Annotated in this window: 113 protein-coding genes (1 of these 113 only partly in view); 53 read left to right on the top strand and 60 right to left on the bottom strand. The window is 66.2% G+C overall.

Annotation, left to right across the window (positions count from 1 at the left end; all coding sequences use genetic code 11):
• The first annotated feature begins 25 nt into the window (after nucleotides 1-25).
• The 10 genes from B3098_RS19970 to B3098_RS20015 all read left to right on the top strand — a co-directional run bounded on the left by B3098_RS19970 (nucleotide 26) and on the right by B3098_RS20015 (nucleotide 9,090).
• Complete coding sequence (locus tag B3098_RS19970; RefSeq protein WP_286898623.1) at nucleotides 26-934, top strand: motility protein A; 909 nt, start codon at nucleotides 26-28, stop codon at nucleotides 932-934.
• Nucleotides 931-1,998, top strand: coding sequence for an OmpA family protein (locus tag B3098_RS19975; RefSeq protein WP_286898624.1), 1,068 nt, complete (start codon nucleotides 931-933; stop codon nucleotides 1,996-1,998). The genes B3098_RS19970 and B3098_RS19975 overlap by 4 nt, the downstream gene beginning before the upstream one ends.
• 146 nt (nucleotides 1,999-2,144) lie before the next feature.
• Nucleotides 2,145-2,531, top strand: a complete 387-nt coding sequence (locus tag B3098_RS19980; protein ID WP_286898625.1) for a hypothetical protein — start codon at nucleotides 2,145-2,147, stop codon at nucleotides 2,529-2,531.
• A complete protein-coding gene (locus B3098_RS19985; RefSeq protein WP_286898626.1) occupies nucleotides 2,528-2,719 on the top strand; it encodes a helix-turn-helix transcriptional regulator in 192 nt (63 codons plus the stop codon). Before B3098_RS19980 ends, B3098_RS19985 begins: the two co-directional genes overlap by 4 nt.
• Nucleotides 2,720-2,813: 94 nt before the next feature.
• Nucleotides 2,814-3,167 (top strand): YciI family protein, encoded by a 354-nt coding sequence (locus B3098_RS19990; RefSeq protein ID WP_286898627.1) that lies wholly within the window; start codon nucleotides 2,814-2,816, stop codon nucleotides 3,165-3,167.
• 441 nt (nucleotides 3,168-3,608) lie between these two features.
• A complete protein-coding gene (locus tag B3098_RS19995; protein ID WP_286898628.1) occupies nucleotides 3,609-4,022 on the top strand; it encodes a YciI family protein in 414 nt (137 codons plus the stop codon).
• 41 nt (nucleotides 4,023-4,063) lie between these two features.
• Nucleotides 4,064-4,471, top strand: coding sequence for a VOC family protein (locus tag B3098_RS20000; protein WP_286898629.1), 408 nt, complete (start codon nucleotides 4,064-4,066; stop codon nucleotides 4,469-4,471).
• Nucleotides 4,468-5,766, top strand: a complete 1,299-nt coding sequence (locus tag B3098_RS20005; RefSeq protein WP_286898630.1) for an RNA polymerase sigma factor — start codon at nucleotides 4,468-4,470, stop codon at nucleotides 5,764-5,766. The genes B3098_RS20000 and B3098_RS20005 overlap by 4 nt, the downstream gene beginning before the upstream one ends.
• Nucleotides 5,767-5,872: 106 nt before the next feature.
• Entirely contained in the window at nucleotides 5,873-6,520 is a 648-nt protein-coding gene (locus B3098_RS20010) for a TetR/AcrR family transcriptional regulator (protein ID WP_286898631.1), read from the top strand.
• On the top strand, nucleotides 6,517-9,090 hold the full coding sequence (locus tag B3098_RS20015; RefSeq protein WP_286898632.1) for a PEP/pyruvate-binding domain-containing protein: 2,574 nt from the start codon (nucleotides 6,517-6,519) through the stop codon (nucleotides 9,088-9,090). The genes B3098_RS20010 and B3098_RS20015 overlap by 4 nt, the downstream gene beginning before the upstream one ends.
• A gap of 6 nt (nucleotides 9,091-9,096) precedes the next feature.
• Here the strand turns inward: B3098_RS20015 and B3098_RS20020 are convergent, their stop codons facing one another.
• Both B3098_RS20020 and B3098_RS20025 read right to left on the bottom strand, forming a co-directional pair.
• Nucleotides 9,097-10,575 (bottom strand): sensor histidine kinase, encoded by a 1,479-nt coding sequence (locus B3098_RS20020; RefSeq protein WP_286898633.1) that lies wholly within the window; start codon nucleotides 10,573-10,575, stop codon nucleotides 9,097-9,099.
• On the bottom strand, nucleotides 10,572-11,291 hold the full coding sequence (locus tag B3098_RS20025) for a response regulator transcription factor (RefSeq protein WP_175121836.1): 720 nt from the start codon (nucleotides 11,289-11,291) through the stop codon (nucleotides 10,572-10,574). Before B3098_RS20025 ends, B3098_RS20020 begins: the two co-directional genes overlap by 4 nt.
• Before the next feature lie 142 nt (nucleotides 11,292-11,433).
• Here B3098_RS20025 and B3098_RS20030 point away from each other — a divergent pair, with 142 nt between their 5' ends.
• The 7 genes from B3098_RS20030 (at nucleotide 11,434) to B3098_RS20060 (ending at nucleotide 16,891) form a co-directional block, all read left to right on the top strand.
• A complete protein-coding gene (locus B3098_RS20030; protein WP_286898634.1) occupies nucleotides 11,434-12,153 on the top strand; it encodes a cytochrome b/b6 domain-containing protein in 720 nt (239 codons plus the stop codon).
• 10 nt (nucleotides 12,154-12,163) lie between these two features.
• Nucleotides 12,164-12,952, top strand: a complete 789-nt coding sequence (locus B3098_RS20035) for a molybdopterin-dependent oxidoreductase (RefSeq protein ID WP_286898636.1) — start codon at nucleotides 12,164-12,166, stop codon at nucleotides 12,950-12,952.
• A gap of 40 nt (nucleotides 12,953-12,992) precedes the next feature.
• On the top strand, nucleotides 12,993-13,199 hold the full coding sequence (locus B3098_RS20040) for a pentapeptide MXKDX repeat protein (protein WP_349677765.1): 207 nt from the start codon (nucleotides 12,993-12,995) through the stop codon (nucleotides 13,197-13,199).
• 60 nt (nucleotides 13,200-13,259) lie between these two features.
• Entirely contained in the window at nucleotides 13,260-13,769 is a 510-nt protein-coding gene (gene msrB / locus B3098_RS20045; protein WP_175136734.1) for a peptide-methionine (R)-S-oxide reductase MsrB, read from the top strand.
• A gap of 33 nt (nucleotides 13,770-13,802) precedes the next feature.
• Nucleotides 13,803-14,522 (top strand): peptide-methionine (S)-S-oxide reductase MsrA, encoded by a 720-nt coding sequence (gene msrA, locus B3098_RS20050; protein ID WP_286898637.1) that lies wholly within the window; start codon nucleotides 13,803-13,805, stop codon nucleotides 14,520-14,522.
• Nucleotides 14,523-14,707: 185 nt separating this feature from the next.
• Complete coding sequence (locus tag B3098_RS20055; RefSeq protein ID WP_286898638.1) at nucleotides 14,708-15,823, top strand: GGDEF domain-containing protein; 1,116 nt, start codon at nucleotides 14,708-14,710, stop codon at nucleotides 15,821-15,823.
• Between the two features lie 12 nt (nucleotides 15,824-15,835).
• Complete coding sequence (locus tag B3098_RS20060) at nucleotides 15,836-16,891, top strand: RNA methyltransferase (RefSeq protein ID WP_286898639.1); 1,056 nt, start codon at nucleotides 15,836-15,838, stop codon at nucleotides 16,889-16,891.
• A gap of 54 nt (nucleotides 16,892-16,945) precedes the next feature.
• On the opposite strand, the gene B3098_RS20065 is transcribed toward B3098_RS20060, so the two are convergent.
• Nucleotides 16,946-17,824 carry a LysR substrate-binding domain-containing protein gene (locus B3098_RS20065; protein WP_286898640.1) on the bottom strand — a complete coding sequence of 293 codons (879 nt, stop codon included), beginning with the start codon at nucleotides 17,822-17,824 and terminating at the stop codon, nucleotides 16,946-16,948.
• A gap of 145 nt (nucleotides 17,825-17,969) precedes the next feature.
• Here B3098_RS20065 and B3098_RS20070 point away from each other — a divergent pair, with 145 nt between their 5' ends.
• The gene (locus tag B3098_RS20070; RefSeq protein ID WP_286898641.1) at nucleotides 17,970-18,365 is read left to right on the top strand and encodes a RidA family protein; all 396 of its coding nucleotides are present in this window, start codon (nucleotides 17,970-17,972) and stop codon (nucleotides 18,363-18,365) included.
• A 1-nt stretch (nucleotide 18,366) separates the two neighbouring features.
• On the top strand, nucleotides 18,367-19,518 hold the full coding sequence (locus B3098_RS20075; RefSeq protein ID WP_286898642.1) for an NADH:flavin oxidoreductase: 1,152 nt from the start codon (nucleotides 18,367-18,369) through the stop codon (nucleotides 19,516-19,518).
• Nucleotides 19,519-19,631: 113 nt separating this feature from the next.
• On the opposite strand, the gene B3098_RS20080 is transcribed toward B3098_RS20075, so the two are convergent.
• Nucleotides 19,632-21,005, bottom strand: coding sequence for an amidase (locus B3098_RS20080; RefSeq protein ID WP_286898643.1), 1,374 nt, complete (start codon nucleotides 21,003-21,005; stop codon nucleotides 19,632-19,634).
• Nucleotides 21,006-21,022: 17 nt separating this feature from the next.
• Nucleotides 21,023-21,976: a tripartite tricarboxylate transporter substrate binding protein gene (locus tag B3098_RS20085; RefSeq protein WP_286898644.1), complete on the bottom strand. Its 954-nt coding sequence runs from the start codon at nucleotides 21,974-21,976 to the stop codon at nucleotides 21,023-21,025.
• A gap of 156 nt (nucleotides 21,977-22,132) precedes the next feature.
• Between B3098_RS20085 and B3098_RS20090 the strand changes: the two genes are divergently transcribed.
• The 3 genes from B3098_RS20090 to B3098_RS29070 all read left to right on the top strand — a co-directional run bounded on the left by B3098_RS20090 (nucleotide 22,133) and on the right by B3098_RS29070 (nucleotide 24,143).
• Nucleotides 22,133-23,014, top strand: coding sequence for a LysR substrate-binding domain-containing protein (locus tag B3098_RS20090; protein ID WP_286898645.1), 882 nt, complete (start codon nucleotides 22,133-22,135; stop codon nucleotides 23,012-23,014).
• Nucleotides 23,015-23,179: 165 nt separating this feature from the next.
• Nucleotides 23,180-23,680 carry a hypothetical protein gene (locus B3098_RS20095; protein WP_175121850.1) on the top strand — a complete coding sequence of 167 codons (501 nt, stop codon included), beginning with the start codon at nucleotides 23,180-23,182 and terminating at the stop codon, nucleotides 23,678-23,680.
• A 286-nt stretch (nucleotides 23,681-23,966) separates the two neighbouring features.
• The gene (locus B3098_RS29070) at nucleotides 23,967-24,143 is read left to right on the top strand and encodes a hypothetical protein (protein ID WP_341767674.1); all 177 of its coding nucleotides are present in this window, start codon (nucleotides 23,967-23,969) and stop codon (nucleotides 24,141-24,143) included.
• Between the two features lie 50 nt (nucleotides 24,144-24,193).
• Here the strand turns inward: B3098_RS29070 and B3098_RS20105 are convergent, their stop codons facing one another.
• Nucleotides 24,194-24,991, bottom strand: coding sequence for an AraC family transcriptional regulator (locus B3098_RS20105; protein WP_286898648.1), 798 nt, complete (start codon nucleotides 24,989-24,991; stop codon nucleotides 24,194-24,196).
• Nucleotides 24,992-25,208: 217 nt separating this feature from the next.
• Between B3098_RS20105 and B3098_RS20110 the strand changes: the two genes are divergently transcribed.
• Genes B3098_RS20110 through B3098_RS20120 form a run of 3 tightly spaced genes read left to right on the top strand, consistent with a single transcriptional unit; the run spans nucleotide 25,209 to nucleotide 27,539 of the window.
• Nucleotides 25,209-26,177: a Bug family tripartite tricarboxylate transporter substrate binding protein gene (locus B3098_RS20110; RefSeq protein ID WP_286898649.1), complete on the top strand. Its 969-nt coding sequence runs from the start codon at nucleotides 25,209-25,211 to the stop codon at nucleotides 26,175-26,177.
• A complete protein-coding gene (locus B3098_RS20115; protein WP_279974096.1) occupies nucleotides 26,170-27,051 on the top strand; it encodes a PhzF family phenazine biosynthesis protein in 882 nt (293 codons plus the stop codon). Before B3098_RS20110 ends, B3098_RS20115 begins: the two co-directional genes overlap by 8 nt.
• Entirely contained in the window at nucleotides 27,039-27,539 is a 501-nt protein-coding gene (locus tag B3098_RS20120) for a RidA family protein (RefSeq protein ID WP_279974094.1), read from the top strand. Before B3098_RS20115 ends, B3098_RS20120 begins: the two co-directional genes overlap by 13 nt.
• 90 nt (nucleotides 27,540-27,629) lie before the next feature.
• Here the strand turns inward: B3098_RS20120 and B3098_RS20125 are convergent, their stop codons facing one another.
• On the bottom strand, nucleotides 27,630-28,181 hold the full coding sequence (locus B3098_RS20125) for a Dps family protein (RefSeq protein ID WP_286898651.1): 552 nt from the start codon (nucleotides 28,179-28,181) through the stop codon (nucleotides 27,630-27,632).
• Between the two features lie 158 nt (nucleotides 28,182-28,339).
• Between B3098_RS20125 and B3098_RS20130 the strand changes: the two genes are divergently transcribed.
• Nucleotides 28,340-29,518, top strand: coding sequence for an MFS transporter (locus tag B3098_RS20130; protein WP_286898652.1), 1,179 nt, complete (start codon nucleotides 28,340-28,342; stop codon nucleotides 29,516-29,518).
• Between the two features lie 1,166 nt (nucleotides 29,519-30,684).
• On the opposite strand, the gene B3098_RS20135 is transcribed toward B3098_RS20130, so the two are convergent.
• Both B3098_RS20135 and B3098_RS20140 read right to left on the bottom strand, forming a co-directional pair.
• Nucleotides 30,685-30,897, bottom strand: coding sequence for a YbdD/YjiX family protein (locus B3098_RS20135; protein WP_105238611.1), 213 nt, complete (start codon nucleotides 30,895-30,897; stop codon nucleotides 30,685-30,687).
• Nucleotides 30,898-30,918: 21 nt separating this feature from the next.
• Nucleotides 30,919-33,006: a carbon starvation CstA family protein gene (locus B3098_RS20140; protein ID WP_175121859.1), complete on the bottom strand. Its 2,088-nt coding sequence runs from the start codon at nucleotides 33,004-33,006 to the stop codon at nucleotides 30,919-30,921.
• Between the two features lie 314 nt (nucleotides 33,007-33,320).
• Between B3098_RS20140 and B3098_RS20145 the strand changes: the two genes are divergently transcribed.
• The 7 genes from B3098_RS20145 (at nucleotide 33,321) to B3098_RS20175 (ending at nucleotide 40,752) form a co-directional block, all read left to right on the top strand.
• The gene (locus B3098_RS20145) at nucleotides 33,321-34,745 is read left to right on the top strand and encodes a cache domain-containing protein (RefSeq protein ID WP_175121860.1); all 1,425 of its coding nucleotides are present in this window, start codon (nucleotides 33,321-33,323) and stop codon (nucleotides 34,743-34,745) included.
• Nucleotides 34,742-35,398, top strand: coding sequence for a response regulator (locus B3098_RS20150; protein ID WP_286898653.1), 657 nt, complete (start codon nucleotides 34,742-34,744; stop codon nucleotides 35,396-35,398). The genes B3098_RS20145 and B3098_RS20150 overlap by 4 nt, the downstream gene beginning before the upstream one ends.
• Before the next feature lie 153 nt (nucleotides 35,399-35,551).
• Nucleotides 35,552-36,097: a GTP cyclohydrolase I FolE gene (gene folE / locus B3098_RS20155; protein WP_056316955.1), complete on the top strand. Its 546-nt coding sequence runs from the start codon at nucleotides 35,552-35,554 to the stop codon at nucleotides 36,095-36,097.
• Between the two features lie 211 nt (nucleotides 36,098-36,308).
• A complete protein-coding gene (gene tauA / locus B3098_RS20160) occupies nucleotides 36,309-37,337 on the top strand; it encodes a taurine ABC transporter substrate-binding protein (protein WP_175121862.1) in 1,029 nt (342 codons plus the stop codon).
• Nucleotides 37,338-37,443: 106 nt separating this feature from the next.
• A complete protein-coding gene (locus tag B3098_RS20165; RefSeq protein WP_279974739.1) occupies nucleotides 37,444-38,277 on the top strand; it encodes a taurine ABC transporter ATP-binding protein in 834 nt (277 codons plus the stop codon).
• Nucleotides 38,270-39,097, top strand: coding sequence for an ABC transporter permease subunit (locus tag B3098_RS20170; protein WP_105238604.1), 828 nt, complete (start codon nucleotides 38,270-38,272; stop codon nucleotides 39,095-39,097). The genes B3098_RS20165 and B3098_RS20170 overlap by 8 nt, the downstream gene beginning before the upstream one ends.
• 110 nt (nucleotides 39,098-39,207) lie before the next feature.
• Complete coding sequence (locus B3098_RS20175) at nucleotides 39,208-40,752, top strand: PLP-dependent aminotransferase family protein (RefSeq protein ID WP_279974738.1); 1,545 nt, start codon at nucleotides 39,208-39,210, stop codon at nucleotides 40,750-40,752.
• Between the two features lie 123 nt (nucleotides 40,753-40,875).
• On the opposite strand, the gene B3098_RS20180 is transcribed toward B3098_RS20175, so the two are convergent.
• The 11 genes from B3098_RS20180 to xsc all read right to left on the bottom strand — a co-directional run bounded on the left by B3098_RS20180 (nucleotide 40,876) and on the right by xsc (nucleotide 54,065).
• On the bottom strand, nucleotides 40,876-42,291 hold the full coding sequence (locus B3098_RS20180; RefSeq protein ID WP_286898656.1) for an NAD(P)/FAD-dependent oxidoreductase: 1,416 nt from the start codon (nucleotides 42,289-42,291) through the stop codon (nucleotides 40,876-40,878).
• Nucleotides 42,292-42,299: 8 nt separating this feature from the next.
• A complete protein-coding gene (locus tag B3098_RS20185; protein ID WP_286898657.1) occupies nucleotides 42,300-42,692 on the bottom strand; it encodes a nuclear transport factor 2 family protein in 393 nt (130 codons plus the stop codon).
• 113 nt (nucleotides 42,693-42,805) lie between these two features.
• Nucleotides 42,806-43,915 carry a CobW family GTP-binding protein gene (locus B3098_RS20190; RefSeq protein WP_286898658.1) on the bottom strand — a complete coding sequence of 370 codons (1,110 nt, stop codon included), beginning with the start codon at nucleotides 43,913-43,915 and terminating at the stop codon, nucleotides 42,806-42,808.
• A 1-nt stretch (nucleotide 43,916) separates the two neighbouring features.
• Nucleotides 43,917-45,572 (bottom strand): amidohydrolase, encoded by a 1,656-nt coding sequence (locus B3098_RS20195; RefSeq protein WP_286898659.1) that lies wholly within the window; start codon nucleotides 45,570-45,572, stop codon nucleotides 43,917-43,919.
• A gap of 63 nt (nucleotides 45,573-45,635) precedes the next feature.
• Nucleotides 45,636-46,658 carry an ABC transporter ATP-binding protein gene (locus B3098_RS20200; protein WP_286898660.1) on the bottom strand — a complete coding sequence of 341 codons (1,023 nt, stop codon included), beginning with the start codon at nucleotides 46,656-46,658 and terminating at the stop codon, nucleotides 45,636-45,638.
• A complete protein-coding gene (locus B3098_RS20205; RefSeq protein WP_175139208.1) occupies nucleotides 46,655-47,656 on the bottom strand; it encodes an ABC transporter ATP-binding protein in 1,002 nt (333 codons plus the stop codon). The genes B3098_RS20200 and B3098_RS20205 overlap by 4 nt, the downstream gene beginning before the upstream one ends.
• Nucleotides 47,653-48,555 (bottom strand): ABC transporter permease, encoded by a 903-nt coding sequence (locus B3098_RS20210; RefSeq protein WP_286898661.1) that lies wholly within the window; start codon nucleotides 48,553-48,555, stop codon nucleotides 47,653-47,655. The genes B3098_RS20205 and B3098_RS20210 overlap by 4 nt, the downstream gene beginning before the upstream one ends.
• The gene (locus B3098_RS20215; protein WP_286898663.1) at nucleotides 48,552-49,520 is read right to left on the bottom strand and encodes an ABC transporter permease; all 969 of its coding nucleotides are present in this window, start codon (nucleotides 49,518-49,520) and stop codon (nucleotides 48,552-48,554) included. The genes B3098_RS20210 and B3098_RS20215 overlap by 4 nt, the downstream gene beginning before the upstream one ends.
• Nucleotides 49,521-49,531: 11 nt before the next feature.
• A complete protein-coding gene (locus B3098_RS20220) occupies nucleotides 49,532-51,109 on the bottom strand; it encodes an ABC transporter substrate-binding protein (RefSeq protein WP_286898664.1) in 1,578 nt (525 codons plus the stop codon).
• A gap of 124 nt (nucleotides 51,110-51,233) precedes the next feature.
• Nucleotides 51,234-52,154, bottom strand: coding sequence for a bifunctional enoyl-CoA hydratase/phosphate acetyltransferase (locus tag B3098_RS20225; protein WP_286898665.1), 921 nt, complete (start codon nucleotides 52,152-52,154; stop codon nucleotides 51,234-51,236).
• A gap of 99 nt (nucleotides 52,155-52,253) precedes the next feature.
• Entirely contained in the window at nucleotides 52,254-54,065 is a 1,812-nt protein-coding gene (xsc, locus tag B3098_RS20230) for a sulfoacetaldehyde acetyltransferase (RefSeq protein ID WP_286898666.1), read from the bottom strand.
• 161 nt (nucleotides 54,066-54,226) lie between these two features.
• Here xsc and B3098_RS20235 point away from each other — a divergent pair, with 161 nt between their 5' ends.
• Nucleotides 54,227-54,985: an IclR family transcriptional regulator gene (locus tag B3098_RS20235; protein WP_286898667.1), complete on the top strand. Its 759-nt coding sequence runs from the start codon at nucleotides 54,227-54,229 to the stop codon at nucleotides 54,983-54,985.
• 9 nt (nucleotides 54,986-54,994) lie between these two features.
• Here B3098_RS20235 and B3098_RS20240 read toward each other — a convergent pair whose 3' ends face one another.
• Nucleotides 54,995-55,513, bottom strand: coding sequence for a hypothetical protein (locus tag B3098_RS20240; protein ID WP_175139203.1), 519 nt, complete (start codon nucleotides 55,511-55,513; stop codon nucleotides 54,995-54,997).
• 146 nt (nucleotides 55,514-55,659) lie between these two features.
• Between B3098_RS20240 and dbpA the strand changes: the two genes are divergently transcribed.
• Nucleotides 55,660-57,048 carry an ATP-dependent RNA helicase DbpA gene (dbpA, locus tag B3098_RS20245; protein WP_175186141.1) on the top strand — a complete coding sequence of 463 codons (1,389 nt, stop codon included), beginning with the start codon at nucleotides 55,660-55,662 and terminating at the stop codon, nucleotides 57,046-57,048.
• Nucleotides 57,049-57,140: 92 nt separating this feature from the next.
• On the opposite strand, the gene B3098_RS20250 is transcribed toward dbpA, so the two are convergent.
• The 3 genes from B3098_RS20250 to B3098_RS20260 are packed head-to-tail and all read right to left on the bottom strand — an operon-like array spanning nucleotide 57,141 to nucleotide 61,059.
• Nucleotides 57,141-59,510 (bottom strand): DUF6493 family protein, encoded by a 2,370-nt coding sequence (locus B3098_RS20250; RefSeq protein ID WP_286898668.1) that lies wholly within the window; start codon nucleotides 59,508-59,510, stop codon nucleotides 57,141-57,143.
• Between the two features lie 8 nt (nucleotides 59,511-59,518).
• On the bottom strand, nucleotides 59,519-59,671 hold the full coding sequence (locus tag B3098_RS20255) for a hypothetical protein (protein ID WP_286898669.1): 153 nt from the start codon (nucleotides 59,669-59,671) through the stop codon (nucleotides 59,519-59,521).
• A complete protein-coding gene (locus B3098_RS20260; RefSeq protein ID WP_286898670.1) occupies nucleotides 59,668-61,059 on the bottom strand; it encodes an SWIM zinc finger family protein in 1,392 nt (463 codons plus the stop codon). Before B3098_RS20260 ends, B3098_RS20255 begins: the two co-directional genes overlap by 4 nt.
• Before the next feature lie 348 nt (nucleotides 61,060-61,407).
• Between B3098_RS20260 and B3098_RS20265 the strand changes: the two genes are divergently transcribed.
• The 4 genes from B3098_RS20265 (at nucleotide 61,408) to B3098_RS20280 (ending at nucleotide 64,452) form a co-directional block, all read left to right on the top strand.
• Nucleotides 61,408-61,815, top strand: coding sequence for a DoxX family protein (locus B3098_RS20265; protein WP_175121881.1), 408 nt, complete (start codon nucleotides 61,408-61,410; stop codon nucleotides 61,813-61,815).
• 268 nt (nucleotides 61,816-62,083) lie between these two features.
• Entirely contained in the window at nucleotides 62,084-62,251 is a 168-nt protein-coding gene (locus tag B3098_RS20270) for a hypothetical protein (protein WP_175139197.1), read from the top strand.
• A gap of 31 nt (nucleotides 62,252-62,282) precedes the next feature.
• Complete coding sequence (locus B3098_RS20275) at nucleotides 62,283-63,839, top strand: adenylate cyclase (RefSeq protein WP_286898672.1); 1,557 nt, start codon at nucleotides 62,283-62,285, stop codon at nucleotides 63,837-63,839.
• Nucleotides 63,840-63,915: 76 nt separating this feature from the next.
• Nucleotides 63,916-64,452 carry a peroxiredoxin gene (locus B3098_RS20280; protein WP_175121884.1) on the top strand — a complete coding sequence of 179 codons (537 nt, stop codon included), beginning with the start codon at nucleotides 63,916-63,918 and terminating at the stop codon, nucleotides 64,450-64,452.
• A gap of 38 nt (nucleotides 64,453-64,490) precedes the next feature.
• On the opposite strand, the gene B3098_RS20285 is transcribed toward B3098_RS20280, so the two are convergent.
• Nucleotides 64,491-65,939 (bottom strand): CoA transferase, encoded by a 1,449-nt coding sequence (locus B3098_RS20285; protein WP_286898674.1) that lies wholly within the window; start codon nucleotides 65,937-65,939, stop codon nucleotides 64,491-64,493.
• A gap of 307 nt (nucleotides 65,940-66,246) precedes the next feature.
• Here B3098_RS20285 and phrB point away from each other — a divergent pair, with 307 nt between their 5' ends.
• Nucleotides 66,247-67,665 (top strand): deoxyribodipyrimidine photo-lyase, encoded by a 1,419-nt coding sequence (gene phrB, locus B3098_RS20290; RefSeq protein ID WP_286898675.1) that lies wholly within the window; start codon nucleotides 66,247-66,249, stop codon nucleotides 67,663-67,665.
• Between the two features lie 111 nt (nucleotides 67,666-67,776).
• Complete coding sequence (locus B3098_RS20295; RefSeq protein ID WP_286898676.1) at nucleotides 67,777-68,799, top strand: methyl-accepting chemotaxis protein; 1,023 nt, start codon at nucleotides 67,777-67,779, stop codon at nucleotides 68,797-68,799.
• Here B3098_RS20295 and B3098_RS20300 read toward each other — a convergent pair.
• The gene (locus B3098_RS20300) at nucleotides 68,789-69,121 is read right to left on the bottom strand and encodes a tetratricopeptide repeat protein (RefSeq protein WP_286898678.1); all 333 of its coding nucleotides are present in this window, start codon (nucleotides 69,119-69,121) and stop codon (nucleotides 68,789-68,791) included. The genes B3098_RS20295 and B3098_RS20300 overlap by 11 nt on opposite strands.
• A 159-nt stretch (nucleotides 69,122-69,280) precedes the next feature.
• Here B3098_RS20300 and B3098_RS20305 point away from each other — a divergent pair, with 159 nt between their 5' ends.
• Nucleotides 69,281-69,772, top strand: coding sequence for a glutathione peroxidase (locus B3098_RS20305; protein ID WP_175139191.1), 492 nt, complete (start codon nucleotides 69,281-69,283; stop codon nucleotides 69,770-69,772).
• Here B3098_RS20305 and B3098_RS20310 read toward each other — a convergent pair.
• The gene (locus B3098_RS20310) at nucleotides 69,769-70,236 is read right to left on the bottom strand and encodes an Lrp/AsnC family transcriptional regulator (protein ID WP_279974722.1); all 468 of its coding nucleotides are present in this window, start codon (nucleotides 70,234-70,236) and stop codon (nucleotides 69,769-69,771) included. The genes B3098_RS20305 and B3098_RS20310 overlap by 4 nt on opposite strands.
• 122 nt (nucleotides 70,237-70,358) lie before the next feature.
• Between B3098_RS20310 and B3098_RS20315 the strand changes: the two genes are divergently transcribed.
• The 6 genes from B3098_RS20315 to B3098_RS20340 all read left to right on the top strand — a co-directional run bounded on the left by B3098_RS20315 (nucleotide 70,359) and on the right by B3098_RS20340 (nucleotide 74,547).
• Nucleotides 70,359-71,264 (top strand): DMT family transporter, encoded by a 906-nt coding sequence (locus B3098_RS20315; RefSeq protein ID WP_286898679.1) that lies wholly within the window; start codon nucleotides 70,359-70,361, stop codon nucleotides 71,262-71,264.
• 168 nt (nucleotides 71,265-71,432) lie between these two features.
• Nucleotides 71,433-72,131 (top strand): glutathione S-transferase N-terminal domain-containing protein, encoded by a 699-nt coding sequence (locus tag B3098_RS20320; RefSeq protein ID WP_175139190.1) that lies wholly within the window; start codon nucleotides 71,433-71,435, stop codon nucleotides 72,129-72,131.
• A 17-nt stretch (nucleotides 72,132-72,148) separates the two neighbouring features.
• Complete coding sequence (locus B3098_RS20325; RefSeq protein ID WP_175186127.1) at nucleotides 72,149-72,613, top strand: GNAT family N-acetyltransferase; 465 nt, start codon at nucleotides 72,149-72,151, stop codon at nucleotides 72,611-72,613.
• A 38-nt stretch (nucleotides 72,614-72,651) separates the two neighbouring features.
• The gene (locus B3098_RS20330; protein WP_056318682.1) at nucleotides 72,652-72,927 is read left to right on the top strand and encodes a lipoate protein ligase C-terminal domain-containing protein; all 276 of its coding nucleotides are present in this window, start codon (nucleotides 72,652-72,654) and stop codon (nucleotides 72,925-72,927) included.
• Nucleotides 72,924-73,700 (top strand): lipoate--protein ligase family protein, encoded by a 777-nt coding sequence (locus tag B3098_RS20335; RefSeq protein ID WP_105238573.1) that lies wholly within the window; start codon nucleotides 72,924-72,926, stop codon nucleotides 73,698-73,700. The genes B3098_RS20330 and B3098_RS20335 overlap by 4 nt, the downstream gene beginning before the upstream one ends.
• A gap of 28 nt (nucleotides 73,701-73,728) precedes the next feature.
• Nucleotides 73,729-74,547: an RsiV family protein gene (locus B3098_RS20340; RefSeq protein ID WP_286898681.1), complete on the top strand. Its 819-nt coding sequence runs from the start codon at nucleotides 73,729-73,731 to the stop codon at nucleotides 74,545-74,547.
• 186 nt (nucleotides 74,548-74,733) lie between these two features.
• On the opposite strand, the gene B3098_RS20345 is transcribed toward B3098_RS20340, so the two are convergent.
• From B3098_RS20345 to mltG, 11 genes are all read right to left on the bottom strand, one after another.
• The gene (locus B3098_RS20345; protein WP_175121895.1) at nucleotides 74,734-76,023 is read right to left on the bottom strand and encodes a Glu/Leu/Phe/Val family dehydrogenase; all 1,290 of its coding nucleotides are present in this window, start codon (nucleotides 76,021-76,023) and stop codon (nucleotides 74,734-74,736) included.
• Nucleotides 76,024-76,362: 339 nt separating this feature from the next.
• Nucleotides 76,363-77,310, bottom strand: coding sequence for a formimidoylglutamase (gene hutG / locus B3098_RS20350; RefSeq protein WP_286898682.1), 948 nt, complete (start codon nucleotides 77,308-77,310; stop codon nucleotides 76,363-76,365).
• Nucleotides 77,307-78,095 carry an amino acid ABC transporter ATP-binding protein gene (locus B3098_RS20355; RefSeq protein ID WP_286898685.1) on the bottom strand — a complete coding sequence of 263 codons (789 nt, stop codon included), beginning with the start codon at nucleotides 78,093-78,095 and terminating at the stop codon, nucleotides 77,307-77,309. Before B3098_RS20355 ends, hutG begins: the two co-directional genes overlap by 4 nt.
• A complete protein-coding gene (locus B3098_RS20360; protein ID WP_056570374.1) occupies nucleotides 78,092-78,760 on the bottom strand; it encodes an amino acid ABC transporter permease in 669 nt (222 codons plus the stop codon). The genes B3098_RS20355 and B3098_RS20360 overlap by 4 nt, the downstream gene beginning before the upstream one ends.
• The gene (locus B3098_RS20365) at nucleotides 78,757-79,500 is read right to left on the bottom strand and encodes a transporter substrate-binding domain-containing protein (protein ID WP_286898686.1); all 744 of its coding nucleotides are present in this window, start codon (nucleotides 79,498-79,500) and stop codon (nucleotides 78,757-78,759) included. Before B3098_RS20365 ends, B3098_RS20360 begins: the two co-directional genes overlap by 4 nt.
• Before the next feature lie 126 nt (nucleotides 79,501-79,626).
• On the bottom strand, nucleotides 79,627-80,367 hold the full coding sequence (locus B3098_RS20370) for an IclR family transcriptional regulator (protein ID WP_279974713.1): 741 nt from the start codon (nucleotides 80,365-80,367) through the stop codon (nucleotides 79,627-79,629).
• A gap of 181 nt (nucleotides 80,368-80,548) precedes the next feature.
• On the bottom strand, nucleotides 80,549-81,433 hold the full coding sequence (locus B3098_RS20375; RefSeq protein ID WP_286898687.1) for an ankyrin repeat domain-containing protein: 885 nt from the start codon (nucleotides 81,431-81,433) through the stop codon (nucleotides 80,549-80,551).
• A gap of 38 nt (nucleotides 81,434-81,471) precedes the next feature.
• Nucleotides 81,472-82,242 carry a TatD family hydrolase gene (locus B3098_RS20380; RefSeq protein ID WP_286898689.1) on the bottom strand — a complete coding sequence of 257 codons (771 nt, stop codon included), beginning with the start codon at nucleotides 82,240-82,242 and terminating at the stop codon, nucleotides 81,472-81,474.
• A gap of 17 nt (nucleotides 82,243-82,259) precedes the next feature.
• On the bottom strand, nucleotides 82,260-83,309 hold the full coding sequence (gene holB, locus B3098_RS20385; RefSeq protein ID WP_218343571.1) for a DNA polymerase III subunit delta': 1,050 nt from the start codon (nucleotides 83,307-83,309) through the stop codon (nucleotides 82,260-82,262).
• Nucleotides 83,306-83,929: a dTMP kinase gene (gene tmk, locus B3098_RS20390; RefSeq protein ID WP_286898691.1), complete on the bottom strand. Its 624-nt coding sequence runs from the start codon at nucleotides 83,927-83,929 to the stop codon at nucleotides 83,306-83,308. Before tmk ends, holB begins: the two co-directional genes overlap by 4 nt.
• Nucleotides 83,926-85,026: an endolytic transglycosylase MltG gene (gene mltG, locus B3098_RS20395; protein WP_414631297.1), complete on the bottom strand. Its 1,101-nt coding sequence runs from the start codon at nucleotides 85,024-85,026 to the stop codon at nucleotides 83,926-83,928. Before mltG ends, tmk begins: the two co-directional genes overlap by 4 nt.
• Nucleotides 85,027-85,185: 159 nt before the next feature.
• Here mltG and B3098_RS20400 point away from each other — a divergent pair, with 159 nt between their 5' ends.
• The gene (locus B3098_RS20400; RefSeq protein WP_286898693.1) at nucleotides 85,186-86,184 is read left to right on the top strand and encodes a YgfZ/GcvT domain-containing protein; all 999 of its coding nucleotides are present in this window, start codon (nucleotides 85,186-85,188) and stop codon (nucleotides 86,182-86,184) included.
• A gap of 52 nt (nucleotides 86,185-86,236) precedes the next feature.
• Here B3098_RS20400 and B3098_RS20405 read toward each other — a convergent pair whose 3' ends face one another.
• From B3098_RS20405 to B3098_RS20435, 7 genes are all read right to left on the bottom strand, one after another.
• Nucleotides 86,237-86,926, bottom strand: coding sequence for a VIT1/CCC1 transporter family protein (locus B3098_RS20405; protein WP_175121905.1), 690 nt, complete (start codon nucleotides 86,924-86,926; stop codon nucleotides 86,237-86,239).
• Between the two features lie 73 nt (nucleotides 86,927-86,999).
• The gene (locus B3098_RS20410; protein ID WP_286898695.1) at nucleotides 87,000-87,437 is read right to left on the bottom strand and encodes a PaaI family thioesterase; all 438 of its coding nucleotides are present in this window, start codon (nucleotides 87,435-87,437) and stop codon (nucleotides 87,000-87,002) included.
• 1 nt (nucleotide 87,438) lies between these two features.
• Nucleotides 87,439-88,329, bottom strand: a complete 891-nt coding sequence (gene mmsB, locus B3098_RS20415; RefSeq protein ID WP_175139178.1) for a 3-hydroxyisobutyrate dehydrogenase — start codon at nucleotides 88,327-88,329, stop codon at nucleotides 87,439-87,441.
• 132 nt (nucleotides 88,330-88,461) lie between these two features.
• A complete protein-coding gene (locus B3098_RS20420) occupies nucleotides 88,462-89,637 on the bottom strand; it encodes an enoyl-CoA hydratase/isomerase family protein (RefSeq protein ID WP_286898696.1) in 1,176 nt (391 codons plus the stop codon).
• A complete protein-coding gene (locus B3098_RS20425) occupies nucleotides 89,634-90,788 on the bottom strand; it encodes an acyl-CoA dehydrogenase family protein (RefSeq protein WP_286898697.1) in 1,155 nt (384 codons plus the stop codon). The genes B3098_RS20420 and B3098_RS20425 overlap by 4 nt, the downstream gene beginning before the upstream one ends.
• A gap of 261 nt (nucleotides 90,789-91,049) precedes the next feature.
• The gene (locus B3098_RS20430) at nucleotides 91,050-91,397 is read right to left on the bottom strand and encodes an RnfH family protein (RefSeq protein ID WP_286898698.1); all 348 of its coding nucleotides are present in this window, start codon (nucleotides 91,395-91,397) and stop codon (nucleotides 91,050-91,052) included.
• Entirely contained in the window at nucleotides 91,387-91,821 is a 435-nt protein-coding gene (locus tag B3098_RS20435) for a type II toxin-antitoxin system RatA family toxin (RefSeq protein ID WP_056316825.1), read from the bottom strand. The genes B3098_RS20430 and B3098_RS20435 overlap by 11 nt, the downstream gene beginning before the upstream one ends.
• Nucleotides 91,822-91,958: 137 nt before the next feature.
• Here B3098_RS20435 and smpB point away from each other — a divergent pair, with 137 nt between their 5' ends.
• Entirely contained in the window at nucleotides 91,959-92,468 is a 510-nt protein-coding gene (smpB, locus tag B3098_RS20440) for an SsrA-binding protein SmpB (protein ID WP_224776897.1), read from the top strand.
• A 1-nt stretch (nucleotide 92,469) separates the two neighbouring features.
• Here the strand turns inward: smpB and B3098_RS20445 are convergent, their stop codons facing one another.
• From B3098_RS20445 to B3098_RS20455, 3 genes are all read right to left on the bottom strand, one after another.
• Entirely contained in the window at nucleotides 92,470-93,657 is a 1,188-nt protein-coding gene (locus B3098_RS20445; protein WP_286898700.1) for a GGDEF domain-containing protein, read from the bottom strand.
• 26 nt (nucleotides 93,658-93,683) lie between these two features.
• Entirely contained in the window at nucleotides 93,684-94,610 is a 927-nt protein-coding gene (locus tag B3098_RS20450; RefSeq protein ID WP_008167745.1) for an SPFH domain-containing protein, read from the bottom strand.
• Nucleotides 94,611-94,706: 96 nt separating this feature from the next.
• Nucleotides 94,707-95,138: an NfeD family protein gene (locus B3098_RS20455; RefSeq protein WP_175121913.1), complete on the bottom strand. Its 432-nt coding sequence runs from the start codon at nucleotides 95,136-95,138 to the stop codon at nucleotides 94,707-94,709.
• Nucleotides 95,139-95,308: 170 nt separating this feature from the next.
• Here B3098_RS20455 and B3098_RS20460 point away from each other — a divergent pair, with 170 nt between their 5' ends.
• Together B3098_RS20460 and B3098_RS20465 are read left to right on the top strand one after the other, a co-directional pair.
• Nucleotides 95,309-96,049, top strand: coding sequence for a glutamine amidotransferase (locus B3098_RS20460; protein ID WP_175139174.1), 741 nt, complete (start codon nucleotides 95,309-95,311; stop codon nucleotides 96,047-96,049).
• A gap of 136 nt (nucleotides 96,050-96,185) precedes the next feature.
• Nucleotides 96,186-97,031, top strand: coding sequence for a bifunctional transcriptional activator/DNA repair enzyme AdaA (locus B3098_RS20465; protein WP_286898701.1), 846 nt, complete (start codon nucleotides 96,186-96,188; stop codon nucleotides 97,029-97,031).
• A gap of 59 nt (nucleotides 97,032-97,090) precedes the next feature.
• Here B3098_RS20465 and B3098_RS20470 read toward each other — a convergent pair whose 3' ends face one another.
• From B3098_RS20470 to ppsA, 5 genes are all read right to left on the bottom strand, one after another.
• A complete protein-coding gene (locus tag B3098_RS20470; RefSeq protein WP_414631298.1) occupies nucleotides 97,091-98,086 on the bottom strand; it encodes a DUF6708 domain-containing protein in 996 nt (331 codons plus the stop codon).
• Nucleotides 98,086-100,686, bottom strand: a complete 2,601-nt coding sequence (locus tag B3098_RS20475; protein WP_286898703.1) for a T6SS effector BTH_I2691 family protein — start codon at nucleotides 100,684-100,686, stop codon at nucleotides 98,086-98,088. The genes B3098_RS20470 and B3098_RS20475 overlap by 1 nt, the downstream gene beginning before the upstream one ends.
• Nucleotides 100,661-101,566, bottom strand: a complete 906-nt coding sequence (locus B3098_RS20480; RefSeq protein ID WP_286898704.1) for a DUF4123 domain-containing protein — start codon at nucleotides 101,564-101,566, stop codon at nucleotides 100,661-100,663. Before B3098_RS20480 ends, B3098_RS20475 begins: the two co-directional genes overlap by 26 nt.
• Nucleotides 101,567-101,573: 7 nt before the next feature.
• Nucleotides 101,574-103,724, bottom strand: a complete 2,151-nt coding sequence (locus tag B3098_RS20485; RefSeq protein WP_286898705.1) for a type VI secretion system Vgr family protein — start codon at nucleotides 103,722-103,724, stop codon at nucleotides 101,574-101,576.
• Nucleotides 103,725-103,992: 268 nt separating this feature from the next.
• On the bottom strand, nucleotides 103,993-106,359 hold the full coding sequence (ppsA, locus tag B3098_RS20490) for a phosphoenolpyruvate synthase (protein ID WP_175121919.1): 2,367 nt from the start codon (nucleotides 106,357-106,359) through the stop codon (nucleotides 103,993-103,995).
• Between the two features lie 215 nt (nucleotides 106,360-106,574).
• Here ppsA and ppsR point away from each other — a divergent pair, with 215 nt between their 5' ends.
• Nucleotides 106,575-107,402: a posphoenolpyruvate synthetase regulatory kinase/phosphorylase PpsR gene (gene ppsR / locus B3098_RS20495; protein ID WP_175121920.1), complete on the top strand. Its 828-nt coding sequence runs from the start codon at nucleotides 106,575-106,577 to the stop codon at nucleotides 107,400-107,402.
• 42 nt (nucleotides 107,403-107,444) lie between these two features.
• On the opposite strand, the gene B3098_RS20500 is transcribed toward ppsR, so the two are convergent.
• The 7 genes from B3098_RS20500 to rnhB all read right to left on the bottom strand — a co-directional run.
• Nucleotides 107,445-107,597: a hypothetical protein gene (locus B3098_RS20500; protein ID WP_286898706.1), complete on the bottom strand. Its 153-nt coding sequence runs from the start codon at nucleotides 107,595-107,597 to the stop codon at nucleotides 107,445-107,447.
• Complete coding sequence (locus tag B3098_RS20505) at nucleotides 107,588-107,920, bottom strand: hypothetical protein (RefSeq protein ID WP_286898707.1); 333 nt, start codon at nucleotides 107,918-107,920, stop codon at nucleotides 107,588-107,590. Before B3098_RS20505 ends, B3098_RS20500 begins: the two co-directional genes overlap by 10 nt.
• A gap of 22 nt (nucleotides 107,921-107,942) precedes the next feature.
• Nucleotides 107,943-108,422, bottom strand: coding sequence for a DUF2846 domain-containing protein (locus B3098_RS20510; RefSeq protein WP_218343559.1), 480 nt, complete (start codon nucleotides 108,420-108,422; stop codon nucleotides 107,943-107,945).
• Nucleotides 108,419-108,751, bottom strand: coding sequence for a hypothetical protein (locus tag B3098_RS20515; RefSeq protein ID WP_286898708.1), 333 nt, complete (start codon nucleotides 108,749-108,751; stop codon nucleotides 108,419-108,421). The genes B3098_RS20510 and B3098_RS20515 overlap by 4 nt, the downstream gene beginning before the upstream one ends.
• Before the next feature lie 167 nt (nucleotides 108,752-108,918).
• Nucleotides 108,919-109,386, bottom strand: coding sequence for a DUF2846 domain-containing protein (locus B3098_RS20520; RefSeq protein WP_218343557.1), 468 nt, complete (start codon nucleotides 109,384-109,386; stop codon nucleotides 108,919-108,921).
• A 129-nt stretch (nucleotides 109,387-109,515) separates the two neighbouring features.
• The gene (locus B3098_RS20525; protein ID WP_286898709.1) at nucleotides 109,516-110,304 is read right to left on the bottom strand and encodes a TrmH family RNA methyltransferase; all 789 of its coding nucleotides are present in this window, start codon (nucleotides 110,302-110,304) and stop codon (nucleotides 109,516-109,518) included.
• Nucleotides 110,301-110,633, bottom strand: the 3' portion of a protein-coding gene (gene rnhB, locus B3098_RS20530; protein ID WP_286898710.1) for a ribonuclease HII. Its footprint extends 276 nt past the window's final position; only the last 333 of its 609 coding nucleotides appear in the window; its start codon lies off the right edge, out of view — the gene reads right to left on this strand; it ends in the stop codon at nucleotides 110,301-110,303. Before rnhB ends, B3098_RS20525 begins: the two co-directional genes overlap by 4 nt.

Below are 110,633 nucleotides of genomic sequence, written 5' to 3' on the forward strand. Positions count from 1 at the left end.
GATGCCATGTTTTCGGGCAAGATCCATGAATCCGTCTACCGTCATCGGCGCCGTTGTCGGCCTGCTCACCCTGATCATCGTGGTGGCACTGTCCGCCAACGACACCAGCCTGTACTTCAACCTGCCGGGCCTGGCGATCGTGCTGGGCGGCACCTGCGCCGCGCTGTTCATTGCGTACCCGCTGCAGGAAGTGGTGCGCGTGTTCAAACTGGTGCGCACGGTGTTCCGCAACGACCAGCACGACCAGCAGCGCGACATCGAGGAACTGGTGTCGATGGCGCAGCTCTGGATGAACGCCGACGTCCACAAGGTCGAACACGAGCTCAAGAAGGTCTCGAACCCGTTCCTGCGCACAGGCGTGCAGCTCATCATCGACAACACGCCTGAAGACCAGATCATCGAACTGCTGAAGTGGCGCGTCGCCCGCCTGCGCGCCCGTGAGCAGGCCGAGGCCCAGATGTTCCGCGTCATGGCCACCTTTGCGCCCGCCTTCGGAATGCTGGGCACGCTGGTTGGCCTGATCAACCTGATGGCCGTCCTGGGCGATGGCAGCATGCAGACCATCGGCCAGCAGCTGGCCATCGGCCTGATGACGACGTTCTACGGCATCCTGCTCGCCAACCTGATCTGCAAGCCGATCGCGCTGAAGCTGGAACGCCGTACGGCGCGTCGTGTGGAATCGATGAACATGGTGCTGCAAGGCATCTCGATGATGTGCGAGAAGCGTGGTCCGGCCATGGTTCGCGAGACCCTGAATTCCTTCGTCATGCACGTCGAAGACGAAATCTATGACGGCGGCGCCGACGCCAAGCCCAAGACCAAGACGGAAGGCCAGGTCAAGCCCGGCGCAACCGCGCCGGCCGCCGGCTCGCCCGCCCGCGCCACCGCCGCCGCCTCCGTCTCCATCGCCCGCCCCGCTTCCGCGCGTCAATGAGCCTGATTTCCCCTTCCCTTGCGCAGCGGATCGAGCAGGCCCGCCAGGCGCAACTGCGCGCGCAGAAGGCGTCGGCCGCGAGCGCCTGGCGCCCTAGCGACAGCGACCGCCAGGACCGCTATGCGCGCTGGCACGTCGAAGACGCCGTCGAGCAGGATTCCGAGAACTGGCTGCTGAGCTATCTGGACCTCATCACGCTGCTGCTCGCGATGCTGGTCGTCATGCTGGCCGTCGCCATGTACGGCGGCGGCTCCGGTAAATCCGGCCAGCCCATCGAGCTGGTCGGTACGCTGGGCGCCAGCGGCCTGCCCAAGTACGACGGCGAGTATTCGGAATTCGAAACCGTGCATATCCCGGCAAGCTGGTCAGCGCAGCCCACGCCCGCGCCGGCCCTCGCCGCGGCCGCGCCCGCGCTGGCCGAAGACGAAGTTGTCGTGGCTGACGCCGCCCCGCCGCTGACCGCCCCGTCCAAGGAATCACTGGGCTTGGCGGACCTGGGCAATTCGGTGGACGTGATCGTCAACGAGCAGTCGGTCAGCTTTCGCATCAGCAACGAACTGCTGTTCGCTTCCGGCCAAGCCACGCTCAGCACCGCCGGCCTGGACGTGATCAAGCGCCTGGCCGGCATCCTCAACAAGAACGACTACCAGGTCTCGGTTGAAGGCCACAGCGATCCCGTGCCGATCCTGACCAAGCAGTTCGCGTCGAACTGGGAGCTGTCCAGCAGCCGTGCCACCAGCGTGTTGCGTGAGCTGGTGCGCGATGGCGTGACGCCGCAGCGGCTGCGCGCGGTGGGCTACGCGGAAACGCGCCCGATCGAGTCCAACGACACGGCAGCCGGCCGCGCGGCAAACCGCCGCGTCGAACTCATCATGGACATCACGCCGCCGCAGGCCAAGACCGCCGCAGGCAAACCGGCCACTTCGCCGCAAGCGGCGGCCCCCGTGGCCGAACCGTCCAAGCCGGCGGCAACCCCGTCCACGGCGAAGGCGGCCACACCGGGCGCCAAAGCGCCTGCGAACGCCATGACGGCGCCCGCGCCCGCCACGCCGGCGCAATCCTGATCCAGGATTTCTTCCCTTCAAGAAACCGGCGCAAGCCGGTTTTTTATCGCCCGTTTACCGCGCATTCGGAATGTAAAGGACGCTTGACATACCGCCGCACGGCCGCCAGAATGTCAAGCACGCTTTACATCAACAAGGGCATTCCCATGAATCAACAACAGGCCAAGCGCCGCTATTTCAAGGAACTGGGCTTCTCGATGGCGCTGTATGCCGTCCTGCTGGCCGGCGCGCTGTGGCTCAGCCTCGACATGCAGCCCGGCGCCCTGCGCAGCGTCGTGCTGCTCACGCCCATGCTGGCGTTTCTGCTGGCGCTGCGGGCCGTGGTGCGGGCCGTGCGCCAGTCCGACGAATTCATCCGCAAGACCACGCTGGAACACCTGGCCATTGCCGCCGCCGTCACCGCCGGGGTCACGTTCACGTATGGCTTCCTGGAAATCGCTGGCTTTCCCAAACTGAGCATGTTCGTGGTCTGGCCGCTGATGGGCGGCGTCTGGGCGTTCACCACCATCGTCGACACGTTGCGCCATCGATGAAAAACTGCATCCGCGACCTGCGTGCCGAGCGCGGCTGGAGCCAGGCCGCGTTGGCCGAACGGCTGGACGTCTCGCGTCAGACCGTCAACGCCATCGAGACCGGCCGATACGACCCGAGCCTGCCGCTCGCCTTCGCCATCGCCCGCGTGTTTGAAACATCCATCGAATCGATCTTCCAGGAAGGCTAAGGCGCAATTTCCGGCATGGCGCCGACGCGGGGATCGGCGTTAACCTAGCGGACCCGCCGTTCGCGGCGACCGCAGTCCCCTAGCGGGAGTCCCCATGCCGTACATGCTGCTGATCGTTGAACCGGTGGGCCAGCGCGCCCAGCGCACGCCCGAGGAAGGGCGCGAGGCCTATGCGCAGATGGTGCGCTACGCCGAATCCCTGCAGTCGCGCGGCCTGCTGACGCGCGCCGAATCCCTCAAGACCGATGCCGAAAGCGTGCGCCTGCGCGTGCGCGATGGGGAACGCCAACTGATGGACGGCCCCTACGCCGAGGCCAAGGAAATGATCGGCGGCTTTTTCCTTCTGACGTGCGAGTCGCGCGAAGAAGCGTTGGCGCTGGCCGCCGAATGCCCCGCCGCGCAGTGGGCCACGGTTGAAGTCCGGGAGTTGGGGCCCTGCTTCATGTAGGGCGACTGACGACCTGCGCAAATGCGCGGGGCCAGACCGGCCCTGCTTTCCCGGCCGGCCGCCGCCACATCAGCAATTGCCCTTTTTGGCCTGTCCAGGCGGACAGAAGCCGCCCCGGCCGCCGCCGTCATGCGGATCGACAACCACGGAGCCTTGCGGCGTGTACACGGCACAGCCGGACAGGACGGAGACGATGAGGGCAAGACTGCACAGAACTTTCATGGTGTTGCTTCAGGGTGGTTAAGGACGCTGCGAGTGTATGGGACACGCCTGCAACAAGGCCTGGACCTTCGTAACCGGGTGCTAGGCGCCCCAGACACCCCGGCTGACTCAGTATTTACCCTAGGCACACTTTGTTGTTGTCGATCCACCGCCGCGCCGTTCGTCGTACCTGTACAAGCGCCCCTTTCGGCCTTGCTATCCCTCCCCTGGAGACCTCAGATGCGATTCATGATCATCGTCCGGGCCACGCCCGACAGCGAAGCCGGCAAGATGCCGGACGACAGCCTGCTTGCCTCGATGGCGACCTATCACGAAGCCCTGGTCAAGGCCGGCGTGTTGCTGGACGGCAACGGCCTGCACCCGACGTCCAAAGGTTGGCGCGTGCGGTACGACGGCAACGGCGAACGCAAGCTGCTTGACGGGCCGTTTGCCGAAACCAAGGAGCTGATCGCCGGCTACACGATGATCCAGGTGCGCTCTCGCGAAGAGGCAATGCAATGGGCGATGCGCTTTCCGACCCCCTTCCCCGGCCAGGACTGCGAGATCGAGGTGCGCCAGGTATTCGAGCTGGACGACTTCGAGCCCAGCAAGGAGGTCGAACGCTTCCGCCAGATGCCGACGCCGAACGTCTGATTCCCCAGCGCACCACACTGAACCCTCAAGCGAGATACGCCATGCACAAGCAGATCTTCGTCAACCTGCCCATCAACGACATGCAGAAGTCCCAGGCATTCTTCAAGAAACTGGGCTACAGCTTCAATCCCGACTTCACCAACGACCAAGGCGCCTGCATGGTCGTCGGCGACAACCTTTACGTGATGCTGCTGGTGAAGGATTTCTTCCAGAGCTTTACCGGCAAGCCGGTGGCGGACGCCACGCAGACCACGGAAGTGCTGGTCTGCCTGTCCTGCGAAAGCCGTGCCGAGATCGACGACCTCGTCGCGCGAGCCGTCGCCGCGGGCGGCTCGGCGCCGCGCGCGCCGCAGGATCACGGCTTCATGTACGCGCACGGGTTCGAAGACCTGGATGGGCACATCTGGGAGTTCGCTTACATGGTGCCCGGCGAAGCGACCGGCGCATGACGCAGGCGGCCACGCATCGCGCGATCGAGGCGGTCTGGCGGATCGAAGCCGCCAGCGTCATTGCGGGGGTGGCGCGCCTGGTGCGCGACGTGGGGCTGGCCGAAGAGCTGGCCCAGGATGCGCTGGTTGCGGCGCTGGAGCGCTGGCCCCAGACGGGCGTGCCGGACAATCCCGGAGCATGGCTCATGACCACCGCAAAGAACCGTGCGCGCGACCGGCTGCGGCTGGATGCGCTGCACACCCGTAAGCACGAGCAGATCGGCCACGAGCTGGAAGCCTTGCAGGCCGACGTGGAGCCCGACTTCGTCGACGCGCTGGATGCGGCGCGCCAGGACGACATCGGCGACGATCTGTTGCGGCTGGTCTTCACCGCCTGCCATCCGCTGTTGTCCACCGAGGCCCGCGTGGCGCTGACGCTGCGCCTCTTAGGCGGGCTGACGACGGCCGAGATCGCGCGCGCGTTCCTGGCGTCGGAATCGACCATCGCGCAGCGCATCGTGCGCGCCAAACGCACGCTGTCCGCCGCCAATGTGCCCTTCGAGGTGCCCTCGGCCGCCGACCGCGCGCCGCGTCTGGCCTCGGTGCTGGAGGTCATCTATCTGATCTTCAACGAAGGCTATTCCGCGACCTCGGGCGATGACTGGATGCGGCCTGGCCTGTGCGACGAAGCGCTGCGCCTGGGCCGCATTCTGGCGGAATTGACGCCGTCGGAGGCCGAGGTGCATGGTCTGGTCGCCCTGATGGAACTGCAGGCGTCGCGCCTGCATGCGCGCACCGATGCCGAGAGGCGGCCGGTGCTGCTGATGGAGCAGGACCGCCGCCGCTGGGACCCGCTCTTGATCCGGCGCGGGCTGGCGGCGCTGGACCGGGCCGATGCGCTGGGCGGCGCGCGTGGGCCCTATGCGCTGCAGGCTGGCTTGGCTGCCTGTCACGCGCGGGCCCGTACGCCCGGGGAAACCGACTGGATCCGAATCGTGGCGCTGTACGATGCGCTCGCCCAGGCGGCGCCGTCGCCCGTGGTCGCGCTGAACCGCGCCGTCGCGATCGGCATGGCCTGCGGCCCGCAGGCCGGCCTGGATCTGGCTGACCAGTTGGCGTCGGAGCCCGCGCTGGCAAACTACCACTGGCTGCCCAGCGTGCGCGCCGACCTGCTGGCCAGGCTGGGCCGCAAGGCCGAAGCCCGCGCAGAATTCGAACGCGCGGCCGGCATGACCCGCAACGCCCGCGAACGCGAGCTGCTGCGGGCGCGCGCGCGAGAAATGTCCGGGGAAACGGGCGACGTCAGCGGCGATTGAGGGAGCGCGACGCTGCCTCGGGCCCGACCGTCTGGCGCCGATTCAAAACACCGAATTATTAGACGACGTATAATTTTTAACGTCGTTTAATTATTTTGGTTTGATCATGCCCGACTCCCATCTCCTCCTGCCCGGCGCGGACCCCACCGACATCGGCCGCCGCGAACGCAAGCGCCAGCAGACGGTGGACCATCTGACACAGACCGCTTGGCGCCTGTTCGAAGCCCTCGGTTACGACGCCGTCACGATGGAGCAGATTGCCGCGCAGGCCGACGTGTCCAAGGGCACGCTCTATAACCACTTTCCCGTCAAGGAGGCGCTGCTGGCGCAACGCTTCCACGGCGAGCTGGCCGGGTCGCTGACGACGCTATGGCCCGCGCTTCAAGCCCTGCCCACCTTCGCCGAACGGCTGACGCGGCTGCTGCACGCATCGGCGGATTGGGCCGAGTCGCACCGCGCTTACCTTGGCCCTTATCTGCGTTACCGCTTCGCCACCATGCAGGCGGGCACGCAGAACGACGAGCGCCATTCGCGTAGCGGCCTGCACCGCGTGTTTGCCGCGCTGATCCAGAACGCCCAGGCCGCCAATCAGGCCCGGTCCGACATGGACGCCGAACTGCTCGCCCATCATCTTCAGTTCCTTTACCTGGGCGCCCTGCTGCGCTGGCTGGACCAGCCCGGCGCGTCGCTTCAGCAGGAATTCGACGCCGCTATCGCCCTGTTCGTGCACGGTATTGCGGGGAGCGCGGCATGACCGCCTTGGTGCTGGACTGGCCGGCCGCGGCGCAGGCCGGTCCGCAAGCGGCGGGCGGCAAGGGCTGGCAATTGGGCCGCATGGCGCAATTTGGCGTGCCGGTGCCCGACGGCTTCGTGCTGGCGGCGCAGGCCAGCGCCGGGCACCGGCCCGGCCAGGACGTGCCGCCGGCCATCATGCAAGCGCTGCGCCAGGCGTTGCATGAACGCGGCTGGCTGGACCGTCCCCTTGCGTTGCGCTCGTCGGCGCCGCAAGAAGATTCCGCCGGCGCGTCGTTCGCCGGCATCCATTTGTCCTGCCTTAACGTGCGCGGACCCGATGCCGCCGAGCAGGCGCTTGGACGTATCTGGGATTCGCTATGGACGCCGCAGGCGCAGGCTTACCGGCAGCGCCTTGGCCTGCCGATCGACGGCGCGGGCGGCATGGCGGTCGTCGTTATGCCGATGATCGAAGCACAGGCGTCGGGCATCGCCTTCACCATCGACCCCGCCACGGGCCGCCACGACGAGATGGTCATCCACGCCAACTGGGGCCTGGGCGAATCGCTTGTGAACGGCGAGGCGGAAGGCGATGACTACCGCCTGCGCGAAGACTATCTGCGCCAAGCCTGGCCGGTCGTCTCGCGGCGCATCGGCGCGAAACGTCACGCCACGCAGCCCGCCGCCACCGGCGCAGGCACACGGTTGACCGACACGCCCGCCGCCCGCGCCGCGCAAGCCGTGCTGACCGACGCGCAGGCTGAGACGCTGGGCGACATTGCCCGCGACGCCGCCCGCGCATTGGACTACAGCGGCGCGGCGTACGACCTTGAATGGGCCTGGGACGGCGACCGGTTCTGGATCGTGCAGGCGCGCCCAGTGACCGCGTCGGCGCGCCACACCTATCCCGCGCTGCAAGACCAGCCGGATTACTGGTCGCGCGGCAATACCCGCGAGGTCCTGCCGCACGCCATGTCAGCTCTGGAATGGGATGCGGGCCGCGTCATGGCCCAGCGGATGCTGACCTGCGGCTTCGAGTTGAGCGGTTACCGCACGCTCCCCGGCGTGCCCCTCGCCGCACTGTTCCAGGGGCGCGCCTATCTGAATGCCTCGGTCATCCAATGGGTCGGCCATGACGCGCTGGGCGTCAGTCCGCGCGACATGAACGCGTTGCTGGGCGGCCCGCAGCCCGAGATCCGTGTGCCGCCGGTCACCGCCATGCGGCGGCTGCGGCACGGCCTGCGCATCGTGCGCTATCTGCGCCGGGCCGCGCCGCTGCGCCGCCAGGCCGCCACCGACCTGCCCCGGCTTCTGGCCCGCGCGCAGGATTGGCTGGACGCGCCGCTGCCCGCCTCCAACGCCGCGCTGGGCGCGCAGTTGCGCGAACAGTTCCAGACCGTCCTGGCCGCGGACCAATTGTTCTTCTTGCAGGGTTCAGGCGGGGGTGCGCTGTCCAAGCTGCTCGACATGGTGGAAAAAGCCGTGCCCGGCGAAGGCCACGCGCTGACCGCCGCGCTGATGGCGGGCGGCGATCCCAGCGTCACGGCGCAGCAGGGTTATGCGCTCATGGCGCTGGCGCAATTGGCCGAGCAGGACGCCCAGGCGCTCGCGTGGCTGCGCGGGCCCAACCGCGACGATGCCGCGTGGGCAACGGCACTGCCCAAAGACAGTCCGTTCAGGAACGCCTTTGCCAACTTCCTGCATCGCTACGGCCACCGTGCCGTCTACGAGACGTATCTGCGCAATCCGCGCTGGCGCGAGGCGCCCGGTTATCTGCTGGACAGCATCCTGAACCTGATCGGCGCCGATCCCGCCGCCCTGCGCGCCCGGCAGGACGACGCCGCGCGGCAGGCATGGCAACGCGTGCGCCGCGCGTTGCCATTCTGGCAGCGCCTGCTCGCCGCCAAGCTGCTCGCGGCATCCCGCCTGGAAGGCAACCAGCGCGAGGCCGCGCGCAGCGTGCTCGTGGCGTATCTGGCCGCGGCCCGCAAGCACGCGCTGGAATTGGGACGGCGCAACGCCGGCCCGGACGGCCTGGCGAACGCCGACGATGTCTTCCATCTGAACGCGGCCGAGATCTTTGCGCTGGCGGATGGCCGGATGGATGCCTCTGCGCTGGGCCGGCGCGCAGCCGCCCGACGTGCGCAATTGCAGGCCTGGACCGCGCTGCCGGACCTCGACGTCATCACCGAGTTCGCAAGCCAGACCACGCCGCCGTCCCAGCCGCATCCCGCGTCCGGAGCGGCCGCATCGCAAGATTCGTGGCGCGGCACCCCGGTGGCGGGCGGACGCGCAAGCGGCCGCGCGTTCGTGGCGCGCACGCCGGACGAAGGCCTGTCCATGCCCGCCGGCGGCATTCTGGTCGCGGCGTCTTCCGACCCCGCGTGGACGCCCCTTTTCCTGCGCGCGGGCGCTGTCGTCATGGAAGTCGGCGGATATCTGTCGCATGCCGCCATCGTGGCGCGCGAGTTCGGCGTGCCGGCCGTCGTCAGCGTCCACGGGGTTCTGCAAGGGGTCGCCACCGGCGACATGCTGGACGTCGATGCCGTGAAAGGCGTCGTCACCCGGCTGCGGGAGGCAGCCCCGGACTGAATCCGCCTACCCTTGCGTCGCCGTCGCCAGTTCAAACTGAAACACCGCCCCGCCCCCTGCCCCATCCACCAGCCGGATCTCGCTCTGGTGCAGTTGCAGGATGCGTTGCACGATGACCAGCCCCAGCCCGCCGGCCTCGCCCGGCCCACGATTCAACGCCGAGGCCCGCGTGAAAAGCCCCGCGCGCAGCGCCTGCGGAATGCCTTCACCGGAATCGCTGACCTGCACCTGCACCCGGTTGCGCGACAGGCCAAGCTGCAATGCAATCTGTCCGCCCGGCGGGCTATGCCGGATCGCGTTGTCCAGCAGGTTCGTCAGCACGCGTTCAATCAGCCCCAGGTCCGCGCGCACCTGCGGCAGCGCCTGCGCAATGTCCGTGGTCAGACGCTGCTGACGCGCCTCGGCCGCCAGCTCGAACTTCTGCATCACGTCCTGCACCAGTTCCGGCAGCGAAAACGTCTCGGGTTCCAGGCGCACCAGCCCGGACTCCAGTCGAGCCAGTTCGAAGAGTTCCTGCGCCAGCCGGCCGACCTTGCGGCTTTGCGCCAGCGCGATGTCCAGATAGCGGCGGCGCTCGGCGGGATCAAGCGCCTCATCCTTCAGGCGCAGCGTTTCCAGATAGCCATGCAGCGACGTCAGCGGCGTGCGCAGGTCGTGCGAAATGTTGGCGACCAGATCGCGGCGCTGCTGGTCCTGCCGCGTCAGCTCGCGCCACTGATCCGAGATCCGCCGGCCCATCTGCGCAAACGTGCGCCGCAGCACCGCGATCTCGTCGCCGTTGCGCGCCGATTGGTCCGCCGGCTGTTCCAGCGCGGCCAGCGCCTGGCCGTCGTCGCCGTCAAAGGCGCGCACCGCGCGCGTCAGCGACCGCAACGGCCGTGTAATCAGCGCAAACGCCGCCAGCCCCGCCACCAGCCCCAGCAGGGCCACCAACGCAATCGACCACAGCGTCGTGCGCAGCACCGACGTGCGCGACACGTCCATCGCCAGCGCATCGTGTGCCTGGCCCTGCAACACCACGTAGACATACCCCTGTTCGCGCCCGTCCACGCGCACCGGCGCCGCGCTGAACACCTTCTGCGCGTCAAGGCTGCGCGGATCGTCGCCCGTGATGGGCAGCATGCCGCCGGCCAGCAGGCGCTTGACCGGTGCCAGGTCGACGCGATCACGCTTGATCTGTCCGGGCGGCGCGGCGTCGCCGACAATGCGGCCATCGTTGGACAGCAGATAGACCTCGACCGCCGGGTTCACCGTCATCAGCATGTCGAACATTGAGCGGACCGCATCCGGCTTCCAGCCGCCCGCATCCATCAGTTCGGTGGACCCCGCGATGTGCTGCGCCAGGCCGCTGGACAGCCGCTGCACGACCTCCTGCTCGTAGCGCGAGTTGGCGGCGATCTGCAGCCACGCGGACGCGCCGCAGCACGCCAACAGCAGCAGCGCAAAGACGCCGGACAGGCGCTGGGTCAACGTGAATCGCTTCATGGCTGCACCCCGGGCGCCGCCGCGAACTTGTAGCCGCGGCCCCAGACCGTCAGGATGCGCTGCGGGTTGGACGGGTCGGCTTCGATCTTGGTGCGCAGCCGGTTGATGTGGGTGTTGACCGTGTGCTCATAGCCTTCGTGCTGATAGCCCCACACCTGGTTCAGCAGGTCCATGCGCGAGAACACCTTGTCCGGATGCCGCGCAAAGAAATGCAGCAGATCGAACTCGCGCGGCGTCAGGTCCAGCCGGCGGGCGTCGACATCGACCGTACGGGCGATCGGATCGATCGACACGCCATGCACGGCCAGGCTGCCGGCGTCCTGGCGCGCGTTACGTTCGATGGCATCACTGCGGCGCAGCAGCGCCCGCACGCGCGCCACCAGTTCCAGCATCGAAAACGGCTTGGCCAGATAGTCGTCCGCGCCCAGTTCCAGGCCCAGAATGCGGTGCACCTCGCTGGATCGGGCGCTGGTGATGATGATGGGGATGTAGCGCGCCATCGCGCGCGCCCGCTTGCAGATTTCCAGGCCGTCGATGCCGGGCAGCATCAGGTCCAGCACCAGCGCGTCCCAGCCGCCTTCTTCGAGCAGGCGCATGCCCGCGTTGCCGTCGGCCGCGTGTTCCACCGCGTAGCCCTCGTCGCGCAGATGCAGGCGCAGCAGTTCCGCGATGTGGGCGTCGTCTTCAACTATCAGTACGCGGCGGGGCGTATCCATGGAGCAACCTGGGGCATGATCAATGCGCCTATTGTCGCCAATCGGCGCGGGGCAAAGTTAACGATTAATTTAACTTTGCGTGAGGACTTCGGTATGGGCCAGGAGGAAGAATGCCTCCATCGACAGCCCACCGGAGACCGCCATGCTGGCCCGACCCGCCCTCAACAATACGCCGCTTGCCCCGCCGGTGTCCGCGCTGTCGCCCGCCGCGCCACCGTCCACCGCCCCCGAGTCCGACGCGAAAAAACGGACCAGCCAGCCGGCGCCTCCGGCTATCTCTCCCGTCATCCACCCCCGCTGGCTGCGCGTGACGCACTGGTTGAACGCGTTGGCTGTCGTCGTCATGGTCATGAGCGGCTGGCGCATCTACAACGCCGCGCCATTCTTTGATTTCACCTTTCCCAACGGCATCACGCTGGGCGGGTGGCTGGGCGGCGCGCTGCAATGGCACTTTGCGGGCATGTGGCTGCTGTTTGCCAATGGCCTGCTCTACCTGGCGCTGAACGTCGCCACCGGCCGCCTGTGGCGCAAATTCCTGCCGGTCACCCCCGGCGGCGTAGCGCGCGACCTGCGGGCCGCGCTGCGCGGCAGGCTCTCGCACGCCGACCCGCGCCGCTACAACCACGTCCAGCGCCTGGCCTACCTCTTCGTGATGGCCGACATCGCCGTGCTGATCCTGTCCGGACTCGTGCTGTGGAAGTCCGTGCAATTCGACCTGCTGCGCGACCTGATGGGCGGCTATGAAGCCGCACGGCGCGTGCATTTCTTCGCGATGGCCCTGCTGGCCGGCTTCGTCGCCGTGCACCTGGCGATGGTCGCCCTGGTGCCCCGCAGCCTGCTCACCATGATCCGCGGCCAATAAGGAACCCGCCATGACCGAAAAACGCCGCCTCCTGCCGGGCCTGGACGCACCGGCCATCCTGCGCGATGCCGGAAAACTGCTGGACAAGCGCGTCGAGCAACCGTCGCGCCGTGCCTTCCTGCGCCGCGGCCTGACGCTGGGCGGCCTGGCCATGCTGTCCGGGTGCTCGCTGTCCGACGACGAAAGCGTCGAACAGGCGCTGTCGGCCGTCTCCCGCTTCAACGACCGCGTGCAGGGCTGGATCTTCGACCCGGCCAAGCTCGCGCCGACCTATCCCGAATCCATGATCACCCGGCCGTTTCCCTTCAATGCCTTCTACGGCATCGACGACGTGCCGCAGGTGGACGAGGCATCTTTCCGGCTGGAGGTCACCGGCATGGTGGCCGACAAGCGCCGCTGGCGGCTGGACGAGCTGCGCGCGATGGCGCAGGTGGATCAGGTCACGCGGCACATCTGCGTCGAAGGCTGGAGCGCCATCGGCAAATGGGGCGGCGTGCCGTTCTCGGCATTCCTCAAACGCGTGGGCGCCGACCTGTCCGCCAAGTACGTCGGCTTCAAGTGCGCCGACGACTACTACACCAGCATCGACATGCCCACCGCGTTGCACCCGCAGACCATCCTCGCCCTCACGTACGACGGCCGGACGCTGCCCCCCGAATACGGCTTTCCCATGAAGCTGCGCATACCCACCAAGCTTGGCTACAAGAACCCCAAGCACATCCAGGCGATTTTCGTCACCAACACCTACCCGGGCGGTTACTGGGAGCACCAGGGCTACAACTGGTTCGGCGGCAGCTAGGTGATTTCCCGCTTTTTTTCACTGTCAAAAGGAACGCATCATGAACAAACTCACCACCGCCGCTTTGTCTGTGTGCCTGGCCCTCGGCGTCACGGCCGCTTACGCTGCCGACACCATGGGCAAGGAAGGCATGAGCAAAAGCGGCATGTCGAAGGAAGCGCCGGCGCAGGACGGCATGAAGAAGGACGGCATGTCGAAAGGCGGCATGTCCAAGGACGGGATGAGCAAGGACGGCATGCAGAAGTAACGCTCGCGCCGGGGCCGCGCCCGCCGGCCCCCGGCTCGAACCATTCGCACGGAACTCGCCATGAACCTCACACGCAGACATTTCCTTGGCCTGGGCGGCGCCGCGGCAGCCGCCGTGGGCATCGCCCCGCTGCTGGTCACGCGCAGCGGCCCGGCACAAGCCGCCACGCCCGCGGCCAGCTTTCCCTACACCCTCACCGACGCCCAATGGCAAGAGCGCCTGACGCGCGAGCAATACCAGGTGCTGCGCCGCGACGGCACGGAACGGCCGTACTCAAGCCCGCTCAACGACGAACACCGCAACGGCACCTTCGCCTGCGCGGGCTGCGAACACCCCTTGTTCTCGTCGTCCACCAAGTTCGATAGCGGCACCGGCTGGCCCAGCTTTTGGCAGCCCCTGCCCGGCGCCGTCGGCGAGACCCGCGACCGCAGCTTCGGGATGACCCGCACCGCCGTGCATTGTGCCAACTGCGGCGGCCACCTGGGGCACGTATTCGACGACGGCCCCCGACCCACCGGCCTGCGCTACTGCATGAACGGCGTGGCCATGACCTTCGCCCCGCAAGCCTGATCCGCCACCGCATCGCTACAAGGACCCGACATCATGTCCAAGCCCCCCACCCTCCGCCGTCTCTGCGCCGCGCTTGCCACCGCGGGCGGCCTGATCGCCTCGACCGCCGCCCCCGCCGCCGAACGCGCCTTCGTCATCCCCCCGCCCGCTGCGGAGCAGCCCGCAAATGCTTCCGCGGCACCCGCTACGCAGGAGAAAGCCGTCATCGCCGGCGGCTGCTTCTGGGGCGTGCAAGCCGTGTTTCAACACGTCAAGGGCGTCAGCAACGCCGTCTCGGGCTACGCCGGCGGCCGGGCCAACACCGCCAACTACAACGCCGTCAGCAGCGGGCGGACCGGCCATGCGGAAGCGGTGGAAATCACCTACGACCCCAAACAGGTCAGCTACGGACAACTGCTGCAGATTTATTTCTCGGTCGCGCATGACCCCACCCAGCTCAACCGCCAGGGGCCGGATCACGGCACGCAATACCGATCCGCCGTGTTTCCCGCCAACGACAGCCAGCGCAAAGTGGCCGAAGCCTATATCGCGCAGTTGAACAAAGCGGGGGTGTATCCGAAGCCGCTGGCAACCACCATCGAACCGCTGCAGGCGTTTTATCCGGCCGAGGACTATCACCAGGACTATCTGGTGCGCAATCCGAACAGCATGTACATCGTGATCAACGATGTGCCCAAGGTGGAGAACCTGGCGAAGACGTTTCCGGATGCATGGCGGGACAAGCCGGTGCTGGTGATCGCGAAGGACAGATAGCGCTGGGGGGAAGCGCAGGCGCCCCGGGCCGGCCCTATCGTAAACTTCAGCCACTTTGGGATACGGAGGGCGGCCTGCGGTGGGCGGCCCCCGGACACCGTTAACTCTCGAAATTTGGCCCGCGCGCAAGACGCGCCGCCGCTTCGCCCGAGGCCCCGATGGTAGGTTCGCAAGTCCGAGTGACGTTGTCATTGATCGCGCCAGCACTGCTGCTGATCTTCGGACTTACCTTCCTGGGCATCTGGTTCTTCTTCCAACGCAAACGCTTCCTGCTGCACCTTGCCGCAGGCTGTATGACATTTGCCTGTGGGGCGATTTCACAAGTCCTGTACGTGCCCCGCGACACGGGTCTCAATGCGCTCGTCTCGGGTTTTCTATACACGGCTGCAGGATGTCTGGTGGTGCAGGGCGTTCTCGAACGCGCACGCATTCGCGTGCCCTGGGCCGCATTTGGCCTGTATGCGGCGGCCATCATGGGCGCGCTCTGGTACTTCTTCTACATCGATCGCAACCTGCTCGTCCGCGTTTATGTGCTGAATGCGGGCTTCGGATTGCTGTTCTGCTTTGCCGCGTGGCGCATGCGGCGATCTTCGCGTCAGCGTCCGGTCGACAAGGCGCTTTTCTTTGTGGTGTTGCTTTTCGGCCTGCATTTTCTTCCGCGCACACTGCTGAGTATGGGGACGCTGGCGCCACAAGGCGCCCTTGCCTTTGCCGACTCGCCGTTTTGGCAGATGTTGCAGCTTTCGCTTGCGATATTCAGCGTCGCGCTGGCGCTCACGCTGCTGGTTGCGATCGCCGCCGACGCCATTGACGAGGTCCGCAAGGAAGGCGACAACGATTGGCTGACCGGCGTCTACAACCGGCGGGGCTTCGAAGCGCGCGTCCGATCGCTCATATCGAATGGCAACGCGGCGATGGCGCTCATCGTCTGCGATGTCGACAACTTCAAACGCATCAACGACCTGCATGGCCACCAAAGCGGAGACAACGTGCTCAAGCAAGTGGCCAAGGCCCTTAACGACGCGGTGCGCAAGCACGACGTGCTCGGGCGCATTGGCGGCGAGGAATTCGGCATCTTCCTGCCGGCCACCGAGCCGCCCGAGGCCCTGCGCTGCGCGGAACGCCTGCGCGCAGCCGTTGAACAGAGCGTGCGGGATCCGAGCGACGAAGCGCCAGTCACGATCAGCGCGGGCGTGGCGCACACGGATCGCGCCGAGTCCTGGGAGGTCATGTATCGGCGGGCTGACGCCAAACTGTATCAAGCCAAGCGGGCGGGCCGGAACCGGGTCGAGGCAGAGTAAAATCCGCCCCCCATGCGCTTTTCCGACTTCACCGATCGCCTCACCGCTCTTGGCGCCCTGCCCGTTCACCGTGGGCGGGTCGTGCGCGTCTGGCTGAACGGGCAAGCGCTCGACACCGGGACCCGGCGGCGTAGCGCCGAACACTTCCTGCCTCTGGCTCTACGTGACGCCATCCCCGAGGTGACGGCGGAACTGGACGGTCTTGCCCGGATCCGCTCCGAACACGCGGGCAGCGACGGCTCGCGATTGCTTGTCGAACTGGCCGACGGGCAGATGGTGGAAAGCGTGCTGTTGCCGCGCGATGGGCTTTGCGTTTCCACGCAGGTTGGCTGTGCGGTCGGCTGCCGCTTCTGCATGACCGGCAAGAGCGGGCTGATCCGCCAGGTCACGAGCATGGAAATCCTTGCCCAGGTCGTGCTGGCGCGGCGTCAGCGTGCGGTGAAGAAGGTTGTCTTCATGGGCATGGGCGAACCCGCGCACAACCTGGACAACGTGCTCGAAGCCATCGACCTGCTCGGCACGGAAGGCAATATCGGCCACAAGAACCTCGTGTTCTCGACCGTGGGCGATCAGCGGGTGTTCGACGCCCTGCCGAAACAACGCGTCAAACCGGCGCTGGCGCTGTCGCTGCACACGACCAAGGCCGACCTGCGCGCCCACCTGCTGCCGCGCGCGCCGAAAATCACGCCCGAAGCCCTGATTGATCTGGGCGAGCAATACGCTCGCGATACGGATTACCCAATCCAGTATCAATGGACGCTGCTCAAGGGCATCAACGACGGCGACGACGAACTCGATGCCGTCGTACGCCTGCTCAAGGGCAAGTACGGCGTCCTGAACGTCATCCCGTTCAATAGCCTCGAGGGCGATGACTACCAGCGCCCTGATGCCGAGCGCATCCGCGAGATCGTCCGCCATCTGCACGGCCGTGGCGTGCTGGCCAAGGTCAGAAACAGCGCCGGGCAGGACGTGGACGGCGGCTGTGGCCAGTTGCGCGCGCGTGCAGTCGGCGCGGCGCAGGTGGTTGAACTGCGCCGCAAGCCGGCGTCAGTTGCCCGCGCAACATAAATCCTTGCGCGCGCCTGCGACACGCTCCACGCAAGTCAGGCCGGAAAGGGGCCTTCACACCTGCGCCCGCAGCCACCCCGCCACCGCCTGCACGGCCACCGACGCGTCCCGCTCCCCAAACATCGCCAGGTGATACGTATGCCCCTCGATCTCGGGCCCGAACGGCTGCACCAGATGCCCTGCCCGCAGCTCATCGTCCACCAGCGCCAGGCTGACCAACGCAATCCCGTGCCCCGCCACCGCCGCCTGTATGGCGTGCCCTTCATCTGAAAACCGCAACTGCCCGGCCTCGGGCGGCAGCGGACGCCCGGCCACCGCAAACCAGCGCTCCCACGTCGGATTCTCGGGTTGCGCGCGTTTCCAGTCGAAGCGGATCAGCGGCACCCGCGCCAGATCGTCCGGCGAGACAACCCCCAGGCGCGGATTGGCGACCGGTCCGAATCGATCGGTGAACAACGGCTGCGTCACCAGCCCGGGATACGGACCCCGCCCATACCGGATCGCGATATCAACCAAGGACGAGCGCAGATCGACAAGGTCGTCGCTCGCCTGCAATTGCAGGTCGATGTCGGGATGCTGGCGGCGGAAATCGGCCATGCGCGGCACCAGCCACTTCACGGTAAAGGCATTGGTGGCCGAGATGCTGACCTGCGCCCGCGTGCGCTGTTGCGTCAGCCGCGCCAAGGTCGCCTCGAACTTGTCGAAGCCGTCGCGCAGCACGGGATACAGCTGCGACCCGGTTTCGGTCAACGTGACCTTGCGCACCTGGCGATCGAAAAGCGCGAGACCCGTCCCGGCTTCAAGCGCGCGGATCTGATGACTGACGGCAGTCGGGGTGACGGCAAGTTCCTCGGCGGCGGCCTTGAAGCTGCCCAGACGGGCGGCGGCTTCGAAGGCGCGCAGCGCAGACAGCGGAAGGGATCGGCGTTGCATGGGCGGTTGCCTATGGATGAATTTTTCTCGTCTTATAGCTGACAAACGAACCTTTGTCACCGGTTCGACACCGCTCTACATTGTCTTCACTCGCCGGCATCTCATTCCTCCAACCCCGCCGGCCATAGATGAAGGAATTCGCATCATGCTCAAACAAGTCATCACCCAGCCCGACAACTACGCGCCTTTCCTGCTGTCGCAAGGCATCCAGTTCGGCAATCTGCTCTTCATTTCGGGTCAGGCAGGCGCCGCCGACGACGGGAGGATCGTGGACGGCGGCTTTCTGGCGCAAGGCGAGCAAGCCTTCCAGAACCTGCGCCGCGCACTGGAAGCCGGCGGTTCCAGCTTGAAAGACGTCATCAAGGTCACGATCTTTGTCACCGATATGGGGCATTTCGACGACGTGGTGGCGCTGCGCCGCAAGTTCTTCTCGGCGCCCTACCCGGCCGACACCATTGCCGAGATCAAGGCCCTGTACGATCCGGCCGCGATGATCGAGATCGAAGCCATCGCGGCGGTCCGCCAACCGGAGGGCAAGTGACATGACCACGCTCGACAATCGTCTGCAGACCGACGCGCCGACGCTTCCCGCCATGCTGTTCACGCCGCTGCGCGTGGGCGCGCTGAACCTGCCCAACCGGCTGGCCGTCGCGCCCATGACACGCGTCAGCGCCACGGCGGACGGCCGAGCTACGGCGCAGATGGCCGACTACTACGAGGCTTTCGCCGCTGGCGGCTTTGGCCTGGTGATCACCGAAGGCATCTATACGGACAAGGCGCATGCGCAGGGCTACCTCTTCCAGCCCGGTCTGGCGGACGATGCGCAGCGTGAGGCATGGCGACCCGTGGTGGACCGTGTGCATGCGCGGGGTGGACGCATCATTGCGCAGCTGATGCATGCGGGCGCGCTGTCGCAGGGAAATCCGCATCGGTCCCGGACCAAGGGACCTTCGGCCGTGCAGCCGGCGGGACAGCAGATGACCTTCTACCGCGGCCAAGGGCCTTACCGGATGCCGGAAGCGATGACGATCGATGAGATTGCCGAGGCGGTCGACGGCTTTGCGCAGGCGGCGCGCCGGGCGCAGGCGGCGGGATTCGACGGCGTGGAGATACACGGCGCCAACGGCTATCTGCTTGATCAGTTCCTCACTGCCCACACCAACCTGCGCGAAGATCGCTACGGCGGCAGCGTGGAAAACCGCCTGCGTCTGACCTTGGACGTGATCCAGGCGGTGCGGCAGTCGACGACAGCGGGCTTTGTCGTGGGCGTGCGCAGTTCGCAGGGCAAGGTCAACGACTTCACCCACAAGTGGACGGGCGGCCAGGACGAGGCCGCGCGGATCTTCAGCACGTTGGGCACGCAGCCCATCGATTACCTGCACACCACCGAGTTCGAGGCCTGGCGCCCCGCATTCGGCGAGGACGGTCCAAGCCTGGCGGCGCTGGCGCGCAAGCATGTCCCGGTGCCGGTGCTGGCCAATGGTTCGTTGCATGACGCCACGCGGGCCGAAGCCCTGATCGCCCGGCAGGAGGCGGACTTCGTTTCATTGGGACGCGGCGCGCTCACGCACGCCGACTGGCCGTCCAGACTGCGCACTGGCCAGCCGCAGGAGGAATTCGACCGGGGCCTGCTTGCGCCGATTGCCGACCTGGACAACGCGGTCCGCCATCGCGCGCAGGCTCAGGCTGCGTGATCAGCCGGCGAGAACCCGTGGACGCGATTAATCGGCGAGACAGGTCGGCGTGACCAATCGCTCACGCCGGCCGGGTCTGTTTGCCGCGCCGACCCGGCCCCGCCGGCAGCGGCTCAGCGCGCAGGCCGCAAGGACTGATGGATCCACGTCCCGATGGCAGTTATCGCGGCATCGCCATGCGCCATCCCCATCACCTGCAACCCCAGCGGCAAGCCATCGACGGCCATCAGCGGCACGTTGATCGCGGGCGCGCCCAGCAGTGACGACGCGCACGCAAAGGAAACGTCGCCCGTCGGGTATTTGCTGTCGCGGATGTCCGCCGCGATGGGCGCCGCGCCGCAGGCATTCAGGCTGACGAGCGCATCGCACTGCGTGGCCAGGGCCGCCAGGCACTGGCGCGCGTGTTCGCGCAGCAGCAGGCATTCGCGGTACTCGGCCAGGGTCATGCCGCGCCCGCTCTCCAGTTGCCGCACCAGGCTGGGACCCAGCGTGTTCGGATGGTTAGCCACCAGATTGGCCAGCGACCAGCGCTGCTCCCACGAGATGAGCCGCAGCGACAGCGGCGCCGCTTGCGAGATGGCGCGCTCCAGCGCGTCGACCAGCAGCGAATCGCCGCGCCGGAGGATCGTCACGCCCTGCCCGGACAGCTTGTCCAGGCTTGCCTCGAACGCCGCGCGGGCATTCGGTTCCGCGCGCGCCCAACCCTCGGTTTCCAGCGCGACCAGCCGCGTGGGCTTTTGGGCCGCCGGCGGATGCAGCGGACCATACAGGCCCGGATGTCCCGGGTCGCCGCCCGCGCGCTGGGCGATTTCGGCGGCCGCCGTCCACATGTCCTCGACAGAATTGGCGTGGATGCCGATATGGGCCTGGCTCAGCCCCAGCCGCTCGCCGCGATTGAGCGCGCCGAACGTCGGCTTCAAGGCCCAGTTGCCGTTGTAGCTGGCGGGCCGCAGAACGGAGCCTACGAGCTGCGAGCCGATGGCCAGGGGAACCATATTGGCGCCCACGACGGCGGCCGACCCGCTGGACGAGCCGCCCGGCGTGCGGCGGGGATCGAACGGATTGGTCGTCGGACCTGGGTCGAGAAACCCCAGCGCCGTGGTGACCGTCTTGCCCAGAATGATCGCGCCGGCATCGCGCAACGCGCGCACGACGGCGCTGTCGTTCTTGGGGAAGTTGCCGTCAAAGGCGGCGCAGCCCATCTGCGTCGGCATGTCGCGCGTTTCGATCAGGTCCTTGATGCCAACGGGCATGCCGTCGATTGCCGAAAGCGGACGGCCGTCTCGGTAGCGCTGGGCGCTGGCGTCGGCCGCGGCGCGCGCGCCCGCTTCGTTCAGGACGACCCAGCCCTTGAGCTGGCCCTCCCGCGTGGCGATCACCTCCAGGCAGCGTTCCAGGTAGTCCCGTGGCGTGTCGCGGCGGTCGGCAAAGTTGGCGCGGGCGTCATGAAACGTCAGCGCGGTGTGGGTGCTGGGATCGTAGGTCAAGTGTGGCTCCGGTAGGCTTATTCGCTGCTTTTGATGCCGAGGGTCCGAATCAATGCGCTCCATCGGGCATATTCGGCGCGGAAGAACGTATCGAATTCGGCCGGCGTCCCCGGCTGCACCAGCAGGTTGATGCCCTTTAAGCGCTCCTGGATCGCGGGTTCGGCCAGCACCTCGTTCAGGTCGCGGTTGATCTTCAGCTTGATGTCGTCGGGAAGGCCGGCGGGCGCAAACAGTCCGTACCAGGCCTCCAGCCGCAGGCCTGGCAAGCCGGCCTCGGGCGCATCGGGCACGGCGGGCAAGGCTTCCAGGCGCTGCGGCGACGCCACGGCGTAGGCATTGAGCTTGCCGCCCTTCACATGGTTGATGACGTTGCCCGACGCAAACTGCACCAGCAGATCGACTTCGCCACCGATTGCGGCCATCGAGGCCTCGAGCGCGCCCCGGTAAGGCACGTGCATCACGTCTACGCCGGCTTCGCGTTTGAAGATCTCGGTGAACAGTTGCAGCGACGATCCCGAGCCGTTGGACGCGTAGGTGTATTTGCCCGGTTCGGCGCGAAAGCGTTTGATCAGCGTGGCCAGATCGGTATCGTCGATGCCGGGCCGGGTCAGGACCAGGACCGGCAGGCTGCCGATCTTGCCGATGCGCGCCAGGCCATTTTCGACATCCAGCTTGGCATTCGGATTCAGGGCGGGCAGCGTGGCCAGTTCGTTGAAGGTCAGCATCAAGGTGTAGCCATCGGGCTTGGCGCGGCCCACGTAGTCGGCGCCGATGAGGGTGCCCGCGCCCGGCTTGTTCTCCACCACGACGGCCTGGCCCCAGCGCTGCGCAAGCCGCGGGCCGATGAGGCGGGCAAGGATGTCGGCGGTGCCGCCGCGCGTGGTCGGCACCACGATGCTGACGGGCCGCTGCGGATAGTCGGCCGCCGCCGCGGTTCCGGCCAGCGCCGCGGCGCCGCAGAGGGCGGCCATTCCAATCCGTCGAACCAACGTTCTGAACATGAATTTCCCCTTGTGCTGTTCTTGGCCGCGAAGTCAGGCGGCCGTGCCATCTTGGGCGCTTGCGGGGCGGGGTTCAAACGACTTTATCTATGGCACACTTAACTTTTTGTTAACCGAACCGCCGCGATGACCGCCCTGCCTCCGCTCAATGCGCTGCGCTGTTTCGAGGTCGTCGGCCGCCTGGGCAGCATCACCAGCGCGGCCGAGGAACTCAGCGTGACGCCCGCCGCCGTCAGCCGGCAGATCCGCCTGCTGGAGGAACACCTGGGGCTCCGCCTGTTCCTGCGCCAGCACCGCCGCATCGTGCTGACCACCATGGGCGCGGGGTATCACGCCGATATCGCGCGGCTGTTCGGCGGGCTGCAGCGCGCCACGTCCGAATTGGGCGAGCGCTCGCGTCGGCGCCAGTTCGTCATCAAGGCGCCGCACAGCGTGGCCATGCGCTGGCTGCTTCCGCGCCTTTCCGGATTTCACCGCCAATATCCCGACATCGACGTCAAGCTCCACACCGCCGTGGACCCGCCGGATTTCGAGCGCGAGGAAGTCGACGCCGGCATCTGCATGGGCGATGGGCGCTGGCGGAGCCTTGTCAGCTACAAGCTGATGGTCAATGAATTGCTGCCGGTCTGCATCCCCGACAAATGCGCCCGGCTGCGCACGCCCGCCGACCTGAAAGGCGAGATCCTGCTGCATACGCTGGCCCGGCCCGACTATTGGGAGATCTGGCTGCGGGCGGCCGGCCTGACAGAGATCGATGTATCGCGCGGTTTGCGCTACGAGTCGTCCGCGCTGGCGTACGAGGCCGCGTTGGAAGGCTATGGCGTGGCCATTGCGCAAAAGCCGCTGGTGCAAAAGGAACTGGACGAAGGCCGGCTGGTTGCGCCGTTCGGCCTGACCGTGGATCTGGGCGCGCAAAGCTATTACTTCGTGCTGCCGCCGGAGGACTACCGCAGGCCGTCGCCCGAACTCACGCAGTTTCGCGCCTGGGCGGCGTCCTGCGCGATCTGACCCCACAAGGCGTATCGCCCCACTCGCAGCGCGGCGCCAGCTTGGGTGGACAACCTTGCCACCCGTGCGCCCCGTCTCGCCCGCGCAGTAGGCTACAGTGCTGGGTCGCCCTCAAGGCCCGCGGCGTCATCGCCGCGCATCAACGAATCCAGGAGCAGTACCGCAGTGAACGATACTTCCACGCCGGACACCGATATTTCCGACGCGCCCAAGGAACAGGAAGCCAGGCTCTGGCGCGACGACGGCTGGACCGCGCGCGTCATCAAGAACGAAGACGACGACGGCTGGGCCGTCGAAATGACGCTGGACGGACAGGCCGAGCCCGCGCTGGTTGGCCCGTGGACCATGGGCCGCGACAAGAAGAACCCCAAGCCGCTCGACGCGCCGGCCTTCCACACCCTGGTCAAGACGGCCAACGAAGTCCTGCGCCGCCACGAGCAGCAATTGCACGCCACGCTGCACAAAAGCGTGAAGATCGACACCGACGAAGGTCGCCTGACCATCAAGCTGGACATCGTGCCCGACGAGGACGAGCCCTATGCCACGCTCAGCGCCTACGACGAATTCGGCGATCAGCTCGCGCAGATCCGCGTGCCGCCGACGTACAAGCTCAACGTGCAGCGGGCGTCGGAATGGGCAGCGGGCGGCTTCGCCAGGCAGAGCTGATATTCCCGGCCTGTGCAAACTCCGCCCGAGCACGCGCCACAGCGTGCTCAGGCGGGCGGCTGCCGGGTAGTGAGCTGCCGCTTGTCGTCACATCGCGGCTTCTCTTAGAATGCGGATGATTCTCATTTTTCACGGTGCCGGAATTCTCCAGCCCCGCGACGCGCTGTGCTGTCTTCGCCATAACCGGTGGGGCCGAGGTCCGGCCGGGCGCCATAGACCACAGCCGAATGGCGGCTACATCCTGCGTCCGGTGCCCGGCAGTCAGCCGGGCCAGGAAATCAACGAAATGCCGATACCGTCGTACACCACGTATGACGCCGCGGTGCGCTATCAACTGGACAAGTGGCAGTTCGCGCTGAACGTAAAGAACCTGGCCAACAAGACCTACGTGGCCGCGTGCCCCTACACCTGCTATTACGGCGACGAGCGCAACATCACGCTGACGGCGCGCGTCAACTGGTAGGCCGCGTCCGTGTCGCAAACCGGGTTCGCGCCGCCCCGCTGCCTGCCCGTTCAGGATTGCGTGGCGATGCCGGTTTCTGATGAAGGATCGACCGCGCGCAGCAGCCGGCCCAGGTGGCCGCTGCTGGAAAAACCCAGTTCGGCGCTGACTCTTGCCGCCGGTTCGCCCATCGCAAGCCGCTGGCGCGCGGCCTGCGCCAGGACCATGCGGCGCAATGAAATCGGAGACTGCCCATAGGTCTCCATGCAGGCGCGCTGCAGCGTACGGGTGGTGGCGCCGAGCACGCTGGCCGAATCGGCGATCGCCGGCAACGGCTGCCCCACTTCCAGCCGCTCGCGCAACAGTTCCAGCCATTGCCGCGCCAGCGGTAGCGGCGCCTGCGGCGTAATGATCTGACCGTGGATCCGGTGCGTCGCATCCAGTTGGGTGATCAATGCCTCCACCAGCATCGGCAACGCCGACGCCGACAATGCCGGCTTCCAGAGCGCATCCAGCATGGCCTGCGCCGCGCCATCCAATTGCAGCACGCCCCCCGCCCGGCAGGCCCGAAGCAATTCCGGAGCCAGATAGAGTTCGCCGTGCTGTTGCGAGATGCTCTCGGCGCGCGTGCTGTGCTCGACATGGGACGGCAGCAGCAACGCCTGGCCCCGCACCAGCCGGCAGCGGCGGCGCGCGCCCGCCTCGTCCCGCCAGGCGCTGTCCAGGGCGCCGGCCCGCGGCCAAAGCAGCATGGCGCAGTCGTGCTCATGCCAATGGAATGCATAACGCGGCTGCCGGCTGGCCGCCAGAGCGAAACCTGTCTGGGCGATGAGGTCCTGTTTGGAGGAAAGCGGGACGGAACGCGACATGGGGATTGCGGGCGTGTGGTGCGCTGGGCGTTGCCCGGCAACGGCAAGATTGGGCGTTGGGCCAGTATCGGCGCGCGGCCGTTTTCATGCAAGCCCGGCGCGGGCACGTGGTTTCCGTTGTCGCGCTTGGGATCAGCTTCTGTCGCGTCGCGGTTCGCCGCCAGCTCGGCCGCTGCCTACGATCTGGGTCATTCCACAAACACACAAGGGAAAATCCATGATCCGCACACTTCCGTCGGCGTTGCTGTCCGCCGCCCTGCTTGCCCTTCCGCTGGCCAGCGCCCTGGCTCAACCCGCCTGGCCGGACAAGCCGATCACGCTGATCGTCCCCTTCCCGGCCGGCGGCGGCACGGATCTGGTGGTGCGCACGCTGCAGCCGGCGTTGACGCGCGAATTGAAGCAGACCGTGATCATCCAGAACGCCGGCGGCGCGGGCGGCACCGTGGGTTCGGGCCAGGCCGCGCGCGCCAAGCCGGACGGCTACACCGCGCTGGCCGTCACGACCAGCACCACCGCGCTTGCCGCCCACTTGTACAAGAACCTGCCGTACAAGCCGGCCCAGGATTTCGATTACATCGGCTTCATCGGGACGTCGCCCTATGTGCTGGCAGTGCAACCCGCCCTGAAGGCGGCCACACTTCCCGAAGTGGTCGGCGCGTTGAAAGCGCGCTCCGTCGGCACGTATGCGTCGGTGGGCGCCGGTACGGTGTCGCACCTGCTGGGCGAGATGTTCAAGAAGGACGAGAAACTGGATCTGACGCACGTTCCCTACCGTGGCGCGGCGCCCGCCTACACGGATCTGATCGGCGGCCAGGTCGACATCATGTTCGATAACCCCGTGGGCCTGGCGCCCTTCGTGCAGAGCGGCAAGCTGATTGCAGTGGCGACCACCAGCGCCACCCCCATCCTGCCCAACGTCCCCACCTTCGCGGCCCAAGGCATGCCGGCCTACACGCAATCGCTCTGGTACGGCCTGGCCTTTCCCAAGGGCACGCCGCCGGCCATCGTGGAAAAGATGAACCTTGCCTTGAATACGGTGCTGCGGGACCCGGCCATTGCCGCCGACCTGGCCGCCAAGGGCGTGGACGTCAAACCCGGCACGGCAGAGGCGCTGACCCAAACCGTCTCACAAGACCTCGCCTTCTGGGGCGACCTCATCACCAAGACCGGAGTCCAGTTTGACTGACCTTCACCCCAACCTCATCCCCGCCCCGCCTCCCGCCGGCCAGGCGGCCCTGCTGCGCGTATTCGTCGACCCGTCCCAGCCCCTGCAAGGCGGAAATCCGGTGCCGTTGGTGCTTGACGCGCGCGGCATGTCGGCGGCCGACATGCAGGCGCTGGCCGCGCATCACGGCCACGAGTCGTCCTTCGTGGTGCCGGCCGACCGCGAGGACCACCTGTGCCAACTGCGATTCTTCGTGCCCGGCCACGAAATGGAGATGTGCGGCCACGCGACCGTGGGGACGCTCTGGGCGCTGCGGCAATGGCAACGCTGGAGCACGCCGCGCGCCCGCGTTCAGACCCTGAGCGGCAGCGTGGACATCGAATGGGACGAGGCTGGCAATCGCGCCTGGGTGTCGCAACCTGCCGTCGCCACATCCGCGCTCACGCCCGCGCAATGCCGCGCGATCGCCACCGTGCTGCGTATCGACCCCGACTTGCCCGGCCTGCACATGATCAATGCCAGCACCAGCCGCGTAAAGACGTTGGTGCGATTGCCGGCCGTGGCCGACCTGGATGCCTTGGCGCCGGACTTCGATGCGATGCGGGACATCTGCGAAGCCATCGGCTCAACCGGCCTCTACCCTTATGCGCTGAGCGCGGACGGCGCCAGCGCGCGGCAATTTCCCAAGGCGTCCGGCTACCCCGAGGATGCCGCCACCGGCATTGCGGCGGCGGCCCTGTGGGGCTATCTGAACGAGACGGGCAGCGTGCCGGCGGACGGCGTCTACACGGTCCGCCAGGGCGTCGCCATGGGCTCGCCGTCGGCGATCCAGTTGCGCCGGCGCGCGGACGCCCCCGGCTGTTGGCTGAGCGGCGAGACGCAATGGATACGGTGACCGCTGGCGGCACGCCCGACTCGCGGCTGGCCGCGGCCGGCTGGCGCCTGCCCGCGGCGCCCGTTCCGCGCGGCGCTTATGCGCCCTACCACCTGGCGGCCCTGACCGGCGCAACACTGGTCTGCATCAGCGGCCAGGCCAGCCGGCAGGACGGCACACCGATCGTGGGGATATGCCGGCCGGGCGCCGATCTGGACGCCGCCCGCTCCGCATGTGCACACGCGGCGCTGAGTGCGCTGAGCGCCCTGCGCGAAGCCTGCGGGGGCAATTTGGACCGCGTGCGCGCCGTGCTGCAATTGCGCGGCTATCTGCGCAGCGAGGCGGAATTCGAAGACCACAGTGCGGTGCTGGACGGTGCATCAGAAGTGCTGGAAGCGGCATTCCCGCATATGCCGCGTCCGGCACGCAGTGCGGTGGGAGTAACCAGCCTGCCCGGCCGCAGTTGGGCGGAAATCGAAATCAGCGCGCTGCTGGACGACCGCGGCTGACCCCGCCGAGCCAACCCGCCCGCGCTGTCGGGCGGGCGGCACTGATACGACGATAACGGTACGGCTGCCCCGCCGATTCGGCGGCCAGACTCAATGCCCCGTCGAGTCACCCTGACGACTGGCTTCGAACAGAAACCACGTGCGCCGCTCGGTCTCGTCGATCCAGTTTTCGATCAGGCTGGAACTGGCGATGTCGCGATGCTCGTCGGTGACGTTGTGGGCTTCGCGCAGCGCGGCCGCCAGGACCTTGTTGTCTTCGCGCAGTTCGGCCAGCATGTCCAGCGGCTGCACGTAGTCGGCGTCGTTGTCAGCAATGCGCTGCGACCGCGAAATATGCCCGATGGACCGCAGCGTGGTGCCGCCAATCTTGCGGATGCGTTCGGCGAGGGGGTCGGTCATGGCGAACAGCTGATCGCCCTGCTCGTCCAGCAGCAGGTGGTAGTCCCGGAAGTGGGGACCGCTGATGTGCCAATGAAAATTCTTGGTCTTCAGATACAGCGCGAACACGTCGGCCAGTATCTGGTTCAGCGCGGCGGAGATGTCGCGGGTGGCCTCAGCGGCGAGGTCGGTGGGCGTCGCCAGCGGCGCCTTGCGGCGGTCCTTCAGCGCCTTGGTGGTCTTCTCATTCAGTTTCTTGGTCATGAATCGCAGCTCCTGATTAGAAATCGGAAAACACGTTCGCGGCGAACTTGCAGCCGGCCGCGAGGCACAGCGTAAATCTCCGGCTGCGCTTTGCCAATGGCCGGCACAGCGAAGGAGTATGTTACGCCGCTTCGCATCTCCCAGCTTCCCTCACCACCATGCGCGGCAATCCCGACGCCAGGCAAGGCGCCATCGCGTTGCACGGGTTCTATTTCCTGTACTACGGCTTGCAGGGCGTAAGCATCCCGTTCTTGCCGTTGTGGTTCGCGAGCCGGGGACTGGACCCGGCGCTGATCGGGCTGATCGTCGCCACGTCGTTCCTGCCCAAAATCCTGTCGACGCCGATCGTGGCGCACGTGGCGGACCAGACAGGCCGCGCTCACGCGCTGATCGCATCGGCGCTGGCGGCATCGCTGGCGCTTTTCCTGTGCTATCCGTTCAGCCAGAGTTCAGCTTGGCTGCTGGCAATCACGTTGCTGCTGAACGCGGTGTTTCCCGCCGTCCTGCCGCTGATGGACCGGATGGCGATTGCAAGCGGGCGGGGACAAGGCAATTCCTATACGGTGATGCGCGCGTGCGGGTCGCTGGGATTTGCGACGGTGACGGTGGCGGGCGGCTATCTGATCAAGACGTTCGACACGGACTGGGTGATGTGGCTGTCGATCCCGCTGATCGTCGCGTGCCTGGCCTGCGTGCGCCTGCTGCCGCGGGCAGCACGGCCGGCGGCGGTTGACGCCCCCGTCGATCGCGTACGCCTGCCGATGCGAGAGGTCCTGCGCGACCGCCCTTTGTTGATGTGCATCGCGGCCGCGTCGCTGGTGCAGGCGAGCAATGGCTTTCTGTATTCGTACTCCACGCTGCATTGGACCTCGAACGGGTTGTCGACGGCGATGATCTCGCTGCTGTGGGTGGTGGGGGTGGCCAGCGAGGTTCTTTTCTTTTTTCTGGCGCCTCGCATTTTGGCTCGCACAGGCGCGCAATGGCTGATTCTGATATCGGCCGTCATGACCGCGATCCGCTGGACTGGACTGTCCGCCACCACGGATCCTGCGATTATCGCGGGCCTGCAACTGCTGCAATGCTTCACCCTGGCGGGCAACAACGCCGCGATCATGTGGTACATCACTCGCCGCGTACCGGCGGCATGCAAGACGTCCGCCATCGCCCTCTACGCCATGCTTTCAGGCGGCGTCTTCATGTTCGCCAGCATCCAGCTGGGCGGCGCTTTGTACCGGGCCTATGCACCTGGCGGGTTTCTGGTCATGGCGATATGCGCTGCCGGAGCAGTGCCGCTGGTGATTTATTCGGAGAAGCTGCGGAAGCGGAGTACGGAGTGACGGCTGTATCTTTTTCGCGCTTTTTATATCTACGAATGTGATTTTTTGGTGTGCGGGTTGAGATTGGATGAGTGCGGATTGCTGGCCGAGGTCGGCGTTCTTGGGACGCCCGGCGCGGCGTGGGCCTGGGGTGGGCGGGGCTCCGATTGCGGTCCGGAGCCTTCGCTCCGGACTGCCCCGTGCTCAACCTCGTCCGCCTTCGGCTCCCTTCGGTTTCCGCCGGGCGCATCTAAACGCCCCGCCCACCCCAGGCCCACGCCACACCGGGCTCGGATTGCTTGATCTTTGCGGGCGCTGGGGCGAGTTGGGTTCTTTAGGTTCTTGCACACGGCGAGGTGGAAGAGAAGCGTCTTGCGCTGCCCGCCCCCGGGCGGCCGCGCGGGCGGCCTTCGTGGGCTTACGCGCTGTCTTACGTCGTGGCGATGACGCTTCGCGTGTGGCTGCGTCTGGGTAAGGTGTCTGACACCCCGGTGAGATAGGCGTCATGCCGAGTTCACCTCCATAGGGTGTCAGACACCGGCGGCAGCAACCACCGGCACATCTGTAAGACGGATTCGGGAGTCTGACACCCGAATCATCAGCGCCATTTGATCTGCTATCCATTAATCGTCATTTGAACTCCAGTGCCCGATGGGCGGCGCGCGTACGGGTCGGCAAGCTGACATTGACCGTCGCCGCGCGCCGCCCATCACCGCCCCCTCCCCGTATTGGAGCGCCCATTAGCAATCACCTCCCCGCCAGCGCGCAAGCGCACACCGCCCGGACGTCCCACCGCCCATATGCCGGGTTGCCGCCGTCCGGGCGGCAGCAACCCGGCGACCCCGCAGATCTCCTGCCCTGCACACAGGTCTTGTAGCGCGCAAACCAAAGACCCTAGTAGCACGGCGTCGCGGTCACCGGGGAGGCGAGCGCCGTCGATGCGCCCGTGGGAATCTGAAGGCAGTCGCCGAAGGCGACAACGAAGATGACGACGGGGGAGTCCGGAGCGAAGGCTCCGGACCGCAATCGTGGGCGATCGCCTCCCCGGTGACTGCGGCGTCGGGCGACCTACGAAGTCCGTAACGCCCACGAAAAACCTGACGCTACGAAGTCAGCGACGCCCCAGAAAAAACCAACGTCCAAACAAAAAAAGGCCCTGCATCAGCAAGGCCTTCCATCCAAACCACTCAGCAGCACCCAATCCGCTTCTTCCCCCCGTATCGCGCCTCCTGGCGCTCCCGGAAGAAATCCTCATAGCTCATCGGCTCCTGCTCAGGATGCGTCCGCCGCATATGCTCGACATACGTCTCGTAATCCGGCACGCCCACCATCAACCGGAGCGTCTGCCCCAGATACCGGCCGGCGGCGCCGGCCGCTGAAGTCATATTGCTGAACAGCATGCGGCTTCTCCTGGATGAAGGTCAGTCCGCGCCAGCCGCAGCGGCTGCGGGCAGCGATTCGTACGGCGTTTCGCGGGACGTCGGCTTGTTTTCGTTGCGGGCGCGCTGCACCGACTTCAGGCCGAACACCACGATGCTCACCACGACAAAGATGAAGATCGCGCACAACCCGGCGTTGATGTAGTCGTTCATCACCACCCGCGACATCTCGCCCAGCGACTTCGCCGGCGCCAGCACCTTGCCTTCGGCAATCGCGGCGTTGTACTTGTCGGCGTGGGCCAGGAAGCTCACGCGCGGGTCCGAATGGAACAGCTTCTGCAGACCGGCCGTCAGCGTGCAAGCCAGCAGCCAGAGCGTCGGCAGCACCGTCACCCACGCATAGCGGTCGCGCTTCATCTTGAACAGGACCACCGTACCCAGCGTCAGCGCAATCGCAGCCAGCATCTGGTTCGCGATGCCGAAGAGCGGCCACAGCGTGTTGATGCCGCCCAGCGGATCCACCACGCCCTGATACAGGAAGTAGCCCCACGCCGCCACGCACAGGCCCGTGGCGATCAGGTTTGCCGGCAGCGAATCCGTGCGCTTGAGCGACGGCGCGAACGTGCCCAGCAGATCCTGCAGCATGAAGCGGCCCGCGCGGGTGCCGGCGTCAACGGCCGTCAGGATGAACAGCGCTTCGAACAGGATGGCGAAGTGATACCAGAACGCCATCATGCCCGGACCGCCCAGCGCCTGATGCAGGATGTGGGCCATGCCCACCGCCAGCGTCGGAGCGCCGCCGGCGCGCGAGATGATCGTGCTTTCGCCTACGTCCTTGGCCGTCTGCACCAGATCGGCCGGCGTGATCACGAAGCCCCAGCTCGACACCACCTGGGCGACCTGCTCAGGCGACGTGCCGATCACGGCCGCCGGGCTGTTCATCGCGTAGTAGATGCCCGGCTCGATCACGCAAGCCGCGACCAGCGCCATGATGGCGACGAACGATTCCATCAGCATGCCGCCGTAACCGATGTAGCGGGCCTGGGTTTCGTTCTCGATCAGTTTGGGCGTCGTGCCCGAGGAGATCAGCGCGTGGAAGCCCGACACCGCGCCGCAGGCGATGGTGATGAAGAGGAACGGGAACAGGTTGCCCGACCACACCGGACCGGTGCCGTCGACGAACTGCGTCAGCGCGGGCATCTTCAGTTCCGGGGCGACGACCACGATGCCGATCGCCAGACCGACGATCGTGCCGATCTTCAGGAAGGTCGACAGGTAGTCGCGCGGCGCCAGCAGCAGCCATACGGGCAGCACCGAGGCGATGAAGCCGTAGACGATCAGGATCCAGGTCAGGCCCTTGCCGTCGAAGTCGAACATCGGGCCGATGACCGGATGCGCGGCCACGTCCTGACCGAACGTGATGGCCGCCATCAGGCCGACGAAGCCGATGATGGAAACCTCGCCGATCTTGCCCGGACGGATGTAGCGCAGGTACACGCCCATGAACAGCGCGATGGGGATGGTCGCGGCCACCGTGAAGGTGCCCCACGGCGAGTGCGTCAGCGCCTTCACGACGATCAGCGCCAGCACGGCCAGGATGATGACCATGATCATGAACGCGCCGAACAGCGCGATCACGCCCGGGATCTTGCCCAGTTCCGACTTGACCAGGTCGCCCAGCGAGCGGCCGTCGCGGCGGGTCGAGATGAAGAGGATCGTGAAGTCCTGCACGGCGCCGGCGAACACGACGCCGGCCAGGATCCACAGCATGCCGGGCAGGTAGCCCATCTGCGCGGCCAGCACCGGTCCGACCAGGGGGCCCGCGCCGGCGATGGCGGCAAAGTGGTGGCCGAACAGCACGTGCTTGTTGGTGGGCACGTAGTCCAGGCCGTCGTTGTACTTCCAGGCCGGCGTCATGCGCGTCGGGTCAAGCTGGAAGACCTTGCGCGCGATGAAGCGGCTGTAGTAACGGTAGGCGATGAGATAGACGCAGACGGCGGCAATCACCACCCATAGCGCGTTGATGGTCTCCCCTCTGGCCAGCGCCACGGTGCCCAGCGCAAACGCGCCCAGTACCGCAACCGCCAGCCAGACCAGGTGCTGACCCAGTCCCTTACTGCTGGTGTGCATAAGTGCTCCTCTTGCCTCCCGCCATGCTCTTGGCGTGAAACGCTTTTTTCGTCCCGCGGAAGGCAGACTCATTGTTGTGGGGTGGCGGACGCACGCGTCCGCGCTGCGTCAGGTCGACGCGGGCGCCAGTATTGCGCTCTGGCCATCGCGCCAACAAGCGCGGAACTACGCAAGCGAGCTACGTGTTACTACGTCATGCGCCGCAGCAAATTTCCGTGGAAACCGTAAAATCTCCGAACTTTCCGCGTTCCCGCCTCGATACCCTTCCGGTTGATGCGTCGCAGCAAATTCGCTTCGGCCTGATACAAATCCTTATGAAGCTGCGTCTCAAAATCTTGCTGCTTGCGGCAGTCCCGCTGCTGGTGGCCGTCGCCGCCATCACGGTCGCCGTCTACGTGCAGGGATTGCAGTTGGCGCAGCGCGAAAAACAGGTGGTCGAAACCGCCTGGCTGGCCAGCAAGGAAGGCGAGCTGCGTCATTACGTGAACCTGGCGTACAGCGCCATCGCGCCGCTGCAGGCCGCAGGCGACGACGCGGCCACGCGCCAGCGCGCGCTGGACCTGCTGGCGCAAATGGAGTTCGGCCACGACGGTTACTTTTTCGTCTACGACCTGCAGGGCAAGAACCTGATGCATCCGCGCCAGCCCGAGCTGGTCGGGCAAGACCTTTGGAACCTGCGTGACACCAAGGGCCAGGCTGTCATCCAGAACCTGCTGACGGCCGCCCGGCGCGGCGGGCAGCAAGGCGAGGTGGTGCATTACCTCTGGGAAAAACCGTCCACCAACCAGACCGTTGAAAAACTCGGATACGTGGTGGTGCTGGAACGCTGGGGCTGGATGCTGGGCACCGGCATCTACCTGGACGACGTGCAAGAGGCCCTGGTGCGCATCGACGCCGCGGCGCAGGCCAATATCCGCGACATGTTCGCGTGGGTGGCCGGTATTGCCGCCGTGTCCATCCTGGGCGTGGCCGCCTGTGGTCTGGCCCTCAATATCAGCGACCATCGCCAGTCCGACGCCAAGCTGCGGCTGATGGCGCGCCAGATCGTGCGGTCGCAGGAAGACGAGCGCGCCCGCCTGTCGCGGGAACTGCACGACGGCATCAGCCAGGTGCTGGTGTCGGTAAAACTGTCGTTGGAGGCCGCCCGCGAGCGGCTGCGCCAGTCGCATTCGGACGATTCGCGCGCGCTTGCGCACATCGATACGCCGCTGGGCGGCGCCCTGGACCGTCTGAACATGGCGGTGGGCGAGGTCCGCCGCATCTCGCACAACCTGCGTCCCACCCTGCTCGATGACCTGGGCCTGCCCGCCGCGCTGGAGCATCTGGGCCGGGAGTTCGCCATCCGCCCCGAGGACGGCGCCCCGCCGCTCGCGGTGGACCTGCACACGGTCGGCCAGCCGGTGAAGCTGCCTGACGCCTACGCGACGGCGCTGTTCCGCGTGACGCAAGAGGCGTTGACCAACGTCATGCGCCATGCCGGCGCCACGCGCGCGGATCTGACGCTGGCGTATTCGGCGCGCGACTTGCGCCTGACCATCACCGACGACGGCTGCGGCTTTGACGACGCCGAGGTCCAGCAGGACCCGCATCGCGGCATCGGCCTGCGCAATATGCGCGAACGCATGAGCGCGCTGTCCGGCACCTTGACCTTTCATTCCACCGCGCAAGGCACGACCTTGCAGGCCTGGCTTCCCCTGCCGCCTCCTGGCGGCCCCCTTCCGACGCCTCCCCAAGCATGATCGACAAACCCGACGCCGTCCGCCTTCTGCTGATCGACGACCACCCCCTGGTGCGCGACGGCCTGCGCCTGCGCCTTGAAACCGTGCCGACGTTGCGGGTTGTAGGTGAAGCCAGCAACGCCGCCGCCGCGCAGGCTTTTCTGGCCACCTGCATGGCTGAGGATCCGCAGGGCGGCACCCTGCCCCATCTGGCGCTGATGGACCTGAACATGCCCGGCGTCGGCGGCCTGGAGCTGACGGCGCTGCTGCACGAGCGCTATCCGCAGATCGCGGTGCTGGTGCTGTCCATGCACGACAACCCCGAGTACATGGTGCAGGCGGTCAAGGCCGGCGCCCGTGGCTATCTGCTCAAGGACGAGCCCGCGCAGGAGATCATCACCGCCATCGACGCCGTCATGGCCGGCCGCAGCTATTTCAGCGCTGCAGCGGCCGTGCGGCTGTCGCAGGCCAGCGCCCTGGCCACGTTGCTGACGCACCGCGAGCGCGACGTGCTGCGCCACATCGCCGACGGCCATGCCAACAAGCAGATCGCGCAGACGCTCGGATTGTCGGTGCGCACCGTCGAGACGCACCGTCTGAACATCAAGCGCAAGCTGGGCATCGACGGACAGGCCGAACTCATCAAGTACGCGGTCGAAAACCGGGGCGTCTGAACGCGGGAAATACCCCCACACGCCACGGGTAAGCCCGCGGTCCGCCCGCCGCGCTGAGGTAGACTTGCGTCACCTACGCATTACGCCCAGCGTTACGCCACGCATCACCCTTTGCATCACTGCGCGCCAGAGGGCGCGCCGCCAGGAGTCCCCATGTCATTGGAAAAGCACTACACCGCCATTCTCGAAGCACTAGGGGAAGATCCGTCCCGCGAAGGGCTGGCCGACACGCCGGCCCGCGCCGCCAAGGCCATGCGCCACCTGTGCCGCGGCTACGACCAGAACCTGGAAGAAATCGTCAACGGCGCGCTGTTCACGTCGGACACGCGCGAGATCGTCCTGGTCAAGAACATCGAGCTGTACTCGCTGTGCGAGCACCACATGCTGCCCTTCATCGGCAAGGCGCACGTGGCCTACCTGCCGGCCGGCAAGGTGCTGGGCCTGTCCAAGGTGGCCCGCATCGTCGAGATGTACGCGCGCCGCCTGCAGATTCAGGAAAACCTCAGCCGCCAGGTGGCTGAAGCCGTGCAAAGCGTCACCGGCGCGGCTGGCGTTGCGGTCGTGATCGAGGCGCAGCACATGTGCATGATGATGCGCGGCGTCGAAAAGCAGAATTCCTCCATGGTCACGTCGGTGATGCTGGGCGAATTCCACGAAAACCCGTCCACGCGTGCGGAGTTTCTCAGCCTGATCCGCTAAGCGCCGATCTCATCCTTTTGGCGCATATCGCGGGCCCGCCCGCTGCGACGACGATGCCCGTTCGGGCATTGGCGGCGCAGCCGGCGGGCCCGATTGCTTTTGGCACCTACTGATCCGGACATCTGGCCCTAGCGTTCTGGTCCCATCCGGGCAAACTGGCACCAGCAAGCCGGTCGCGCCGGGGCGCGGCCGTTCTCTCCCGGAGATCTCCATGAACGCGATATACCGCCTGATTCGCCGCTGCACCCTGGCCGGCCTGGCCGCCGCGCTACTGGCTGCGCCCGCCTACGCGCAGACCAAACTCGTGGTGGGCTACCAGCTCATCGTCGGGCCGTTCCTGTCCGCCATCGCGGACGGCAGTTTCGACAAGGCCCTGAAAGAGGCCGGCTACCAGGTGGACTGGCGCCAGTTCACCTCGGGCGGCGACATCTCGACCGCCCTGGCCTCGGGCAACGTGCCGGTCGGCGTGCTGGGATCGACCGGGATCACCTCGGCCGCCACACGCGGCGTTGACATGCAGCTCTTCTGGATCCTGGACAACATCGGCAAATCCGAAGCGCTGGTGGCACGCAACGGCTCCGGCATCAACAGCACCGCAGACCTGAAAGGCAAGCGCATTGCCACGCCGTTTGTGTCGACGTCGCACTTTCATTTGCTGGTCGGGCTTGAGCAGGTCTGGAAGGTGCCGCCGCGCGACGTGCGCATTCTGAACATGCAGCCGCCGCAGATCGTGGCCGCCTGGCAGCGCGGCGACATCGACGCCGCCTACGTCTGGCCGCCCGCGCTGACCGAGATCGCCAAGACCGGCAAGATCATCGCCGACTCCGAACAGATCGGCGCGGCCAGCGTGCCGACCTTCGACGGCATCGTGGTGGACAAGGCCTGGGCGCAGAAAAACCCGAAGTTCATGGCCGCCTTCACGGGGGTGCTGGCCAAGTCCTACGCGGACTATCGCGCCAACAGCGCCAAGTGGACGGCGGATTCGCCGCAGGTCAAGGGCATCGTCAAGCTGATTGGCGGAAAGCCTGAAGACATCGTCGAGGCGCTGGGCCTCCTGGTCTTCCCGACCGTGGAAGAACAGGCCTCCAAGACCTGGCTGGGCGGCGGCAAGGACTCGGGCGCCGCGCGCGCTTTCGCGGCCAGCGCCAAGTTCCTGAAGGACCAGAAGCAGATCGACAAGGCACTGGACGACTACAGCCCGTTCGTGACGGATCAGTACGCGAAGGCGGCCGCGAAGTAATTCACGCGACCCGTCCGACCCGGTCCGGCGCCACCCCGGCGCCGGCCGCAGCGCGAAGACGAGGGCGGCTGCCGCAGGCCTCGCCACAACGATCAGGGGGAACAGCATGACCATGCAGTCCACATCCGCCGCGCAGCGCCTGTGCGCGGAAGGCGTCAGCGTCACCTATCCCGGCCTGCACGACAGCGGCCCCGTCATCGCGCTGCACGACGTCAACCTGACCATCCAGCCGGGCGAATTCGTCGTCGCGTTGGGAGCATCAGGCTGCGGCAAGACCACGTTGCTCAGCCTGCTGGCGGGCTTTCTGTCGCCGACCGAGGGCGAGATCACGCTGGGCGGAAACCCCATCGTCGGGCCGGGCGCCGACCGCGGCGTGGTGTTCCAGAAGCACGCCCTGCTGCCCTGGCTGAACGTGCTGGAGAACACCGAATTCGGCCTGAAGCTGCAAGGCGTGGACAAGGAGACCCGCCGTGTGCGCGCCCGCCGCAATCTTGAATTGGTGGGCCTGCAGGACTTTCACCGGCACATGATCTACCAGCTGTCGGGCGGCATGCAGCAGCGCGTGGGCATCGCGCGCGCGCTGACCTGCGATCCCGCCATGCTGCTGATGGACGAGCCCATGGCCGCGCTGGACGCGCTGACCCGGGAAACCATCCAGGAACTGCTGCTGGACATCTGGCGGCAGACCAACAAGATGTTTTTCTTCATCACCCACAGCGTGGAAGAAGCGCTCTTCCTGGGATCGCGGCTGATCGTCATGTCGCCGCGCCCGGGCCGGATCACGCACACGTTCGAGCCGGCCTTCAACCGGCGCTACCTGGAGACCCGCGATGGCCGTGGCATCAAATCCAGTCCCGACTTCATCGCCATGCGAGAAGAAGTCCTCGGCATCATCTACGGGGACGAGCGCGCTGCCTCCCCGCACGCCCTCCATGCCTAAGCGCCGCATCGGCCACACGCCGGCGGCGCCGGGCAAGGTGTACGGGGCGCCGGGCGCGGGCTACAGCGGGCACATCAGCCTGCTGACCAGCCTGGCGCTGATCGCGCTGTGGTTCCTGGTGACCAGCGCCGGCTGGGTGCGGCCGCTGTTCCTGCCGTCGCCCATCGCGGTGTACGACAAGTTCGTCTTCGCCATGACCGAAGGCGTGGCCAACTCCACGCTGACCGAGCACGCGCTCGCCAGCCTGGGCCGCGTGTTCGGCGCGTTCTTCCTGGCGTGCGTCACGGCGATTCCGGTCGGCATCCTGATGGGCGTAAACCGCTACGCGCGCGGCGTCTTCGATCCGCCGATCGAGTTCTACCGCCCGCTGCCGCCGCTGGCCTACCTGCCGCTCATCATCATCTGGTTCGGCATCGGCGAATTCCCCAAGATCCTGCTGATCTACCTGGCCATCTTCGCGCCCATGGCAATCGCCGCGCGCGCGGGCGTACGGTCGGTGTCGATCGAACAGATCCACGCCGCCTACGCCATGGGCGGGACCAGCCGCCAGATCGTCTGGCACGTCATCCTGAAGGCGGCCATGCCGGAAATTTTCACGGGCATGCGCATCGGTATCGGAGTCGGCTGGACGACGCTGGTCGCCGCCGAAATGGTGGCGGCCGACCGGGGCCTGGGCTTCATGGTGCTGAACGCCGCGCAGTTCCTGGCCAGCGACACGGTCATCATGGGCATCATCGTGATCGGGCTGTTCGCGTTCGCCTTCGACCTTCTGGTGCGTTACCTGGAACGCTTCGCCATCCCGTGGAAGGGACGAATCTGACAGGGCAATCCCGCATTCCTTCCCCCATCCGGCTCCTTTATTCTGAGACTCGGACACCCCGGGCGCGGCAGCGCGGCGCCCGTGAGGTCCGCAGTCAAAAGGAGCCAGCCATGTCCAGCCAGGCCTCGATGCTCAAGCCTGTGTTGTGGGAACGCCTGTTCGAAAAGGCCAGCGCGCCCCACCTCAGCCTGCAGGGGCGCGTGCGCCAGATGCTGGTGTCGGCCATCCTGAGCGGCCACCTGCCGCCCGGCATGCCGGTGCCGTCCAGCCGCTACCTCGCCGACCAGTTGCGCATCGCGCGCAATACCGTGGTGTTTGCGTACCAGCAGCTCGTGTGCGAAGGGTATCTGGTGTCGCGCGAACGCAGCGGCCACTTCGTCAGCGATACCGTCATGGAAGGCCACTCGGGTCCCGCGACGGACGCTTCACCGGCGGACGCGCCCGAAACCGGTGGCGTGCGCTGGGAAGAGCGTCTGCGCTTTCGCCCCTCGCGGCAACGCAACATCACCAAGCCCCGCGACTGGCAGAAACAGCCCTATCCCTTCGTCTACGGCCAGTTCGACCAAGACCTGTTCCCTACCGCCGAATGGCGCGAATGCTGCATCAAGGCGTTGTCGGTGCTGGACATCCGCAGCTGGGCGCCGGACCTCATCACGCATGACGACCCCGCGCTCATCGAACAGATCCGCACCCAGGTGTTGCCGCGCCGCGGCGTGTGGGCCGACGCCGAGGAAATCGTCATCACGGTCGGCGCGCAGCACGCGCTTTATCTGCTGGCCGATCTGCTGGTGAACGAAGACACCGTGGTCGGCATGGAAGACCCGGGCTATCCGGACGCGCGCAACATCTTCGCCAGCCACACGCGCCATCTGCTGCCGCTGCCCGTGGACGAACAGGGGCTGCGCACGGGGACGCAACTGCTCGGATGCGATTACCTGTTCGTCACGCCGGGCCATCAGTGTCCGACTACCGTCACGCTGTCGATGGAGCGGCGCGCCTCCCTGCTGGCAATGGCGCGGCAGGCCGACAGCCTCATCATCGAAGACGACTTCGAAAGTGAAAGCCGCTGGGGCGAAGGCGCGATCCCCGCGCTGAAAAGCCTGGACCGGGACGGCCGCGTGATCTACGTGGGCAGCCTGGCCAAGTCCTTCGCGCCGGGCCTGCGCATCGGCTACATCGTCGCGCCGCGCGAGCTGGCCGCCGAGCTGCGCGCGCTGCGCCGCCTGATGCTGCGCCACCCGTCCGCGTACATCCAGCGCGCGTTCTCGCTGTTCATCTCGCTGGGGCATCACCATTCGCTGCTGCGCCGCCAGTCGCAGGCTTACCAGAAGCGCGGCGCCGAACTGGCGCAGGCGTTGGCGCGGCACCTGCCGGACTTCACGGCCATTCCCATCACCGGTTCGTCATCGTGCTGGCTGCAGGGGCCGCCGTGGCTCAATGCGGCGGCGCTGTCCGAAGCCGCGCTGGCTGAGGGCGTGGTGGTCGAACCGGGGGATGTGTTCTTCATGGACGGCGCCAACGCGCCGCGGAACTTCCTGCGCGTGGGGTTTACGTCGATCCGGCCGGAACATATCGAACCGGGCATCGCGCGGCTGGCAAAGGTGGTGGACGCGCAGCGGCGCGTGGCGCAGGACCTCGTGCTGGACGGTGTCTGACACCCGAATCAGTCCTACGTTTTGATGGGTGTCTGACACCTGAACTAGTCCTACGTTTTGACGGGGTGTCTGACACCTCAATCAGTCCTACAAGTCTTGAAGGTGCCAGAGGCCCGCGGACTGCTACAGCAACTCGTCCCGCAGGTAATACCAGCGATACAACAACCCCTGCCCGATCCGGCGGAATGGGGCGAACAGGTGTCCCGGTAGCGGCGTGTCGTAGATCGGCAGGTTCCACGCGATCCCATCCTTGCCCATCATCCGTTGCGCCAGCCGCCTGCCGGCATGCGCCGAAAACGCCACCCCGTTACCGCCATAACCGAAGGCGTAATACACCTGCTGCGCCGGGTCCGGTTGCGTGACGCGCGGCATCATGTCGTGGCTGACGTCTACCCAGCCCCACCACGAATACGCCACGTCCACACCGCGCAGCGCCGGGAACTTGCGGGCGAGGCCCTCGCGCAGCAGCGCAAGGTGGCGCGGGTTTTCGGCGTCTGCGCCGCGTAGCGCGCTGCGGCTGCCGATTTGCATGCGGCCGTCGGGCAGCAGGCGGTAGTAGAAGCGCAGCGTGCGCGTGTCGGTGATGAACACCGTGCTTTTCAATCCCGCCGCCTCGCGTTCCTCGGCCGACAGCGCGCGCGTGACCATCGAATTGGACAGCACCGGCATGATGCGGTTGTCCAGCAGCCGGTTGACGCCCTGCGCGGTGTAGCCGCCGGTGGCGAAGGCCACGCGCCGGGCACGCACCGTGCCGCCGGGGGTTTGCAGCCGGTACATGCCGTTTTCCACGCGCCAGCCCAGCACCGGACTGGACGGATGGATGCGCACGCCCAGCGCCCGCGCCTGCCGCAAATAACCGTACGCAAGCTTGAGCGGATGCACGCCGACACCGTCGGGCTCGTGCATGGCGCCCACCGCCTCGCGATCATCCACATACCGTTCGTGCAATTCGGCGCGGCTGAGCATCTTGGTGTCGTAACCGAAGACGTCGCGCATCACGCGCGCTTCGTTCTGCAGGAAGGCCATCTTCTTCTGGCGATGCGCCGTGTACAGATGGCCGCCGGGCTGCGCGTCGCAGTCCACCTGCGCGACCAGGCTCTTCCAATACTCAAAGCCTTCGCGGATCTCCGCGTCCAGGCGTTTGGCCGTGTCCAGCCCCCAGCGTTCGATCCACTGCGAGCGGTACAGGCGCCCCGACGCATTCTGCCCCTGGCCGCCATTGCGGCTGGTGCACCCCCACACCGCGCGATTGGCCTCCAGCACGACGGCCTTCACGCCAAAATCGCGTGCCAGCGCCAGCGCCGCCGACAAGCCCGTGAAGCCGGAGCCGACAATCACCACGTCAGCGTCGATGTCGCCGCGGATCGGCCCGTCGTCCTCGGGCGGTGCGCCGGCCGTCGCGACCCAGTAGGTGGGCGCGTAGTCCTGGCCCTGTCCGGGCGGCGACACCAGCGGATCGTAGGCGGGGTTGTAGGCGTTGATGGCGGCGCCGGACGCGGGCGCCGGGCGGGAGATGCCGGCCGACATTTGCGTATCCATGATGGCGGCTAGGCAAGTGCCGGCAAGGCGGGACGCTGCTTGCGGAACGCGTTCTTCACCTGGATCTTGCCGTCCTTGAAGGTGAACACGTCGACCATGTCGGCCTCCACCCGCGAGCCGTCCGCCGCCGTGCCGCGGAACGTGGACTCGGAGACGCCGCGATCGCCGGCCACCCAGTGCCGGCCGTTCTCCCATTGCGCGTCCGGGAAGTTCTTCCAGGCCGCGGCAAAGGCCGCGCGCACCGCTTCCGGGCCGGCATGGCGGCTGCCGTACTGTTCGGGGCCGCCGACGGTCTCGAACACGCAGTCTTCGCTCATGAATGACATCAGGGCGTCGATATCGTGCCGGTTCCAGGCGGCCGCAAACTCGGCCAGCATTTCCACGGTGACGGTCTGTTGCATTGCCTACCCTCCTTCGCTGGCGCGGCGCGAGATGCGTCCACGCTGAACCCTCAAGGTACGTGCGCGGCATGCGCGCGGGTAGGACCAGACGCGGGGAATCGCTTGCACCAGAACTAGCGCAGCGGCACGGCGTGGGCCGCGTTCAGTGCGATGTCGACGGTGATGTTGATGTCGTGCAGCGCAGCCCGGTCCAGATGCGTCGCGATTGCCGGCATGTTGGTGACGCCGCGCATACCAATCACGACCAGCGAGGGTTCGCATCGATCAGCCGGCGCGCGCGCCTGCGTGTCAAAGCGCACGCGCCGTCCCGCGAATTGCACCAGCACCCAACCATGCCGGCTGGTGCGGACCCAGCCCTTGGCGCGCAGCACGTCGCGTGGCAACTGCTTCAGGCGCTCGGCGAGCATGTCGGCGTCCAGTAACGCGGGGGCTCGCCATAGCCAGCTTTGGAACGGATGGGCGGGATCGGATGGGTCGACGTGGTGCGGCATGTGTCCGCCCACGCGAACGCCGCCGAACTCGTCGCCGTGGGCGCCGACAGCGCGGCCGCCATGGCCGTGTCCGCAGATAGCACCATCGCCGTGCCTGTCGCCATGGCCGCAACCATACTCCGCCTCATGCCCGCTTGCCGTCCCCTCACCCACGCCGATCAACACCCCCAAATCCACCCGCCCCTCACACGCCCGCACCACGGGCGCGCCGCCGCTAGCCTCGCGCAGCCAATCCTGCACTGCCGCCAGCGCATCCGGCGCCACCAGATCGATCTTGTTCAACACCAGCAAATCCGCCGCGCGAAGCTGCCGCTGCACCGTATCGGCCAACAGCGGATCCGCCGCCACCTCGCGGATGGCCCCCGCATCGACCAGCACCACCACGCCCTCCAGTTGCAGCAGCGGATCGGCCATCCCCACCTGCGCGATTCGACCGGGATCAGATACGCCACTCGCCTCGATGACAATCCATTCGGGCAACGGATCCAGCGCCAGCACACGCGCCAGCGCATCATCCATTCCGCCCGCCATCGAGCAGCAGACGCAGCCGTTGGCCAGCCGGATCACGTTGTCGGCGCGATCCGCGATGAGGCCCGCGTCGATGTCCACGGGCCCGAAGTCATTGACCAGCACCGCCGCGCGGCGCGCGCTGGCGGTCAGCACATGATTCAGCAAGGTGGTCTTGCCTGCACCCAGAAAGCCGCCCACCACCGTCAGCGGAATACGCGCCACGTCACGCCTCCCGCAGCGGCAGCGGACGCCCGCCGATGACCGTGCCCAGCACCTTCAGGTCTTTCAAGGATTCCGGCGCGGCCTCGGACGGATCGTCCGCCAGCACGCAGAAGTCCGCGTACTTGCCGACCTCGATCGAGCCCACCAGATGGTCCATATGCAGCATGTACGCGGCGCCCAGCGTGATAGCGTGCAGGGCGGCGTCGACGCCGATGCGCTCGGACTCGCCCAGCACGCGGCCCGAGGCGGTCTGCCGGTTCACCGCGCACCATGCCGTGAACAGCGGCCCGAGCGGCGTGATGGGCGCATCGGAATGGATGGCGTACGGCACCCCTGCGCGCGCCGCCGACGCGCAGGCGTCCATGCGGTTGGCGCGATCCGGTCCCATCGTCAACGCGTAGTGGGCGTCGCCCCAGTAGTAGATGTGGTTTGCGAAAAGGTTCACGCACATGCCCAGGCTCGCTATCCGGCGGAACTGGGCGGCGTCGGCCATCTGGCAATGCTGCAAGGTGTGGCGATGGTCGCGCCGCGGCGTGCGCTGCAACGCGCGGTCCACGGCTTCAATCGCAAGCTGCGTGGCCTCGTCGCCGTTGGTGTGGATGTGAAGCTGCGCGCCGGCGTCGTGATAGGTCTGCACCATCGCATCCAGTTCGGACGGCGCGATCACCCAGATACCGTTTGGCGCGCCGTTGAAATAGCCGGGCCAGCGCACGCGTGCCGTGAAGCCCTGGATCGATCCATCGACCACCAGCTTCACCATGCCCAGATGCAGCTTGCCGTGATTCAGCCGCCGCGCGGCCGCCAGCTTTTCCAGGCAGCCCGCCGCGTTGCCCGCGTAGGTCAGCGCCGAGGCCGCGGGCACGATGCGCACCGGATAATCCGGCTCACCCGTCACCCGCGCCAGCGTCGCCAGGCCTTCATCATTTAACTCATTGACCAAATCCGTCGCGGTGGTCACGCCGGCCCACTGCGCCACCTTGCCAAACATCCGCAGCCCCTCTTCCGTCAGGCCCACCGTGCGGAACGGGCTGCCGATCAGCCGCATGACCGGAAACATGGCCGCGAATTCGCAGAGCTCGCCGCTGGGTCTTCCATCATCGAGCCGCGTCACGCCCTCGATGTCGGTGTCGCGATCGATGCCCGCCCGAGCCAGCATGGGCGAGTTGACGTTCATGAGGTGCATGCTGGCGTGCATGACCACGATGGGCCGCTGCGCCGACACGGCGTCCAGGTCATGGATGCTCATGCGGTCGCCGCCGAAGAAGATGGGATCGAAGCCCCAGCCGATCAGCGTCTCGCCCTGCGCCAGCGCGCCCTCGGCATCCCGAAGCCGCGCCGCCACTTCCGCAAAGCTTTTCAGGCCGGACCAGAGCTTGCCGTCCGGACCGCGGCGGTCGTAAAAGCCCACGTAGACGAACTTCCACATGCCGCCCTCGGGCAGATGGCAATGGCCTTCCACGAGGCCCGGCATCAGCACGCTGTCCGCGAAGCGGTCATCGACTTCTGCCGGTCCCCAGCCGGCCAGCTCCTCCCGGCTGCCCACGCCAAGAATGCGGCCATCGCGCACGGCAACATGCGTGGCGCGCGGCTGCGCGGGGTTCATGGTCAGGATGGATCGGGCGACATAAAGCGTCGTGGAGCCGGAAGGCTGAGTCATCGGGGTTCCTTGTCAGTCTGGAAGATCGGTACGCCCACATCGGGACACGCACATCGGCAAGCGTCAGCCTTGCAACGGCGACACCGTCACGCCATCGCGCGTCTCGACGAAATGGCAGGCCACGTGATGCGCCGGCGCCACCTCGCGCAATTCAGGTTCACGGGTCGAACACAGCGCTTGCGCGGTCGGACATCGCCCCGCGAAGCGGCAGCCGGGCGGCGGATTGACCGGGCTGGGTGGATCGCCGGTCAGCCTGACGCGGCGCGCCGCCGTTTCGCGGCCGCCCTTGACGGTCGGCACGGCAGACATCAGCGCCACGCTGTACGGATGCAGCGGCCGCGAGAAAAACGCCCGCCGCGAGGCCCGCTCGATGATCTTGCCCAGATACATCACGGCGATGTCGTCGCACACGTGCTCCACCACCGCCATGTCGTGCGAGATGAAAAGAAACGACTGCCCCTGCTCGCGCTGGATGCGCCGCAGCAGATTCAGGATCTGCGCGCGGATCGCGATGTCCAGCGCCGACACAGGCTCATCGCAGACGATCAGGTCCGGCGCGCTGGCCAGCGCCCGCGCGATATTCAGCCGCTGCCGCTGCCCGCCGGAAAACTGGTGCGGAAACAGTTGCCGCTGTTCGGGCCGCAGCCCCACCAGTTCGAACATCAGCGCCACGCGCGCCTCGCGGCCGCCGGGCGGGTCGATGCCCATCAGGTCCAGCGGCGTGCGCACGATCTCCTCGGCGCGCTGGCGCGGATTGAGCGACGAATACGGATCCTGAAATACCAGTTGCAGGCGCCGCCGCATCCGCCGCAGCGCCGAGCCGCGCATCGCGGTCAGATCGCTGCCGTCGAAATGGATGCTGCCGCCAGTGGGGTCCGCCAGCCGCAGCACCGACAGCGCCGTGGTGGTCTTGCCCGAACCCGACTCGCCCACGATGGCCAGCGTGCGGCCGCGCTCCAGATCGAACGACACGCCGTCCACCGCCCGCACCACCACCGGCTTGCCATCGCGCCCGCGCCCGCCCACCGGAAAATGCACCGACAGGTCGCGCACCGACAACAGGGATGACGATTGCGCCTGGCTCATTGCGATGCCTCCGGATAAAGCCAACAGGACACGCCCTGCCCGCCATCCAGCACGGTCATGGGCGGAAACTCGCGGCTGCAACGCGCCATGGCGCGGTTGCAGCGGTCAACGAACGGGCAGCCGACGCCACGCTCCCACACCGACGGCACCACGCCCGGAATCTCGGGCAGGTCGGGCCGCACGTCATCGGGTTCGCGGTCCAGTTCGGGCAGGCAGGCGATCAGGCCCTGCGTGTACGGATGGCGCGGCTGCGCCAGGATCTGGCCGACGCTGCCCTGCTCCACCACCCGCCCGCCGTACATCACCACCACGCGATCCGCCATCTCGGACACCGCGCCCATGTCGTGCGTGATCAGCAGCACGGCGGTGCCACGGCGCGCCTGCTGCTCGCGCAACAGGTCGAAGATCTGCGCCTGTACCGTCACGTCCAGCGCGGTGGTGGGCTCGTCGGCGATGAGCACGTCCGGGTCGCACGCCAACGCAATCGCGATCATCACCCGCTGCCGCATGCCGCCGGAGAGCTGGTGCGGATAATCGTCCACGCGGCGCTCCGGCAACGGGATGCCAACGGACTTGAGCATCTCGATGGCGCGCTCGCGTGCGTCGCGCTTGGACAGTCCTTGATGAAGGCGCAGCGGCTCGCCGATCTGGTCGCCCACCGTGTACACCGGATTGAGCGCCGTCATCGGCTCCTGAAAGATCATCGAAATGTTGTTGCCCCGCACCCGGCGCATCGCCTCGTCATCGTGCATCGCGAGGTCGGCGCCGCGCAGGCGCACGTGGCCCGCGCCCACGCGCGCCAGCGGCGGAATCAGCCGCATGATGGCCAGCGCCGTCATGCTCTTGCCGCAGCCGGATTCGCCCACCAGACACAGCGTTTCGCCGGGACGCAGGTCGAAGCTCACGTCGCTCAGCACTTCGGCCGCCCGTCCGCGCGTGCGGAATTCCAGGCTCAGGCCGTCCACTTCCAGCACGGGGGCCATGTCGGCGGCGTTCATGCCCGGCCTCGCGACGTTGGATTGAGCGCGTCGTTCAGGCCGTCGCCAATCAGGCTGACGGCCAGCACGGTCAGGAAGATGGCTGCGCCGGGCAGCGTCACCGCCCACCAGGCGGTCAGGATGTAGGGGCGGTTGCTGCCGATCATCAGGCCCCAGCTCATTACATTGGGATCGCCCAGGCCCAGAAACGACAGCCCCGCCTCGAACAGGATCGCCGTGCCGATGGCCAGCGTGGCCGACACGATCAGCGGCGCCAATGCGTTCGGAAGGATGACGCGCCAGATGATGCGCGCGTCTCCGGCGCCGATCACGCGCTCGGCAAGGACATACTCGCGCCGCTTGAGCCGCAGGAACTCGCCGCGCGCCAGCCGCGCGGTTCCCGTCCAGCTCACCACGCCGATAGCAACTGCGATGGTGGCGAGCGACGGGCTGAACAGCGTCACCAGCACCATCGCAAAGAGCAAGGTGGGCAGCACCTGGAAGAACTCGGTGATGCGCATCAGGGTCTCGTCGACCCAGCCGCCGTAATAGCCCGCCAGCGCGCCAACGGTGATGCCGATGGCCATGGACAGCACCGCCGCCACCACGCCCACCAGCAGCGTTGCGCGCCCGCCGTAGATCATGCCGGTCAACACGTCGCGGCCCAGGTAGTCGGATCCCAGCAGCAGCTCGCCGCCGGGCGGCTCCATGGGCGCCGCGGCAATTTCAAAGGGGTCGGCCTGCATCAGCATCGGCCCGAAGATCGTGATCGCCAGGATCGTTGCCAGCAGCAGCACGCCGGCCAGCGCGCTGGGGTTGCGCGCGAACACGCACAGCGCCTCATAGGTTGGCCGGGGCGGCGGCTTGGGCCGGGCGTCGGCGCCGGCGGCGCCGGGCAGCGCAATGGGTGCGGGTCTCATGATGTCTTGATCCGGGGATCGATCAGGCGATACGCCAGATCGGTAAGCTGGTTCATCACCACGACCAGCAACGAGGCAAAGAGCAGGATCCCGAGCAAGGTCGGATAATCACGGCGCAGCACGGAGTCGAACGCCAGGCGTCCGAAACAGGGCCAATTGAAGACCGTCTCCACCAGAATCGCCCCGGCCAGCACGTTGCCGAATTGCAGACCCAGCATGGTCACCACCGGCAGCACGCCGTTGCGCAGCGCGTGCTTGTACAGCACGGTGTTCTCGGGCAGCCCCTTGGCGCGCGCGGTGCGGATGTAGTCGGCCTGCAACGCGTCCATGACGCTGGCGCGCGCCAGCCGGCTGTATTGCGCCAGGTACACGAACGCCAGCGTGAACGCCGGCAGCACCAGATGGTGCAGCACGTCCAGCGCCCCCGCCCAACCCTCTTGCGGACCGCCCGCCGACCGCATGTCCGACACCGGAAAGATCGGCCACACCGAGGCAAACAGGATGATGAGGATGATGCCGGTCCAGAACACCGGCGCCGAATAGCCCACGACCGACAGCAGCGTGATGCCTTGTGACAGCAGCCCGTTGGGCTTCCTGGCCGCCAGCGTGCCCAGCAGCGTGCCGATCAGAAAGGCGACGGTCACCGACGTCACCACCAGCAGCAGCGTGGCGGGCACGCGGTCCCAGATCAGCTGGGCGACCGGCACGTTGAAGAAGTAGGAGTAGCCCAGGTCGCCGCGCACGACCTGCCCCAGGTAGATGCCCAGCTGCGTGAGGAACGGCTTGTCCAGCCCATACTGCACCCGCAGCTGGGCGCGCAGTTCTTCGCTGATCCCGCCCATCGACCCCGCGATGGTTTCCACGGGGTCGCCCGGCGAAATATGAATCAGCAGAAAGTTCAGCGTCACCACGGCCAGCAGCAGGATCGCGGCATAGACCAGGCGGCGCGAGAGATATCGCAGCATGTCGGCTCCCGCTACTGCACGGAGGTTTCATCCAGCGGCGACAGCAGTCCCCAAATGCCGGACGGCAGGCCCTGCACCTTCTTGGACGACAGCGTGTGATACGGAATGACGGTCAGGAAGTCGATCGGCACGTCCTCGGTCACCTGGCGCTGGAATTCTCCGTACAGCGCGCGGCGCTTGTCCGCGTCGGTCTCGGTGCCCGCCTGTTCCAGCAGCGCATCGACCTTCGGGTTCTTGTAGGACTGCGTATTGGTCCAGATGATGTCGCGGATGTTGGACGACATGTACGTGCGATGCACGCCGATGACCGGATCGCCCCAGTTGAAGACGATGTCGGTGGTCATGTCGAAGTCCTTGCCGGCGATGCGCTTGGCCCAGGTCGGAAAGTCGGGTGAGGCGCGCACCTGCACGTTGATGCCCACCTTCTTCAACTGGCTGCGCAGGTACTCCGCGACGTTCTTGCCCTGCACGTCGCTGCCCGGCATGTAATCCACCGTCAGCGTCATGCGCTCGCCCTTGCCGTCTTTCTTGAAGCCGGCCTCGTCCAGCAGCTTTTCCGCCTGCTTCAGGTCCAGCGGGTATTTCTTCACGTCGTCGCTGGCGAAGGGGCTGGTGCCCACGATGGGGCCGTGCGCCGGCGCGGCAAAGCCTGCGTTCAGCGCCTTGGTGATGAAGCCCTTGTCGGTCGCGTAGGCGATAGCCTGGCGCACCCGCACGTCGTCCAGCGGCTTGCGCGCCGTATTGAACGCCAGCCAGCTCAGTGCGCCGATGCCTTCATAGCCTTTGTTGGTCATGACGATGGACGGATTGTCCTTGGCGCGGCGCAGGATCGTCGGCTCGGTCATGAACGGCAGCGCGCCGATGTCGCCACGCTCCAGCCCGATCAGCAGATTGGTCGCATCGGGATTGATCTTGACCACCACGCGGTCCAGAAGCGGCTTGCCCTTGATAAAGAACTTGTCGAAGCGTTCCAGCACGATCTCCTGGCCCGGCTTGAATTCCTTGAAGATGAACGGCCCGGAACCCACCACGTTCGCGGAGTTGCGCGGGTGCGTCTTCAAGTCCTGGCCGTCGCCGTAGATGTGCTTGGGCAGCACGGGCATCAGCGCCGGCGACAGCGCCAGCAGAATGGCCGGATGCGGCTTGCTCATGCGCAGCACGGCGGTGCGCGCGTCGGGCGTTTCCACGCTTTCGACAGGCGCGAACATCGTCTGGAACGGATGGTTCTGCTTGACCGCCATGATCGAAAACGCCACGTCCTCGGACGTCACGGGCTTGCCGTCATGAAAGATCGCGTCGCCGCGCAGGTGCAGCGTCAGCGACTTGCCGTCCGGCGCCAGTTCCCACGACTCGGCCAGGTAAGGCTGCGGATTCCAGTCGGCGTCGTAGCGCAGCGGACTGGCAAAGAGCTGCGCACTGGGCAGCGCGGTGGCGGTGCCCGATTGCACTGCGCCGTTCAGATGCCGGGGCACCTGCGTGGAGCCGATGACAAGCGTGCCGCCGGCCTTGGGCGCATCCGCCGCGGCGGCGCCCCCCGCCATTGCAAACACTGACAGAATCGTGGCCAGGCCTAGTCTTGCGCTGCGCATGTGCTACCCCTTTGATGTTGTCGCGTGAACCATTCATGGATGGCTTGCGGTCTAGCGTAGTCATCCCCCGGATGCGCGCTTAGTACCAAACCGCCAGACTTGGTGGTGCCAGGCTTGCCCGCGGTCAACCGCCCAGCGCGTGCGCGTACAGCGCCGCGACGGCGCAACTGTTGACGCGCGCCTCCATGGAGTCGGACCGGCTCGTCAGCAGCACCGGCACGCGCGTGCCCAGCACCAAGCCCGCCGCGCCGGCGCCCGCCAGCCACGTGAGTTCCTTGTAGAGCATGTTGCCGGCCTCGATGTCCGGCACGAGCAGGATGTCCGCATCGCCCGCCACGCGCGACACGATGCCTTTCTGGTCCGCGGCCTCGCGCGAGATCGCGTTGTCGAACGCAAGCGGTCCGTCGATATCGCCGCCGCGGATCTGCGACCGGTCCGCCATCTTGGACAGCGCCGCGGCATCCAGCGTGGCCGGCATCGCCGGATTCACCGATTCGGTGGCGCACAGCACGGCCACCTTCGGCCGCTCCACGCCCAGCGCGCGCGCCAGGTCGATCGCGTTCTGCGCGATGTCCGCCTTTTCCTGCAGCGACGGTGCGATGTTGACGGCCGCATCCGTCAGGATCAGCAGCTTCGGATAGGCCGCCACCGCCATCACGAAAGCGTGGCTGATGCGCCGGTTGGTGCGCAGTCCCGATTCGCGCGTCACCACCGCGGACATGAAATGGTCGGTGTGCAGGCTGCCCTTCATCAGCATGCTGACCGCGCCATCGCGCGCCAATGCCGCGGCGGCGCGGGCGGCCAGCAGTTCGTCGTCAGGCGTGTCGATGATTTCCATCGAGCCCGCACGCAGGCCTTCCTGCGCCATCAGCGCGGCGATGCGGCCGGCCGGCCCAACCAGCACCGGCTCGATGTAGCCGGCCTCGCTGGCCTGCACGGCGGCGCGCACGCTGACGGGACAGAGCGGATACGCCACCGCGGTGCGCAGCCGCCCGGCCGCCAGCGCGGCAACGCGCAGCGGCTCGAACAAACGGTCGAAAGCCATGTCTTCGCTCCTGCCGCGGCCGCGCGTGCGGCGGCCGGGTGAATGACCGGCGCGGATCAGGACGACAGAACTCGCCCCGATCCGCGCCGCGCGCGCCCGTCAGCGTCCGACCGGGTCGATCGGCAGCGGCACCTCGCCCGCCTGGAACGGCTGGTTCACGTACTTGCGGTACTTGTCCAGGAAGCGCACCGGCTGCTTGAGCGCATCGCGGCGGAACGGATCGCCCAATTCCTGGCTGACCATCATTTCCAGCACGGTCGTCTTGCCTTCCAGCTGCGCCTGGCACGCGGCCTGCAACGCCGCGCCGACCTGGTCCGCATGTTCCACGCGGATGCCTTCGGCGCCCATGGCCCGCGCCAGCTCCGAGAAATTCGGGTTGAGCAGGTTGCTGCCGACGAAACGGCGGCCGTAGAAGTCCACCTGGTTCTTTTTCTCGGCGCCCCACTGGCCGTTGTGGAATACCACCGCGGTCACCGGGATCTGCTCGCGCACGCAGGTCAGCAGTTCCTGGAAGCTCATGCACCAAGCGCCGTCGCCCACGTAGGCCACCGCCGGGCGGTCGGGCCGGCCAAGTTTGGCGCCGATCAGCGCGGGCAGCGCATAGCCGCAATTGCCGAAGCTCATGGCCGCGAGCATGGAATTGGGCTCGTCAAAACGCAGGTAGCTGTTGGACACCGAGCAGATGTTGCCGATGTCGGTGGACACCATCACGTGCTTGGGCATCGCGCGTTCCAGCTCGCGCAGCATGCGGCGCGGGTGCATGCGGCCGCCGCCCTGCTCGATGATGTCCAGGCTCCAGTCGTCGCGCTCGTGCGACCAGCTGTCCAGCTCCTGTTCCCACTCGGCCTTCTGGGCGGCGATCTCGCTGGCGCGTCCTTCTTTCGTGCGGGTGCAGGCGACATCGCGTGCCTGCAACCGGGCCGTCAACGCAGCGGCGGCCGGCTTGGCGTCGCCGCAGATGCCCACCGACACCGGGCGTACCAGGCCCAGCATGCGGTGGTCGGCGTCGACCTGGATGATGCGCGCGTTCTGCGGCCAGTATTCCAGGCCATGCTGCGGCAAGGTGCCGAAGGGCCCCAGTCGCGTGCCCAGCGCCAGCACCACGTCCGCCTGCGACAAGAGCTTCATCCCCGCCTTGGCGCCCTGGTAACCCAGCGGGCCGCACCACAGCGGGTGACTGGCCGGGAAGGCGTCGTTGTGCAGATAGCTGGTGACGACAGGCGCGCCCAGCAACTCGGCCAGCGCCACGCATTCGGCCTGGCCGTCCGAGAACAGCACGCCGCCGCCCGCCACAATGACCGGGAACTTGGCCTCGGCCAGCATGCGCGCCGCGGCTTCCAGATCCTCTTCGGATCCCGGCCCGCGGCGGATGCGGCGCGGCTCGGGGATGGCCACGTCGATCTCGCCGTAGAAATAGTCGCGCGGAATGTTCAATTGCGCGGGGCCGCGTTCGGCCATCGCATTGTCGAACGCCTTGGCGGTGAATTCCGCCATGCGATCCGGCCGGTTCACGTGCGCCTGGTATTTGGTGATGCGCGAAAAGATCGGAAGCTGCTCGGTCTCCTGGAAGCCGCCCAGCCCCATGCCCGACGTGCCGGTCTCGGGCGTGATCGCCACGACCGGGCTGTGCGCCCAGTAGGCGGCCGCTACGCCGGTCACGAAGTTGGTGATGCCGGGGCCGTTTTGTGCAATGCACACGCCGTGCCGGCCGGTCACGCGCGAATAGCCGTCGGCCATATGCGCCGCGCCCTGCTCGTGCACCGTCGGCACAAAGCGGATGCCGGCCGCGGGAAACAGGTCCAGCGCATCCATGAAGGCCGAACCGACGATGCCGAAGACATCCTTGACGCCCTGCGCGACCAGCGTCTCGACAAACGCTTCGCTGGGGGTCATGTGTTGCTTGCTGCTCATGGTCTCTCTCCTGGCGGGCCGGCGCTTGTCCGATTGCTGATTGGCCGGTGTGATCCGATACTGCGCCAGAAACCCGCGGCTTCCCACCCCCGGGCGTTCCATTTTCTGCAGTTTCTGTGCGAGGATGGGCAGCCGATCGCTGAAATCTCAATTATTGAAAGATGAAAGACGAATCCTCCGCCGCCCTGCGCGCGCTGACCTTGCTGGAACAGGTGGCGCGCTCGGCCCAGCCCGTGTCGCTGGCCGAACTGACCGAGGCCACCGGCCTGCCCAAACCCTCCGTGCTCCGGATCCTGTCGCGTCTGGTCGATGCCGGCATGCTGCTGCGCGAGCCCGCCGGTAAAAGCTATGTCAGCGGCCCGCGCCTGGGTGCGCTGGCCCGCGACACGCTGCTCAATTCGCCTTTGCGCGGCGAGCGCCATCGGATCCTGGACAGCCTGGTCGACGAAATCGGCGAGACCTGCAACTGCACCATGCTCGACGGCGACGAGGTCATCTACCTGGACCGCGTGGAAACCGCCTGGCCGCTGCGCGTCAACCTGCAATCCGGATCGCGCGTGCCGCTGCACTGTTCGGCCAGCGGCAAGCTGTTCCTGGCCTATATGCGCCGTGAAACCCGCCAGCGCATGCTGGCCGCCGCGCAACTGCCGCGCTACACGCCGAACACGCTGTGCGACGTGGCATCGCTGGAAGAAGAGCTGCGGGTCATCAAAAAGGAAGGCGCCAGCTTCGACCGGGAAGAGTTCCTGCTGGGCATCGTCTGCATGGCGGTGCCCATTCTGCACGGGTCGCGGGCGATTGCGGCCGTGGCGCTGCACGCGCCGGTGGCCAGGTTGTCGATCGATGGCGCCCGGGCGTGGCTGCCGCGCATGCAGGAGGCGGCGCGGGCGCTGGCGGGGACGTATGAGGCGACCGCGTAACGCCGTTAATCAGCCGTCGCGGTCCTTGTTTGCGGCGCCCGATTGCGCGCGCTCCTGACGGCGGTTACGTGCCCCTTCAATCTTCGCGAGCAGCGGCTGCTTCTTCTGGATGACGATTTCCAGATAGCGTTCCCGGGGCAGGACCAGCCTGATGACGGTGGGCAGCGCCTCGTAAGCGCGTTCCAGCACGTCCTTGACCATCGCATCGTCCTTGAGCTTTTCGGCCGACACGCTGAGCAGGCCGTCGACTGTCACGCGCTCGATGGTCTGCCAATGCTGCTCAACAAGCGCGCTGCCTTTTTCTGCCGTGGCGCCGGCCAGTTCCCGGCCCTTTTCTGCGGTGGCGCCTGCCAGTTCACGCCCCCTTTCCGCCGTGGCGCCCGCCAGCTCAAGGCCCTTGGCCCGCGCATTCGCCGCGGCATCGCCCAACTGGGCTTTTGAGCTTTCGAGCGCGCCTGCCGTGCGGCTGGTCAGCGCCTTTGCCTTGACGGCTGCGCCTTCCCGTAGCGCCTTCAATTTGTCGAACATGATCCACCCTGGCGTCGATTGCTTGTTGTGATCGGGTCAGGCCCGCCCCGCAGCCGGCCATGCCCGTCGGCAGATCATACCGACTCAGGCTTTACACTAGCGCGCAACTCAGCCTTTTTCCGATCCCTTGCGGGATCCGCCCCGCCGTGACCGACACCGCCTTCTCCTCCCTCCCCCTCCTGCCGCCCCTGCTTGAAAACCTGAAAACCCTGGGTTTCGAACAGATGACGCCGATCCAGGCGCAGGCCCTGCCGCTGATTCTTGAACGGCGCGACGTGATCGCGCAGGCCAAGACCGGCAGCGGCAAGACCGCCGCGTTCGGCCTGGGCGTGCTGCAGAACCTGGACGTGAACCGCCTGGTCCCGCAAGGACTGGTGGTTTGCCCCACCCGCGAACTGGCCGACCAGGTCGCCCAAGAGCTGCGGCGGCTGGCGCGCCTGATTCCCAACGTCAAGATCCTGACGCTGTGCGGCGGCGCCGCAGCCCGGCCGCAGGCCGAATCGCTGGCCCGCGGCACGCATCTGGTGGTGGGCACGCCCGGCCGCATCCAGGACCACCTGGAACGCGGCAGCCTGGACCTGTCCGGGCTGAATACGCTGGTGCTGGACGAAGCCGACCGCATGGTGGACATGGGCTTTTACGACGACATCGTCGCCATCGCCTCGCACTGCCCCGCCAAGCGTCAGACGCTGCTGTTCTCGGCCACCTACCCCGACAACATCCGCAAGCTCAGCGCGCGCTTTCTGCGCAACCCGGCCGAGGTCAAGGTCGAGGCGCAGCACGACGCCAGCCGCATCGAACAGATTTTCTACGAGATCAACGAAGGTGAACGCCTGGATGCGGTGGCCAAGCTGCTGGCGCATTTCCGGCCGGTGTCCACCCTGGCTTTCTGCAACACCAAAATCCGCAGCCACGATCTGGTGGAACGCCTGCAGGCCGAAGGCATCAGCGCCCAGGCGCTGAACGGCGACCTGGAACAGCGCGAACGCGACGAAATCCTGATCCAGTTCGCCAACCAGAGTTGCGCGGTGCTGGTCGCCACCGACGTGGCCGCGCGCGGGCTGGACATCCAGAACCTGGGCGCGGTCATCAACGTGGACGTGACCAAGGACACCGAGGTCCACGTGCACCGAATCGGCCGCAGCGGCCGTGGCGATCAGAAGGGGCTGGCGCTCAGCCTGTGTTCGCCCGAAGAGATGCGCTGGGCCAACCTGATCGAGCAATACCAGGGCGCGCCGCTGAAGTGGGCCGACCTCAAATCGCTGCGCCCCAAGGCCGACCGCCCGCTACGCGCCCCCATGGTCACGCTGAGCATCCAGGGCGGCAAGAAGGACAAGCTGCGTCCCGGCGACCTGCTGGGCGCGCTGACCGGCGACGGCGGCCTGACGTTCGAGCAGGTCGGCAAGATCAACATCACCGAGTTCAACTCGTACGTGGCCCTGGACCGGCAGATCGCCAAGCAGGCGTTCTCGCGCATTTCCAACAGCAACATCAAGGGACGGCGCTTTCGCATGCGCTTTCTGGAAGAGTTTTGAGCGCGTTGCTGCCGAAGCGGATTGAAGGCGGGTTTACACCTTGGCGTTCTTTCCGCCGCGAGCGACGGCGGCGCTGACGCCGGCCAGTCGCGCTATGGCGTCTTCAGCGCCAAAAGTGCCTTGGCGGCCTTGGCGGCGGCGGACGTGCCGGTAAAGCCCGCCAGCCAGCCGCGCAGATCCGCATCCGAGACAGGATGCGCATGGTGCAACGACTCATCCAGCAACACCGTGAGCAACGATCCGATACCGCGCGCTTTGTGATCCAGGTGGGGCAACAGGCTGCCCAGCACGGCGATGACGGCAGCGGGCGCCAGCGTCGCCGCGTCGGTGAAGGACGCCGCCCAGCGCGTGAGCACGATCGCCGGCGCGCAGGCAGCGTAGGCGTGCGCCGCAACCGCCGCGTCCACGCGATGCGGGATCGCGGCGGCAAAGATTTCCACCGCTTGCGCGCGCACCTCGGCCTGCTTGGCCGACATTCCCAGGGCCAGCAACTGGACCGTTTCCGGTTGCCAGACGCCCGGATGCACGGCCAGGACGCGCAGGACGGCAGGCGCCCGATGCTCGGCCTCATCGCCCGCCGCCACGTTCATGATCCCCACGCTGGCCGCGGCCAGCGGCAGGGTCGATGCCGGATGGGCCAGGCCGAGTTCGGCGCAGACCAGTGCGTGGGCGTCGACGCCCTCTTGGTGCTGCGGCGGGCCTGATGGAATCAGCGCCGGCTGCGTGGCCGTCGGCGCCTCGGCGGGCTCGGCATGGACCAGCGGACTCCACCACACCCACTGCGGCGAGCCATCGGCCTTCAAAGCGCTCGATCCGCGGCTGCGCCACTCGATCCGCACCGAATCGGTGATCTGCGGCCCTGCGCCGCCGGTCGCCTCGACCACCCTCGCGCGGTCCTCGGGATGTACGCGCAGCAAGGCCTGCACGAGATCCACCGGGAGCGGCGCGCCCCTGTCCCTGCCTGCCGCGAATCGGGCCAGCAGGACATCGGCGTCGATCCATCCCTGCGTGTCGGTGGGCGTGGCCAGCAGCGGCCGGCGCGGCGCCCTGCCTTGAACGATCTCGACCACCTCGCGCAGGCGGGTAATGAAGCTGGGCAGCAGGGACGATTGCTCGGCGGTCGGCAGCGGCTGGGGTTCGCCCACGTTCTCATACACCCACTCGCCATTGACGACCTGGCTCGTGGTTTTCTGCCAATATTTTTGCGGCAGGAACGGGGCCTTGGGATCCTGCGCCGCCAGCAGCAGCGCCGCCGCGTAGTGCTGGGCGTCGCGCTCCGCCAGTTGGCGTGCGCGCTTGGCCAAGGGCGCGACGGTGGCAGCCACTTGTCCGGACGTTGCCAGCCACGCCAGCGCCAGCTCGAATTCCAGCACGTCGGCGGGCGCTTCCAGCAGCGCCGCATAGCGTTCAAGGGCGTCAGTGTCGGTCCACGGGCGCAGCGGCCCGGCCGAGGGCAAGCCGGTCGGCATGTTTGACGGGAGATGCGCATGGGCGACTTCCGCGGCCCCATCCGGCAGCAGGACGGCCACCGCCGGCGCCAGCGCGTCGCGCTGCTGCTGCGCCAGGTCTGTCCGCCCCAGCTTCGCCAGCGCCTTCACCGCCGCCCGCTGCACGTCGGCATGCGGATGCGCGAGGCCCAGGGCCAGCGCCTTCGCCACGGATTCGGGTTCGGCACGCGCCTGCGCGCCCAGCGCCTCCAGGATGCGCACCACAGACACCGCAGCGGCCTTCGATCCCGAGAAAGCGCCCCCGCAGGCGTCCACGAAGGGCGCGGCGTCGAGCAGACCCTGCTTGTGCAGCGCTTCGAACTGCTTCACGGCCAGCGCGACCGTGGCCGTGATCGGCGAGCCCAGACTCTGGCGCAGCAGCGGCTGGTCCGCCGCCGCCTCGTCGGGCGCGGGGGCAAGCGCGACGTACAGACGCAAGAACCAGCCGGCGCGATAGGCGGAGAAATCCCGGTTGAGCGCCTCCAGGCAGCTGCGCAGCACGCGGCGACGATCCAGCGTGCCTTCGTTGGCCAGCAGCACGACCGTGTTGTGCCAGTTCAATTCCTCACGCGAGAACTTGTCGATGTTGGCGAGCGAGATCTCGCCGCCGCCCTCCACCTCGAAGATCCGCCAGAACGCCCCATCGCGCAGCGCATGATCGTGGCGCAGCATGAAGAGGCGCACTTCCTGTTCCTGCCGTCCGCCCAGCCCGCCGACCATCGCCAGCACGTAGTCATCCGTAGGGTCGACCTGCAGCCCGTTGAATAGCTCGTTCAGGCGGATCGGCAAAAAATTCGGGCGCTGGGACCAGCCCTGCGCCATCTCGCGCAAGCGCTTGGGCGAAGCCTGCACCGCGCGCATGTCTTCCGACTGCACGCCCAGCATGGCGTCGTACAGCGTGCGCAACGTCGTGCCCTCCTCGACCAGCCGCGCCGTATCGCGGTAGAAGTCCCAAAGGTTTTTGTAGGGGGTCATGCGAGGGGCTATCCTTCGAGAGATCGCTGCGCGGCGGCAGCGGCGGTTGTGGCCAACGGCGTCACGCGCGGCGCGACGGCTTCCAAACTACGCAGGGTTACCGCCAGCACGGACGCGCCCTTGCGCAGCGCCGTACGGCGTTCGGTCAGGCAGAGGGTCATGCGTCGGCTCCAGATGCATTAAGCGGGTCAAGAAACAGGCGTACCGCCAGCGTGTGCTTGCAGGGCCCGCGCGTGCCTTGATATTTGGCGTGCCAAGGGCAGGTGCAGCGGTCCAGGACAGGCTCGGCGCCCAGCGCAACCCGGTAGCGCTGCTGCGCCGACTGCACGGAGTACTGCCCCTCGCGTTCCCGCTGGACGCCACCGCCGGCCACCAGCTTGCGTGCGTCGGCAAGCCGCGGATGCAGCGTATCGAGCAGCCCCGCCTGCACCGGCAGCGGCCGATGGAAATACGCGCCGGCCGCCAGATCGAAGCCCACCTGGCCGGAAGACGCCAGCACGCTCAGCGCGGACAGGATCTGCGATTCCGGCAGCAGAGCGCGCTCGGCCAGCCGCGCAATATCGATGCGCGGCTCGAAAGCCAGCAGCGTCGATACGAACGCCGCATCCTCATTCGCATCTCCGCCCGCGACCCGATGCAGCACCGCCCCCTCGCCCGAGAATCCGCGCGATTTCTCCGGGCTGAGGCCCAGCGTGACCCGCGCACCCGGCAGCTCCAGCACCCAGGCGCTGGCTAGCGGCAACGCCCCTGCCGCCACATCGGCGCCATACGCGCGCAGCGCCGTGGCATGTCGCAGCAAGGGTTCCAGGACGCGCAGCCGTTCCGGCCCCGCCACGCAGACCGCGCCGGGCGTGGCCTGCGTGGCCAGCCGTAGCGAACGGGCAGCCTGCGTCGCCCACATCACGGTCTTGGTCGCCGACGACCGCGGCAAGGCCTGCACGAACTGGCGCAAGGCCGGCCCCGTCAGCGCGTGGCGGCACGCCATGTCCGCCGACAGCATCTGCGTCTCGGCAAAGCCTTTGAGCCAGCGCGCGGGCAGCGGCACTTTCTCTTCGACGATCTCACCCGCCTGCGTCGTCACCCGCAACGCATCGCTACCCACGTTCAGGTGCAGGGCCTCCGACGGGCGCAGCCCCGCCAGCGCCTGGCGCAACGGCGGATTCACGTCCACGTTGGTGACGCCTGCCGCCAGGTGCGTGGCGTCCAGCGCCGCCGCGTCCACGTCCAGGCGCGCATACACGCCGCAGCACACGCTGAAGGACTCGAACCGCAGGCCCTCGGGCGTGGAAGTCACGACCGGATCCGCCGCCCGCAGCACCGCCGCCAGCGTGTTTGGCGGCACGTAGAAGCGCGTGCGCGCCACCCGCGCCAGCATCAGCAGCGCTTGCGCCACCACGGCGGGCTGCGCGACGAATCCGGAAAAGAAGAAGGGATGGGCCACCGCGCCCGACGGCGCACGACCGCCGCTGGTGGCCAGGTTCAGGTCGGCCTGGCCCTGCCGCTGGGCGATGTCGGAGGGGGCAAGATAGGCATAGGCCAGCTCCGTCATGCTGTATGGCTCCTGGACTGCGGCGGGACGCGGCGCGGCTCCTTTGCCGTCAAAGGCAGGGACGAATACGGGCGATCTGGCAGGGGCGCACGCCTGCCGTAGGGGGTCTGCGCCAATGAGACTTTCAGCTGCTTGTTCATTGGGGACACATCTTAACTGGCCTAGGCAGGCACCCGGTCACGGGCCGCGCGCAAAGCTTGTGGGTTTTGCACCGGCTTTGCCATAATGGCGCCGCCTGCACGCCCGTATGCTGGATTTTTCGAATGTGCGGCGGACACGGAACCAAAGGCAAGCGGTGCGTTCCAACTCGCGCACTGTCCCCCTTAACCAACAAAAGAGAAACTCACCATGATCAAGTCCGATGACACCGGCAAGCTGATCCTGCGCCTGACCCTCGGTATTCTGATTCTGCTCCATGGCCTGGCCAAACTGACCGGCGGCGGCGTCGGCGGCATCAGCGGCATGCTGTCCTCCCACGGCTTGCCCGGGTTCTTGGCCTACGGCGTCTACGTGGGCGAAATCATTGCCCCTGTCCTGCTGATCATCGGCGTCTACACGCGTCTGGGCGGTCTGATCATCGCCATCAACATGGTTGTCGCCATCCTGCTGGCGCACAGCGGCAGCATTGCCAGCATGACCAACAACGGCGGCTGGGCGCTTGAACTGCAAGGCATGTTCCTCTTCACCGGACTGGCCATCGCCTTCATGGGCGCCGGCCGTTTCAGCCTGGCCGGCAACGGCGGACGCTGGAACTGACCTTACGTCGCGCCCGCGCGCATTGCCGCGGGCGATCCAGGCAACAGGGGACCGCATCATGCGGTCCCTTTCTTTTTGCGACGTAAATCACGCGTGTCCGCAGACATTGATACGAACGACATCGACCGTCACGCAGGCGCAATCACTGGTCACGCGAAAGCTGTTTCGGAACGATTACAGTCCCGAACTCGACCCCGCGGCCGTGGCCTAATCCCTATGAGCGCAGGAAAGGCGTATCTCGCGCCTTGCGCCCGGCGGGAGCCGAAAGATGAAGAAGCTTGTGTTGTTGTTGATAGCGATGGCCAGTGCCCTGAGCGGCTGCGTGGTTGTGCCGGCCCGGCCGGCCTACTACCGGCCCGCGCCGGTCTATTACACGCCGCATTATTACTACTACCCGGCGTATCCCGCCCCGCATTATTACTATCGCGGCTATTGACCCGCGGACCTGCTGCGCAAAGGACATTCTCATGAACCCATCCTTCCAGATCGCCCGCTTGCGCCCCCTCGCCACTGCTGCGCTCCTGGCGGCCAGCGCGGCCGCTGCTGCGCAGAACGTCTATTCCACGCAGCAGGTGCCGGTTCCATCCGGCGCGAACGTCTATTCCACGCAGCAGGCGCCGGCTCCATCCACCTATCAGCCCGGCTACGACGACGGCGACCCCGCCAACGCAAACCTCGCATTGGTCGACCGCAGTCCCGAACCGCCCCCGCCCCTGCCCGTCTATGTGCAACCGCCCGCCCCGGCCGACGGTTATATGTGGGTACCCGGCTACTGGAGCCGCAACCGCTACGGCTTCTTCTGGGTCCCGGGCGCGTGGGTGCTGGCCCCGTATCAGGGTGCGCTCTGGACGCCCGGATACTGGGGCTTTTCCAACGGCGTGTACCTCTGGAATCCGGGCTACTGGGGGCCGCATGTGGGCTTTTATGGCGGCATCAACTATGGCTTCGGCTACACCGGCCTGGGGTATGTCGGCGGCTACTGGAAGCGCGACCGCTTCTACTACAACCGGTCCGTCACGAACGTGAACGTGACGCGCGTGACCAACGTCTACCACCGCGACATCATCGTCAACAATGTGGACAACCGCCGTGTCAGCTATCACGGCGGACCTCAAGGTGTGCGTCGCAACGCCGACCCGCGTGAACTAGCCGCGCGCCGCGACCGCCATTCCGGCCCCACGGACGTGCAACGCGGCTACATCCGCGATGCGGGCGGCAACCGTGCGCAGTTCTATGAACACAACAAGGGACGACCGCCTCAGGCGTACCTGGATCATGCTGACAACGGCAGACCAGGTCGGGATGGCAGGAATGCGCAAGGCCGTCCCGACAGCGGCCCCACCGCCGTCCAGCGGAGCTTGGGGCTGACGGATGATCGCGGCCGCGACGGTCGGCCGCAAGGGCCGTCGCCGCAGGACCGCCTGCCGCAGGACCGCCTGCCGCAGGACCGCCAGCAGCAAGCGCGTGACCAGCAGGCCCGTGACCAGCTCGTCCGCGATCAACTCAAGAACGACCAGCGGCGGCAGCAACAGGTCCGTGAGCAGGACAACCGTAACCGGCTGCAGAACGACGCCCAGGCCCAACAGCAGCTCAGGCAGCAGCAGATGCGGGACCAGCAGGCGCGCCAGCAACTGCAGCGTGACCAACAGAACCAGCAGGATCTGCGCGATCGGCGGCAACAGGAACAACAGGCGCGCCAGCAGCGTGATCGCGATGACCGGGCCAGGCAGATGGCGCGCGACCGGCAGGAGCACGAGCAACAGGCGCGGCAGGAGCGGCAGGAGCGGCAACGTGACCAGCAGCAGTTGCTTCAGCAATCCAGACAGCAACAGCAACGCGATCAGCAGTCTCAGCAAGCCCGCCAACAGCAGCAGCAACAGCTGATTCAGACCCGACAGCAACAACAGCGTGATCAACAGGCCCAGCAGGCTCGGCAACAGCAGCAGCGGGATGCCCAGCAATCCCGCCCGCCCTCCGTGCGCGACCAGCTCAAGGGCAATGGGCGAGGGCCCGATGGCGGCTGAACTGGACCCTCGTTCGCCTCGCCGCTACAGTAGGCAGCTTGCCGCGGCATTTCCGCGGTCCCGATAGGAGACACCCATGAAGCGCATTGCCCCCTGGATCCTGGTCTGCGGCCTGATGGCCGGGACGTCGGCGCACGCGGCACTTCCCGTGGGCGCAGCCGCGCCGGACTTCAGCGTGCCCGCCTCGCTGGGCGGCAACGAATACACGTTCAAGCTGAACGAAGCGCTCAAGCAAGGCCCGGTGGTGCTGTATTTCTTCCCGGCGGCATTCACGCAGGGCTGCACCATCGAAGCCCACAACTTTGCCGAAGCCACCGACGAATACAAGGCGCTGGGCGCCACCGTCGTCGGCGTCTCCACCGACAACATCGACACGCTCAAGAAGTTTTCCGTCAGCGAATGCCGCAACAAATTTGCCGTCGCGGCAGACAGCGACGGCAAGGTGATGAAGGCGTATGACGCTGTGCACGACAGGCGGCCCGAGTATGCGCAACGCGTTTCGTACGTGATCTCGCCCGAAGGAAAAATCCTGTATGAATTCACGGACATGAGTCCCGAATCGCACGTGGCGAACACGATGCGGGCGCTGCGGGACTGGAAGGCAAAGCAGTAGGACGGCAGCGCGCCAACAAGATGCGCGCCCTGCAAGCCTTAATTGAACGGCCAGACGGTCGGGTGCGTGCCCGGGGGGCTGGACGGCCGGATCCATCGCGCCGGCGTCTCCGAGAAGCGCGCCGCATGGCGCACGGCGACCAGTTCACCAAAGCCGGACGGCGACGTCTCCATCAGGCCGTCAAATCCAGGCATCGCACAGTCCAACCCGCCGTCCACCCGGCCCAGGCCGCGCAGCCAGTGCGCCGTCTGAGCAAGCGACACGCGCACGTGCCAGCTGCCGCCTTCGGTCGCCTGCCGCGCCAGCGCCACCTGCGCGCCGAACGCCATCAGATAACCGGACGCATGATCCAGGATCTGCATGGGCAGCGCTTTGGGCGCGGCCTGGCCGGCCGCCAGCGCTTCCGCGTGGTTGAAGCCCGTGGCCGTCTGCACCAGGGAATCGAAGCCGCGGCGGTTCGCCCACGGGCCCGTCGTGCCATACGCACTAAGCGACACGTAGACAATGCCGGGCCGGATGCGCGCCGCATCCTGCGGACCGAAGCCCAGCGCGGACATCCCGCCCGGCCGGTAGCCCTGCACAAAGATGTGCGCGCTGCGCAGCAGGTTGCCCAGCGCGATGCGCCCATCGGCCGTGTCCAGGTCGGCCAGCACAGACAGCTTGCCGCGGCTGGTATCAATGATGTTGTCGATGTTGGGCAGTTGTGGACTGTTGACCAGCATGACGTCCGCGCCGTAAGCCGCCAGCGCCCGCCCGCAAACCGGACCGGCGATGATGCGCGTCAGGTCCAGTACACGGATGTCCTGCAACGGACGCGCGTTCTGCGCGTACTTGGGCAGCGGGCGCGGGTCGGCCTCGCCGATGCGTTCGATGGTCAGCAGCGGCTGCGCCGCGACGGCCTGCCCTTGCGGGTGGCGGTCCCATTCCTCGAAAGACCGCATGGCTGACACGACCATGCCGGCATCGGCAGCAACCTGTTCGAAGTCCAGCGCCTTCCAGCGGCTCAGCGCGCGCTCCACGGCCTCGCGCGTCGCGCCGTCGCCGGTCGGGCAGCCCAGCAACGCCAGCGCCCCGTCGCGGTGATGCGCGAAATTGGCGTGAATGCGCACCCAGCCGCCATCACCACAGCGATAGACACCCGTAACGGGATCCCAGATGTTGGGCGTGACCCCGTTGATCGTGAAGTGGCTGCGGCACTCCTGCGCCGCATGCAGCATGTCGACGCTGACCTGCTGCCGCGCGCCGCCACGCAAATGCCAGACCTCGGCAGCGGCCAGCGCCGCGGCCGCCATGCTGGCCTGCGCGGCGGTACCCACGGCGAACGAGGAGGGGACGACAGGGTCGGCGCCCGTCAGCACCACGTGCTCCAGCGACTCGCCCGGCAAATCGACCGATTGCCAGAGCTTCTGCAAGACATCCCGGGTCGTCTTGCCGGCGGGTGTTCGTCCCTTCAGAAAGGACGGGCGAAAGTCCATCAGATTTCCCATAGCGTTTGCCTGCTTTAGTCGTTTATTTGCATTACATGGCGCGCCCCACCCTGCGTCAATACGCCCCGCGCGCCAGCGTGTTTCGGGGTTTGACGGCAGAATCCGGCCCGCCGGCCTCCCGCAGGCCTGCCCGCCGCTGCCCCTCGCGCGGGCCCGGTGCAGCGGGTTGCATCGCAACACCCGTCACATCTCCTCGTAGTTTTTACATCGGCTTCCAAGCGCCGCACGCCGGGGGCAGGGGTAGGCACAGGATAGAATCGCAGCCTCGCCGGCCCGCCCGCCCGGCCCGTCTCCTGGAGCCCTCCCGATGAATACGCTGCTCTGGCTGCGCACCGACCTGCGCATGCACGACAACGCCGCGCTGGCCGCGGCGGCCGAGGCCGGCACGGTCACCGCCCTATTCCTGGCCGCCCCGGGTCAATGGCGCCAGCATGGCGATTCCCCGGCCAAGGTGGATTTCTGGCTGCGCAACCTGCGTGAGCTGTCCCGGGACCTGGCGCAAGCCGGCATTCCCCTGAAGCTGGTGACCGTGGACGACTGGCGCCACGCGCCGCGCGCCTTGGCCGGGTTCTGCCAGGAGCACGCGATCGAACAGGTCCATGCCAACGCCGAATGGGGCGTCAACGAGCGGCGCCGCGACGACGCGGTCGCAAGCGCCCTGGGGGACATCGGTGTCGACTGGACCCTGCACCATGGCGCAACACTGCTGCGTCCGGGCACCGTGCTCAACGGCAAGGGCGAGTGCTACCGCGTCTACACGCCCTACGCCCGCACCTGCCGCGAGCGCCTGCGCAGCGCGCCGCTGCGTCCCATCCCCGCGCCGCGCGCTCAGACGCCGCCGCGCTGGCAGGCCGATCCGCTGCCGGAATCGTTCAAGGGGTTCGACGCGCCCAATGACGCCGTGCGGGCGCTGTGGCCGGCGGGGGAAACCGCGGCCAGCGACCGTCTGGCCGCCTTTGCCGACGACGCCATCTTTGCGTACAAGGACGAGCGCGACTTTCCGTCGCTGCCCGCAACCAGTTGCCTGTCGCCTTACCTGGCCGCGGGCGTCCTGTCGCCGGGGCAGGCGCTACGCGCCGCGCTGGCGGCCAACCAGGGGGAAATCGACAGCGGCAAGGCCGGCGCCGCCACCTGGATCAACGAACTGCTATGGCGCGAGTTCTATCAGCACCTGCTGGCCGCCTTTCCCGCCCTGACCATGCACCGGCCCATGAAGCCGGAAACCGCCGCCGTGCCGTGGCGCGACGCGCCCGACGACCTGGCGGCCTGGCAGCAGGGCAAGACCGGCATCCCGATCGTGGACGCCGCCATGCGCCAGATGCTGGCGCTGGGCTGGATGCACAACCGGCTGCGCATGGTGACGGCCATGTTCCTGTCCAAGAACCTGCTGATCGACTGGCGTCTGGGCGAAGCCTGGTTCATGAGCCAGCTCGTGGACGGCGACCTGGCCGCCAACAACGGCGGCTGGCAATGGAGCGCCTCGACGGGCGCCGACGCCGTGCCCTATTTCCGCGTCTTCAATCCGTTGTCGCAATCGCGCAGGTTCGATCCGCGCGGCGTGTTCCTGCGCGAATGGCTGCCCGAGCTGGCGCACCTGGACGACAAGGCGATTCACGATCCCAACCCGATGGAGCGCGCCGCCGCAGGCTATCCCGAGCCGATCGTCGACCTGGCGCAAAGCCGGTTGCGCGCGCTGGAAGCCTTCGGCAACCTGCCCGCCGCTTGAGGGGCGTTGAACCCTGAGCGGCGTTGAACCCTAAGCGGCGTTGACGTACGTCATTGCCGCCGCCGCGGCCGTCCCCGATGATGCCCTCGCCCATCACAGGACGAGCAACGCATGCGCAGCAATCAGCCGGTCAATGACCGGGAATATGTACTACGCGACGAGCAATACCTGATCTCCCGCACCGATTCGCGCGGCCGGATCATCTATGCGAATCCGGCCTTTGTCGAGGTCAGCGGCTTCTCGCGCGAGGAACTGGTCGGCGCGCCTCACAACATCGTCCGCCACCCGGACATGCCGTCCGCCGCCTTCGAAGACCTGTGGCGCACCATTCAGCGCGGCGAACCGTGGACGGGCATGATCAAGAACCGCCGCAAGGACGGCGGCTTTTATTGGGTGCTTGCCGATGTCACGCCCATCATCGAGCGCGGCGTGACGGTCTGCTACGCCTCGGTACGCGTCAAGCCGACACGCGCGCAGATCGAGGCCGCGCAAGCCGCCTACGACAGACTGCGGACCGTCACTGCGCCAGGCATCCGGCTGCACGGCGGCCAGGTCCAGCCCACCGGGCTGCGCGGCATCCTGGCGCGATTGACGCATGGACGGCTGACCGGCGTGCGCGCCCGCATGCTGGCATGGGCGGTGCTGTCGTCCTCCCTTTTCCTGGCCGCGGCGGGCGCGGCGATCTACGGTCTGCACACGCGCCTGACCCCCGAGGGATTGGCCTTTGCCGCGGCGTTGACCGCGGGCGGGGTCGCCCTGATCTTTGCGGCGGGCTGGAGCATTGCCCGGTCCATCGCCGGGCTGCTGGGGTCGGCAACCGACTTCACGCGCCAGATCGCGGCGGGCAACCTGAGCACGCCGCTTCCCGGCGCCCTGCCCCGGGACGAAATCGGCGAGCTGAACTTCTCCCTGGAAGTCATGCGCAAGAGCCTCGTCAGCATCACCCGCGACGTGCACGCCGGCATCGACGCCGTAAGCCGCACGATCACCGAAACCGATAGCGCCGCGCAGGACAACGCCGCGCGTGTCGAGCTGGCCTCACAGGCCGTGGAAAATCTGCGCACCGATGGCGCCCGGTTGCGTGACGCCATCGAAGTGTTCCGCGTGTCCGCCACCGGCGCGTTCAAGCGCTAGCGGCCGCGTCCTTGTCCAGGCGCTTGATGAACACCTGCAACTCCTTGACGACCTGCTGGTCGCCCCGCGCCTGAGCCGCTTGCAACCCGGACTCCCAGGCAGCGCGCGCGCCGGGCTTGTCGCCCAGCCCAAGGCAGGCCTTGCCCAGCCATTTCCAGGCGACGGAATACGTGGGATCAAACGCCAGCGCCGCGCGCAGATGCGTGGCGGCTTCGGCATAGCGTTCGTGCTCGGCGTAGGCCTTGCCCAGCGAAAACCGCAGCAGCAGGTTGTCCGTGCCCTTGGCCAGCATTGCCTCAAGCCGCTCGATCATTCCTTCCATGCGGGGCTCCTCTCATCTCTGATCTTCAGCAACACCGCATCATAGAACCGGCATGGCCTCGCAGCGCCAAAGCCCCCACGCCGTTGTCCGGCGCTACACTCGCAGGTTCTGCCCCGCGCCCGCGCCGCCGCGCCCGGACGCCCGATTTCAGGAGCCCGCATGAGCACGATCCATGATTTCTCCGCCCGCGCCATCGACGGCACGGAACAGTCTCTAGAAACGTACCGCGGCCGCGTGCTGCTGGTGGTGAACGTCGCGTCCAAATGCGGATTCACACCGCAATATGCGGGCCTCGAGGATCTTTACCGGTCGTTCCACGACGACGGACTGACCGTGCTGGGTTTTCCGTGCGACCAGTTCGGCCACCAAGAGCCCGGCGACGAGGCCGAGATCCAGAATTTCTGCAGCACCCAGTACGACATCACTTTCCCGCTGTTCGCCAAGATTGACGTCAACGGCGCAAACGCCCACCCGCTGTACCAGTGGCTCAAGGGCGAGAAGCCCGGCGTCTTCGGCACTGAAGGCATCAAGTGGAACTTCACCAAGTTCCTGGTCGGGCGCGACGGCCGCGTCATCAAGCGGTATGCGCCCACCGACACGCCGGCCAGCCTGCGCGAGGACATCGAGAAGGCCCTGTCCGCCCCCGTCTAACGCAGTGGCGGCAACCGCCTGCGCACCGTGTGCGCCTTGACGATGGCGGTATTGGTCTCGGCAAATTCGGTCACGCGCTCCAATATGCCGTCCAGATGCGTGATCGACCTGAGCACCATGCGGGCGATGAAGCAGTCATCGCCCGTCACCTTGTCGCACTCCACGAATTCCGGAATCTGCTGGATCAGGCCCTCGACGTGGCGCAACTGCCCGGGCAGCGGCCGGATGCGCACAATGGCCTCCAGCGTATAACCCAGCGTCACCGGATCCACATCCAGCGTGTACGCGCGAATCACCCCCGACTCTTCAAGCCGCCGCATGCGGTCCGCGACGCTGGGCGCGGACATGCCGACCTGCCGCGCCAGATCGGCCGTGGTGGTGCGCGCATTGGCCGACAGCATCTCCACCAGACGGCGGTCGATTCCATCCAGGACCGGACTTTCATTTTTTAGGTCGTTCTGCATAAATTCCACCCAAAGCAAGGTTGAATCGCGAAAGTGCCACGGCAAGATCATATAAGCGGATTGAACCGCCTGGGATAATTTCTCCATCGAATTCCTGGCCAGACGGCCCTTGGAGAACCATCATGATCCCCTCAACCGAACGCACCGGCCTCCTGCAGATGGCAGCCGCCATGACCCTGTCGGGCACCCTGGGCGTTTTCGTACTGGAGTCCGGGCAAAGCGCCTGGAACGTCGTCTTCTTTCGCTGTGTGTTCGGGGCACTCTCGCTCTTTCTGTATTGCTGGGCGCGCGGTCTGCTCAAGCCCGGTCTTTTCACCGCGAAAACACTGGCCCTGGCGCTGATCGCCGGCGCGGCGCTGGTGCTGAACTGGGTGCTGCTGTTCTCGGCCTACCGCCTGGCGTCCATTTCGCTGGCCACCGCCGTCTACAACGTGCAGCCGTTTTTCCTGATCGGTCTGGGCGTGCTGTTCCTCGGCGAACGTCCTTCGCGCGGCAAGGTCGCCTGGTCGCTCGTGGCCTTTGCGGGCCTGCTGCTGGTGCTGCGCCTGGGCGACACCGGCGCGGCGGGCGGCGGCGCGTATCTCTCGGGGCTGATGCTGGGACTGGGCGCGGCCGCGCTCTATGGCATCACGGCCATCATCGTGAAGCGCCTGAAGGGCATCCCGGCGCAAGTGCTGGCGCTGGTGCAGGTGACGCTGGGCGCGGTCATGCTGCTGCCCATGGCGGACTTCAACGCCCTGCCCGCGCAGCCCGTGCAATGGGGCTATCTGGTGGCGCTGGGCCTCATCCATACCTGCCTGATGTACATCCTGATGTACTCGGCCATCCAGAAGCTGCCCACCACCTCCACCGCCGCGCTCAGCTTCATCTATCCCGCGGTTGCCATCCTGCTGGACTTCGTGGTCTACGGCCATCGCATGGATGCGACGCAGGTGGCGGGCGTGGCGCTGATCTTCCTGGCTGCCGCCGCCGTCAGCCTGAACTGGAACTGGCGCCTGCCGCGCAGCCCGCGGGCCGGTGCAGTCTGATCAGGCGGCATGAGCGGGGTCTTGCCCGCAGGAACTGTCGAGGCAGCCTGCGGGCAAACCCGCACCCGGTCCCCGGTTATTCAGGCGTGCGTCCGGTTCGCGCCGCTATCATGGCCCTTCCCATCCGCGGGCGGCTGCCTGCGGCGCCAAGATGAACAGGACACTCCCATGATCGATCTCTATTACTGGACTACCCCCAACGGTCACAAGATCACGATGTTCCTCGAAGAGACCGGGCTGCCGTACAAGATTCACCCGGTCAACATCGGCCGCGGCGACCAGTTCAAACCGGAATTCCTGGCCATCGCGCCCAACAACCGCATCCCCGCCATCGTCGACCAGGCCCCTGCCGATGGCGGCGCGCCGATTCCGTTGTTCGAGTCAGGCGCTATCCTGCAGTACCTGGCCGAAAAGACCGGCAAGTTCCTGCCCGCCGACGTGCGCGGCCGCGCCGAAGTGTCGCAATGGCTCTTCTGGCAGATGGGCGGCTTGGGCCCCATGGCCGGCCAGAACCACCACTTCTCCGGCTATGCGCAGGAACGCATCGCCTACGCCATCGATCGCTACGTCAACGAAACCAATCGCCTGTACGGCGTGCTGAACAAACGGTTGGCCGATCGCGAATTTGTCGCCGGCGACTATTCCATCGCCGACATGGCGGCCTACCCTTGGATCGTGCCGCACGCCAAGCAGGGCCAGGACCTGAACGACTTTCCGCACCTCAAGCGCTGGTTCGACGCCATCCGCGCGCGCCCAGCGACGCAACGCGCGTACGCGCTGGCCGACACGGTCAACACCACGCCCCCGCTCAGCGACGACGAGGCGCGCCGAATCCTGTTCGGCCAGACCGCCCAACACGTCCGCTAACGCCCGAGGAGCGTGCCATGAACGCACCGCAACGCGTCTTTCGCCGCGCGCGCGCGGCCGATCTGCCTGCCATCGTGGCCATGCTGGCCGATGACGACCTGGGCGCCGGTCGCGAGGACGCCTCCGTCCCGCTGAACCCGCGCTATGTCGCCGCCTTCAAGGCAATTGAGCAGGATTCCAACCAATTCCTGGCCGTGGTTGAGCAGGATTCACAACTGGTGGGCTGTTTGCAGTTATCGTTCATACCCGGCCTGTCGCGGCTGGGCCTGTGGCGGGGCCAGATCGAAAGCGTGCGCATCGCGTCGGCGTTCCGCGGCGCGGGCCTGGGCCGCGCCATGTTCGAATGGGCCATCGAACAGTGCCGCAGCCAGGGCTGCGGGCTGGTCCAGCTCACCACGGACCGTGCGCGCCCCGATGCGCGCCGGTTCTACGAAAGCCTGGGTTTCAAGGCCAGCCACGATGGCATGAAGCTCAGCCTGTAACGTCTGATTCTGATTTTCGAAAGGAGCGCCCAATGCCCTTGCATGGCGAATACAAAGTCCCCGGCGGCAAACTGGTGGTCGCGGATCTGGAAGTGCGCGATGGCCGCCTGGCCGACGTGCGCATCAGCGGCGACTTTTTTCTTGAGCCGCCCGAAGCGCTTGAAGCCATCAACCGCGGCCTGAACGGCATGCCCGCGGACGCCGGCGAACTGGAACTCGCGGTGGCCGTGCAATCGGCCCTGCCGGCCGACGCCGAAATGTTCGGCTTCTCGGCCGAAGCCATCGCCGTGGTGCTGCGGAGGGCGCTGGCATGAGCCGCACCGACTGGAACGACTACGACTGGCAACTGATCCACGAAGGCCCGCAGCCGCCCGCGCTGCACATGGCGCTGGACGCAGTCATCACCGACGAAGTGGGCGCCGGCCAGCGGCCGCCCACGCTGCGCATCTGGGAATGGTCGGCGCCGGCCGTCGTGATTGGCCGCTTTCAATCGCTGAAGAACGAAGTCGATCCGGACGGCGCTGCGCGCCACGGCATCGAGGTGGTGCGCCGCGTGAGCGGCGGCGGCGCGATGTTCATCGAGCCGGGCAACTCCATTACCTATTCGCTGAGCGCTCCGCAGGCGCTGGTCCACGGCATGAGCTTTCAGGAGTCATACGCCTTCCTGGACGCCTGGGTGCTGACCGCGCTGCAAGGCCTGGGGATCAAGGCCTGGTATCAGCCGCTGAACGACATCGCCTCCGACATCGGCAAGATCGGCGGCGCGGCGCAGGCCCGCCGTGCGGGCGCCGTGCTGCATCACGTCACCATGTCCTACGACATCGACGCCGACAAGATGGTCGAAGTCCTGCGCATCGGCCGCGAGAAGCTTTCCGACAAGGGCACCACCAGCGCCAAGAAGCGCGTCGACCCACTGCGCACGCAGACCGGGCTGGCGCGCGAGGTCATCATCGACCGCATGGTGGAAACTTTTGCCGGCCTGCATCGTCTGACCCCGGGCAGCGTAGGCAGCGAAACGCTGGCGCGCGCCCAGGCGCAGGCGGACGAAAAGTTCTCCCGCGCCGAGTGGACAGGCGTCGTACCCTGACGGCGCCTCGGTTTTTGGAGGTAATTGCATGAGTCGCACATTCACGCCGCCCGGCGCGATACGCGGTCTGATCCTGGGCGCCGCCCTGCTGGCCATCGCCGGCTGCAGCAGCACGCCCCCGTCGAACATCACGCTGGCCGATTCCAACGCGCAATCTTCAGCCACGCCCCAAAAGGTGGGCGACCTGTCCACCGAGCGCATCAAGTGGGCCGCCAGCAAGCCGGGCTGCGAGGGCGACTGCCCGCGCATCGAGATCGACAGCGTGGCCTTCCCGGGCATCCCGAAGCTGACGGCGCTGGTGGACCACGTTCTCGCCTACATGACCGGCACCGACGCCAACCGGCGTGGCCCCTACGACACGCTGTCGGAATACACGAAGTATTTCTGGTCCACGGCGCGCCCGCGCGACGCGACCTACTTCAAAGCCAGCGTGAAGGACACGGTCGGCGACATCGTTGCCATCGAACTGCATACGGAGCAGTACCTGACCGGCGCCGCGCACGGCATTCCGGCCACGCAATATCTGAACTGGGAGCGCAGCCGCGGCCGCGTCATGAGCCTGGACGAAGCGCTGATCCCGGGGCGGCGCGCCGAGTACGTCGCGGCCCTGCAGCGTGCGCACGCAAAGTGGCTGACCGGCAATCCGGGCGCCAAGCGCGACCCGGCGGCGTACAACAAGATGTGGCCGTTCCAGGAAAGCGACAACTTCGCGCTGACGCGGGACGGCATCGTGGTCAAGTACGACGCCTATTCCATCGCGCCGTATTCGCACGGCGAGCCTGAGTTGGCGATTTCGTACCAGGATCTGCGCGGCATCCTCAAGCCGGAGCTGCTGCCGGCGTCGTAGAGCCCCCGCGGCGGCCGGCTTCATGAATCCACGGCCCTGGCCGGCCTCCGCAAACGAAAATGCCGGGCATCCGCCCGGCATTTTTTTTCGCCACAAATAGGAATCGCCCCTTGCGGAGCGATTCCTTTTCTTGTCTCTCTCTGCCTCCTCGGCGACGCGCCCGTGGGCGCATCGCCGATTCAGCCTTTACGGATACAGACCGCGCACCTGGCGGGCCTGCAGGATCCGCGTGCAAGCCACGATGAACGCGGCGGTGCGCAGCGTCACCTTGTGCTCGCGCGACACCTGCGCCACCGCGGCGTAGGCCTCGCGCATCAGGCGTTCGAGGCGCTGGTTGATCTCTTCTTCGCTCCAGAAGAAGCTGGAGAAGTCCTGCACCCATTCAAAGTAGCTGACCGTCACGCCGCCGGCGTTGGCCAGCACGTCCGGCACGACGTAGACGCCGTTCTCGGCCAGGATGTCGTCCGCTTCCGGGGTCGTCGGGCCGTTGGCGCCTTCGACCACGATCTTGGCACGCACCTTGGCGGCGTTGTCGACGGTGATCTGGCTTTCCAGGGCTGCCGGGATCAGGAACTCGGTTTCCAGCGTCCAGAACTCAGCCTTGTCCAGCGCCTGGCCGCCCGAGAAGCCGCCCACGCCGCCGGTCTGCGACACGTGCGACAACAGCTTGTGCACGTCCAGGCCAGCCGCGTTGTGCACGGTGCCGGTGTGATCCTGCGCGGCAATGACCTTGGCGCCGGCTTCATGGAACAGGCGGGCGGCGGTGCCGCCCACGTTGCCGAAGCCCTGCACGACGACGCGCGCGCCGGCCACATCGATGTTCCGGTCGCGCGCGGCTTCGCACGCCACGACGAACACGCCGCGGCCGGTGGCCTCGACGCGGCCCAGGCTGCCGCCCAGTGCGATCGGCTTGCCGGTGACCACGCCCGTGGCGGTGGCGCCTTCATTCATGGAGTACGTGTCCATCATCCAGGCCATGGTCTGGGCGTTGGTGTTCACGTCAGGGGCGGGAATGTCCTTGGACGGTCCGATGATGACGCCGATTTCGCTGGTGTAGCGGCGCGTCATGCGTTCGAGTTCCGAGGCGGAGAGCTTGCGCGGGTCGACACGGATGCCGCCCTTGGCGCCGCCGTACGGCAGGTTGACTGCGGCGTTCTTGACCGACATCCAGGCGGCCAGCGCCATCACTTCGGACAGCGTCACGTCCTGGTGGAAACGCACACCACCCTTGCCCGGACCGCGCGACACGTTGTGCTGCACACGGTAGCCCTCGAAGTGGGCGATGGTGCCGTTGTCCAGTTCGATCGGCACATCGACGATCAGCGAGCGCTTCGGACGCTTCAGCGTCTCGACCCACCGGCTCAGGGAACCGAGGTACGGCGTGACCCGGTCGACTTGTTGCAGGTAATTACCCCAGGGGCCGAGGTCCTCGGCATTCAGATAAGACGGCAAGGCATGGGTGGGAGTTTGAGACATGAGCATGCTCTCCTGACAAAGTTGCGCCATTTTATCCACGAAAGTTATAGCGTCCCTATTTAAAGTTTAAATATTTTAAATAGGGACACATTAACGTTGCGGATACCGAACGGGTCGCAGGCGGGCCCGGAAGCTGCACCTATCCTAAGCCGCGAAACTGGCGGCGTCCAGCCTGCGGCCGGGATACGCGGGGCGAAAAAAAGGCGGTCTCTTTTGGAAGACCGCCCTTTACATCCACGTCTACCTTGCAGACCGCCCCGGGTGTTGGACTCCCGTGTCAGACGCGCTTTCACCGTGTGCCACCGCGGCAAAGGCGTCGGACACCTCTGCCGCGCCGAGTCACACTGACAGCAACTGCCACGCCAAACGCGCCGCCGCGCGCGCGCCATGGCCGTCGACGTCGAACTTGGGGTTGAACTCCGCCAAGTCCGCCAATCGGAGCTTGCCGCTCGCCTTGACCCGCAAGACGATTTCCTCGATCACGGCCATCGGCACGCCATAAGGCGCCGGCGCGGACACCCCCGGCATCACGCCGGCGGGCAGCACGTCCAGATCGATCGTCAGATACACGTGCTGCGCCTTGGCCAGCAGCGCGTCCACGTCGGCCAGACGGGCTTCCAGATGCCGCTCCTGCATATCGCGGTCTTCGATCCACACGGCCCCGATTTCCGCGGCGCGGGCGTAGAGCGCTGGCGTGTTGGCCAGCCGCGAGACGCCCAGGCAGGCGTATTGCAGCTCACGCCCGCGTGCCTCGCTGTCTGTCGCGATCTGGTCGAACGGGGTGCCGGAACTGCCGGGACGGCCCGTGCGCAGATCGAAGTGCGCGTCCAGATTCAGCACCAGCACGGCCCCCGCGTCGCCGCGCGCGTCCAGCCAGCGGGCCAGTCCCTGGAAACTGCCCCAGGCGATTTCATGGCCGCCACCCAGGACGACCGGGCGCGCGCCCCGCCCCATCAGTTCGGCCAGACGCAGGCCCAGGCGTTCCTGCGCGTCTTCCAGCTTGTCGCCGTGGCATTCGACGTCGCCGGCATCCAGCAGGCGCGTCAGCCCATGCGCTGGAAGGCCCCCCAGATACTTGCGGATGCCCGCAGGCCCCGCGGCGGCGCCCACCCGGCCCTGATTGCGCGCCACGCCCGCATCGCAGGCAAAGCCCAACAGCACCGCCTCGCCCATCTCGCCCTGCCCCGCTTCGGCCTCGACGATGTGCGCGAGCCGGCGGGTGTCGCCCTGCTCGGCGCTGTCGTCGCGGGCCTTCCAGAGGCTCTTGTCCAGTTTCGGCGCGCTCATGCTGCGGCTCCCGGACCGGCGCTCAGGACCGCCTGCAGGAATTCGCGGGTGCGGGCTTCGCGCGGCTCGCTGAAAATCACCTCCGGCGGGCCGGATTCCAGGATGACGCCGCCGTCCATCACGGCCACCACGTCCGCCACATCACGGGCAAAGCCCATCTCGTGCGTCACGACCATCATCGTCATGCCTTCGCGGGCCAGCAGCTTCATGACCTGCAGCACTTCGCCGACCAGCTCCGGGTCCAACGCCGAGGTCGGCTCGTCGAACAGCATGACCTGCGGCTGCATGGCGAGCGCGCGCGCAATCGCCACGCGCTGCTTCTGACCGCCGGACAGGCTGGCGGGCATGGCCGCCATCTTCTGCGACAGCCCCACCTTGTTGAGCAGGTCGGCTGCCAACGCATTGGCCTGTTCGCGGCCCATGCCCAGCAGCGTGCGGGGCCCGACGGTCACGTTGTCCAGCACCGACAGATGGGGGAACAGATTGAAACCCTGAAACACCATGCCCACCTGCGTGCGCAACTGGTTCAGTTCGGCTTCTGGCAACATCGCCCCGTCTTCCTGCAACGTCTGGCCGCAGATATCGACCGTGCCGCGCTGGGCGACTTCCAGCCCGTTGCAGCAACGCAGCAAGGTGCTCTTGCCCGAGCCGCTGGGCCCGATGACCACCACCACCTGCGACTTCAGCACATCGAAATCGATGCCGCGCAGGACGGCGTGATCGCCGTAGGACTTGTGCAGGCCGCGGATGCGGATCATTTCCTGACCTTCGATGACGAGGCTCATTGCACCATCCCTCCCGCGCGCAGACGATGCTCGATCTTGCGCAAAATCACCATGGCGGTCGTGGTCAGCGCCAGATAGATCAAAGCCACCACCAGGTAGGTTTCCAGCGAGCGATATGACACGCTGATGATCTTCTGCCCTTCGTGCATCAGATCGTGAATGGTCAACAGCGAGACCAGCGCCGAGTTCTTGATGAGCGCAATGAACTCGTTGCCCAGCGGCGGAATCATGCGCACGAATGCCTGCGGCAGGATGATGATGCGCATCGCCTGGCCGGACGACATGCCCAGCGAGCGCGCCGCCTCCGTCTGGCCGCGATCCACCGACTGGATCGCGCCCCGCACGATCTCCGACACATAGGCCCCGGAATACATACCCAGGCCCAGCACGCCGCAGGCGAACGCCGGGAGCGTCACGCCGAACTGCGGCAGGCCGAAGAACCAGATGAACAACTGCACCAGCAGCGGCGTGCCCCGGAAGAACAACAGGTAGGTGCTGCACAGGTGGTACGTGATGCGGCGCTGCGGGTTGAGGCGGCCGATCCCGACCAGCAGCCCCATCACGCAGCCCAGCAGCAAGGCGCCGGCGGTCACCTCGATGGTGACCAGCGCGCCCCGCATCAGCGCGTCGAAGTCGGCGAAGACGGGTGAAAATTCCAGGTTCATTTCGCGGGCGCCTCGAACCATTTGTTCACGATGGCCTGGTAGCTGCCATCGGCCTTCAGCTTTTGCAGCGCGGCGTTCAGGTCGCGCGTGAGCTCAGGCCTGTTCTTGGGCACGGCGATGCCGTAGTCCTCGGTGGTGACCTGATCGTTCAGCACGGTCAGGCCGTTGGTGCTCTGCGCGAACAGCTTGGCGGCGGGCTTGCCCGTCACCGCGGCATCGGCGCGGCCGATCTGCACCAGATTGAACATCTCCTGGTTCTTTTCGACTTCCACGCGCTGCACCTTGGGGAAATGCTCTTTCAGGTAGTTCACCGACTTCGTGCCGACCTGCACCGACACCTTGCGGCCATCCAGATCCTTGATCGACTTGACGGGGCCGTCGGCCTTGGTCAGGACCACCAGGCCGCCCGCGTAGTACGGATCGGTGAAATCGACGACCTTGCTGCGCTCGGGCGTGATGTAGATGGCGGACACCGCGATGTCGGCACGGCCGGCCTGCAGCGCCGGAATCAGGCCCTTGAAGTCGATGTCGATCCATTCGACCTTCTTGCCCATCGCGCCGGCCAGCGCTTCGACCAGCTCGATGTCAAAGCCGGTGCGCTTGCCGTCCTTGACGAATTCCATCGGCGGGAAGGTGGCGTCGGTGACGGCGCGGATCGTTTCCTGGGCGTGCGCGGCGCCGGCGGCCCAGGCGAGGCTCAGGGTCAGGGCGGCGGACAGCAGGGTGCGGCGAGTGGTCATGGTGGGGTCCTATGGAGGTGGGTGCGACAGGTGGTACGACGGTGGGTACGACGATCGTTGCGGCTAGGAACGGGCTAAGCGATGAAGCAGGTGAAACAGGTATTCGATAAGGCGGACATCACGGCGTCAGGCGGCCTTCAGGCGCTCCGAGATGCGGCGGGCGGCCGCGAGGGTCATCTCGATCAGCGCGTCCGGATGCTGCGCGGCGCGGGTGGACGGCGCCATCAGCGTGATCGAGGCCACGGCCTGGTTCGCCCGTTGAAAGATCGGCACGCTCACGCCCCACACACCGGCGTCGACTTCGCTGTCGGTCACCGCATAGCCCTGCGCGCGGATGGCCTCCAGCTCGCCGGTCAGGCGGGCGGCATCCACGCCGGCTTCGTCGGCCAGGTAGGTCAGCGCGGCATGCAGGCGGGCCTGCGGCATGAACGCGAGCAGCGACTTGGCCGACGCGCCGCGCGCCAGCGGCAGCCCGCGGCCCTTGGTGAACGAGCAGCGCAGCGGATGCTGGCTTTCCACCATGTCCAGGCATACGGCCTGGTCCTTCACGGCGACGAGCAGGCCGATGGTCTCGCCGGACGACGCGGCCAGCGCGGCCATGTCGGGTTGCGCTTCGTGAATCAGGAACGACGACTGGTCAAAGCCCCAGGCGAGCTGCACGCACAGCGGGCCGGGTCCGTACTCGCCTTCGTGTTCGGCGACGAATCCCCAGCGCTTGAGGAGCGCGATCTGCCGGTAGAGCGTGCTCTGCGCCAGGCCCGTTTTTTCGGCCAGCGCGGCAATGCTGAGCGGGCCGTCGTGCCGGGCCAAGGTGGCCAGCACATACAGGACGCGATCCGCGCCCGCCCCGACAGACGATTCCGACATGAAGATTCAACTCCCAGCAATATGGGAGCGAGATTATCAATTTGTGGCGGTTTCACTTCTGATTTTTCCCATCGATTGAGAATTGCAAGGGAAAACCCCGAAATCCGGGCGTAAAAAAACCCGCCGTGAGGCGGGTTTTGATGGGCCGGCAGCGGGATGTTTCCGCATGTACCGGCGATCGTCACGGCGCGGGGGGCTTCTCGTAATCCGACAGCCCGACGCCGGAGACGCCCTTCACACCACCACCGGGCGCCGCAGCGGCCGGCGCCGGCGCCGGCGCCGACGGGGCCGCGGGCGCTGGAACCGCCGCCGGCGCCTCAGCCGCCGGCGCGGTATCCGCTTGCTGGGGCGCGCCCTGCGCCGCTGCGCGGCGTTTGCGCCTGGCGTCCTCTTCCTTCTTGACCAAGGCCGTCAGCTCGGCGGCGAGCGACGCCGACTTGCCCGTGGCCGCCCACGCGGCGGCGTCCTGCCCCTTCGTGTCCTGCGTGGTGACGTCGGCGCCGGCCTTGAGCAGCAGCTCGACCATGGGCTTGCGGCCGGACAGCGCCGCCATCATCAGCGGGGTCTCACCATTGGGCGCGGGCGCATTGACCATGGCCTTGTTCGCCAGCAGCAGCCGCGCCATTTCCATCTGCCCCTTGGACGCGGCGTAATGCAGCGGCGTCCAGCCCAGGCGGTTGACCTGCGCGCCACGGGCGATCAACTTCTTGGCGCGTTCGGTTTGCCCCGCGATGGCCAGGTACATCAGCGGCGTCTCGCCCGCCGGGTTCTCGGCATTGACGTCCGTGCGCTTGTCCGCGGCCAGCACGTCGAAGACGTTCCAGGCGTTGTCCACGACCGCGCGCATGATGGCCGGCTGGCCGTTCTTGTAGCGCACGTTGGGATCCGAGCCTTGCGCCAGCAGATCCTTGATGTCGTCGGGATAATCGTTGGCGACATAGACCCACCAGTCGGCGGGATTGGCGGCCTGCGCCGCGGGTGCGGCCAGGCCGATGGCCAGCGCCAGCAGACCGGCGCGGCCGCATGACAGTAAGGCTTGATGGGCGGAGGCGATGCGGATGGCCATAGCTGTCCTCGGATGCAAATTCAGTGAATCGGGATGACCTATTTCTTGATCTTGCTGAACAGGTTGAAGAAATTGTCGGTAGATGCGCGCGCGACCTCGGCCGCCGTGATGCCGCGCAGGTCCGCGATCTTTTCGGCCACGTGGATCACCTTGGACGGATCATTGAGCTTGCCGCGGAACGGCACCGGCGCCAGGTACGGCGAGTCGGTTTCGATCAGCAACCGGTCCAGCGGGACCTTGGCGGCCACTTCGTGCACGATCTGCGCGTTCTTGAACGTGACGATGCCGGACAGCGAAATGTAGAAGTTCTGGTCCAGCGCGGCCTGCGCCACTTCCCAGGTCTCGGTGAAGCAGTGCATTACGCCGCCCGCCTCGGCCGCCTTTTCCTCGGCCAGCATGCGCACGGTGTCCTCAGCGGACGACCGGGTGTGCACGATGAGCGGCAGGCCCGCGTCGCGCGCGGCGCGGATGTGGCGGCGGAAACGTTCGCGCTGCCAGTCCAGCGGCTCGGACAGCCGGTAGTAGTCCAGCCCGGTTTCGCCGATGGCCACGACCTTGGGATGCTCGGCCAGGCGCACCAGTTCTTCGGCCGTGGGGTCCGGCGTGTCTTCGTAATCGGGGTGCACGCCCACCGACGCCCACAGGCGCGGCTCGGGTTCGACCAGCGACATCAGGCCGGGCCATTCCGGCATGTTGACGCTGACGACCAGCGCGTGCGTGACTTGATTGGCGGTCATGCGGTCAAGAATGGCCGGCAGATCGTTGGCAAGCTCGGGAAAATTCAGATGACAGTGTGAATCGACGTACATGGAGAGTCTGGTAGGGCTTACGCCTGGCAGGATAGCACCACGCGTTGCAGGGTGGCGTGGGCGAAAAGCTTGGCGTTCAGCGGGTGCGTGGCCAGCGCGCGCTGGCGCGTCAGCCAGCGGGCCGATTCGGCCACGCGGGCGGGATTGATACGGGCGGCGACCTGCGTCACACCGGCTTGCAGCGACGGGAAATAGCGCACCGGCGCGCCCGCGCTGGCCAGCATCAGATCGGTGTAGAGCCTTTGCAAGGCATCGATCCATTCAGCCGCCGCCACCTTTTCCAGGGATTCGGCCAGCGTGCCGACATCGGGCGTCTGGCCCTTGGACAACGGATTGACCAACTGGCCCAGCCACGCCGGACAGGCGGATTCGCCCGACTGCGCCAACCGCAATGCCGCCAGCGGCGCGCCGCCTGCGGCAGCCAGCCATTCGCGCGCCGGTTCCACGTTCTGGTCGCGCAACCATTGCAGCGCCGTATCCGCATCGGGCGCGGGCAGCGGCAGCCGGCGGCAGCGCGACACCAGCGTGGGCAGCAACCGGTCAGGCGCGTCCGCGACCAGCAGGAAGACGGTATGGGGAGGCGGTTCTTCCAGCACCTTGAGCAAGGCGTTGGATGACACGACGTTCAGCGCATGGGCGGGATACAGCAGCGCCACGCGCCAGCCGCCACGGTGCGTGGCGGTGTTGAACCAGGACTCCAGCGAGCGGATCTGGTCGATACGGATTTCCTTGGAGGGCGCGCGCTTGGCGGCGCCCGCCGCCGGCTCGGCGTCTTCGGCCTGTTCGGCCGCGTCCGCGCCCTCTTCCACGGCCACCGCCTCGGGGCGGATACGGCGCAGGTCCGGGTGATTGCCGCTGGCGAACCAGTTGCAGGCCGCGCAGTGGCCGCACGCCAGCCCGTTCTCGGGCGTCTCGCACAGCAGGCTGGCTGCCGCCGCGATGGCGAAATCCAGCTTGCCGATGCCGGCCAGCCCGTGCACCAGCCAGGCATGCGCGAACCGGTCACGATTGCCCAGCCACGCACGGGCCGTCTCCATCTGCCAGGGGTGGAACTGGGGCGCGCTCATGCAGGAATGGCCAGCAGCTCGCGCAGGCCCGCCTCGAGGTCTGCGCGGATCTGAGCAATGGAACGGGTGGAATCGACGACTCGGATGCGGTCGGGATCGGCCTTGGCGCGGGCATGGTAGGCCTCGCGGGTGCGCTCGAAGAACGCCGCGCCTTCGCGCTCGAAGCGGTCGGGCTCGCGCGCATCGGCCAGCCGCGCCCGCGCGACTTCAAGCGGCACGTCGAACAGCCAGGTCCGATCAGGACGGCCGGCGCGCATCCAGTCTTCCAGGACCGCCACGCGCTCCGCGCCCAGGCCGCGGCCGCCGCCCTGATAGGCGTAGCTGGCGTCGGTGTAGCGGTCGCAGACGACCCACGCGCCGCGCGCAATCGCCGGCTCAATGACCTGGCGGGCGTGTTCGCAACGGGCGGCAAACATCAGCAGCGTTTCGGTGTCCAGCCCCATGGCATCGTTCAGCACCAGCGCGCGCAGTTTTTCGCCAAGCGGGGTGCCGCCGGGCTCGCGGGTGGACACGACCTCAAGGCCCTGCCCCCGCAGGAAATCCGCGATCCAGTCGGTATGCGTGCTTTTGCCCGCGCCGTCCACGCCCTCCAGCGTAATGAAGCGTCCGCGTGAGGTCATTGATCTTGTCCTTGTGCTGATTCGGGTTCGGGGTCGGCCGGCACGGCGGCGGGCGCGGGGGTTGGCGTAGGCGTGGGTGCGGGCGTGGCGCGCTGGCCCTGACCCAGAATGTAGCGGGCGACGTTGCGGTTGTGCTCGGACAGATTGGCCGAGAACTCGCTGGTGCCGTTGCCGCGCGAGACGAAATACAGGAACTTGTGCTGTTCAGGCTGCACGGCGGCCAGCAAGGCGGCGCGGCCCGGCGCGGCGATCGGCGTGGGCGGCAGGCCCGGACGCGTGTAGGTGTTCCAGGGCGTGTCGGTCTGCAGGTCGCGCTTGCGGATGCGGCCCTGGTAGGCCTCGCCCATGCCGTAGATCACGGTCGGGTCGGTCTGCAGCAACATGCCGATCTTCAGCCGGTTGGTGAACACGCCCGACACGCGCCGGCGCTCCGGACCGTGGCCGGTTTCTTTCTCGATGATCGACGCCAGAACCAGCGCTTCATAGGGCGTGGCGACGGCCACGTCGGATTGGCGCTTGTCCCAGGTGTCGTTCAGGATGCGCTGGCCTTCCTGGTAGGCGCGGCGCAGCAGGTCAAAGTCGGTGCTGCCCGGCGTGAAGATATAGGTGTCGGGGAAGAACAGGCCTTCGGGGTGCTTGATGGTCGAGCCCAGCCGCTCCAGCAAGTCTTCGTCGCTGACGCCGTCCAGCGTCTGCTTGACGTCCGGGTTGTCGCGCAGCGCCTGGCGGATCTGGCGATAGGTCCAGCCTTCCAGGAACGTGATCTGGCGCTGGGTCATGTCGCCGCGCGCCAGGCGCTCGAGCAGCAGCCACGGCGTATCGCCATTGATCGCCTGATAGCCGCCCGCCTTCATCAGCTTGTCGCGTTCAGACAGACGCGCCATCCACACGAAACCGGGTTCCCACATCGGCACGCCGGCCGCGTTGAGCGCGCGCGCGACGGTGCGCGGACTGCTGCCCGGATCCACCACAAAGTCGATCTTGTCGGCCGCCAGCGTCATCGGGCGGTGCATCCACATGTAGGCAGCGCCCACCGCGCCGCCAACGGCCAGAACGATGAGCAGCAGGAACCACAGGACGAAATTTCGGAGTCGCATCTTCATAAGTGTCGGAAGTTTAATGGATCGCGGGCCTTGCCCGGGACACAACCGGGGCCGGATGGCGCGGCGCGCCCCTTTGCCCATCGGGGACATGGCAAGCCCGTGCCGGGATCGGGGCTATCATCAGCACTTTGATGACGCGATAACCCCGCCGCCATGCACGCCTATTACGCTTCGATTCCCGTCCGCGCCGAAGGTTGCGCCCAATGCGCCCCGCTGGAAGATCTGACGGTCTTCACCGCCGCCGGCGCCGACGCCCTCACCTTTCTGCACGGCCAGCTCACGCAGGACGTGACCGGTCTGACCCCGGACGCCGCCCGCCTGGCCGGCTATTGCACCGCCAAGGGCCGCCTGCTGGCCACGCTGGTCATGTGGCGCGGCACTGGCGATGCCGATGACGCACCCCAGTTCTACGGCATGGTCCGGCAGGACCTGTCCCAGGCCCTCATCAAGCGCCTGTCCATGTTCGTGCTGCGCGCCAAGGTCAAGCTGGCCGCCGCGCCGCTGCACGTGGCCGGTGTGCAGGCCACCTCGGAACAGGCCGCCGCGCTGGAAGCCCTGACGGGCACGTTGCCGCGCGCCACCTGGCAGCGCGCGGACCTGCCGTCCGGCACGTGGATCGTCGCGCCGTCGGCCGACGACCGCCTGCGCTGGTGGTGGATCGCCTCGGACGCGCAGTTGGAACAATCCGGCGCGCTCACGCAGGCGCTGGGACTGGCGCCGGCCGCGCACTGGCATGCAGGAGACCTGGCGGCCGGCATTCCCTGGATTGCCGCGGCCACGCAGGATGTCTTCATTCCGCAAACCGTCAATCTGGACCTGATCCAGGGCGTCAGCTTCACCAAGGGCTGTTATCCCGGCCAGGAAGTCGTGGCGCGCAGCCACTACCGGGGCACCGTCAAACGGCGCATGGCTTACGGCACCATTGCCGACGCCGGCCTGAAAGTCCCGGCGCTCGCGGGGGTGGATGTGTTCGACGCCGCGCAGCCCGGCGAAGCCATTGGCCGCGTGGTGCAGGCCGCCACCGACGCGGGTGTCGTGTCGGTGCTGTTCGAAACCACGCTGGCCGCGCTGCCCGAGGGCGATCTGCGTCTGGCCAGCGCCGACGGTCCCCGCATCGCGGCGGCGCCGCTGCCGTACTCGATCAATCCCTGATCTTCCGGGCCTGCCGCGCAGAACCCCGCGCGCGCAGGCCTGGCGGTCATCGTCAGACCGCCACCCCGAACAACGCCCCCACGCCGGCCGTCACGGCCATCGCCGCCGCGCCCAGCACGGTGACGCGCAACGCGGCGGGCAGCTTGGGCGCACCGCCCGCCTTCGCGGCCATCGTGCCCAGTGCCGCCAGACAGCACACCGACGCGCCGATGACCCAGCCGATCAGGTGCGGTCCGGGCGACACCGCCGCCACCGCCAGCGGCACCGCCGCGCCTCCCGCAAACGACGCGGCCGAGGCCAGGGCCGCCTGCACCGGCCGCGCACGGTTGTGCAGCGAGATGCCCAGTTCGTCGCGAGCGTGCGCGTCCAGCGCGTCGTGGCTGGTGAGCTGGCGCGCCACCTGTTCCGCCAGATCGCGCGTCAGCCCCCGGGCCACATAAATGTCCACCAGTTCGGCCAATTCTTCGCCGGAATTGCGCTTGAGCGAGCGTTGTTCCATGCGCAGGTCGGCGGCCTCGGTGTCGGCCTGGGTGCGCACCGACACGTATTCGCCCGCCGCCATCGACAAGGCGCCGGCCACGAGGCCCGCCAGTCCGGAAGTCAGAATGGCGCCATGCGAGGCTTGGGCCGCGGCAACGCCGGTTATGAGGCTGGCTGTCGAGACGATGCCGTCGTTGGCGCCCAGCACCGCGGCGCGCAGCCAGTTGCTGCGGAAAATTCGATGATGTTCTTTTGCTGGCATTGCCGGAAAACCCATGCGAGGCGCGACAGACGCGAGGCGCGCCAGGCATGGCCCGGCGCGCCCCGCGCGGAGTTCATCGCGGCGTCACGCGCACCGCGGTCAGCAAGCCTATCACGCACAGCGTGGCGTGTTCGCCGTCGTAGGCATGCATTTCCACCTGGCAGACCGAAAGACGCTTGCCAGGCTTGACCACGCGCCCGGTCGCGACAAAACGGTCACCCTTTGCGGGCGCCAGGAAGTTCATTTTGAACTCCGACGTCAGCACGTCCTCGCCCGGTCCGAACAGCGTGAACGCGGCATAGCCGCCCGCACTGTCGGCAATGGTGGTGGAAATGCCCGCGTGCAGAAAACCGTTTTGCTGGCACAGGTCGGCGCGGTAAGGCAGAACGATGTCCACCCTGCCTGGCTCGACCGTGTCCAGCTTGGCGCCCAGCAGCGCCATGATGCTTTGCTGGCTGAAACTGGCCTGGACCCGCGAGGCCGGGTCCACAGCGGCATGGGACGGCGCCACGTCAGTCCTGCTCGCGCTTGACCAGGTTGACGATGCTGGAAAAGTCCAGCTTGCCGGAGCCGCCGCCGCTGTGCAGCGAATACAGATTGCGCGCCAGCTCGCCCAGCGGAATCGAGGCACGCGCCGACAGCGCCGCCTCGGCCGCCAGGCCCAGATCCTTGAGCATCAGGTCCACGCCAAAGCCGCCGGCATAGCCCTTGGACGCCGGCGCATGCTCCATGACGCCCGGCCACGGGTTGTAGAGTTCGGTCGCCCAGTTGCGCCCCGAGCTCTTGGCGATGATGTCCGACAGCACCTTGGGATCAAGACCGTTGGCCACGCCCAGCGCCAGCGCCTCGGACGTGCCGGCCATCAGGATGCCGAGCAGCATGTTGTTGCAGATCTTGGCCACCTGCCCCGCGCCTGCCGGGCCCGCATGGAATATGTTCTTGCCCATTTTCTCGAGCACGGGACGCGCGCGTTCCAGCGAGGCTTCGGCGCCGCCCACGATGAAGGTCAGCGTGCCCGCGGCCGCGCCGCCCGTGCCGCCCGAGACCGGCGCGTCAATCATGGCGATGCCGCGCGCCTCGGCCGCCTGGGCCACCTTGCGCGCCGAATCCGGCGCGATCGTGCTGCATTCGATGACCAGCGCGCTCGAGGCGATCTTGCCAAGCAGGTCCTGGTCCAAATACAGACCCTCGACGTGCTTGCTGGCCGGCAGCATCGAGATCACGACCTCGGCCCCTTCGACCGCTTCCGACGCGGACGCCGCCGCCGTCGCGCCGGCGTCGGTCAGCAGCTTGATGGCCGCCGGCACCAGGTCAAACACCTTCAGGCTGTGGCCGGCCTTGACCAGGTTCAATGCCATGGGCGCGCCCATGTTGCCCAAACCGATAAACGCGATGCTGCTCATGATGTCTTGTCTCCTGTTGCTATTGCTGTAGGTATGGATTCATCGTGACCTGCGAAACTGCGTGACCTGCGTGACCTGCGTGACGGGGGGAGCCAAGGACCGGCTGGCGAGCCGGCCTCTATCAGCGACCGATCAGCGCCCTTCCTGCCCCAGATCGGCCAGCGGATGCGGCTCCCCCTCAGACCAGGGTTCCTCAAAGAATTTCTGCACCCAGGCGTCGGTGGCCATGTCGATGACGGCCGGGTTCCAGCGCGGGTTCTTGTCCTTGTCGACCAGCAACGCGCGAATGCCCTCGGCAAAATCGCCATGCGCGGTGCATGCCAGCGCGGCGATGTACTCGACGCGGAACACGTCATCCAGCGACCGCAGGCGCGTGCGCTGCTGCAGCGCGAACGCCAGCCGCACCGATCCGGGCGAGCCCGCCAGCATGGTCTTGGCGGCGCGCGACAGCCACGGATCCTCGTGGTCCTTCAGGAAGGACAGTTCCTCGTAGATGTCGTCCAGCCGGTTGCCGTTGCACAGGTTGTTGACGACAAACGAGTGCTGGCGCAGCGGGCCGGGTTCCAGCGGCGTGGCCGGCTCAAGGGCGGTCAGCGCGCGGCGCAACAGGCCGTCGTTGATGGAGCGCGGCGGAATGGCGTCTCCGGCAGCGCCTGCGGCCTGCCCGGCCCACGGCTGCTGTTCCAGCGACGACAGCAGCGCGGGCCAATCCGCGCTGTTCAGGCGGAAGTCCGCCAGCCCCGCAAAGAAGGCGTCGGAAGTGTTCAACTGCGCGCCCGTCAGCGCCAGGAACACGCCGCTGCGGCCCGGCATACGATTCAGCAGCCAGCTTCCGCCCACGTCCGGGAACAGCCCGATCGACACTTCCGGCATGGCCAGGCGGGAGGTCTCGCTGACGACGCGGTGGCTGGCGCCCATCATCAGGCCAATGCCGCCGCCCATGACGATGCCGTGGCCCCAGCACAGCACGGGCTTCGGATAGGTGTGGATGCGATAGTCCAGCCGGTATTCGCGTTCGAAGAAGGTGCGCGCGTAAGTGTTGCTCCAGCCGGACCTTCCCGCGTTCTCTTGCATGCTGCGATACAGGCCGTGCAGATCGCCGCCGGCGCAGAACGCCTTGTCGCCCGCGCCTTGCAGCACCACCAATGCCACACCGGGATCCCGCGCCCACGCGTCCAGACGGTCAGCCAGCAGGTCCACCATCTCGAGCGACAGGCCGTTCAGTGTTTGCGGCGCATTCAGCGTCGCAATGCCGAAACGCATTCCATTGGCAGCGGATCTTTCTTCGAACAGCACCGGTGCATTCATCTTATGTCGGCTCCTTTTTCCAACAATTGGCGGGCAATGATCACGCGCATGATCTCGTTGGTGCCCTCCAGAATCTGATGAACGCGAGTATCGCGCACCAGACGCTCCAAGGGATAGTCTTTCAGGTAACCATAACCACCATGGATCTGTTGCGCGTCCAGGCAGATCTGGAAGCCCATGTCGGTGGCAAAGCGCTTGGCCATCGCGCAATAGGTGGACGCGTCTGCCGCGCCTGCGTCCAGCCTGCAGGCTGCAAGCCGCACCATCTGGCGCGCCGCGACCAGGTGGGTGGCCATGTCCGCGAGCTTGAACTGCAATGCCTGGAATTCCGCCAGGCGGCGGTTGAACTGACGGCGCTCATCCATGTAACGACGGGCAGCGTCCAGTGCCCCTTGTGCGGCGCCCACCGAGCACGTGCCGATATTGATCCGGCCGCCGTCAAGGCCCTTCATGGCGATCTTGAAGCCCTCGCCTTCCACGCCCAGCATGTTGGCGGCCGGCACGCGGACGTTTTCAAAGGTGATGGGGCGCGTGGACTGGCTGTTCCAGCCCATCTTCTCTTCCTTGCGGCCGTAGCCGATGCCCTCGCTGTCGGCCGGAATCGCAAAGGCGCTGATGCCCGCGGCGCCCTCCCCGCCGGTGCGGGCCATCACCACCAGCAGGTCGGTGTCGCCGCCTCCGGAGATGAAGGCCTTGGCCCCGTTGACGATGTAGCTGTCGCCGTCGCGCTGCGCTCGCGAGGCAAGCGATGCCGCGTCGGAACCGGCGCCCGGCTCAGTCAGGCAATACGAGGCCAGCTTTTCACCGCTGGCGAGCAAAGGCCCCCAGGCGTCCCGCAGGCCCGGCTGGCCCCACTTGCCCACCATCCAGGTCGCCATGTTGTGTATCGTCAGGAACGCCGTGGTGGACGGATCCACCGCCGCCATTTCCTCGAACACCAGCGTGGCATCCAGTCGCGGCAGACCCAGGCCGCCGATATCTTCGCTGGCGTAGATCGCGCAAAAGCCCATTTCGCCCGCCCGGGCGAAGGCTTCGCGGGGGAAGATGCCCTCGGCATCCCAGCGCGCGGCGTGGGGAGCCAGTTCGCCCTCTGCGTAATCGCGCGCGGCCTGCGCAAACGCGCGCTGCTCGTCGGTCAGTTCCAAGTCCACAGCCTGTCTCCTGTTGTAGTCGGTATTGTCTGGTGGCGTTGCTGCCGTCTCGTGAACGCCAGCCCGCCGATTTTGACATGACGTTGACGTAAACGTAAACGGACACCCGGCTTAATGTTACGCCCGAAGCGGCCGGGTGTTTTGTCTTATTGACGACAATGTGCGGAGACGGCCGGCAGCGACAGCCGCCAGCAGACAAACAGGGCGACGCGCCACGGCGGCGTCACGCCGGGGTGGCGATCAGGGCGTCAGTGCAGCGCGCTACAGCAGCCCCGCCGGCCTGACGCGCCCATTGCGGGCGGTCTTGGTGCGGCGGTGCTCGGCGCGGCGGCGGCGCGATTCCTTGGGGTCGAAGGTCAGCCCGCGATAGATTTCCACGCGGTCACCATCGGCCAGACGCGCGTGCGGCTCGGTGGCGCGGCCAAACACGCCCACGCCCCGTTCCCATGGCTTGACCACAGGAAACGCCTGCGCAAATCCGCTGGCGGCCAGCGCGTCTTCGACCGTCGCACCGTCGGGCAGGCGCACTTCCCGCTGCCACGCGTGGCCGGGCAAGGCGTAGCAGACGACGACGCCGATCTGCCCTGCCGCGAACGCCTCACTCGCCATACTTGGCCTGCGCGCGTTTGGTGAAGGAATCAATGAAGCTGGTCGCAATGCGGTTGAAGACCGGCCCCACCACCATTTCAAGCGGCCGGTTCGAGAACGCGTATTCCATGGTGAACAGGACCTTGCAGGCGTCTTCGGCCAGCGGCTGGAACACCCAATGGCCCACCAGGCTGGAGAACGGGCCATCCACGAGTTCCAGGTCGATCCGCTCGGGATAGACGTGGGTATTGCGCGTGGTGAAGCGTTGCTTCATGCCCGCAAAGGAGATCAGGATGGAGGCCTGCATGCCGTGTTCGTCGCGGGTCTGCACCTCGGCGCCGCCACACCACGGCATGAACTCGGGGTACTTCTCCACGTCGGCGACCAGGTCGAACATCTGGGCGGCGCTGTAAGGCACCAGGACGGATCGTTGTACTTTGTGCATCGACTATCGCAAATGGCTAGAATGGCAAGATTTTACCGGCACAGCGCTTTGTGGGCCTAAATGGGCCGAAACACTGGACCAGCACATCGCGCAGAATAACGAGCAATCCCCGTTCGCAACAACCCGCAATCGGCCGGATAGCCAGATTCGCAGAATCCCAGCAAGAAGGCTTTATGAGCATTATCGACAACCGCAAGGCCACGCACGACTATTTCATCGAAGACCGCTACGAGGCCGGCCTTGTCCTGCAAGGCTGGGAAGTCAAGGCGATTCGGGACGGCCGCGTGCAGCTCAAGGAAAGCTACGTCATCGTGCGCGATGGCGAACTGTTCCTGCTCGGCATGCACGTCAGCCCCCTGCCCACGGCCTCCACGCACATCCACCCGGACGCCATGCGCACGCGCAAGCTGCTGCTCAAGGCCGAAGAAATCAGCAAGCTCATCGGCAAGGTCGAGCAGCGCGGCTACACGCTGGTGCCGCTGAATCTGCACTACAAGAACGGCCGCATCAAGCTGGATTTCGCGCTGGGCCGCGGCAAGAAGCAGTTCGACAAGCGCGACACCGCGCGAGAAAAAGACTGGGCGCGCGAAAAGGAACGCATCATGAAGCACGACACCCGCGCCCCCCGCCGCAGCAAGGACGACTGATCTACGCGGCCATCGGCAACGCCGGGCGCTCGGCCTCGTGGCCGGGGCCCACGATGCGGTTGCGCCCCGCCGACTTGGCCGCATAAAGCTTGCGGTCGGCCCGCTCAAACAGCACCTGCAAATTCTCGCCGGGTATCCAGTCCTCAACGCCGGCACTGAACGTATACGAAATCGTGCTGCCGCCGTGCGCACACGGCGTGCGCCGCACGGAGTCCAGCAGCCGCTCGGCCACCTCCAGCACCGCGTCGCTGCGCATGTCCGCAAACAGCACGCAGAATTCTTCGCCGCCCACCCGGCCCACGTGATCGCCGGTGCGCAGCGTGGCAGTCGCCAGCAGGCCAAAATGGCGCAGCACCGCATCGCCGGCTGCGTGGCCGTGCGTATCGTTGATGCGCTTGAAATGATCGATGTCCAGCAGCAGCAAGGTCAGCGGACGGCGCATGCGCAGGGCCTGGGCGCAATAGCGCTCGGCCTGCAACCACCACGCCTTGCGCGACATCAGACCCGTCAGGAAGTCAGTACTGGCCTCTTGTTCGCGATCAGCCAGCATGCGGTCGTGGATGATCATGATGGTGCCCAGCGTCAGGCAAGGCATGATCAGCACCCCCAGCGTCAGGAAGGCGACGCTCCACAAGGTGGGCTCTAGAAAGGCCGACACCATGTCCAGCTCGACCAGGTAAACCGCCGCACGAAGCGCGCAGACCGCGGCGGAGATCAGCGTCACCACCCACACGAAACGGTAGCTGTAGCGTGAGCGGTGCGCCGGCATGTTGCGCTGGACGACGATGGCCACGGCCAGCATGAAGCCCATCTGCAGCAGCGACATCGCCACGATCCGCGGCCCCACCTGCCAGTCCACGTACGTATAGACCGCCACGACCGACAGCGCGGCCACGCAGCCCAGCGTCATCAGATGCCGGGGCACCGTCAGCCCGAGCAGCCGGCGCACGCCGGCATAGTACGCACAGAGGGCAAGCGCGATGGCCGTATTGGGCACCAGGATGGACGCCCACAGCGGCGCCTTGGTGCTCTGCAGCGCAAAAGTAGAAAACGCCAACAGCGTGAGCAGGTTGGCGCGGATGGTTTCTCGGATGCCGGCCATGCCGCTGCGCGCCAGCGACCCCAGCACGCAAAGGGAAAGCACTCCCGCCAGCGCTGCTATCAGAAGCAAATTAACGGGAGCGATCATGGGCGGGCGCGCCGCAAGGCGCGGTATCAGGTGTTGCGCGTGGACTTCACGATGGTCATGGCGGAGGCGATCATGCCGCCGACGTCGGACAGGTTGGCCGGCAGGATGAGCGTGTTGCCTTCCTTGGCCACATTGCCGAACGCCTCGACGTAACGCTCGGCAACCTTCAGGTTCACGGCTTCCATGCCGCCCGGCTGGCGCACGGCGTCGGCGACCTGCGTGATGGCCTTGGCGGTGGCTTCGGCGATCGCCAGCACCGCGGCGGCCTCGCCCTGCGCCTGGTTGATCTGCGCCTGCTTCTCGCCCTCGGAACGTGCAATGGCGGCTTCACGTTCGCCGGTGGCGATGTTGATCTGTTCCTGACGGCGGCCTTCGGAGGCGGCGATCAGCGCGCGCTTCTCGCGTTCGGCGGTGATCTGTGCCTGCATCGAGCGCAGGATTTCGTTGGGCGGCGTCAGGTCCTTGATTTCGTAGCGCAGCACCTTCACACCCCAGTTCAGCGCCGCCTCGTCCAGCGAAGACACGATGTTGCTGTTGATGGAATCGCGCTCTTCAAAGGTGCGGTCCAGTTCCATCTTGCCGATGACCGAGCGCAGGGTCGTCTGGGCCAGCTGCGTGATCGCCGAAATGTAGTTGGACGAACCGTACGACGCGCGCATCGGGTCGGTGACCTGGAAGTACAGCACGCCGTCGACCTGAAGCTGCGTGTTGTCGCGCGTGATGCAGACCTGGCTGGGCACGTCCAGCGGAATTTCCTTCAGCGAATGCTTGTAGGCCACGCGTTCGATAAAGGGAATCACGAATCCGGCGCCCGGCGACAGGACGCGGTCGAACTTGCCCAGCCGTTCGACCACCCAGGCATGCTGCTGCGGCACGATGGCGATCGCCTTGACGACGATCAGGATTGCCAGTGCAACGATGACGAGCAGCACGATGGTTGAAGTATCGATCATGGTGTGAAGCCTCTTTTCGAGTGGGTGCGCTGGCCTGCCCCGCCATGCCGGCCAGGGTTCCAGCGTTTGCCCGCGGCGCTGCGCGGGCGCGTTCTGCTATGTCGAGCCGCCGCGCTTGGGAGTAAGCACGAGGATCGAGCCGCGCAATTCAGTAATGGTGTGTTCGCCGGGCTGGGCGGCATGCCCCTTGGCCAGTTCAGCCTGCCAATGTGCGCCGCGGTACCAGACGCGCGTCGACCCGCTGTCGGACCAGGCCTCGACCGTGACGGTCTGGCCTATGTCCAGAATGACGTCGGCGTTGCGGGCCGAATTGACCTCGCGCTTTTTCAGTACCCGCGTTTTGCGCAGCACCACGAGTCCCAGCAGCAGCACGACGCCGCACGCCACCAGCTCCCATTGCAGGCCCGCATTCAGCCAGGCGGCAATACCGCCGGCGGCCAGACCCAAGGCGACAAGCAGCAAATAGAAGGTTCCTGTCGCCAGCTCACCGATGAGGGCCAGCGCGGCCAATCCCAGCCAAATCCACATAGTCTCGAGAATCGTCTGTAAGGATGAGTATCTGAGCGGATTGTACGTATTTCCGGGACGGAGCGGGAATTGCCGTGCGCCGACGGGAACATTTTCGCTGGATTATGATGTGCCCCTGGCGCGCCGGGTCGCGGGACCTTCGCGCCGCCCTTATTCACCCACACGCTTTTATGACCGCTGCAACTTCTTCTGCTCTCCCCGTCCTGATCCTGCATACCGGCGATCCGGACGACACGCTCAAAAGCCAGTTCGGCGGCTATGCCGAACAAATCATGCAGGCGGCCGGACTGACCCCAAGCGCCGTCGACATCGTCGCGGTCTACGAAGGCCAGCGTCCGCAGGCGCCCTCCAGCTACCGCGCCGCTTTGATAACCGGTTCGCCCGCCATGGTCTCCGACAAGGAACCCTGGAGCGAAGACACCGCCGCCTGGCTGCGCGAGGCCCTGGAGGCCGGTCTGCCCATGTTTGGCGTCTGCTACGGCCATCAATTGCTGGCGCACGCGTTCGGCGGCAAGGTCGGCTACAACCCCGCCGGCCGCGAAGTCGGCACCCAGACCGTCGAATTGCTGCCGACGGCCGGCGGCGATCAGCTCATGGCCGGCGTGCCGACCACCTTCCCCGCCCAGATGCTGCACGCGCAGACCGTGCTGCAACTGCCCGCGGGCGCGGCCGTGCTGGCGCGCTCGGACCTGGACGAGCACCAGATGATCCGCATCGGCCGCAACGTCTTTTCCACCCAATTCCACCCCGAGTTCGGCCCGGACTTCATCCGGGCCCACCTAGAACGCTATGGCCGCCGCTACGCAGCCGAAAACCTCGACGTGCCGGGGCTGTCCGCCAACGTGCGCGCGACGCCCGTGGCGGCCGGCCTGCTGCGCCGGTTCCTGGAAACCTACGCGCCCGGCGCCTGACGCCCACGCCCGCGGCTCCGCCGGCAATGCGGAGACCGTCGGCAGGGACAGCCGCAACAAGCGGAGTGCGCAGGCCGGCAAGCCTTGAGACCATAGCGCCAAGCGTACGAAATCACGCAAGAGCCAGGAGTCCCTTATGAGCCCCGCCGCCGCCCCCTTGAGCAAACAGCACGCCGCCGCCGTGGAGCGCGCCTGCCGCGCCCTGGAAGCCGACCAGCCGCCCGATCTGTCGGCGCTGGCCGAACAGGCTGGCATGAGCCGGTTCCATTTCCACCGCATTTTCAAGGCCGCCACGGGTATCACGCCCAAGGCATATGCCAACGCCCTGCGGGCCAGCCGCGCCCGCCAGCGCCTGGAAGACAGCGCCAGCGTGACCGACGCCATGTACGACGCCGGCTTCAATTCAAGCGGACGCTTCTACGAAGCCGCCCCCGCCATCCTGGGCATGACGCCCACCGCGTTCCGCAAGAACGGCGAAGGCGTGGACATCCGGTTCGCGGTGGCGCAGTGCTCGCTGGGCGCGCTTCTGGTGGCCGCCAGCAGCACCGGCATCTGCGAAATCGCGCTGGACGAGGATCCGGACCGATTGGTCCAGAATCTGCAGGACCGCTTCCACGCCGCGAAACTGATCGGCGCCGACCCCCGGTTCGAAAGCTGGGTGGCGGACGTGGTCGGCTTTGTCGAAGATCCTTCGCGCGGCCTGGATCTGCCGCTGGACGTGCGCGGCACGGCGTTCCAGCGCAAGGTCTGGGAGGCGCTGTGCGAGATCCCGCTCGGCGAAACCGCCACCTACTCCGAAGTGGCCGAACGCATCGGCGCACCCGCCGCTGTACGCGCCGTCGCCCGCGCCTGCGCCACCAACAACATCGCGCTGGCCATCCCCTGCCACCGCGTGGTACGCACGGACGGATCGCTGGCGGGCTACCGCTGGGGCATTGACCGCAAGCGCGAACTCATTGCCCGCGAAGCGCGGGCCACCTAATCTGTGCGCGGCCTGATCTGGGCCCCAGACCCCTCGGTGCGCTAAAAGCAGCTTCGGGATTATCGTCCCGCCTCTTCGATGACGCGGGGAAATCTGGGCTCATAGCACAGCAGCAGCGAAAGCCAGTGGCCGGCAGCATGGATCAAGATAGCGGGCAACATCAATAGGTTCGCTACGACAAACACCCATAAGCGGCTGTGGCGCAGGAACTGAGTGTCCAAGCCCCAGGCCGCCTTGAACGAAAGCCAGGGCCAGGGGAACTTGTTGATAAGCCTTTTCGGCGCAGGCGCGGCAGCGGGGCCGTCCTCCATGTAGCGGCGGATGTACTCCCAAAACGCGACGAGCTCGCTGGCATTGCGAGTAGGTTTACCCACGAAAGTGACTTCGATGTTATCGGTAGGAGTTCCCTGCAAATCCACACCATCGCCCCGATCCCAAACCAGAATGACAAAACCTCCGGTGCCCTCCAGTTCGCTCATGCCTTTGTCCATAAGTACCTCGGTCTTATCCCAATCCATGATACGGATGCCGCCTAGATGCTCGGGGCGTAGCAAGTAAACCTTGCGGGTAGCTCGGTTGAAACGAACGATGATGCGACGAGCGGTGAGGGATTCCAACCGAAAATACCGTAATGTGTATTTTAAGAAAATACTTAGGACCGCAAACCAGAGCACCGGAAAAAGTATCAGGAAAAAGTAATCCTCACCATCCAGTGGCAAATCATCATAGTAGCCATGACCTTGACGGATGTAGTCCACGGACACGGTCACGGTACGCAAGCACGCGTAGATCAGAAACCCATAAATCCATCCTAAAAATGCGGTGATTACTCCTCTCTTCTCATCGTTTGGCGTGCGAAGATCCATAGCCGAGTCGGTCAAGGCATATACCGACTCATTGTCGTAGACGTCGCTGCAAACACACTCGCCAACACCTTCGGGAGCATGAATTTCTGCCTGCCCCGGCTGGCGTTGTTGCTTGCCCAATTCTTCAGTCGCTTCCTCGTAGCTCATCAAATTTCGCGACCACTGAAAACCGCGCTCCAACAAATACATCAGTACACTGCCTTCACTGATCGTTGCATGAGTTCGATCTCCATTTCTTCTGTCGCCACTGGACCGTTGCGGCGGTTTTTACGAAACGAGCAGTGATCCAGAAATAGTTCCAGAGCATCAGGAAGGATATATATTTCAACCGCAGCAAAAGCCAAGATCGCGAGATTCACGCTCAGGAATATGCGGAGCATCAAGACCATCCGGCCAGCCAGGGCGGTTGACAGCCTGGAGCCCGCGTTGAGCGCACGCCCTAACATTCGACTGGTTCCATACCTTCGCGATAAATGCTCCAAGTAAGCGCCCGCCGCACCCATCCCGACCGCAACGGATAGTGTGGCTGCACCTAGCTGGGCGCTAGCCCGCAAAAAGTAAAAGCCAGCTATCGAGAATCTTCTGAAGACGAAATTCTTATTGAAGTCTTGGAAGTCATAGGTTGCCCCGACTAGCGAAGCTGCGCCAGCCAAGATCCCCGCCGTCAAGCCAAGGCCACAGCGGAATACCTTGGCACCTTGCTGCACAGCAGCGCTGCCACTTTTCTCCGCAAAGCTCACCGCGCCCGCACCCACTTCGAAACCCGTTGCAGTTAGCGCCACCAGCGCCGCGACAATCTCCACATACTCCTTGCTTCGCTTGTTTTCCGCCGTCAGTCTGTTGTACAGATTCCACATTTCCAAGAAGACCAGAGTGCTTCCAATGCGGATTTCAGTCATTGGACCTTTTGCTCCCGTCCGCAGGGCCTCCTCGAACTGACGACTGGCGGAGCGGCCCATGCGTGCCATTGACCCTCGGCTCAGTTCCTTGCCGTTCCGCAATTCGAGGCGATAATGCTGCGCGTATCGACCCAGGCGCGCGAGCAGCACTGACGCCGCCAGCTTGTTGAATGGGGCGTCCACAATGGCGGCAGCAGTCTTGCCCTGGAACATTGAGTTGCCTAGCGTGTTGATCAGCATCGCACCGCCGACCAAGTAGCCGGACGGTGGACCTCCGCCCGTTGAGGCATCTGCCATCGAATCGAGCATGGCGTGGCTCTTTTCGTAAAGATCCGCCAGCTTCTTTAGTCGGTTCTGCAACGCGACGGGGTCGACGGATTTCAGCGTCTCGCGCTCGCCGAAAAGTCGATTCACTTCGCTTTCCATGCTCTCCTGGTTCTGCGCCAACGACCGCCAGAACAGGTTTTCTCTGGATATCCCCGCTTTGCGCCAGCGATCAAGCAGTTCCTCGCCAACCGCCGTGGCATTCATGCCGGCGACAGCCTTTCCCATTTGGTCTTCAAATAGCAAGGCCTGCTCGGTATCGTTGCGGTCAAATGTGTCGAGCGCGTCGAGAAGCGGTTCGCTCTGCAGCCAGAGAAGGTGGTCCGAGGCCCGCGCGTCTTTGGCCGCGTCCGCCTTATCGACTTCTTCTCGATAGCGCTTCAGGAAATCCTGACGCATTTCCTCATCGATGTAGTCGGCGTACTTGCCCCAACTTTTGGCACGGCGCTCCTTGGCTGCGGCTTCCTGAACTTGCCGTTGATGCTGCGGGTTGCGAAAGTTGATGAAATCACCCCGCGATTGCAAAGTCATGTGGTTGTTGCTCATCTCGTACCCGCGATCCGAGTAACGCACGCCGTAGTTCTGCTGCTCCTTGTAATAGAGTTTCTCGGCTTCGTCCTCTACCAATTTCCTGATGTTTTCAATGCCGAAAGCGATCGTGAACTTACGATGGTTGGTAAGCTTTTCGTTGTCCTCGTACGCCATGAATGCATCGAGTGCGTCGACACTCGCATTGCGCCAGGCGTTCAGTTCCTGAGTAATGCCGAGAGCGTCCTCTACGACGATGGCCGCACCACGGAACCGATTGTGCGCGGCCGTGGGCCGCATTTCAGCCTGGGTCGCCTGCAGGGGTGGCGCAAGAGGATTAAACGCCTGCGTTTTGAATAGCGTATTCAATCTGGGCTGGTCTACCGCCGCGAAGTCGGCAACACGATCAAGCTGATCAAAGTTCAGCACGCCGTCTAGTGGGCGGAAACAAGCCATTTCTTCGGGAGGCAGCGACGCAAGTTTGGCGATATCCACCGAGACCAACTTATCCCTGCTTGCCGGGAGCGAGCGATATCTGCGCAGCGTTTCCTTGGTCAAAGGGCATGGGCTAAAGAGCAGGCGAAGGTCCTTGATGTCGTCCACGTCATGGACTTTGAACATCCACTTCCAGCCGGTGTATGCATCCATGATGCCCTGCCCCGCGGCGGGTTTCGGCTCCCACGGCTCGTCGGCATTCATATAGGCGAGGGTTCCGGCTTCCGATACCCGGTACTGGCTGTGCCATTCATAGGTCCCCGCGCTCACGCGCTGCACAAGGACGTACAGGAATCCCTGACGCAGCGGGCGTATAGCGTAAGTCGATTCGCTCAGACTGCCCACTCTGCCCGGCTTATTCAAATGCTCGGGCAAGGACGGAAGGAGTTTGCGCTGTTCGGCGCTACCTCCCACGGCGCCATACCGTAGCGGAAGTATCGTGAAGGTGCGAGTGCAAGTTACCTCCGCCCCGCGATTCAAGACTCCATCGAGAAGCGTGCGATTCTCTGCACACGCATTAAAGGTGTCGTTCCAATCGAGCATTGACGTCCTCAACCATTTTTCTGCGCATGCGCACTTGCAGCGCCTGCGCCAGGGGTTCTCGCAGCGCTTTCGCCTCGTGTAATGCGTCGTTCCATGCCGGAGAACCTTCGAGCGCCTTGCCTTGCAACGCCATCAAGGTCACGTAGTCGATTCGGTCGCTCTGTCGGCTCAGACCGATGCGATCCGCTTGAGCTAACAAGTCATGTACGAGTCCAAGCCGGGCGCCATGGCAGTTTTCGCGGTTGCCCTTCTTTTCAAGCGGCGCCCGAAGCTGGTCCGCCAGACGGTACGTGAGCGGGTCGCCCGCAAGCGCCTCCCAGCATGACTCGTCCAATTGAATAACTGGCGTGCGATACGGCTTGGTCGAACCGTGACCTGTAAAGTGTTTCCACGCCTTGCGCTCTCGGTGGGGAAATACCAGCCACCATGATCGGACCGGCGCCAGCCAGTCCGAGATTCCCGGGAGATCCTGGCGCGCATGAAGCACGGGAAAGGCCAATTCCGTGTGAAAGCGCAGCAAATAGGTATCGCCATCCGGGCCCTTCGCTGTCGTGGCATGGCCAAGGTGCTCGGCCAACTGAGGGGGCGACATGGCACTGGTCAGCCAGACGCAAACTGCGTCTCCGGCAATGCCAGCAACGTCGCAGAGAAAGTCGTACTGTCCTTGCAGGTTGTTCTGGGCGGAAGGCGTGAACAACCATGGGCCAATCTCGCGGAGATTCTCCAACTCTCGCTGCTGCAGTAGCGGCCAACCGGAGAATCGCTCCATCAGGTGCCTTCGGACATCAGCCTTCATGCGAGCCATTTCGATGATGGCTGTCAGCCCATGATCGGGGAGCTGGCGCAGTTCGTTTACAACGCTTTCAGAAAATGGATTCATGTGTGGCCTATCCACCGAACCGCACGACGCTGCGGCCTTCTGCGATGGCTTTCAGCAGGCATCCCACACAAACGGGTTCGCCGGGCTCCGGCGTGCCGTTGACGGAGATCGAGTTCGTGCCGCCACCGGGCTTTTGATTCATCGGACCCTTGATCAGAATGGCGACCCCATCAAGCGTGATACCTGACGCATCGATTCGGATGGTTCCTCCCGGCCCCTTGATAGTCAGGCTCTCTGCCGCTTGGCTCTCAAAAACCTTCGTGCGCTGCCGGATCGCCTGCCCCGCCTGCAGTTCCGAGTGCCCCTCGACCGTATGCTCCTGGTGTCCGCCTATACTCACCCAATGATTCGCTGCGGTCTTGTCGCGGCGGTTGTTGCCCACTTCCTCGGTGCGGTCCTTGGCGGTGTGGATGATGTGATTGCGCCCCACGGTCAAACAGTCATCCCGCCCTATGTCATGCCGCCGGTCCTGGCCGATGTTGACCTGTTCGTCGTTGCCCACCGTCTCCATGCGGTCGTGGCCGATGATGATGGCTTCATCGTTCTCGACCTGCTCGCTGCGGTCATGGCCCACGAACGTCGACTCGTCGTTGTTGACGTGGATGTTCTGGTCCTTCTGCGCGTGGACGTAAATTTCTTCCTGGTCCTTCTCGTCTTCAAAACGCAGTTCGTTGTACCCCTCGCCCTTGTGGGTCTTGCTCTTGATCGTCATCCGCGTCTTATGTCGCGGCAGTTCGTAGGGCGGCAATTGCAGGCGGTTGTAGGCGCGGCCGGTGATCACAGGCTGGTCCGGATCCCCATCGAAGTAAGAGACGATGACCTCCTGCCCAATGCGCGGGATGGCCAAGTGGCCCCAGGTGGCGCCGGCGATGTCCTGTGAAACGCGGATCCAGCAGGAGCTGCGTTCGTCGTCCTTGCCGAGCCGATCCCACGGGAACTGAACCTTCACCCGGCCGTACTCATCGGTATAGAACTCTTCATTGGGCGGGCCGACCACCATGGCGTTCTGCGGGCCATCGATGCGGGGCCTGGGTAGCGGTTCTGCCCGCCATTCGGCGTCGTCCGGGACCAGTTCGGCTTCGTAGCTGTAGTGCGTACCCATCTGGGCTTGTGCGCTTTCCTCGGCCTGACTCGTGTGTTGGATGCCCCGGTGGACAATGCGCACCGGACGCCAGCCTCGGTTCAGGTCTTCGCGCGGATGATCGGCGAGGGTGAATGAAATGCCTGGCTGGAGCCGCGGGTCATCGCCTTCAACGAAGGCGACGCGCGAATCGCGGCGATGGCCGCGCAGGCGGTTCTCGGCGAAGGGCTTGCCGGCTTCGTCGAACTTGGCCCGAGCGGGATAGTCGTAGCGCTCGTAACGGCGGCCTTGGTGGTCCAGATCTCGGCCATCCCGGCTGTGCTGGTGGGTGTAGCGCGGATGGTGAAAGGTGTAGTCGCGCTGGGTCTGGCGCGCGGTGCGCACGTTCTCGGTGTACGAGAAGCGGCGCAGCGCTGGCCGCGGCTGGTCGCCGCCGGGCGTCGGGTTGTACTGAACCGGTTCATCACCGACGCGGCCATGGATGAACAGGCGGTCGCTGTGGATCAGCTTATGGCCCTCGGCGGCATGGCGGAAGGAGTAGACAAAGCCTTCCTCGCGCATGATGCGCTCGACGAAGTGATAGTCGGTGTCGCCGGCCTGCACGCAGTATTCGCGCGCCTGGTGTTCGGTGGTGCTGCGCTGCTCGTAGTCCTGATTGAGGCCATGCGCCTTGAGCACCGCCTCAGCGATCTGCGGGACGCTTTGCGACTGGAAGATGCGCCAGTCGGAACTTAGCTTCAGACGCGCGAGGCGCGGCTCGACGATGGCGGAATACCGCGTGCGCCGAAAGCCCGTGTCGCCCTGGACGAACGACGAGACCGCGCCGTGCACGTAGCGCACGGGCTTGGAGCCGTGCCAGATCGTAAGCAACGCGGCGCGGCCCAGCACCAGGCCGAAATCGATGGCGGGATTGGCGCTGGCCAGGTTCACTTCCAGCAGGAAGGTCTCGGACAACCCTTCCTGCAGCGTAAATTCAATGACTTCAAATGACTCGTCGCCAATGATGAAAGTGAACCGCAGATCGGATTGAATAGGAATGACGTGCTCCCGCAGCGACAGACCTTTCGCACTTGCCATGAGCGCGCGGTCCGCCTATGGAAACGCGTCCGCTGCAAATGAAGAATTTCGCAATGGACGCGAATGGAATACGAGGTCCATTACGTCACACGATCGAATCTATGGATATCAGAAGACTCTTACTTTGATCGGGGGCATCTGAAGAGAGCATTCGTCGCCGAGGCTCGACGAGCACTTTTCCATTAGCGCGGCTGCGCCCTATTCCCACGCCGTATAAAAAAAACCCCGCGTCCCAAAAGACGCGGGGTTTTCTGTTTCAACCGGCCAATCAGTTCTTGGCCAGACGCTGCCACGTATCGACAACGGTGTCCGGATTCAGCGACATCGACAGGATGCCTTCGTCCTTCAGCCACTGCGCGAAGTCCGGATGGTCGCTGGGGCCTTGGCCGCAGATACCCACGTACTTCTTGGCGGCCAGGCAAGCCTTGATTGCACGGCGCAGCATGAACTTGACGGCTTCGTCGCGCTCGTCGAAGTCGGCGGCCAAGAGTTCCATGCCGGAGTCGCGGTCCAGGCCCAGCGTGAGCTGGGTCATGTCGTTCGAGCCGATGGAGAAGCCATCGAAGTACTGCAGGAATTCGTCGGCCAAAATGGCGTTGGACGGAACCTCGCACATCATGATCAGCTTCAGGCCGTTTTCGCCGCGCGCCAGGCCGTGCTTCGCGAGCAGGTTCACGACCTTCTCGGCCTGACCCAGCGTGCGCACGAACGGCACCATGATTTCGACGTTCGTCAGGCCCATTTCATCGCGCACCTTCTTGAGCGCTTCGCATTCCATGCGGAAGCACTCGGCGAAGTCTTCAGCGATGTAGCGCGACGCGCCGCGGAAGCCCAGCATGGGGTTCTCTTCCTCGGGCTCGTAGCGCGAGCCGCCAACCAGCTTGCGGTATTCGTTGGACTTGAAGTCCGACATGCGCACGATGACCGGCTTGGGGTAGAAGGCGGCGGCGATGGTCGCCACGCCTTCAGCCATCTTCTCGACGAAGAAAGCGCGCGGGCTGGCATGGCCGCGGGCGGCCGATTCCACGGCCTTCTTCAGCTCGCCGTCCACGTTCGGGTAGTCCAGGACCGCCTTCGGGTGGATGCCGATGTTGTTGTTGATGATGAATTCCAGGCGAGCCAGGCCGACGCCGCCGTTCGGAATCTGGGCGAAGTCGAACGCCAGTTGGGGGTTGCCCACGTTCATCATGATCTTCAGATCGATGGCGGGCATGTCGCCGCGGCGCACTTCCTCGACCTCGGTTTCGATCAGGCCGTCATAGATGCGGCCTTCGTCGCCTTCGGCGCACGACACGGTCACGGCCTGGCCTTCCTTGAGCAGGTCGGTCGCGTTGCCGCAGCCCACCACCGCCGGAATGCCCAGCTCACGCGCGATGATCGCCGCGTGGCACGTGCGGCCGCCGCGGTTCGTCACGATGGCCGAGGCGCGCTTCATCACGGGTTCCCAGTTGGGATCCGTCATGTCGGTGACCAGGACGTCGCCCGGCTGGACCTTGTCCATGTCGGAGATGTCGCCCACCACGCGCACCGGACCCGAACCGATCTTCTGGCCGATGGCACGGCCGGTGATCAGGACCTGGCCGGTCGCCTTCAGGCGGTAGCGCTGCTGCACGTCATTGACGCCCTGCTGCGACTTCACGGTTTCCGGACGCGCCTGCAGGATGTAGATCTTGCCGTCGATGCCGTCGCGGCCCCACTCGATGTCCATCGGACGCTGGTAGTGCTTTTCGATGATGACGGCGTAGCGGGCCAGTTCGTTGACCTCGTCGTCGGTCAGCGAGTAGCGGTTGCGCTCGGACACCGGCACATCCACCGTGCGCACGGCACGGCCTTCGGGGCGCTCGGGATCGAATTCCATCTTGATCAGCTTGGAGCCGATACGGCGGCCGACGATGGGATAGTGGCCCTGTTCCAGCGTGGGCTTGAAGACGTAGAACTCGTCGGGGTTGACGGCGCCCTGCACGACGGTTTCGCCCAGACCATACGAGGACGTGATGAACACGACGTCCTGGAAGCCCGATTCGGTGTCGATGGTGAACATGACGCCGGCGCTGCCCTTGTCGGAACGCACCATGCGCTGGATGCCGGCCGACAAGGCGACGTCGGCGTGGGCGTAGCCCTTGTGCACGCGATAGGAAATGGCGCGGTCGTTGTACAGCGACGCGAACACGTGGCGGATCTTGTCCAGCACGTCATCGATGCCCACGACGTTCAGGAAGGTTTCCTGCTGGCCGGCGAACGAGGCGTCGGGCAGGTCTTCCGCCGTGGCGGAGGAGCGCACGGCAAACGAGCCCTTGCCGTCAGCATCGAGCTTGGCAAAGGCTTCGCGGATCTGCGATTCGAACTCGGGCGAGAACGGCGCGTCGACGATCCATTGGCGAATCTGCGCGCCGGCGGTGGCCAGCTCGCGCACATCTTCGGGATTCAGCGTGGTCAGGCGTTCGGCGATCCGCTTGTCCAGGCCGGAGGCCTTCAGGAAGTCGCGGAAGGCGTCAGCGGTCGTCGCAAAGCCGCCCGGCACGCGGACACCCGCGCCAGACAGCTGGCTGATCATTTCGCCAAGAGATGCGTTCTTGCCTCCTACCGAGTCCACGTCCGTCATGCGGAGCTGCTCGAACAAAACAACATACGACATTGAAGTCACCTTTTACAATGGAATGAAAGCGAGTTTGGTCAATGGCTGGATCGTGCTGTTTTTGATGCCGGAAAAACCGCGTTTTCCGGCCTTCACAGAACCGATTTCAGACGCTGACCAAACTGGCCTTGGACCGCCCTTGGGGTGACTTATAGGGGCCTGATTGTACTCGGTGGAGTACGTCCGGCCATCTGCCTGGTTGGAATTTTTTACACATGACATCTACCCCTATCGTACGCACGGTATACATCGTTTCCGACAGTACCGGCATCACCGCGGAAACGTTCAGCCAGTCCGTGCTTTCGCAGTTCGAAGAGGTCAATTTCAAGCCCATCCGGCTGCCCTTCGTGGACACGCTGGAAAAGGCTGCGGAAGTCGCCATGCGGATCGACCGGAGCGCCCAGGACGCGGGCGTCCCGCCCATCGTTTTCAGCACCCTGGTCAACCCGGAAATTCTGGCCCGCGTTCGACAGGCGAACGGAATTTTCCTTGATCTGTTCGGCACATTCGTCAGCCACATCGAGCAAGCGCTGGGGTTGAAGTCCAGCCATTCCATCGGCCGGTCGCATATGCAGGCCAACTCGGAAAAATACCGGAACCGGATCGACGCCATCAACTTCAGCCTGGCGCATGACGACGGCCAGTTCGTGAACCAGCTCGATCAGGCCGACGTGATCCTTGTCGGGGTCTCGCGCTGCGGCAAGACGCCCACCAGCCTGTATCTGGCCATGCAGTACGCCATCAAGGCCGCCAACTTCCCGTTGACGCCGGACGACTTCGAACGCGGCACCCTGCCCTCCACCATTGCGCCGCACCGCGCCAAGCTGTTCGGCCTGTCGATCCAGCCGGAACGCCTGGCGGAAGTCCGCAACGAACGCCGCCCCAACAGCCGCTACGCCCAACTGGAACAATGCCGCTACGAAGTGGCGGAAGCCGAACGCATGATGCGTCGCGAGGGCATTTCCTGGCTGTCCAGCACCACGAAGTCGATCGAAGAGATCGCCACCACGGTGCTGCAGGAGGTTGGACTGGATCGCGGATAAAAAAGGGCGCGCCAAGGCGCGCCCTGCTTCTGCGGCGGGAAATCAGGGACGTAGCTTGACGCGTTCGCGTGATCCGGCGCCCCAGTACTTCAGCGGCGAAAGTTCATGCTGAGCCACCGCTTCGGACTCTTCCAGACGCATATCCTGCCGGCCCACGCTGCCGTTGCCGGTTGCGCCTTCGATGCTCAGACGCACGTACCGCGTCTGGCCTGGGCCAGGGTGAACGACAGCGACTCGCCGTCGCGCAGCGTATCGATCTCGTACTTGCCCGCGGGGCGGTTCACGTAGAAGAAACTGCCCGGCTTGGACCGGCCAACCTTCATGCCATTGTCGCGCAGATACGGCTGACTCGACACCACGCCAAGCGGCGCCGGCGGCTGATAGAAATAGATGCGGCCGGTGTCCGGAACCATGACGGGAATGGTGCCCGCCACATCCTTGTAGCGGGGACCGCCGCAACCGGCCAACAGGGCGGCGCCCAACGCGGCGGCAGCGATCATCTTGAAACTGCGGGTCATCGGATATCTCTACTGTCAGAGACTAGCGCAGGCCCGAAACCTGCTCGGACGAAGCGGCGCCCCAATAGCGCATCTTCAGGAGTTCGGCCTCGGCGACTTCCGGGGGATCCACCAGTTCCATGGACAGCTTGCCGACAGTGCCGGTGCTGCCCAACGATTCGGCCGTGATGCGCACGTAACGCGTCTGGCCGGGGTCGAGCTTGAAGCTGACGCCATCCCCCGTCCAATACAGGTTGGTCACGACGTAATTGCCCGCCGGACGGTCCACGAAGAAGAAGCTGCCCGGCTTGTTGCGGCCGACGACATCCTGGTTCACGCGCAGCTTATGCTGCGCCGACGCGGCAGCCGAGGGCTGGGCCTGGGGCTGGTAGAAGTAGATGCGCCCATTGCCTTGTTCCACGGGCGGCATGCGCCCCTGCAAGGATTGATACTGCGCGCCGGCACAACCGGCCAATGCGACCACCGTTGCGGCCGTCGCCGCCAATTTCAGCCAGATCTTCATTGACGCATTTCCACAGGCAAGGTGACAGGACGGTTGAGCGGCAGATAAGCCGTTTCGCCGGGCAGGTAAAAGCCGACAAGCTTTCCGGAAGACGCCACGAGGTAGGCCTCGCCCTGGCGCCGCGTCTGGACGGTGAACAGCCCGTCGAGCGCACGGTAGACGTCACCGTGCGGCAGGGCTCCCACACGCTGCCATTGCGACGCCGCCGGCAGATTGGCGATGCTGTCGTTGGGCAGTTGGGCGCTGACCATGCGAGACAACTGGATCACGCTGACCGGCTCTGAAGCCGCAACGGGAACCAGGCTGACCTTCTGCGTGGAGACGGACATGCATGCGCTCAAGGACAGCATGCCCGCGAAGGCCAACGCCGCAAACCTGCCTAAGCGGGCTGCGCCCGCGACTTTCGGAACTACCGACGACACCATTGTTACCCCGGCTACGAACGAAGTGCGTAAGTATAGAGGTGCGTCAGAACTCTACAAAACGTGTCGCGCGATCAATAGCGCAGCGCCTCGCGTTCGCGGTTGGTGGCGCCCCAATACCGCAGTCCGGACAGGGCTTGCTGCGCAGCCTCGGCCGAGGGTTCCAGGCGCAGCACCTGCTTGCCGCCGTCGATGTCGACCCTCACGTACTGGGTCTGCCCTGCCACGAGCGGCACCACCAGCGGGTCCTTGCGCTCCTTGCGATCCGTTGACGTGATCACGTCGAGCGTGCCGGCGGCGCGATCCACAAAAAAGAAGTGGCCGGCCTTGGATTTGCCGACGCGGGCGTTGTCCACCAGGATCGCCGGCGGCCGAACCTTGTCGCCATTGGCCGTCTTGGGCTGGTAGAAATAGATCCGGCCTTCGCCCGGCTCCAGCGCGGAGATCTTTGCCGACACGTCGGCGTATCGCGGCCCGGCACAGCCCGCTAGCAAGGTTGCGGCGCCCAGCGCAGCCAGGCTCAGTTTGATCCAGTTCTTCATGTATCCCCTCCCCGGGTTCAGATAAGCGGGCAGCGCATCCTGAACGCGGCCCATGTTGCATGAGCGCGGCAGTATACGGGGAAGGCTCCGCCTTCAATCGCCGGAAAAGCGGGGGGGTCCTGCGCCGGATCAGGCGGGGCTGCGCACGCTCGCCTGGCGCCGCTGCTCGAACAGGCAGATCGCCGCGGCGGCGCCGACGTTCAGCGACTCCACGGCCGCGGCGTCATGCGGAATGCGTACCTTCAGGCTGGCGGCCGCCAGCAGCGCCGGCGCGACGCCCTGGCCTTCGTGGCCAAAAACCCATGCGCACTGTTCAGGCAGGCGGTCCGCGAAAAGATCGCGCGAGCCGTCCAGGGCGGTCGCCACCAGCGGCACGCGCAGGCGGGGCAGCAGAGCCTCCAGGTCGGCGTGCTCGTGGATCTCGAGAGCAAAGTGCGCGCCTTGGCCACTGCGCAGCACCTTGGGCGACCACGCCGCCGCCGTCCCTGTTGCCAGGAACACGCGCTTGATGCCCGCTGCGGCGGACGTGCGCAACAGCGTACCCACGTTGCCGGGATCCTGGATACGGTCAAACAGGACGCAGGTTTCATCGACCTGCGCAGGCAGCGCCGGAACGGGCGGCGTGACCAGGAAGGCAACGCCCTGCCCGCTTTCCACCGCAGCCACGGCGTGCATCAGCCGCGCGTCCAGCGCGAGGCTGACGTTGTCCGGCACGGCCGCGGCAAGCGCGGCGATATCGGGCTGGGACAGGCGGTCCACGTCGAAGATCGCCCGCTCCGGTGGGCCGTAATGTTGCAGCCAGGCCTGGCACAGATGGACGCCGTCGAGCAGCACGGGTGCGCCGCGCTTGCCGGCCGTGCCGGCCAGCTTGACCAGCGCCTTGACCGCCGGGTTGTCCCGGGAACTGATGTGCTTCATGAAACCAGGCCGAAAGCCTTGATGGGAGCAAAGCTGCGCCGGTGTTCGGCGCACGGGCCGTGCTCGCGCAGCCGTTGCAGATGCAGCGCCGTGCCATAGCCCTTGTGCTGATCGAACGCGTACTGCGGATACAACGTATGCAGGCGCAGCAGGTCCGCGTCGCGAGCGGTCTTGGCGAGAATGGAGGCGGCCGAGATGGCAGGCACGAGCGCGTCGCCCTTGATGACGGTTTGCACGGTGCAGCGCAGCTTGGGCGCCTGATTGCCGTCAACCAGGGCCAGTTGCGGCACCATGGCCAAGCCCTGCACCGCGCGCTGCATGGCCAGCAT

The organism is Achromobacter sp. UBA2119, from assembly GCF_002331005.1.
GTDB lineage: Bacteria > Pseudomonadota > Gammaproteobacteria > Burkholderiales > Burkholderiaceae_B > Achromobacter > Achromobacter animicus.

Coding starts and splice junctions, on each gene's coding strand:
- B3098_RS19970 (WP_286898623.1), top strand. CDS start 26: ATGAATCCGTCTACCGTCATCGGCGCCGTTGTCGGCCTGCTCACCCTG.
- B3098_RS19975 (WP_286898624.1), top strand. CDS start 931: ATGAGCCTGATTTCCCCTTCCCTTGCGCAGCGGATCGAGCAGGCCCGC.
- B3098_RS19980 (WP_286898625.1), top strand. CDS start 2,145: ATGAATCAACAACAGGCCAAGCGCCGCTATTTCAAGGAACTGGGCTTC.
- B3098_RS19985 (WP_286898626.1), top strand. CDS start 2,528: ATGAAAAACTGCATCCGCGACCTGCGTGCCGAGCGCGGCTGGAGCCAG.
- B3098_RS19990 (WP_286898627.1), top strand. CDS start 2,814: ATGCCGTACATGCTGCTGATCGTTGAACCGGTGGGCCAGCGCGCCCAG.
- B3098_RS19995 (WP_286898628.1), top strand. CDS start 3,609: ATGCGATTCATGATCATCGTCCGGGCCACGCCCGACAGCGAAGCCGGC.
- B3098_RS20000 (WP_286898629.1), top strand. CDS start 4,064: ATGCACAAGCAGATCTTCGTCAACCTGCCCATCAACGACATGCAGAAG.
- B3098_RS20005 (WP_286898630.1), top strand. CDS start 4,468: ATGACGCAGGCGGCCACGCATCGCGCGATCGAGGCGGTCTGGCGGATC.
- B3098_RS20010 (WP_286898631.1), top strand. CDS start 5,873: ATGCCCGACTCCCATCTCCTCCTGCCCGGCGCGGACCCCACCGACATC.
- B3098_RS20015 (WP_286898632.1), top strand. CDS start 6,517: ATGACCGCCTTGGTGCTGGACTGGCCGGCCGCGGCGCAGGCCGGTCCG.
- B3098_RS20020 (WP_286898633.1), bottom strand. CDS start 10,575: ATGAAGCGATTCACGTTGACCCAGCGCCTGTCCGGCGTCTTTGCGCTG.
- B3098_RS20025 (WP_175121836.1), bottom strand. CDS start 11,291: ATGGATACGCCCCGCCGCGTACTGATAGTTGAAGACGACGCCCACATC.
- B3098_RS20030 (WP_286898634.1), top strand. CDS start 11,434: ATGCTGGCCCGACCCGCCCTCAACAATACGCCGCTTGCCCCGCCGGTG.
- B3098_RS20035 (WP_286898636.1), top strand. CDS start 12,164: ATGACCGAAAAACGCCGCCTCCTGCCGGGCCTGGACGCACCGGCCATC.
- B3098_RS20040 (WP_349677765.1), top strand. CDS start 12,993: ATGAACAAACTCACCACCGCCGCTTTGTCTGTGTGCCTGGCCCTCGGC.
- msrB (WP_175136734.1), top strand. CDS start 13,260: ATGAACCTCACACGCAGACATTTCCTTGGCCTGGGCGGCGCCGCGGCA.
- msrA (WP_286898637.1), top strand. CDS start 13,803: ATGTCCAAGCCCCCCACCCTCCGCCGTCTCTGCGCCGCGCTTGCCACC.
- B3098_RS20060 (WP_286898639.1), top strand. CDS start 15,836: ATGCGCTTTTCCGACTTCACCGATCGCCTCACCGCTCTTGGCGCCCTG.
- B3098_RS20065 (WP_286898640.1), bottom strand. CDS start 17,824: ATGCAACGCCGATCCCTTCCGCTGTCTGCGCTGCGCGCCTTCGAAGCC.
- B3098_RS20070 (WP_286898641.1), top strand. CDS start 17,970: ATGCTCAAACAAGTCATCACCCAGCCCGACAACTACGCGCCTTTCCTG.
- B3098_RS20075 (WP_286898642.1), top strand. CDS start 18,367: ATGACCACGCTCGACAATCGTCTGCAGACCGACGCGCCGACGCTTCCC.
- B3098_RS20085 (WP_286898644.1), bottom strand. CDS start 21,976: ATGGCCGCCCTCTGCGGCGCCGCGGCGCTGGCCGGAACCGCGGCGGCG.
- B3098_RS20090 (WP_286898645.1), top strand. CDS start 22,133: ATGACCGCCCTGCCTCCGCTCAATGCGCTGCGCTGTTTCGAGGTCGTC.
- B3098_RS29070 (WP_341767674.1), top strand. CDS start 23,967: ATGCCGATACCGTCGTACACCACGTATGACGCCGCGGTGCGCTATCAA.
- B3098_RS20105 (WP_286898648.1), bottom strand. CDS start 24,991: ATGTCGCGTTCCGTCCCGCTTTCCTCCAAACAGGACCTCATCGCCCAG.
- B3098_RS20110 (WP_286898649.1), top strand. CDS start 25,209: ATGATCCGCACACTTCCGTCGGCGTTGCTGTCCGCCGCCCTGCTTGCC.
- B3098_RS20120 (WP_279974094.1), top strand. CDS start 27,039: ATGGATACGGTGACCGCTGGCGGCACGCCCGACTCGCGGCTGGCCGCG.
- B3098_RS20125 (WP_286898651.1), bottom strand. CDS start 28,181: ATGACCAAGAAACTGAATGAGAAGACCACCAAGGCGCTGAAGGACCGC.
- B3098_RS20130 (WP_286898652.1), top strand. CDS start 28,340: ATGCGCGGCAATCCCGACGCCAGGCAAGGCGCCATCGCGTTGCACGGG.
- B3098_RS20135 (WP_105238611.1), bottom strand. CDS start 30,897: ATGCTGTTCAGCAATATGACTTCAGCGGCCGGCGCCGCCGGCCGGTAT.
- B3098_RS20140 (WP_175121859.1), bottom strand. CDS start 33,006: ATGCACACCAGCAGTAAGGGACTGGGTCAGCACCTGGTCTGGCTGGCG.
- B3098_RS20145 (WP_175121860.1), top strand. CDS start 33,321: ATGAAGCTGCGTCTCAAAATCTTGCTGCTTGCGGCAGTCCCGCTGCTG.
- B3098_RS20150 (WP_286898653.1), top strand. CDS start 34,742: ATGATCGACAAACCCGACGCCGTCCGCCTTCTGCTGATCGACGACCAC.
- folE (WP_056316955.1), top strand. CDS start 35,552: ATGTCATTGGAAAAGCACTACACCGCCATTCTCGAAGCACTAGGGGAA.
- tauA (WP_175121862.1), top strand. CDS start 36,309: ATGAACGCGATATACCGCCTGATTCGCCGCTGCACCCTGGCCGGCCTG.
- B3098_RS20165 (WP_279974739.1), top strand. CDS start 37,444: ATGACCATGCAGTCCACATCCGCCGCGCAGCGCCTGTGCGCGGAAGGC.
- B3098_RS20170 (WP_105238604.1), top strand. CDS start 38,270: ATGCCTAAGCGCCGCATCGGCCACACGCCGGCGGCGCCGGGCAAGGTG.
- B3098_RS20175 (WP_279974738.1), top strand. CDS start 39,208: ATGTCCAGCCAGGCCTCGATGCTCAAGCCTGTGTTGTGGGAACGCCTG.
- B3098_RS20180 (WP_286898656.1), bottom strand. CDS start 42,291: ATGGATACGCAAATGTCGGCCGGCATCTCCCGCCCGGCGCCCGCGTCC.
- B3098_RS20185 (WP_286898657.1), bottom strand. CDS start 42,692: ATGCAACAGACCGTCACCGTGGAAATGCTGGCCGAGTTTGCGGCCGCC.
- B3098_RS20195 (WP_286898659.1), bottom strand. CDS start 45,572: ATGACTCAGCCTTCCGGCTCCACGACGCTTTATGTCGCCCGATCCATC.
- B3098_RS20200 (WP_286898660.1), bottom strand. CDS start 46,658: ATGAGCCAGGCGCAATCGTCATCCCTGTTGTCGGTGCGCGACCTGTCG.
- B3098_RS20205 (WP_175139208.1), bottom strand. CDS start 47,656: ATGAACGCCGCCGACATGGCCCCCGTGCTGGAAGTGGACGGCCTGAGC.
- B3098_RS20210 (WP_286898661.1), bottom strand. CDS start 48,555: ATGAGACCCGCACCCATTGCGCTGCCCGGCGCCGCCGGCGCCGACGCC.
- B3098_RS20215 (WP_286898663.1), bottom strand. CDS start 49,520: ATGCTGCGATATCTCTCGCGCCGCCTGGTCTATGCCGCGATCCTGCTG.
- B3098_RS20220 (WP_286898664.1), bottom strand. CDS start 51,109: ATGCGCAGCGCAAGACTAGGCCTGGCCACGATTCTGTCAGTGTTTGCA.
- B3098_RS20225 (WP_286898665.1), bottom strand. CDS start 52,154: ATGGCTTTCGACCGTTTGTTCGAGCCGCTGCGCGTTGCCGCGCTGGCG.
- xsc (WP_286898666.1), bottom strand. CDS start 54,065: ATGAGCAGCAAGCAACACATGACCCCCAGCGAAGCGTTTGTCGAGACG.
- B3098_RS20235 (WP_286898667.1), top strand. CDS start 54,227: ATGAAAGACGAATCCTCCGCCGCCCTGCGCGCGCTGACCTTGCTGGAA.
- B3098_RS20240 (WP_175139203.1), bottom strand. CDS start 55,513: ATGTTCGACAAATTGAAGGCGCTACGGGAAGGCGCAGCCGTCAAGGCA.
- B3098_RS20250 (WP_286898668.1), bottom strand. CDS start 59,510: ATGACCCCCTACAAAAACCTTTGGGACTTCTACCGCGATACGGCGCGG.
- B3098_RS20255 (WP_286898669.1), bottom strand. CDS start 59,671: ATGACCCTCTGCCTGACCGAACGCCGTACGGCGCTGCGCAAGGGCGCG.
- B3098_RS20260 (WP_286898670.1), bottom strand. CDS start 61,059: ATGACGGAGCTGGCCTATGCCTATCTTGCCCCCTCCGACATCGCCCAG.
- B3098_RS20265 (WP_175121881.1), top strand. CDS start 61,408: ATGATCAAGTCCGATGACACCGGCAAGCTGATCCTGCGCCTGACCCTC.
- B3098_RS20270 (WP_175139197.1), top strand. CDS start 62,084: ATGAAGAAGCTTGTGTTGTTGTTGATAGCGATGGCCAGTGCCCTGAGC.
- B3098_RS20275 (WP_286898672.1), top strand. CDS start 62,283: ATGAACCCATCCTTCCAGATCGCCCGCTTGCGCCCCCTCGCCACTGCT.
- B3098_RS20280 (WP_175121884.1), top strand. CDS start 63,916: ATGAAGCGCATTGCCCCCTGGATCCTGGTCTGCGGCCTGATGGCCGGG.
- B3098_RS20285 (WP_286898674.1), bottom strand. CDS start 65,939: ATGGGAAATCTGATGGACTTTCGCCCGTCCTTTCTGAAGGGACGAACA.
- phrB (WP_286898675.1), top strand. CDS start 66,247: ATGAATACGCTGCTCTGGCTGCGCACCGACCTGCGCATGCACGACAAC.
- B3098_RS20295 (WP_286898676.1), top strand. CDS start 67,777: ATGCGCAGCAATCAGCCGGTCAATGACCGGGAATATGTACTACGCGAC.
- B3098_RS20300 (WP_286898678.1), bottom strand. CDS start 69,121: ATGGAAGGAATGATCGAGCGGCTTGAGGCAATGCTGGCCAAGGGCACG.
- B3098_RS20305 (WP_175139191.1), top strand. CDS start 69,281: ATGAGCACGATCCATGATTTCTCCGCCCGCGCCATCGACGGCACGGAA.
- B3098_RS20310 (WP_279974722.1), bottom strand. CDS start 70,236: ATGCAGAACGACCTAAAAAATGAAAGTCCGGTCCTGGATGGAATCGAC.
- B3098_RS20315 (WP_286898679.1), top strand. CDS start 70,359: ATGATCCCCTCAACCGAACGCACCGGCCTCCTGCAGATGGCAGCCGCC.
- B3098_RS20320 (WP_175139190.1), top strand. CDS start 71,433: ATGATCGATCTCTATTACTGGACTACCCCCAACGGTCACAAGATCACG.
- B3098_RS20325 (WP_175186127.1), top strand. CDS start 72,149: ATGAACGCACCGCAACGCGTCTTTCGCCGCGCGCGCGCGGCCGATCTG.
- B3098_RS20335 (WP_105238573.1), top strand. CDS start 72,924: ATGAGCCGCACCGACTGGAACGACTACGACTGGCAACTGATCCACGAA.
- B3098_RS20340 (WP_286898681.1), top strand. CDS start 73,729: ATGAGTCGCACATTCACGCCGCCCGGCGCGATACGCGGTCTGATCCTG.
- B3098_RS20345 (WP_175121895.1), bottom strand. CDS start 76,023: ATGTCTCAAACTCCCACCCATGCCTTGCCGTCTTATCTGAATGCCGAG.
- hutG (WP_286898682.1), bottom strand. CDS start 77,310: ATGAGCGCGCCGAAACTGGACAAGAGCCTCTGGAAGGCCCGCGACGAC.
- B3098_RS20355 (WP_286898685.1), bottom strand. CDS start 78,095: ATGAGCCTCGTCATCGAAGGTCAGGAAATGATCCGCATCCGCGGCCTG.
- B3098_RS20360 (WP_056570374.1), bottom strand. CDS start 78,760: ATGAACCTGGAATTTTCACCCGTCTTCGCCGACTTCGACGCGCTGATG.
- B3098_RS20365 (WP_286898686.1), bottom strand. CDS start 79,500: ATGACCACTCGCCGCACCCTGCTGTCCGCCGCCCTGACCCTGAGCCTC.
- B3098_RS20370 (WP_279974713.1), bottom strand. CDS start 80,367: ATGTCGGAATCGTCTGTCGGGGCGGGCGCGGATCGCGTCCTGTATGTG.
- B3098_RS20375 (WP_286898687.1), bottom strand. CDS start 81,433: ATGGCCATCCGCATCGCCTCCGCCCATCAAGCCTTACTGTCATGCGGC.
- B3098_RS20380 (WP_286898689.1), bottom strand. CDS start 82,242: ATGTACGTCGATTCACACTGTCATCTGAATTTTCCCGAGCTTGCCAAC.
- holB (WP_218343571.1), bottom strand. CDS start 83,309: ATGAGCGCGCCCCAGTTCCACCCCTGGCAGATGGAGACGGCCCGTGCG.
- tmk (WP_286898691.1), bottom strand. CDS start 83,929: ATGACCTCACGCGGACGCTTCATTACGCTGGAGGGCGTGGACGGCGCG.
- mltG (WP_414631297.1), bottom strand. CDS start 85,026: ATGCGACTCCGAAATTTCGTCCTGTGGTTCCTGCTGCTCATCGTTCTG.
- B3098_RS20400 (WP_286898693.1), top strand. CDS start 85,186: ATGCACGCCTATTACGCTTCGATTCCCGTCCGCGCCGAAGGTTGCGCC.
- B3098_RS20405 (WP_175121905.1), bottom strand. CDS start 86,926: ATGCCAGCAAAAGAACATCATCGAATTTTCCGCAGCAACTGGCTGCGC.
- mmsB (WP_175139178.1), bottom strand. CDS start 88,329: ATGAGCAGCATCGCGTTTATCGGTTTGGGCAACATGGGCGCGCCCATG.
- B3098_RS20420 (WP_286898696.1), bottom strand. CDS start 89,637: ATGAATGCACCGGTGCTGTTCGAAGAAAGATCCGCTGCCAATGGAATG.
- B3098_RS20430 (WP_286898698.1), bottom strand. CDS start 91,397: ATGGCGAGTGAGGCGTTCGCGGCAGGGCAGATCGGCGTCGTCGTCTGC.
- B3098_RS20435 (WP_056316825.1), bottom strand. CDS start 91,821: ATGCACAAAGTACAACGATCCGTCCTGGTGCCTTACAGCGCCGCCCAG.
- B3098_RS20445 (WP_286898700.1), bottom strand. CDS start 93,657: ATGATCGCTCCCGTTAATTTGCTTCTGATAGCAGCGCTGGCGGGAGTG.
- B3098_RS20450 (WP_008167745.1), bottom strand. CDS start 94,610: ATGATCGATACTTCAACCATCGTGCTGCTCGTCATCGTTGCACTGGCA.
- B3098_RS20455 (WP_175121913.1), bottom strand. CDS start 95,138: ATGTGGATTTGGCTGGGATTGGCCGCGCTGGCCCTCATCGGTGAGCTG.
- B3098_RS20460 (WP_175139174.1), top strand. CDS start 95,309: ATGACCGCTGCAACTTCTTCTGCTCTCCCCGTCCTGATCCTGCATACC.
- B3098_RS20465 (WP_286898701.1), top strand. CDS start 96,186: ATGAGCCCCGCCGCCGCCCCCTTGAGCAAACAGCACGCCGCCGCCGTG.
- B3098_RS20470 (WP_414631298.1), bottom strand. CDS start 98,086: ATGTATTTGTTGGAGCGCGGTTTTCAGTGGTCGCGAAATTTGATGAGC.
- B3098_RS20475 (WP_286898703.1), bottom strand. CDS start 100,686: ATGCTCGATTGGAACGACACCTTTAATGCGTGTGCAGAGAATCGCACG.
- B3098_RS20480 (WP_286898704.1), bottom strand. CDS start 101,566: ATGAATCCATTTTCTGAAAGCGTTGTAAACGAACTGCGCCAGCTCCCC.
- B3098_RS20485 (WP_286898705.1), bottom strand. CDS start 103,724: ATGGCAAGTGCGAAAGGTCTGTCGCTGCGGGAGCACGTCATTCCTATT.
- ppsA (WP_175121919.1), bottom strand. CDS start 106,359: ATGTCGTATGTTGTTTTGTTCGAGCAGCTCCGCATGACGGACGTGGAC.
- ppsR (WP_175121920.1), top strand. CDS start 106,575: ATGACATCTACCCCTATCGTACGCACGGTATACATCGTTTCCGACAGT.
- B3098_RS20505 (WP_286898707.1), bottom strand. CDS start 107,920: ATGACCCGCAGTTTCAAGATGATCGCTGCCGCCGCGTTGGGCGCCGCC.
- B3098_RS20510 (WP_218343559.1), bottom strand. CDS start 108,422: ATGAAGATCTGGCTGAAATTGGCGGCGACGGCCGCAACGGTGGTCGCA.
- B3098_RS20515 (WP_286898708.1), bottom strand. CDS start 108,751: ATGTCCGTCTCCACGCAGAAGGTCAGCCTGGTTCCCGTTGCGGCTTCA.
- B3098_RS20520 (WP_218343557.1), bottom strand. CDS start 109,386: ATGAAGAACTGGATCAAACTGAGCCTGGCTGCGCTGGGCGCCGCAACC.
- B3098_RS20525 (WP_286898709.1), bottom strand. CDS start 110,304: ATGAAGCACATCAGTTCCCGGGACAACCCGGCGGTCAAGGCGCTGGTC.